88 protein-coding genes, 1 riboswitch and 2 other annotated features are annotated in these 86,183 nt (G+C 44.2%); of the genes, 57 read left to right on the forward strand and 31 right to left on the reverse strand.

The annotated features are described in order from the left end of the window. Window positions 1-39 precede the first annotated feature (39 nt). Entirely contained in the window at window positions 40-252 is a 213-nt protein-coding gene (locus ABHN01_RS21310) for a hypothetical protein (RefSeq protein ID WP_090235103.1), read from the reverse strand. 227 nt (window positions 253-479) lie between these two features. Between ABHN01_RS21310 and ABHN01_RS21315 the strand changes: the two genes are divergently transcribed. From ABHN01_RS21315 to ytkD, 3 genes are all read left to right on the forward strand, one after another. After that, window positions 480-749, forward strand: coding sequence for a holin (locus ABHN01_RS21315; protein ID WP_429877186.1), 270 nt, complete (start codon window positions 480-482; stop codon window positions 747-749). A 217-nt stretch (window positions 750-966) separates the two neighbouring features. Then, window positions 967-1,485, forward strand: coding sequence for a hypothetical protein (locus tag ABHN01_RS21320; RefSeq protein ID WP_429877187.1), 519 nt, complete (start codon window positions 967-969; stop codon window positions 1,483-1,485). A gap of 210 nt (window positions 1,486-1,695) precedes the next feature. Continuing rightward, window positions 1,696-2,172 carry an RNA deprotection pyrophosphohydrolase gene (ytkD, locus tag ABHN01_RS21325; RefSeq protein ID WP_290398622.1) on the forward strand — a complete coding sequence of 159 codons (477 nt, stop codon included), beginning with the start codon at window positions 1,696-1,698 and terminating at the stop codon, window positions 2,170-2,172. A 50-nt stretch (window positions 2,173-2,222) separates the two neighbouring features. Here the strand turns inward: ytkD and ABHN01_RS21330 are convergent, their stop codons facing one another. Genes ABHN01_RS21330 through ABHN01_RS21340 form a run of 3 tightly spaced genes read right to left on the reverse strand, consistent with a single transcriptional unit; the run spans window position 2,223 to window position 4,829 of the window. After that, a complete protein-coding gene (locus ABHN01_RS21330) occupies window positions 2,223-3,023 on the reverse strand; it encodes an ABC transporter permease (protein WP_290399056.1) in 801 nt (266 codons plus the stop codon). Continuing rightward, window positions 3,010-3,789 (reverse strand): ABC transporter ATP-binding protein, encoded by a 780-nt coding sequence (locus ABHN01_RS21335; protein ID WP_429877188.1) that lies wholly within the window; start codon window positions 3,787-3,789, stop codon window positions 3,010-3,012. Before ABHN01_RS21335 ends, ABHN01_RS21330 begins: the two co-directional genes overlap by 14 nt. 26 nt (window positions 3,790-3,815) lie before the next feature. Beyond that, window positions 3,816-4,829 carry an ABC transporter substrate-binding protein gene (locus tag ABHN01_RS21340; protein ID WP_429877189.1) on the reverse strand — a complete coding sequence of 338 codons (1,014 nt, stop codon included), beginning with the start codon at window positions 4,827-4,829 and terminating at the stop codon, window positions 3,816-3,818. 120 nt (window positions 4,830-4,949) lie between these two features. Between ABHN01_RS21340 and ABHN01_RS21345 the strand changes: the two genes are divergently transcribed. Then, window positions 4,950-5,747 carry an alpha/beta hydrolase family protein gene (locus ABHN01_RS21345; protein ID WP_429877257.1) on the forward strand — a complete coding sequence of 266 codons (798 nt, stop codon included), beginning with the start codon at window positions 4,950-4,952 and terminating at the stop codon, window positions 5,745-5,747. A 128-nt stretch (window positions 5,748-5,875) separates the two neighbouring features. On the opposite strand, the gene ABHN01_RS21350 is transcribed toward ABHN01_RS21345, so the two are convergent. Together ABHN01_RS21350 and pckA are read right to left on the reverse strand one after the other, a co-directional pair. Beyond that, a complete protein-coding gene (locus ABHN01_RS21350) occupies window positions 5,876-6,034 on the reverse strand; it encodes a hypothetical protein (RefSeq protein ID WP_429877190.1) in 159 nt (52 codons plus the stop codon). Window positions 6,035-6,128: 94 nt separating this feature from the next. Beyond that, window positions 6,129-7,712, reverse strand: a complete 1,584-nt coding sequence (gene pckA, locus ABHN01_RS21355) for a phosphoenolpyruvate carboxykinase (ATP) (protein ID WP_429877191.1) — start codon at window positions 7,710-7,712, stop codon at window positions 6,129-6,131. A gap of 282 nt (window positions 7,713-7,994) precedes the next feature. Further along, a riboswitch (SAM riboswitch) is annotated at window positions 7,995-8,117 on the forward strand. Window positions 8,118-8,298: 181 nt separating this feature from the next. On the opposite strand from pckA, the gene metK reads away from it, so the two are divergent. Then, window positions 8,299-9,498 (forward strand): methionine adenosyltransferase, encoded by a 1,200-nt coding sequence (metK, locus tag ABHN01_RS21360; RefSeq protein WP_429877192.1) that lies wholly within the window; start codon window positions 8,299-8,301, stop codon window positions 9,496-9,498. A gap of 63 nt (window positions 9,499-9,561) precedes the next feature. On the opposite strand, the gene ABHN01_RS21365 is transcribed toward metK, so the two are convergent. From ABHN01_RS21365 to ABHN01_RS21385, 5 genes are all read right to left on the reverse strand, one after another. After that, on the reverse strand, window positions 9,562-9,705 hold the full coding sequence (locus ABHN01_RS21365; protein ID WP_429877193.1) for a hypothetical protein: 144 nt from the start codon (window positions 9,703-9,705) through the stop codon (window positions 9,562-9,564). A gap of 17 nt (window positions 9,706-9,722) precedes the next feature. Further along, a complete protein-coding gene (locus ABHN01_RS21370; RefSeq protein ID WP_290398628.1) occupies window positions 9,723-10,274 on the reverse strand; it encodes a phosphatase PAP2 family protein in 552 nt (183 codons plus the stop codon). A 148-nt stretch (window positions 10,275-10,422) separates the two neighbouring features. Beyond that, a complete protein-coding gene (locus ABHN01_RS21375; protein ID WP_429877194.1) occupies window positions 10,423-10,992 on the reverse strand; it encodes a manganese catalase family protein in 570 nt (189 codons plus the stop codon). Between the two features lie 24 nt (window positions 10,993-11,016). Further along, window positions 11,017-11,280, reverse strand: a complete 264-nt coding sequence (locus ABHN01_RS21380; protein ID WP_290398630.1) for a spore coat protein CotJB — start codon at window positions 11,278-11,280, stop codon at window positions 11,017-11,019. Between the two features lie 6 nt (window positions 11,281-11,286). Next, complete coding sequence (locus tag ABHN01_RS21385; protein ID WP_290398631.1) at window positions 11,287-11,499, reverse strand: spore coat associated protein CotJA; 213 nt, start codon at window positions 11,497-11,499, stop codon at window positions 11,287-11,289. 174 nt (window positions 11,500-11,673) lie between these two features. On the opposite strand from ABHN01_RS21385, the gene ABHN01_RS21390 reads away from it, so the two are divergent. Next, window positions 11,674-12,075, forward strand: a complete 402-nt coding sequence (locus ABHN01_RS21390; protein ID WP_429877195.1) for a VOC family protein — start codon at window positions 11,674-11,676, stop codon at window positions 12,073-12,075. On the opposite strand, the gene ABHN01_RS21395 is transcribed toward ABHN01_RS21390, so the two are convergent. Beyond that, window positions 12,048-12,566: a gamma carbonic anhydrase gene (locus ABHN01_RS21395; RefSeq protein ID WP_290398633.1), complete on the reverse strand. Its 519-nt coding sequence runs from the start codon at window positions 12,564-12,566 to the stop codon at window positions 12,048-12,050. The genes ABHN01_RS21390 and ABHN01_RS21395 overlap by 28 nt on opposite strands. Before the next feature lie 233 nt (window positions 12,567-12,799). Here ABHN01_RS21395 and ABHN01_RS21400 point away from each other — a divergent pair, with 233 nt between their 5' ends. After that, a complete protein-coding gene (locus ABHN01_RS21400) occupies window positions 12,800-13,579 on the forward strand; it encodes a lysophospholipase (RefSeq protein WP_429877196.1) in 780 nt (259 codons plus the stop codon). Window positions 13,580-13,603: 24 nt separating this feature from the next. Further along, complete coding sequence (locus tag ABHN01_RS21405) at window positions 13,604-14,668, forward strand: tetraprenyl-beta-curcumene synthase family protein (protein ID WP_429877197.1); 1,065 nt, start codon at window positions 13,604-13,606, stop codon at window positions 14,666-14,668. Between the two features lie 39 nt (window positions 14,669-14,707). Here the strand turns inward: ABHN01_RS21405 and ABHN01_RS21410 are convergent, their stop codons facing one another. Both ABHN01_RS21410 and ABHN01_RS21415 read right to left on the reverse strand, forming a co-directional pair. After that, window positions 14,708-15,280 carry a class I SAM-dependent methyltransferase gene (locus ABHN01_RS21410; protein ID WP_429877198.1) on the reverse strand — a complete coding sequence of 191 codons (573 nt, stop codon included), beginning with the start codon at window positions 15,278-15,280 and terminating at the stop codon, window positions 14,708-14,710. Next, the gene (locus ABHN01_RS21415) at window positions 15,277-16,239 is read right to left on the reverse strand and encodes a TIGR01212 family radical SAM protein (RefSeq protein WP_429877199.1); all 963 of its coding nucleotides are present in this window, start codon (window positions 16,237-16,239) and stop codon (window positions 15,277-15,279) included. Before ABHN01_RS21415 ends, ABHN01_RS21410 begins: the two co-directional genes overlap by 4 nt. A gap of 254 nt (window positions 16,240-16,493) precedes the next feature. On the opposite strand from ABHN01_RS21415, the gene ABHN01_RS21420 reads away from it, so the two are divergent. From ABHN01_RS21420 to ABHN01_RS21450, 7 genes are all read left to right on the forward strand, one after another. Then, complete coding sequence (locus ABHN01_RS21420) at window positions 16,494-16,796, forward strand: hypothetical protein (RefSeq protein WP_429877200.1); 303 nt, start codon at window positions 16,494-16,496, stop codon at window positions 16,794-16,796. Continuing rightward, entirely contained in the window at window positions 16,793-16,951 is a 159-nt protein-coding gene (locus ABHN01_RS21425; protein WP_429877201.1) for a hypothetical protein, read from the forward strand. The genes ABHN01_RS21420 and ABHN01_RS21425 overlap by 4 nt, the downstream gene beginning before the upstream one ends. 13 nt (window positions 16,952-16,964) lie before the next feature. Further along, window positions 16,965-17,642, forward strand: coding sequence for a site-2 protease family protein (locus tag ABHN01_RS21430; RefSeq protein WP_429877202.1), 678 nt, complete (start codon window positions 16,965-16,967; stop codon window positions 17,640-17,642). A gap of 79 nt (window positions 17,643-17,721) precedes the next feature. After that, window positions 17,722-17,959, forward strand: a binding site (T-box leader). An 81-nt stretch (window positions 17,960-18,040) separates the two neighbouring features. After that, window positions 18,041-20,458 carry a leucine--tRNA ligase gene (gene leuS / locus ABHN01_RS21435; protein ID WP_429877203.1) on the forward strand — a complete coding sequence of 806 codons (2,418 nt, stop codon included), beginning with the start codon at window positions 18,041-18,043 and terminating at the stop codon, window positions 20,456-20,458. Between the two features lie 31 nt (window positions 20,459-20,489). Continuing rightward, a complete protein-coding gene (locus ABHN01_RS21440) occupies window positions 20,490-20,798 on the forward strand; it encodes a rhodanese-like domain-containing protein (protein WP_429877204.1) in 309 nt (102 codons plus the stop codon). 299 nt (window positions 20,799-21,097) lie between these two features. Continuing rightward, the gene (locus tag ABHN01_RS21445; RefSeq protein ID WP_429877205.1) at window positions 21,098-22,852 is read left to right on the forward strand and encodes a putative bifunctional diguanylate cyclase/phosphodiesterase; all 1,755 of its coding nucleotides are present in this window, start codon (window positions 21,098-21,100) and stop codon (window positions 22,850-22,852) included. 121 nt (window positions 22,853-22,973) lie between these two features. Then, window positions 22,974-23,165, forward strand: a complete 192-nt coding sequence (locus ABHN01_RS21450; protein WP_290398643.1) for a sporulation protein Cse60 — start codon at window positions 22,974-22,976, stop codon at window positions 23,163-23,165. Between the two features lie 69 nt (window positions 23,166-23,234). Here ABHN01_RS21450 and ABHN01_RS21455 read toward each other — a convergent pair whose 3' ends face one another. Beyond that, window positions 23,235-24,491, reverse strand: a complete 1,257-nt coding sequence (locus tag ABHN01_RS21455; RefSeq protein ID WP_429877206.1) for an NAD(P)/FAD-dependent oxidoreductase — start codon at window positions 24,489-24,491, stop codon at window positions 23,235-23,237. 164 nt (window positions 24,492-24,655) lie between these two features. Between ABHN01_RS21455 and ABHN01_RS21460 the strand changes: the two genes are divergently transcribed. Next, complete coding sequence (locus tag ABHN01_RS21460; RefSeq protein ID WP_429877207.1) at window positions 24,656-26,284, forward strand: putative polysaccharide biosynthesis protein; 1,629 nt, start codon at window positions 24,656-24,658, stop codon at window positions 26,282-26,284. Between the two features lie 112 nt (window positions 26,285-26,396). On the opposite strand, the gene ABHN01_RS21465 is transcribed toward ABHN01_RS21460, so the two are convergent. Further along, entirely contained in the window at window positions 26,397-26,822 is a 426-nt protein-coding gene (locus ABHN01_RS21465; protein ID WP_429877208.1) for a DUF6884 domain-containing protein, read from the reverse strand. 111 nt (window positions 26,823-26,933) lie between these two features. Here ABHN01_RS21465 and ABHN01_RS21470 point away from each other — a divergent pair, with 111 nt between their 5' ends. Both ABHN01_RS21470 and ABHN01_RS21475 read left to right on the forward strand, forming a co-directional pair. Then, entirely contained in the window at window positions 26,934-27,647 is a 714-nt protein-coding gene (locus tag ABHN01_RS21470) for a pseudouridine synthase (protein ID WP_429877209.1), read from the forward strand. A 50-nt stretch (window positions 27,648-27,697) separates the two neighbouring features. Next, window positions 27,698-28,345, forward strand: coding sequence for a PRC-barrel domain-containing protein (locus tag ABHN01_RS21475; protein WP_429877210.1), 648 nt, complete (start codon window positions 27,698-27,700; stop codon window positions 28,343-28,345). 56 nt (window positions 28,346-28,401) lie between these two features. Here the strand turns inward: ABHN01_RS21475 and ABHN01_RS21480 are convergent, their stop codons facing one another. After that, the gene (locus ABHN01_RS21480; RefSeq protein ID WP_082316176.1) at window positions 28,402-28,620 is read right to left on the reverse strand and encodes a DeoR family transcriptional regulator; all 219 of its coding nucleotides are present in this window, start codon (window positions 28,618-28,620) and stop codon (window positions 28,402-28,404) included. Window positions 28,621-29,076: 456 nt separating this feature from the next. Between ABHN01_RS21480 and pepV the strand changes: the two genes are divergently transcribed. After that, the gene (pepV, locus tag ABHN01_RS21485) at window positions 29,077-30,477 is read left to right on the forward strand and encodes a dipeptidase PepV (RefSeq protein ID WP_429877211.1); all 1,401 of its coding nucleotides are present in this window, start codon (window positions 29,077-29,079) and stop codon (window positions 30,475-30,477) included. 50 nt (window positions 30,478-30,527) lie between these two features. Beyond that, window positions 30,528-31,706 (forward strand): MFS transporter, encoded by a 1,179-nt coding sequence (locus ABHN01_RS21490; protein ID WP_429877212.1) that lies wholly within the window; start codon window positions 30,528-30,530, stop codon window positions 31,704-31,706. Between the two features lie 49 nt (window positions 31,707-31,755). Here the strand turns inward: ABHN01_RS21490 and cysK are convergent, their stop codons facing one another. Then, the gene (gene cysK / locus ABHN01_RS21495) at window positions 31,756-32,691 is read right to left on the reverse strand and encodes a cysteine synthase A (RefSeq protein ID WP_429877213.1); all 936 of its coding nucleotides are present in this window, start codon (window positions 32,689-32,691) and stop codon (window positions 31,756-31,758) included. A gap of 143 nt (window positions 32,692-32,834) precedes the next feature. Here cysK and thpR point away from each other — a divergent pair, with 143 nt between their 5' ends. The 6 genes from thpR to ABHN01_RS21525 all read left to right on the forward strand — a co-directional run bounded on the left by thpR (window position 32,835) and on the right by ABHN01_RS21525 (window position 38,371). Next, a complete protein-coding gene (gene thpR, locus ABHN01_RS21500; protein WP_429877214.1) occupies window positions 32,835-33,410 on the forward strand; it encodes an RNA 2',3'-cyclic phosphodiesterase in 576 nt (191 codons plus the stop codon). Next, a complete protein-coding gene (locus ABHN01_RS21505; protein WP_429877215.1) occupies window positions 33,407-33,784 on the forward strand; it encodes a CidA/LrgA family protein in 378 nt (125 codons plus the stop codon). The genes thpR and ABHN01_RS21505 overlap by 4 nt, the downstream gene beginning before the upstream one ends. Next, window positions 33,771-34,163: an LrgB family protein gene (locus tag ABHN01_RS21510; protein WP_429877216.1), complete on the forward strand. Its 393-nt coding sequence runs from the start codon at window positions 33,771-33,773 to the stop codon at window positions 34,161-34,163. The genes ABHN01_RS21505 and ABHN01_RS21510 overlap by 14 nt, the downstream gene beginning before the upstream one ends. 55 nt (window positions 34,164-34,218) lie before the next feature. Beyond that, on the forward strand, window positions 34,219-35,154 hold the full coding sequence (locus tag ABHN01_RS21515; RefSeq protein WP_429877217.1) for a diacylglycerol/lipid kinase family protein: 936 nt from the start codon (window positions 34,219-34,221) through the stop codon (window positions 35,152-35,154). Between the two features lie 109 nt (window positions 35,155-35,263). Further along, window positions 35,264-37,426, forward strand: a complete 2,163-nt coding sequence (gene pulA, locus ABHN01_RS21520; protein ID WP_429877218.1) for a type I pullulanase — start codon at window positions 35,264-35,266, stop codon at window positions 37,424-37,426. Window positions 37,427-37,576: 150 nt separating this feature from the next. Continuing rightward, window positions 37,577-38,371, forward strand: coding sequence for a phosphotransferase family protein (locus tag ABHN01_RS21525; RefSeq protein WP_290398658.1), 795 nt, complete (start codon window positions 37,577-37,579; stop codon window positions 38,369-38,371). Window positions 38,372-38,418: 47 nt separating this feature from the next. Here the strand turns inward: ABHN01_RS21525 and ABHN01_RS21530 are convergent, their stop codons facing one another. Continuing rightward, a complete protein-coding gene (locus ABHN01_RS21530) occupies window positions 38,419-38,703 on the reverse strand; it encodes a YtzH-like family protein (protein ID WP_429877219.1) in 285 nt (94 codons plus the stop codon). A gap of 205 nt (window positions 38,704-38,908) precedes the next feature. Between ABHN01_RS21530 and trmB the strand changes: the two genes are divergently transcribed. From trmB to ABHN01_RS21545, 3 genes are all read left to right on the forward strand, one after another. Further along, on the forward strand, window positions 38,909-39,556 hold the full coding sequence (gene trmB, locus ABHN01_RS21535) for a tRNA (guanosine(46)-N7)-methyltransferase TrmB (protein WP_429877220.1): 648 nt from the start codon (window positions 38,909-38,911) through the stop codon (window positions 39,554-39,556). A 102-nt stretch (window positions 39,557-39,658) separates the two neighbouring features. Next, window positions 39,659-40,492, forward strand: a complete 834-nt coding sequence (locus tag ABHN01_RS21540) for a YtnP family quorum-quenching lactonase (protein ID WP_429877221.1) — start codon at window positions 39,659-39,661, stop codon at window positions 40,490-40,492. 95 nt (window positions 40,493-40,587) lie between these two features. Beyond that, window positions 40,588-41,130, forward strand: a complete 543-nt coding sequence (locus tag ABHN01_RS21545; protein WP_429877222.1) for a hypothetical protein — start codon at window positions 40,588-40,590, stop codon at window positions 41,128-41,130. Window positions 41,131-41,194: 64 nt separating this feature from the next. Here the strand turns inward: ABHN01_RS21545 and ABHN01_RS21550 are convergent, their stop codons facing one another. Further along, window positions 41,195-41,524 carry a PepSY domain-containing protein gene (locus ABHN01_RS21550; RefSeq protein ID WP_290398663.1) on the reverse strand — a complete coding sequence of 110 codons (330 nt, stop codon included), beginning with the start codon at window positions 41,522-41,524 and terminating at the stop codon, window positions 41,195-41,197. Window positions 41,525-41,765: 241 nt separating this feature from the next. Between ABHN01_RS21550 and queD the strand changes: the two genes are divergently transcribed. The 5 genes from queD (at window position 41,766) to ABHN01_RS21575 (ending at window position 45,320) form a co-directional block, all read left to right on the forward strand. Beyond that, window positions 41,766-42,248: a 6-carboxytetrahydropterin synthase QueD gene (queD, locus tag ABHN01_RS21555; protein ID WP_429877223.1), complete on the forward strand. Its 483-nt coding sequence runs from the start codon at window positions 41,766-41,768 to the stop codon at window positions 42,246-42,248. Then, window positions 42,232-42,963: a 7-carboxy-7-deazaguanine synthase QueE gene (locus ABHN01_RS21560; protein ID WP_429877224.1), complete on the forward strand. Its 732-nt coding sequence runs from the start codon at window positions 42,232-42,234 to the stop codon at window positions 42,961-42,963. Before queD ends, ABHN01_RS21560 begins: the two co-directional genes overlap by 17 nt. A 1-nt stretch (window position 42,964) precedes the next feature. Continuing rightward, a complete protein-coding gene (gene queC, locus ABHN01_RS21565; RefSeq protein ID WP_429877225.1) occupies window positions 42,965-43,642 on the forward strand; it encodes a 7-cyano-7-deazaguanine synthase QueC in 678 nt (225 codons plus the stop codon). Between the two features lie 91 nt (window positions 43,643-43,733). After that, window positions 43,734-44,798: a M42 family metallopeptidase gene (locus ABHN01_RS21570; protein WP_429877226.1), complete on the forward strand. Its 1,065-nt coding sequence runs from the start codon at window positions 43,734-43,736 to the stop codon at window positions 44,796-44,798. Between the two features lie 21 nt (window positions 44,799-44,819). After that, complete coding sequence (locus ABHN01_RS21575) at window positions 44,820-45,320, forward strand: DUF84 family protein (RefSeq protein WP_429877227.1); 501 nt, start codon at window positions 44,820-44,822, stop codon at window positions 45,318-45,320. Window positions 45,321-45,358: 38 nt separating this feature from the next. Here the strand turns inward: ABHN01_RS21575 and ABHN01_RS21580 are convergent, their stop codons facing one another. The 3 genes from ABHN01_RS21580 to ABHN01_RS21590 are packed head-to-tail and all read right to left on the reverse strand — an operon-like array spanning window position 45,359 to window position 47,439. Then, window positions 45,359-46,852, reverse strand: a complete 1,494-nt coding sequence (locus ABHN01_RS21580; RefSeq protein WP_429877228.1) for a methyl-accepting chemotaxis protein — start codon at window positions 46,850-46,852, stop codon at window positions 45,359-45,361. Next, entirely contained in the window at window positions 46,785-47,180 is a 396-nt protein-coding gene (locus ABHN01_RS21585) for a hypothetical protein (protein WP_429877229.1), read from the reverse strand. The genes ABHN01_RS21580 and ABHN01_RS21585 overlap by 68 nt, the downstream gene beginning before the upstream one ends. Next, window positions 47,140-47,439, reverse strand: coding sequence for a hypothetical protein (locus tag ABHN01_RS21590; protein WP_429877230.1), 300 nt, complete (start codon window positions 47,437-47,439; stop codon window positions 47,140-47,142). The genes ABHN01_RS21585 and ABHN01_RS21590 overlap by 41 nt, the downstream gene beginning before the upstream one ends. Window positions 47,440-47,620: 181 nt before the next feature. On the opposite strand from ABHN01_RS21590, the gene ABHN01_RS21595 reads away from it, so the two are divergent. The 7 genes from ABHN01_RS21595 (at window position 47,621) to murC (ending at window position 56,390) form a co-directional block, all read left to right on the forward strand. After that, window positions 47,621-48,628, forward strand: a complete 1,008-nt coding sequence (locus ABHN01_RS21595) for a PTS transporter subunit IIC (protein ID WP_429877231.1) — start codon at window positions 47,621-47,623, stop codon at window positions 48,626-48,628. A gap of 14 nt (window positions 48,629-48,642) precedes the next feature. Then, window positions 48,643-48,972, forward strand: a complete 330-nt coding sequence (locus ABHN01_RS21600) for a thioredoxin family protein (RefSeq protein WP_429877232.1) — start codon at window positions 48,643-48,645, stop codon at window positions 48,970-48,972. Between the two features lie 68 nt (window positions 48,973-49,040). Next, on the forward strand, window positions 49,041-49,457 hold the full coding sequence (gene queF, locus ABHN01_RS21605) for a preQ(1) synthase (RefSeq protein WP_429877233.1): 417 nt from the start codon (window positions 49,041-49,043) through the stop codon (window positions 49,455-49,457). A gap of 107 nt (window positions 49,458-49,564) precedes the next feature. Beyond that, window positions 49,565-50,377, forward strand: coding sequence for a DUF1444 domain-containing protein (locus tag ABHN01_RS21610; RefSeq protein ID WP_429877234.1), 813 nt, complete (start codon window positions 49,565-49,567; stop codon window positions 50,375-50,377). 314 nt (window positions 50,378-50,691) lie between these two features. Further along, a complete protein-coding gene (locus tag ABHN01_RS21615; protein ID WP_429877235.1) occupies window positions 50,692-53,445 on the forward strand; it encodes a DNA translocase FtsK in 2,754 nt (917 codons plus the stop codon). Window positions 53,446-53,669: 224 nt separating this feature from the next. Continuing rightward, a complete protein-coding gene (locus ABHN01_RS21620; RefSeq protein WP_429877236.1) occupies window positions 53,670-54,767 on the forward strand; it encodes a nicotinate phosphoribosyltransferase in 1,098 nt (365 codons plus the stop codon). Between the two features lie 294 nt (window positions 54,768-55,061). After that, window positions 55,062-56,390 (forward strand): UDP-N-acetylmuramate--L-alanine ligase, encoded by a 1,329-nt coding sequence (murC, locus tag ABHN01_RS21625; RefSeq protein ID WP_429877237.1) that lies wholly within the window; start codon window positions 55,062-55,064, stop codon window positions 56,388-56,390. Between the two features lie 231 nt (window positions 56,391-56,621). Here the strand turns inward: murC and ABHN01_RS21630 are convergent, their stop codons facing one another. Next, the gene (locus ABHN01_RS21630; RefSeq protein WP_290398677.1) at window positions 56,622-57,734 is read right to left on the reverse strand and encodes an aminopeptidase; all 1,113 of its coding nucleotides are present in this window, start codon (window positions 57,732-57,734) and stop codon (window positions 56,622-56,624) included. 191 nt (window positions 57,735-57,925) lie between these two features. Here ABHN01_RS21630 and ABHN01_RS21635 point away from each other — a divergent pair, with 191 nt between their 5' ends. The 7 genes from ABHN01_RS21635 to ABHN01_RS21665 all read left to right on the forward strand — a co-directional run bounded on the left by ABHN01_RS21635 (window position 57,926) and on the right by ABHN01_RS21665 (window position 64,746). Then, the gene (locus tag ABHN01_RS21635) at window positions 57,926-58,372 is read left to right on the forward strand and encodes a DUF948 domain-containing protein (RefSeq protein WP_290398678.1); all 447 of its coding nucleotides are present in this window, start codon (window positions 57,926-57,928) and stop codon (window positions 58,370-58,372) included. A gap of 11 nt (window positions 58,373-58,383) precedes the next feature. Then, window positions 58,384-58,800: a YtxH domain-containing protein gene (locus ABHN01_RS21640; RefSeq protein WP_290398679.1), complete on the forward strand. Its 417-nt coding sequence runs from the start codon at window positions 58,384-58,386 to the stop codon at window positions 58,798-58,800. 142 nt (window positions 58,801-58,942) lie between these two features. Beyond that, on the forward strand, window positions 58,943-59,269 hold the full coding sequence (gene ytxJ / locus ABHN01_RS21645; protein WP_429877238.1) for a bacillithiol system redox-active protein YtxJ: 327 nt from the start codon (window positions 58,943-58,945) through the stop codon (window positions 59,267-59,269). A 130-nt stretch (window positions 59,270-59,399) separates the two neighbouring features. Beyond that, window positions 59,400-60,461 carry a bifunctional 3-deoxy-7-phosphoheptulonate synthase/chorismate mutase gene (locus ABHN01_RS21650; protein WP_429877239.1) on the forward strand — a complete coding sequence of 354 codons (1,062 nt, stop codon included), beginning with the start codon at window positions 59,400-59,402 and terminating at the stop codon, window positions 60,459-60,461. Window positions 60,462-60,750: 289 nt separating this feature from the next. Beyond that, entirely contained in the window at window positions 60,751-62,655 is a 1,905-nt protein-coding gene (locus ABHN01_RS21655) for an LTA synthase family protein (RefSeq protein ID WP_429877240.1), read from the forward strand. Window positions 62,656-62,877: 222 nt separating this feature from the next. Beyond that, window positions 62,878-63,888 (forward strand): catabolite control protein A, encoded by a 1,011-nt coding sequence (ccpA, locus tag ABHN01_RS21660; RefSeq protein ID WP_429877241.1) that lies wholly within the window; start codon window positions 62,878-62,880, stop codon window positions 63,886-63,888. Window positions 63,889-64,038: 150 nt separating this feature from the next. After that, window positions 64,039-64,746 (forward strand): 5'-methylthioadenosine/adenosylhomocysteine nucleosidase, encoded by a 708-nt coding sequence (locus tag ABHN01_RS21665; protein ID WP_429877242.1) that lies wholly within the window; start codon window positions 64,039-64,041, stop codon window positions 64,744-64,746. A 28-nt stretch (window positions 64,747-64,774) separates the two neighbouring features. Here ABHN01_RS21665 and ABHN01_RS21670 read toward each other — a convergent pair whose 3' ends face one another. The 3 genes from ABHN01_RS21670 to ABHN01_RS21680 are packed head-to-tail and all read right to left on the reverse strand — an operon-like array spanning window position 64,775 to window position 67,233. Beyond that, window positions 64,775-65,935, reverse strand: coding sequence for an acetoin utilization protein AcuC (locus tag ABHN01_RS21670; protein WP_429877243.1), 1,161 nt, complete (start codon window positions 65,933-65,935; stop codon window positions 64,775-64,777). Further along, window positions 65,932-66,579: an acetoin utilization AcuB family protein gene (locus ABHN01_RS21675; RefSeq protein WP_429877244.1), complete on the reverse strand. Its 648-nt coding sequence runs from the start codon at window positions 66,577-66,579 to the stop codon at window positions 65,932-65,934. Before ABHN01_RS21675 ends, ABHN01_RS21670 begins: the two co-directional genes overlap by 4 nt. 21 nt (window positions 66,580-66,600) lie before the next feature. Further along, window positions 66,601-67,233 carry a GNAT family N-acetyltransferase gene (locus ABHN01_RS21680; protein ID WP_429877245.1) on the reverse strand — a complete coding sequence of 211 codons (633 nt, stop codon included), beginning with the start codon at window positions 67,231-67,233 and terminating at the stop codon, window positions 66,601-66,603. A 166-nt stretch (window positions 67,234-67,399) separates the two neighbouring features. Between ABHN01_RS21680 and acsA the strand changes: the two genes are divergently transcribed. After that, window positions 67,400-69,115, forward strand: a complete 1,716-nt coding sequence (gene acsA / locus ABHN01_RS21685; protein WP_429877246.1) for an acetate--CoA ligase — start codon at window positions 67,400-67,402, stop codon at window positions 69,113-69,115. 25 nt (window positions 69,116-69,140) lie between these two features. Here the strand turns inward: acsA and ABHN01_RS21690 are convergent, their stop codons facing one another. Then, complete coding sequence (locus ABHN01_RS21690) at window positions 69,141-71,957, reverse strand: transglycosylase domain-containing protein (protein ID WP_429877247.1); 2,817 nt, start codon at window positions 71,955-71,957, stop codon at window positions 69,141-69,143. A 143-nt stretch (window positions 71,958-72,100) separates the two neighbouring features. Continuing rightward, window positions 72,101-72,317 (forward strand) — a binding site (T-box leader). A 52-nt stretch (window positions 72,318-72,369) separates the two neighbouring features. Here ABHN01_RS21690 and tyrS point away from each other — a divergent pair. Further along, a complete protein-coding gene (gene tyrS, locus ABHN01_RS21695) occupies window positions 72,370-73,629 on the forward strand; it encodes a tyrosine--tRNA ligase (protein ID WP_429877248.1) in 1,260 nt (419 codons plus the stop codon). Window positions 73,630-73,832: 203 nt separating this feature from the next. On the opposite strand, the gene rpsD is transcribed toward tyrS, so the two are convergent. Next, complete coding sequence (gene rpsD / locus ABHN01_RS21700; protein ID WP_290398691.1) at window positions 73,833-74,435, reverse strand: 30S ribosomal protein S4; 603 nt, start codon at window positions 74,433-74,435, stop codon at window positions 73,833-73,835. A 348-nt stretch (window positions 74,436-74,783) separates the two neighbouring features. Between rpsD and megL the strand changes: the two genes are divergently transcribed. Beyond that, window positions 74,784-75,995: a methionine gamma-lyase gene (gene megL / locus ABHN01_RS21705; RefSeq protein ID WP_429877258.1), complete on the forward strand. Its 1,212-nt coding sequence runs from the start codon at window positions 74,784-74,786 to the stop codon at window positions 75,993-75,995. A gap of 38 nt (window positions 75,996-76,033) precedes the next feature. Here the strand turns inward: megL and ABHN01_RS21710 are convergent, their stop codons facing one another. Continuing rightward, complete coding sequence (locus tag ABHN01_RS21710; protein ID WP_429877249.1) at window positions 76,034-76,519, reverse strand: GAF domain-containing protein; 486 nt, start codon at window positions 76,517-76,519, stop codon at window positions 76,034-76,036. A 154-nt stretch (window positions 76,520-76,673) separates the two neighbouring features. On the opposite strand from ABHN01_RS21710, the gene refZ reads away from it, so the two are divergent. Further along, window positions 76,674-77,357, forward strand: a complete 684-nt coding sequence (gene refZ, locus ABHN01_RS21715) for a forespore capture DNA-binding protein RefZ (protein WP_429877250.1) — start codon at window positions 76,674-76,676, stop codon at window positions 77,355-77,357. Here the strand turns inward: refZ and hisJ are convergent. Continuing rightward, on the reverse strand, window positions 77,325-78,161 hold the full coding sequence (hisJ, locus tag ABHN01_RS21720) for a histidinol-phosphatase HisJ (RefSeq protein ID WP_429877251.1): 837 nt from the start codon (window positions 78,159-78,161) through the stop codon (window positions 77,325-77,327). The genes refZ and hisJ overlap by 33 nt on opposite strands. A gap of 272 nt (window positions 78,162-78,433) precedes the next feature. Between hisJ and ezrA the strand changes: the two genes are divergently transcribed. The 5 genes from ezrA to ABHN01_RS21745 all read left to right on the forward strand — a co-directional run bounded on the left by ezrA (window position 78,434) and on the right by ABHN01_RS21745 (window position 86,126). Continuing rightward, window positions 78,434-80,125: a septation ring formation regulator EzrA gene (gene ezrA, locus ABHN01_RS21725; RefSeq protein ID WP_429877252.1), complete on the forward strand. Its 1,692-nt coding sequence runs from the start codon at window positions 78,434-78,436 to the stop codon at window positions 80,123-80,125. Window positions 80,126-80,366: 241 nt separating this feature from the next. Further along, entirely contained in the window at window positions 80,367-81,506 is a 1,140-nt protein-coding gene (locus tag ABHN01_RS21730) for a cysteine desulfurase family protein (protein ID WP_429877253.1), read from the forward strand. A 5-nt stretch (window positions 81,507-81,511) separates the two neighbouring features. Continuing rightward, window positions 81,512-82,717 carry a tRNA uracil 4-sulfurtransferase ThiI gene (thiI, locus tag ABHN01_RS21735; RefSeq protein WP_429877254.1) on the forward strand — a complete coding sequence of 402 codons (1,206 nt, stop codon included), beginning with the start codon at window positions 81,512-81,514 and terminating at the stop codon, window positions 82,715-82,717. A gap of 145 nt (window positions 82,718-82,862) precedes the next feature. Beyond that, window positions 82,863-84,449, forward strand: coding sequence for an acyl-CoA synthetase MbcS (gene mbcS / locus ABHN01_RS21740; RefSeq protein WP_429877255.1), 1,587 nt, complete (start codon window positions 82,863-82,865; stop codon window positions 84,447-84,449). 78 nt (window positions 84,450-84,527) lie between these two features. Next, window positions 84,528-86,126, forward strand: coding sequence for an amidohydrolase (locus ABHN01_RS21745; protein ID WP_429877256.1), 1,599 nt, complete (start codon window positions 84,528-84,530; stop codon window positions 86,124-86,126). Window positions 86,127-86,183 lie beyond the last annotated feature (57 nt).

Genomic DNA, 86,183 nt, shown 5'->3' on the forward strand with positions numbered 1-86,183 from the left:
TTTTTGGGTTCAGATCAGAACGAGGGGTTATTTTTTTATTTATGAATCGAGCAAGCCTTTTCTCCGGGCTTCCATTCTCCATTCCGCTTCTTTCACTAATCTTTTAGGAAGCTTACCTTTATTTTTTAAAAAAGACCAATAGGTTTTGTACTGTTTGGGGCGCACGTTGGGTGATACCTTTCTTGCATACTCCCACCATGTAAGTTCATTGGATTCTAGCATTATTAAATACAGATCATCTTCTCTTCTCATGCCATTCACTCCTGTTATGCTTTGTTTCTCTGTCTCTCGCTTAGTATACACATATTGATGGAACGTAAATCGTTTCCAACAAATTTAGTTTATGCGTTAGAATTGCACCGGTATGGGACATTACGGATTTTTTTAAACAGAAGGTATTTACGGGTTCGGGGTTGAACTTATTAACTATCGTTCCGAGTTTGAACATAAGAAGATGAAAAAGCAAAGGAGGATGAGGAATGGAACACATTGTGACGTTTGCCTCACTTTTAACGCCTCTCGTAACGGGCTTGGTACAGCTGTTAAAACGTACTTTCCCCATAAAGAAAAGATTCATTCCATTAATCAGCTTTTTCATTGGAATCATTGTTGGAATTCTTGCTTATCCATTTACCGAAATGACGGTTGTTCTCAGGTTGTGGTCCGGAGGAATCGCTGGACTTGCTGCTACAGGATTGTATGAACTGGGTAAAAGGAGCTCAGGAAAAGCAAGCCGGAAAGCAGGATAGATCGTCTTACATGATACGACTATAGTCATAGTCGTATTTTTTTGTGCGGGAGGATGGATGTGATTTTCCCGAGAAACAAGGAATAGACGCATTGTTGGAGAAATACTGAAACATCCAGAATGAAAGAGTTAGAAAAAGAGGTTTTCCTTTGCCCCTTTTAAGGAATGTTTTACTTTAAGTACACATTTTATTAAAAAATACAGGGTGGTGAACCGAAGTGAAGTATTATGCAACCAGTTTTTTAATAGTAATGTTGGCTGTTTTTGCATCTCCGGGTTATTTGACACATTCACCAGGCGCACATGATCAGCCGGTTTCATTTATGGAACAGCGAGCGTTAGCAGAGGAAACAGCTGCTCCTAAACCGGATGCCATGAAATTATCTCAGGAATTCATTCAAAAGCTGACCCCTCAAGTTGATGAGCAATATAGAGTGAAAGAATATTCCAGCAAAGAGGAACTTATTCGTAATTTAAGCAGTATCGCTTCCAAAAAAATAGCAAGCGATTATGTGAATGGAATGTTCGAAGAAAGAAGCGGCAAACTATATATCATACCTACAGATCTCCCTCCGTGGGTGGAGAAAGACAAACCCTACGAGTTGAAAAAATTATCCGGTACATCCTATCACCTCATTCAAAAAAACAAAAGTGATTTATACGGGGAGTATAGTATAACACTTGGTTTTGAAAAAGTTAATAGCCATTGGGTCATTACTTTTGCCTCCATTAACTAATGCCAAAAGACGCATGAGAATCCTCATGCGTTTTTGTATGTTAAGCATATGATTTCCGTTTCAGATGGCTCATCAATCGGTTACTCAGCACTTTTCATAAAAATGAAAAGAAAATAAAATAATAGTCAGTAAAGTCCTTTATGGGATTGGACAAATGTATGCTTCCTTATTTACAATGGACATAACCTAGCGATTTGGAGTAACTAAACAATGGAACCGATAATTTTTAAAGATTACTACGACAATACGGTTAAACTTTCTTTTGAAGATCACCCGTTCTCAAAAGATCCGAAGCATGTCTGGGTACTGTGCCGATTCCGGGGGCAATGGCTTTTGACAGAGCATCCTCGGCGGGGAATCGAATTTCCCGGCGGCAAGGTTGAACCTGGAGAAACAGCAGATCAAGCTGCGGTCCGCGAAGTTTTTGAGGAGACCGGGGGCCACGTATCCTCCCTTCATTATCTTGGTCAATACAAGGTGGATGGAAAGGGAGGAATGATTATTAAGAACATCTATTATGCTACTGTAGATAAAATTTTGCTGAAGGATCGTTATTATGAAACCAATGGTCCGGTTTTTTTCGAAACGCTGCCGGAATCCTTTGATGGCGAAAGGAAATTCAGTTTTATGATGAAGGATCAAGTGCTTATTCAAAGCCTTCAGCATACAAAAGAAAAATTTTTATAAAATAAAAACAGCAGCTGGTTTAGCAGTCTGCTGTTTTCTTGTGTTATTGGTTAAGAAATCCGGTTTTTGATCAATTTCTTTTCGAGTGCTTCAACCAGCTGATACATGATGGTAGCCAGGAACGCAATGATCAGAAGGCTCATCAGGACAAGTGTGAAGTTGAAAACCTGAAATCCATAGATGATGAGATATCCGAGACCTTCCTTTGATACAAGAAATTCTCCCACAATGACTCCTACCCACGATAAGCCGACATTGACTTTTAACGAGGAAATGATGGCAGGAAAGCAGGCGGGAAGGATTACCTCTTTAAAGCACTGGAATTTAGTGCCGCCGAATGATCGAATGACCTTTACATAATTTGGTTCAACATTCGTAAATGCTGTGTAGATAACAATCGTTGTAATAATGACTGAGATCAATATCCCCATGGCCACGATGGATGTCAGATTTGGCCCGAGGGCAACAATCAGAATAGGTCCGATGGCAACCTTAGGCATGGCATTCAGAACGACCAAGTAGGGATCCAGTACTCTTGACAGAAAAGGGAACCACCAGATCAGAGCGGCCAGCAAAGTTCCGATCAGCGTACCGAGCAGAAAACCGAAAACGGTCTCTGTCAGCGTCATGCCAATATGAACGAATACGGTTCCGTCAGAAATTTTTTCAGCCAACAGCTTTACGATTTTAATCGGGGAGCTAAAAAGGAGGGGATCGATCCATTTCTGATCAGAACTATATTGCCATAAGCCGAAGAACACAATAAAGATCAGGAACTGTGAAACCTTCACTTGGATCGTTCGCTTTCGTAATTTCTGCAAATAGTCAGAGTGGGCCTTATTCGGTATCATTTTGTTCAATTTGCTCCAACTCCTCCCATATTTGCTGGAACATGACCGAGTAATCCGGATGCTGGCGTGCTTCAAATGGCAGACGTTTGCGGAGGTGACCGGACACAGGAAACGTTCGGAAGATCCGACCGGGTTTCGTGGAAAATAAGATGATCCGGTCGCTCATGGCGATCGCTTCACCGATATCATGTGTTACGAGAATAGCTGTTTTGCCATGCTCACTCAGCGTAGAGGCAACCAGGTCTTCCAGCTTAAGTTTCGTCTGGAAGTCAAGGGCTGAGAACGGTTCATCCAGCAGCAGGATCTGGGGGCTGGTGGCAAGTGTCCTCACTAAAGCGACGCGCTGTCTCATTCCGCCAGATAGTTCGCTCGGATATTGGTCGAGGGTATCGTGCAGTCCGATTTCTTTCATAAGTGAAAATGTATAGTCTATACGTTCTTTCGTTAGGCAATTTTGAAGCTTTAATCCTACCATTATGTTGTCTTTAATGGTTTTCCAGGGAAACAAGTAATCTTGCTGCAGCATATAGCCGATTTTGGCATGAGGTTCTTTAATGATCTGGTTTCGCAGAGTAACAGTTCCCGAGGTAGGCCGCAGAAGTCCCGCAATGATGGATAGCAGCGTTGATTTTCCACAGCCGCTCGGTCCGAGAAAAGAAACAAACTCTCCCTCCGAAACAGAGAGAGTTATGTCCTCCAGTGCAGTCGTGGCCGTTTGCTTGGAAAAGTAAGTTTGACCAACCGATTTCAATTGTAAGAAGGCCACTATGATCCCTCCATTATATTTATGGTTTATTTCGTTGCATCACGGGAGAAGGTGGTGTTGACCAGTTTGTTGTAGTCTGCTTTTTTTGGAAGTTCTCCCGCTTCCTTCATAACGGATTGCAGATTGTTCCAGGCTCCTTCTTCAAGGATTGGATTGACCGCATAGCTGTGTTGTCCTTTATAGCGGTCGACTACCTTTTCGATGAGATCAACCGATGTATCTTCAAAGTGTGGGGCGATAATAGCGGCTGTTTCTTTGGCGGTATGTGTTTCCACATAAAGCTGGGCTTTATAGAGTGCCCGTGTAAAGCGTTTGAGTACATCGCTGTTTTTTTTCATATAGCTTTGTTTTGTCATGTAAGACGTGTAAGGAAGCTTGCCGGATTCTTCTCCAAAGGATGCAACAACATACCCGATGCCTTTTTGTTCAAAAAGGCTGGCCTGGGGTTCAAAAAGCTGTACATAATCGCCGGTTCCTGAAGCAAAGGCGTTCGGGATATTCGCATAATCAATGTTCTGAATCAGCTTCATATCTTTATGTGGGTTAATTCCGTGCTTCTTCAAACTGTACTCACCGGCCATCTGAGGCATTCCGCCTTTCCTTTGGCCGAGGAATGTACTGCCTTTCAACTGATCCCAGGAAAAATATTTTGGCTTTTTCCTTGCCACCAGGAACGTTCCGTCTGTCTGGGTCAGCTGTGCAAAATTGATGACCGGGTCACTGCTGCCCTGGGCATCAACGTAAATGGAAGTTTCAGAACCTACTAGGGCGATATCCGCTCCATTTGACAGCAGGGCCGTCATCGTTTTGTCGCCGCCCCACGTCGTTTTTAGATCGATATCAATGCCTTCATCTTTAAAGAACCCCTTTTCGATGGCAACATATTGGGGAGCATAGAAAATCGAGCGGGTAACCTCCGCAATCCTCACTTTGTCCCGTTTTTGTTCTTCGGAGTTATCAGACGAGCATGCCGAAAATAGAAGACATGTGGCAACAAGCAGTGTGAAACAGAGCATGAAATGGGCTTTTATCCGTTTCAAGGGTGGGCCTCCTTTTTGTTCGAATGAAGTTTTGCTTTTCATGTAATACTTTATGTGAGTTGAAAAATTGTGTGTTAGCCTATTAGAAAAAAGGAGAGATACGTATTGTTAGGAAGCAGCCTGATCACTCATGCACAAAGATTTCCTTCACCGCATCCACAGATTACGTTATTCAAAGTTTCCTATAAAAGTGAAGGATTAACGATAAAAGGGCTGTTAGCTATTCCAGAGCACCAGCGTCCGCTTCCGGGATTTTTATATTTGCGCGGGGGGATAAAAAAAGTGGGGATGGTCCGGATTCCCAGGATCATCCAGCTTGCTTCGCAGGGGTTTGTGGTGATGGCTCCTTTTTATCGCGGAAATGAAGGCGGGGAGGGGCGTGAAGATTTTTGCGGAGCAGACCGTTACGATGCGTTTCACGCGTTTGAGATGCTCCGATCACTTCCTTCAGTTAATCGGGAGCAATTACATATCTTTGGGTTTTCCAGAGGTGGTCCGATGGCGTTTTTCACGGCGCTTAGATTTCCTGAAGCTCGTTCTGTTGTCATTTGGGGCGGCGTTTCTGACATGGCTCTTACCTATGAGGAACGAGTAGACCTGAGAAAGATGATGAAAAGGGTCATAGGCGGCACTCCCGCTAAAAATCCGGAGGCCTACAGGTTGCGCTCACCTGTATACTTTTGTGAGGGACTTGACGTCCCCCTTTTATTGATCCACGGGTGCCGGGATGAAAATGTGAGTCTTCAGCACTCCTTAATGCTCAAAGAATGCCTGGAGCCAAATAAAAGAGTAGAAACATGGTTCTATCCGCAATATACACATCATTTTCCGCCGCAAGAAAATCGAAAGATCACGTTTGCCTTTTGCGAATGGATGAAAACGCAAAACGGAGAAAAGCCGGATCTGTCACCCTTGTAACAAGTCCGGCTTTTGTACATTGAGCATCATTTTTAATGTGGATTCAAAAAGATCCATCTGTTTCCCTGTACGCATGAGGTCATGCGTCACACTAATCGCGGAAATGGCGGCCCCATCCAGAAAGTTGATCATAAACCCGGGGCCATCGGTTTAAACTCTCCACGGTCCACACCCTTTTGAATAAGAGCGTTAAAAATACGGGCTGCACTCTCGTACCGTTTCGCAACGTACTCCCTGTTTTTTCGGTCGGCGCCAATGCGTGATCCCGTATTCAACGATTGCCGCACTAAGGAGATTTTCCTTTAAAAAAAGGTGCCAGGCACCGGCTTTTGACATGTGTCAAAAACGGGTGCCTGGCACCTGATATTTACGCTTTTCTTTTTAGACAAGCGGCCCTGCACTCTTAATTTCTGCAGGAGCATGGTTGAACTTCGAAAAGTTTTCTTTGAATTTGTTCGCAAGCTCTTTTGCTTTACGGTCGTAATCTTCCTGGTTCTCCCAAGTCCTTTTAGGCTGAAGTACTTGATCAGGAACACCAGGGCAATGTACGGGTGTATGAAGTCCGAAAATAGGGTCTGTTACCGTTTCAACTGATTTTAATTCTCCTTGAAGAGCGGCCTGAACCATAGCTCTTGTGTAAGAAAGGTTCATCCGTTTGCCTACGCCGTATTCTCCGCCAGACCATCCGGTATTCACCAGGTAGACTTCAACTTCATGATGGTCGATTTTTTCTCCTAGCATTTCGGCGTAAACGGTTGCTTCCAATGGAAGGAACGGTGCGCCGAAGCAGGTTGAGAAGGTGGCTTGAGGAGATGTGATTCCTCGTTCAGTTCCGGCAAGTTTACTCGTATAGCCGGAAAGGAAATGGTACATAGCCTGCTCTTTTGTCAGTTTACTGATTGGAGGCAAAACGCCGAAAGCATCCGCTGTCAAAAAGATAATCGTGTTAGGGTGGCCAGCAACACTAGGCTGAATAATATTCGGAATCGCCTGAATCGGATAGGCAGCTCTTGTATTTTCTGTCAGCGCGCCATCGTCATAATCGCCTACACGTGTTTCATAATCAAGGACGACATTCTCGAGAACGCTTCCAAATCGGATGGCATTCCAGATCTGCGGTTCTTTTTCTTCAGAAAGGTTGATGCACTTTGCATAGCAGCCGCCTTCAATATTAAACACACCTGTATTCGCCCAGCCATGTTCGTCATCACCGATCAAGGAACGATGAGGATCTGCGGACAGCGTGGTTTTACCCGTACCGGATAATCCGAAGAACAGCGCAACATCGCCCTCCTGTCCTACGTTTGCGGAGCAGTGCATAGAAAGGATCCCTTTTTCAGGAAGAACGTAGTTCATCACAGAGAAAATGGACTTTTTAATTTCTCCTGCATATTCCGTACCTCCGATCAATACAATACGCTTTTCAAATGATATAATAATGAAAGTTTCGGAATTGGTGCCGTCTACTGAAGGGTCGGCTTGAAATCCTGGTGCAGATATAACAGTGAATCCCGGTTCGATTTCTTTTAGCTCCTCAGCTGTCGGACGGATAAACATTTGGTGCGCAAACAGGTTATGCCAAGCGAATTCATTGATGACCTGAATAGGCAGCCTGTATGCGTGGTCTGCACCCGCAAAACCTTTAAAGACAAATAATTCTTCTTTTTGTCCTAAGTAATGGAGTACTTTTTTATAGAGCTGTTCAAATTTTTCTTCGTTAAAAGGCTTATTGATTTTGCCCCAATTTATTTTATTTCGTGTGCTCGCTTCTTCCACGATGAATTTGTCTTCAGGAGAGCGTCCTGTATATTTTCCAGTAGTGGCTCTGAGAGCACCGGTCGAAGATAAAATTCCTTCATTGCGGAGCAGCGCTTTTTCAACTAACATAGGCACAGGGAGATTTTCTTGAGCAGCCGCACTGGATAGAATATCGTCTAAAGTCGTCGTTAAATCAACCGTATTCATGTTCGCAAAACCATCCTTTTAAGAAATATATTTATCATTATTATCGGAAGTAAATTTGTAAATAGTATAACACATTAAAACTAATAATGTATACTATTTTATTTAACAGTTTGTAAATTGGTTCATGAATCAGGCTCTTTGTTTAAAAAAAGCGTAATCCTACCAATATAATAGGAGAAACGTCAATTTAGCGGATCGGCAGAACCCGGCGGTTGCGGGAAATTGCTGCTTTTCAAGTTGACATGTTTGTCGAACTGCGCTATTATATTTCGGGAACGGCTACTCTTATTCCGAGTAGGTGGAGGGACAGGCCCTATGAAACCCAGCAACCGACACTTCATCACCTAACAAGCGAAGTGAAAAGGTGCTAACCTGCAAGGTGAAAAAAACCTTGAAAAATAAGAGGTGAAGGCGTAGTCATAAGACCTTTTCCCTCGTGTTATTTTTTGGTCAGGGAAAGGCTTTTTTTATGTCTTAAAATGGTTTGAAGAAATTATTAATAAAAAGAAGTATCACATATAGGAATGAGTACCGTATCTTATTAAAATTTGCTCTATTCTAGCGGTAGAGAAGGAGGATATCTCAATTGTCTAAAAGTCGTCGTCTTTTTACATCTGAATCTGTTACGGAAGGACATCCAGATAAAATTTGTGACCAAATTTCCGATGCCATCCTTGATGAAATACTGGCTAACGATCCGAATGCCCGTGTAGCTTGTGAAACATCCGTAACGACAGGCCTTGTGCTTGTTGCTGGTGAAATCACCACATCTACTTATGTTGATATTCCGAAAGTCGTTCGCGAAACGATCAAAGAAATCGGCTATGACCGCGCAAAATACGGTTTTGATTCTGAAACATGCGCCGTTCTAACATCAATTGATGAACAGTCAGCTGATATCGCGATGGGTGTTGACCAAGCGCTTGAAGCTAGGGAAGGTTCGATGACTGATGAAGAAATCGAAGCGATCGGTGCTGGTGACCAAGGTCTAATGTTCGGTTATGCGAATAATGAAACACCTGAACTTATGCCGCTTCCGATTTCTTTGGCACACCGTCTGTCCCGCCGATTGGCTGAAGTGCGTAAAACAGAAGAGGTACCTTACCTTCGTCCGGATGGTAAAACGCAAGTAACAGTGGAATATGATGAGAATGACAAACCGGTTCGAATCGATACGATCGTTATCTCAACTCAGCACCACCCTGAAATTACACTTGAGCAAATTCAAGCAGACATTAAAGAACAAGTCATCAAGCCTGTTGTACCATCAGAATTTATCGACGAAAACACAAAATACTTCATCAATCCGACAGGCCGTTTCGTTATCGGCGGTCCACAAGGGGACGCGGGATTGACTGGACGTAAGATCATTGTTGATACGTACGGCGGATATGCTCGCCACGGCGGCGGAGCATTCTCCGGTAAAGATGCAACTAAAGTTGACCGTTCTGCGGCTTACGCTGCCCGTTATGTAGCGAAGAACATCGTTGCCTCAGGCCTCGCTGACAAAGTTGAAGTACAGCTTGCCTACGCGATCGGCGTTGCACAGCCTGTATCCATTGCGGTTAACACATTTGAAACTGGAAAAGTTTCTGAAGAAGTACTCGTTGATCTTGTTCGCAAAAACTTTGATCTTCGTCCTGCTGGAATCATCAAAATGCTCGACCTTCGCCGTCCGATCTACAAACAGACAGCGGCTTACGGACACTTCGGCCGTACAGATGTTGAGCTTCCTTGGGAAAAAACGGACAAAGCCGCAGCACTTAAAGAACAAGCTAAGGCATAATCACATGAAAAAGCCGGCCGCAGGGCCGGTTTTTTTACGTATTAAATTATGTGCCAGGCACCTTTACATTATATCTGGAGGTTTATGCTCGAAGGGTTTCATGAATACAGGAAGCTTGAAGATTGCAGGTGGTGTGATGCTTGGATTGAGATCGGGCCTGATTTCTTTCACAATCATCAAACGGTTTTCCTGTGGTGCTTTTTTCATGTAACCCCTCCTAATTTTTATAAAAAGTAAGGAACGAGATAAACATTAAACAAGAACACGGAAAAAATTCCTGAACTGATCCCAAGGATCATTCCAGCGAGTACATCTGTTGGATAATGAAGGCCAAGGTACATACGCGACATGCCAACTGATAATCCGAGCGGAAGCAGAATGGCGAGCAATCCGGGGTGGATAAAGGCGAGCGGGACGATGACCGAAAAAATTGCGGTCGTATGCCCTGAAGGGAAGGAGTGGTCCTTCAGTGGATTGCTGAAGGTCTTAGTACCCGGAATCATTAAATAAGGACGTTTCCGCGGGTAGCATTTCTTGGAGATCGCCACCGGAATGTGGCTGAGAACAAGAGACAGAACTCCTGCTGCAGCAAATTTCTTGAGATCGGCAGGAACAGAAAGCAGGAGAAGCAGTGTAGTTAGAATCGTGCATGTCGCTCCGCCAAGATGTGTGATCACATTGAAATACTTGTCCAGCAAACGGTGCTGCAGTCGGCCGTTCACCCATTTAAACACATCACATTCCTTTTCATAGATCCAGCCGGTTACTCTTGCCATGGAAGTCCTCCTTGCTTTATAACGATTTCTCTTTCAGCGTACAAGAGGAATATTGAAGATGTTTAAAGGCAGTGTGAAGAAATTGTTAATAAATGAAAAAACCGTCTGGAAAGGATTCCAGCGGTTCACAGCTTTTAGCGAATAGAGGTTAAAAGAAAACCTTCTGATCACGTTCTTGTTTAAGGATTTCAGCCGCTTCACGAAACCGCATGGAGTGGATGATCTCCCTTTCCCGCAAAAATCTAAGCCCGTCGTTGAGATCTGGATCATCGGACATATCGATGAGCCATTGATAAGTAGCTCGTGCTTTTTCCTCTGCCGCAATGTCTTCGTAAAGGTCGGCGATCGGGTCTCCTTTGGCTTGAATATAAGCTGCCGTAAATGGGACACCGTCCGCATTATGATAAAAAAGTGCGCTGTCATGGTTGGCATAGTGCGCGTCTAGTCCGGCATCGCGCATTTGCTGGGGAGTGGCATCCTTTGTTAATTTATAGATCATCGTGGCAATCATCTCAAGATGGGCAAACTCCTCTGTTCCTATGTCGGTTAACAAGCCAATGACCTTGTCGGGTATTGTATACCGCTGATTCAAATACCGTAATGCCGCTGCGAGCTCCCCGTCTGCTCCGCCGTATTGTTCAACCAAAAACTTAGCAAGCCTCGGATTGCATGTACTGACCTTAACGGGGTACTGCAGTTTTTTTTCATAAATCCACATAGTGGTCCTCCCATGCTTTTACATTTATACTTGCCACGGCCAAGGTGCTTTGTTCCAATCCCACGGAGTTCCTGAATAACTGTTCCCATATTGCTGCATCGGCCCATATTTGGACTCGATGGCTTTCTTGAGCTTCTTTCTTTCCTGGGCATAGTGATTGAACTGCTGTATGCTGGCCGTGTCATTTGGATGGGTATCCAAATAAAGTGTCAATTCGACAAGGACAAAGTCCACCGCCTGCAATTCCTCTAGGAGCTGATAGTACTCAGCTGGAAGGTTCGTTTCCATTCCGGTTCAACTCCTCCTGTCATATGGATTTTCATAGTAATCATAAAGTGCAGGCCAAAGTGTCCCTTTTTTTAAGGCCTCTTGCGGTGAGAACTGGGGCAGGTTGTACGGTTGAAATGTCATATACAAATGCGGAGGAGTGCGATAATATTTTTTTCCAATAGGAGGGCAGGGATCGAAAGGGCTGTGGTAAGGAACATAGGATTTTACATATTTCAAACGGTTCACCTCCAAACATAGTACTCTTTCTAAACTATTTTCTAACGGTGTGGATTATGTCTTTTTTATCGGTACAGAGCCTACCGTTTAAATAAGAAATCATCTTATGGTATGATTTATCAGGAACAGGAAATTAGACGAACGGAAAATCACTGAGAGACGAAAGGAGAAACCATGTACGAAGGAGTTCACCACGTATCACTGGTTGTTACAGATTTAAAAAAGGCGCTTTATTTTTACGAGGGGATTTTGGGCTTTTCGGCAAGCGAAGAGCGCCCGCAGTTCGCGTTTCCTGGTGTTTGGTATGATTTTGGGGGGACACAGCTGCATTTGATCACGAATCCAAAAGGAAAAGTATTGAGGGGAACCGATGAATTGGACAGCAGAGACGGCCATTTTGCCGTCCGTGTCAAAGATATTCCAAGGTTATTAAAAAAACTGGACCACCATCATATTCCTTATTTAAATAAGCCGGAAAATAAGACACCTTGGCATCAGGTTTATGTCAGCGATCCAGACGGGAATCTAATAGAGTTTAACGGGGAGCGTCAGTCTGTTTCTGAAAGAGATTTATAATATTGCCCTTTTTCTTGGTATTCACGGCGGATCCTGTCCATGTCGGCAATATCTTCCGCATTCAGTTCACGGATGACTTTTGCCGGACGGCCAAAAGCAAGTGTGTTGGGGGGGATTTTTTTGCCTGGTGGTACGAGGCTGCCGGCTCCGATGAACGCTCCTTCACCAATTTCAGCCCCATCAAGGATTAGAGATCCCATGCCGATGAGTGCGTTTTTTCGAATAATACTGCTGTGTAAGATTACGCTGTGTCCTACGGTTACTCCGTCCTCCAATATAAGAGGCCGTTTCGGGCTCTGGTGAAGAACCGAGTTGTCCTGAACATTGACGCGTTTGCCAATGATAGTAGGAGAGACATCTCCACGTATCGACGTGTTAAACCAGATAGAACTGTATTCACCAATCGTAACATCGCCAGTTATGGTTACATAATCTGCAATATAGGCGCTCTCTGCGATTACTGGGTGTTTTCCGTTAAAAGGGTAAATCAAAATATCACATCCTATTTTCGTTTAAAATGATAAAATCAGGGCGTCTCAGCTTTTCTTGATCCAGCTTCAGCGGCTAAAAGCTAGGCCGTTTCGCTCTTTCACAAAATACAAAAAACGTATTTGTGTTCAAAAACTCCAACAGCCTTCGCTTTTGACCGAGCCGCTTCAGCTTTTCTACCTATTCTATCAAATGAAATATTAAATGAAAATGATTTCGGGAAGGGGATAGCGTTATGTGGAAGTGGGAATCGAAAGACGAAGCTAAAGGCGTCGTTATTATGGTCCATGGGGCGGGCGAATACCATGGACGGTACGAATGGGTCATTCGGCAGTTTAATCTTGCCGGCTTTCATGTCCAGATGGGGGATCTTCCGGGTCAGGGGACTACAACACGCCGCAGGGGACACATTGATTCGTTTGATGAATACATTACGGCGATTGAATCCTGGATCAGCGAAGTCGACGGCTACGATCTCCCTGTATTTCTCTTTGGGCACAGTATGGGAGGGCTCGCTAGTATCCGTGCGGTTACGGAAAGATCTCTTCCTATTAAAGGCATGATTCTTTCATCTCCTTGTCTAGGGCTGGCAAGCCAGCCTTCTAAGGGGATCGATACCTTATCGAGAGTGTTGAATAAAGTGGCGCCATCTGTTAAATTTGCTGCTAACATCGAACCTGTTCATAAAACAAGAAATGAGCAAGTATTGCTTCGGGATTCGATGGATACCCTTTTGGTAGACCGTGTTTCTGTCAGATGGTATCGGGAACTTGTGAATGCTATGAAACTGGCGAATCGGGACACTGCCCGTTTTCCCAACATCCCGCTGCTGGTTATTCAGGCGGGCGATGACCGGATCGTTGACAAACTGGCCGTTCGTGACTGGTTCAACCGGCTTGAGCTGCATGATAAAATGTACAGAGAGTATCCCGGTCTGTACCATGAAGTATTGAATGAACCGGAAAGGGACGACGTCTTTAAATTTATTAAATCGTATTTAAATCTGCATTTTTGATTTTTGGCAAGAGGTGGGAAATGAATGAGTGTACCGAATCAACCATGGGCATTAATGTATCGCATCTATCGCAATGTTCTGCCCGACGTATCTTTTTTTCTTGAACAATGGCGTGAAAAAGCAGAATTGATTCCTAACGATGAACTTAGAAAACAGGCATTGATGAGTATTGATACAAAAGAGTTTCATTGCCAGGGAGGTTCGATTTTGGCCCTCCTGGCTGGAGATCAGCGAAAAAAAGTGATCGAATTTGTAGTGGCTTATCAAACGATCAGTGATTATCTGGATAACCTTTGCGACCGAAGCACATCTCTGGACCCGCTGGATTTTGAGGCTCTCCATGAATCCATGCTCCATGCCTTGACCCCCGGCGCCGAGCGCAAAAATTACTATCGCATGAGGGAAGACCAGAGCGACGGGGATTATTTATGGAGCCTCGTCCGGACATGCCAGACCGTTTTAAGTGAGATTCCGTATTACAGCGCCATTTCAGATTCATTGCTTGATTTGGCTCGCTATTATTGTGATCTGCAAATACATAAGCATGTGATCTTTGAAGAAAGAGTTCCGCGGCTCCAGGAGTGGTTCAGCAATCATAAAGATTCTATTCCTGCCATGAGCTGGTATGAATTCTCAGCCTGTACCGGCTCAACGCTCGGCATATTTTGCCTTGTATCTTATGCTTCCCATCAAAATCTGACGAATGAACAGGTGGAAGTCATTAAGAATGGCTATTTTCCTTGGGTGCAAGGCCTTCATATTCTGCTCGATTATTTTGTGGACCAAGAAGAGGACAAAGAGGGCGGCGACCTGAATTTTTGCTCGTACTATGAAAACGGCAATCAGCTTCTCGAGCGATTTGGGCACTTTGTTCAGCAAGCGGACAACAGTATTGACCGGCTGCCAGACCGAAAGTTTCATAAATTGATCAACCGGGGACTGCTCGGAATCTATCTGGCTGACCAGAAAGTGGACCGCCATCCAGGAATCAAAAAGGCTGCAGGAAAAATCATGAGAATGGGCGGAACGTATACTTTCTTTTTCTATATGAACCGGAGACTGATGCAGCGATTACGGCCGTCAATCTAAAAAAAGGAGGGGAGCTGCAGAAGCAGGTCCCCTCCCTTTTTATCTTTTTTCGATCGCTACAATAAAGGGAGGATCGTTCTTTTGGTTGATGAATCCATACTGCAGGACATGAGCTTTTTGCTGATCGAGTGACCGTACATATTCCATAACCGCTTCTTTTTCTGTTTTGCCTTCCGGATGTCCGTGGTAGATCACCAATACCGCCATTCCCCCTGGAGCCAGCAGGTCGAACAGCTGGTTCAAAGCTTGGATGGTCGATTCACCTTTTGTTACAATTTCTTTGTCCCCTCCTGGCAAATAGCCGAGATTAAACACAGCAGCGTCAATTTTTCCATAGAAGGAACCAGGGATGTGCATTTTCATTTGATGATGTCCAGTATGAAAAAGGGTAACATTATCTTCAGCTTTTTGTTCCAACAGACGTTTTCTCGTATTCACAATCGCCTCTTCTTGTATATCAAATCCAAACACTGTTCCTTCGCTGCCGACCAGACGGGAAAGGAAGAGGGTGTCATGGCCGTTCCCGCAGGTAGCATCAATCACAGCACTGCCCTTTGAAGCGGCACTTTCCAGCAATGTTCGGGCGAATGGAAGGATTCCCTGTATTCTCATAATCGCTTTATCGTTTCCTTTGTATAATATTTTCCCTGAAAGCTGTTTCTTCTCTCTAATTCGGATTCAATGGCATTCAGTACTCTCCACTTGTTCATGCTCCACATCGGTCCGATCAGAAGATCAGGGGGACCGTCCCCTGTTAGACGATGAATCATCATGTCAGGGGGGAGGATTTCAAGCTGGTCACAGACGAGCCGTACATACGTATCAAAGTCGAGAAACTCCAGCATTCCCTGATCGTATTGCTTGACCATCGGCGTTTTTTTCAACAAATGAAGAAGATGAATCTTGATGCCCTGTACATCTAGCTTGGCCACTTCTCTCGCAGTCTCCATCATCATTTCAGGTGTTTCCAGCGGAAGCCCGTTAATAATGTGTGAGCATACCCGAATATTATGTTTGCGAAGCTTTTCTACTCCTTCTACATAGGTTTTGTAATCATGGGCGCGATTGATAAGAAGTGCCGTTCGCTCATGTACAGTTTGCAGGCCGAGTTCCACCCAAAGATAGGTGCGTTTGTTTAACTCCGCTAGATACTCCACCACGTCATGCGGCAGACAATCCGGGCGTGTTGCGATTGCCAGGCCGACAACGCCGTCCTGTTCCAAAACCGTCTCGAACATTTCACGAAGTTTTTCAACGGGCGCGTATGTATTCGAGAAGGCTTGAAAATATCCGATATATTTTCCTTTTTTCCATTTTCTGTGCATGCGTTCTTTTACGGTATTAAACTGTGTGATCAAATCATCCCGCCGATCACCTGCAAAATCACCAGATCCGCTCTGTGAACAAAAGGTACAGCCTCCGAAAGCCGCTTTCCCGTCACGGTTCGGGCAATCAAACCCGCCATCCAGGGGAATTTTAATGATCTTCTCTTTAAAATGGTGCCGCAAATGCTGGTTCCATGTATAAAAACGTTTATCGCCATAATAGGCGGGAATAATCGATTGAGACATTGTGTCACACTCCTACAATCCTTCTGCATACTACAAGCCATTTTAGCATGGGGGATGGAAATCTCCAACAGGAAGAATTTGAGCGGATTTATGGGGTTAGGCGTGTCTTCCGATTGTCACCGGGCATAAAAAGCTCTACAATACTTAAGGGTATTTCTTTATTGATAGGGGGGGCTTTGTTTGCCTAAACCGCTTTGGCTGCTTGCATAGCGGTTTTCACGCAGGACGCGGGAATCAGCCTGAAGCTCTACAGCTTGCTGTGGACGGCCAACGGAGCCTTAATCGTAGTGCTTCAGCCCATGCTGGCCTACATCTTAAAAGGTTGGATTACTTCAACGAAAACTCAGATTCTCGTAGGTTACCTGGTTTTTATCGTTTCTTTTATAACGGTAAGCCGTGCGGAAGCATTTTCTGGTTTTATGGGAGCCATGGTCATTCTGACGATCGGAGAAATGTTCGTCTGGCCAGGCGTACCATCCATCGCCAATGATCTTGCTCCGGCAGGCAGGGCTGGGTTTTATCAGGGAATCGTTAACAGTACAGCAACGGCCGGATGATCGGTCCGTCATTTGGCGGCATTCTTGCTGATGTCTGGGGGATGAAGGCTGTATTCGGAGTGATATTTGTTCTGCTTATGATCAGTATCGTGCTTACTCAAATCTATGACTGGAAGATTGCTGATGGGGGTCTTCCACAGAAAAAGACAGGTTAGATAGGAGAACTGAATGGAAAACTTCTTGGCTTTTAATTTACAGGAGATGCCTTTTGTTATCATTTCTTTGGTAATTGCTTTTACAGTTCATGAATTTGCGCATGCCTACATGGCATACCTGTGCGGTGATTCCACGGCAAAAGACCAGGGCCGCATGACGCTGTCACCCGTGGCCCACCTTGATCCGATTGGTACCATTCTTTTATTGATCGCCGGGTTTGGCTGGGCAAGACCCGTTCCCGTGGACCGCAGAAATTTTAAACGCCCTCATCTATACGGTATTCTCGTATCGATCGCCGGGCCTCTGAGCAACATTTTGATCGCTTTGATCGGGGTGATTCTCTTTTATGTCCTTTTTTCAACCGGGATTGTGGATAATGTGCCGGAAAAGGGAGTCGACTTTATTGATAAACTGATCAATATGGTCGTATACTTGAACGTCCTGCTGTTTGTGTTTAATTTATTGCCGATTCCGCCGCTTGATGGCTATCGTATACTGGAAGACTTAGCACCTGACCGAATCCGTGCGAAGATGATTCAGTATGCACATATAGGAGTCATTGTTTTTTTAATCCTTATTATTACACCGCTTGACCGATATACTATTTATCCGATTTTCAATACCGTCGTTCCATTCGTGGCGAACCTGGTGGACAGCTTGATCCGGCCTTTCTTTGAATCTGGTATATAACTAGGAAAAAAGGGCTAAGCTTAAAAGCGAACAAACTTGACATTTTGCTTATGAATTCATACAATACAAGTTAAATATGGTAATTACGATGATAAGGATCAGTAGAAAAGCAGAGGGATCTAGAGAGTTGACGGATGGTGCGAGTCAACCCTGAACCTTTTTGAACTCGCCTTGTAGTTGCAGGAGTGAACAGGATCACTGTAGCTTTTGCCGTGTATCCGCGTTAAGGGACCAATGAGAGAGCGTGTTCTTTTGCGCTAATGTGGGTGGTACCGCGGCAGGTTATTATGACATAAACACAACCTTTCGTCCCTGAATGAGTTTAGGGGCGGGAGGTTTTTTATTTTGTCTTTAACTCGCTAAAGGATGAATGTACTTGACAGGGAGGAAACGAAATCATGCATTACGATCACAGGAAGATTGAGCCGAAGTGGCAGCAGTATTGGGAAAAGAATAAAACGTTTAAAACGGAAGAGGAATACTCCAAGAAAAAGTTCTATGCTCTGGATATGTTTCCTTATCCTTCAGGAGCTGGCCTTCACGTAGGGCATCCGGAAGGGTATACGGCAACTGATATTCTTTCCCGCATGAAACGCATGCAGGACTATAACGTGCTTCATCCGATGGGATGGGATGCCTTCGGTCTTCCAGCTGAGCAGTATGCGCTGGATACAGGGAATGACCCGGCCGAGTTTACTGAAAAGAACATTAACACGTTCCGGCGCCAGATTAAAGAGCTGGGCTTCTCTTATGACTGGGACCGCGAAGTAAACACTACCGATCCGGAGTATTATAAATGGACACAATGGATTTTCATTCAGCTTTACAAAAAAGGCCTTGCCTACGTTGACGAAGTACCTGTTAACTGGTGTGAGGCGCTGGGCACCGTTCTGGCAAATGAAGAAGTGATTGACGGCAAGAGCGAACGCGGAGGCCATCCGGTTGTCAGAAAGCCGATGAGACAGTGGATGCTGAAGATTACCGCATACGCGGACCGTTTGCTTGAGGATCTTGAAGAGCTTGATTGGCCGGAAAGCTTGAAAGAAATGCAAAGAAACTGGATTGGACGATCTGAAGGGGCAGAAGTGCATTTTGATATCGATGGACATGACAAACAAGTAACGGTGTTTACAACGCGTCCGGATACGCTTTTCGGAGCGACTTATCTCGTCCTAGCACCTGAGCATTCTTTTGTTAACGAAATCACAACAGAAGAGCAGCGTGAAGCTGTTGATCAATATAAAAAGGATGTGGCAACCAAATCAGATCTGGAGCGTACAGAGCTTGCCAAAGAAAAGACCGGAGTATTCACTGGTGCATATGCGATCAATCCGGTAAACGGCGAAAAGGTGCCGGTTTGGATCGCTGATTATGTACTAGCGACTTATGGAACGGGGGCTATCATGGCGGTTCCGGCGCATGATGAGCGTGACTATGAATTTGCAGTGAAATTTGAGCTTCCGATCATTGAAGTCGTAGAAGGAGGAGACGTACAGACTGCTGCGTATGCCGGCGACGGCAAGCATGTAAACTCTGAATTCCTGAACGGGCTGGACAAGGAAGAAGCGATTGAGAAAATGAACAGTTGGCTTGAAGAGAACAAGAAGGGCGAGAAGAAAATTACGTACCGTCTGCGCGACTGGCTGTTCTCCCGACAGCGATACTGGGGTGAGCCGATTCCCATCATCCTTTGGGAAGATGGAACAATGACACATGTTCCTGAAGAAGAGCTTCCTTTACGCTTACCGGCAGTAAAGGAAATTAAACCTTCCGGAACAGGGGAGTCTCCATTAGCCAACGTGGAAGAATGGGTCTATGTAGTTGATCGGGAAACCGGCAAGAAAGGCCGCCGCGAAACGAACACGATGCCGCAATGGGCTGGAAGCTGCTGGTACTATCTAAGATATATCGATCCAAAGAACAGTGAAGCTTTAGCGGATCCTGAGAAAATTAAGCATTGGCTGCCGGTTGACATCTATATCGGCGGTGCGGAGCACGCGGTTCTGCATTTGCTGTACGCTCGTTTCTGGCACAAGGTTCTTTATGATCTTGGTGTGGTTTCAACGAAGGAACCGTTCCAGCGATTGTTCAACCAAGGAATGATTCTTGGTGAGAACAATGAAAAGATGAGTAAATCTAAAGGCAACGTTGTAAACCCGGATGAAATTGTAGTTTCCCATGGTGCGGACACCCTCCGTTTGTATGAAATGTTCATGGGACCGCTTGATGCATCCATCGCATGGAGCACAACAGGATTGGACGGATCCCGCCGATTCCTTGACCGAGTATGGCGTTTGCTCGTTGCGGAAAACGGAGAGCTTAACGTTTCCATCCAAGACCAGCAAGGTACAGACTCCTTTGAACGTGTTTACCATCAGACAGTGAAAAAGATTACTGAGGATTTTGAGGGGCTTCGTTTCAACACCGGAATTTCTCAACTGATGGTTTTCGTCAACGAAGCAAACAAACAAGAAATTCTTCCAAAATATGCAGTCGAAGGCTTTGTGAAGCTTCTATCTCCGATAGCTCCGCATATTGCTGAAGAATTATGGGAAAAACTTGGACACAGCGGTTCTATCGCATACGAGGCATGGCCAGTATGGGATGAAGCCAAACTGGTGGATAAAGAAGTGGAAATCGTCGTACAGATCAACGGTAAAGTCAAGGCGAAGCTTAGCGTTCCAGCAGACATTACAAAAGAAGGTATGGAGCAGGCTGCAATGGACAGCGACGTCGTACAAAACGGCATCGAAGGAAAGACTGTCCGAAAAGTCATCGCTGTTCCAGGGAAACTTGTGAATATCGTAGCCAACTAAAGAGTGAAAACTTTGACAGAGGTGAATGGAATTGGAAGATCAAATTGCAACGATTACGCCTGAAGAAGTAAAAAGCAGACTGAAAAAAGGCGAGGCGATCTCTCTTATTGATGTTCGTGAGGATGAGGAAGTCGCTGAAGGGAAAATTGCCGAAGCCAAACATATCAGAATGATGGAAGTTCCGAACCGTCTTGATGAAATCAACAAAGATGATGAACATATTATTATCTGCCGTTCTGGAAGAAGAAGCGAGAACGTGGCTTATTTCCTTCAGGAAAATGGCTTTAAAGTAAAGAACATGGTGGGCGGAATGCTTGCTTACAATCAAGCTTCAGAATAACCGTAAAAAACCCGGATGCGCATGAACTGCATCCGGGTTTTTTATCATGGCCTACAGTCTTTTTTACCTTCCTTGAGTTATTGGAAATTTTCCCCTGTAAATGATTCCTGCTTCCGAGCCGATATAAAAATATAAAGACTCTGGGGGATAGACATGCATAAACAATACCTACTCTATTTCATCTTACTTTTACTCGCGGCCCACATGTTTACAGAGTATACCAGAATTTTGCAGAACAATCTGGGAGACATTCTTATTGATGGGGATTTGCACTCGCTCTCATTCTCATGTATTTCCGTATGGCTAAGAAGCATCAGCAGAACAGTACCGTTCTTGAAAAAGAGATTGAAGAGCACAAGTCTACGATGAATGAACTCAGGAAAAGCCGGGAAAGGCTTCAGGATATATTTGATACGATTGATGTGGCGATCTGGTCACATAACCTGAAACAAAACAAATTAATGGTTACCCGGGGAATTGAAAAGCTTTATGGATACAGTCTCGATTCATTTATTCAAGATGTGGAACTGTGGAGAAAGGTCATCCATTCCGAGGATTTACCGATCATAGATCAGAGAGCGAAAAGGATCGCACGAGGAGAAACGGTGACCAGCGAGTACCGGATCACGAGGCCGGACGGCGAGATTCGGTGGATTCAGGATAGAGGCATTCCCATTCTTGATGAATCTGGTGTACTGGTTGATTTTAATTCTATTCTTTATGATATTACTAATCGAAAACAAGCAGAGAGCACGATTGACCATATGGCCTACCATGACGATCTGACGGGACTTCCGAACAGGCACAGGTTTCAAGAGGTGCTGGAGCAGAAAATGTTTGAAGCCGGTATCAGCAACAGCACAATTGCTGTAATGTTTGTCGATTTAGACCGCTTTAAAATGATTAACGATACGCTCGGCCACCGGTTTGGGGACTTATTGCTTCAGCACGTCTCTTATCAGCTTAAGAACCTTGTACGTCCGTCTGATCACGTATTCCGCCGCGGGGGAGATGAATTTATTCTATTAATGGAAAACACGGACGAAGCGGAAATAAGACAGCTTGCCATGCGTATCCTAAACCAATTTAAAAAGCCGATCATGATCAGGGGACAGGAGATTTTTTCGACGCTTAGCCTTGGTATTGCGTTTTATCCCGGACATGGACTTGATTTAGATGAGCTCATTAAAAATGCAGATACGGCGATGTACCATGCAAAGGAAAAAGGCAGGGACAACTATCAATTTTTTAATGACGCACTTAACGAATCGATGATGGTAAAGATGCAGCTGGAAAACGGCCTGCGAAAGGCCCTTCATCGAGAGGAATTTACCCTTCGTTATCAGCCTCAGATCCATCTGCCGAGTGAAAGAGTTATGGGAACAGAAGCCCTGCTCCGATGGGAGCATCCGGAATTTGGAAATATACCCCCATCCACTTTTATTCCGGTGGCTGAGGATACAGGTTTAATCATACCGATCGGGGACTGGGTAATTAAAGAAGCGTGCCGGCAGAACAAATTCTGGCAGGACATCGGACATGAAAAGCTTAGCATCGCTGTAAATATATCTGCGAAGCAGCTGGAGGACCCCGGGTTTCCTGACAGAGTAAAAAAGAATCTGGCCGTGTTTGAACTCGATCTAGCCTGTTTGGAACTGGAAATTACAGAGGGAATGATGCAAGATTTTGATTCTTCTATACCGAACATCCGAAGACTGAAAGAATTGGGTGTGAAAATATCAATCGATGATTTTGGAACCGGCTATTCCTCTTTAAGCTATCTAAAGGTGCTGCCGATCGATACGCTGAAAATTGATAAGTCCTTTCTGGATGACAGCCTGGAAAGCTTCCAGGGGCAAGCCCTTGTCAAAACGATCATTGATATGGGAATCAATCTGAAGTTTAATGTCATCGCTGAGGGCATAGAAGACCGGATGCAAGTGGAATTTCTGCTTTCTCAGGGCTGCCTGGTCGGGCAAGGATATTTTTACAGCGAACCTCTTTCTGCGACAGAATGTGAAGCGTTCTTTCAGAAGGGCCTATCACCAAAGTAAAAGAGGGATGATTTTTATTTTTTCCTGTCGACAAGTTGGGTCCGCTCTTCAAAACTAGTGCTGTTTTTACAAAGGATTCGACGTAAATGACAGGGAAAACATACCCAGGAGGTGCTGGAGTATGTTGAAAATAAAGTTGTTTGATGAAGAACATGAAGCTGACCTGGAAGAAGCGGTTAATCTCTTCTTGGAGAACCTCCATGAATCGAACATCAAAGATATCAAGTATCAAGTTTCGATCAGTGACAGTTTAAGGCAGGAAGAGGAACCTACCATATACTCATATTCGATCATGGTTATTTATAATGAATAAATAACTTGGTTATTTATAATGAATAAAAAAGGGAACTTCCTCCGCAATGGCAGAGGGAGTCCCCTTTTTTTATTGTATTGCAGCATTTGTTCCCGCCAGATGTCCTGTAACGAAGGCAACCGTTATATTATAGCCGCCGGTATAGCCATGCAGATCTAATATTTCCCCGCAAAAATAAAGTCCTTCTTTCTTTTTCGAGGCCATGCTCTTTGGTTCAATTTCCTTTATCGAAACTCCGCCGCCTGTCACGAACGCTTTTTCAATGGAAAGTGTACCGTTGACCTCAAATGAGAACCTTTTAAGCAGCGAGATCAATTGACGCAGGCTTTGTTTGTTCAGGTGTTCACTCGTCACATCAAGTGATATGCTGGCTTTTTCCAATAAAAACAGTAAATATCGTTCAGGAAGAAAGCCTTTCAGGACATTTTTTATCGCTTTTTTTGGATCTTCTTTAAGGAGGCTGTTGACAGATTGAAATAATTCTTCCTCTTTTTGGTCAGGAAAAGAATCGATGGACATCATGATCGATTTCGTTTCAAACTTTTTAAGGGCTTTTACAACGAATTGACTCGATCGAAGGGCTGCAGGTCCAGATAATCCGAAATGAGTGAAGATCATATCCCCTCTATGCGCTTTGATCAGTTTTCCCTTTGGATTCCAGACCGAAAGCTCAGCTTGGCGAAGCGAGATGCCCTGCAGTGTTTTTGACTTTACAAAGGGCTCGGATGAAGTAATCGGAACTTCTGTAGGATACAGTTCGGTAATCGTGTGGCCCGCCTTTTTTGCCCAGGCGTAGCCATCGCCTGTTGAACCGGTGTGTGGGACGGACTTTCCGCCAACCGCGATAATGACCGCTTTAGCAGGTATAACGGTACCATTTTTCAGAACGACCTCTTTTACATGATCATCTGTGTAATTCACCGTTTCCACGGGTGAATTTGTCCAGATTTTTACGTTCAGCGATTCGATCTTCTTCAGCAGGGCAGCGACTACATCACTCGCCTTGTTGCTGACGGGAAACATTCTTCCGTTGTCTTCTTCTTTCAGCGCAATTCCTAGCCCCTCAAAAAAAGAGATGATATCTTCATTGTTAAAGATCGAGAACGCACTGTATAAAAAACGCCCGTTGCCGGGGATGTGTTTTATGATTTCATCAATCGGAAGCCGGTTCGTTACGTTGCAACGTCCTCCGCCTGAAATGGCAAGCTTTCTGCCAAGTTTGTCCCCTTTATCAATGAGCAGCACTCTGCTGCCCTTTGTTGCTGCAGCGACAGAGGCCATTAATCCCGAAGGGCCTCCTCCGATAACCACTACATCATATTTCATGTATGCACCTGCTTCCTTTTATTACAACCAAAAAGATACCATATCTTTTGTGAAATGAAAAACTCTGTCGCAAGAGAGTGCTTGTGTTACAATACTAATGTTGTTCTAGAAGAATAAATTCAAAGTATGCTTTTTTGTAGCACTAAATAGTAGGAGATGGATTCATGTCTCGGTTATTGCGAGGAACGTTAATTTTAACTGCAGCAACATTCTTTTCAAAATTTATCGGATTGATTTATATTGTTCCGTTTAATGCATTGGTCGGAACAAAGGGCCTTGCTCTATACGGCTACGCTTATAATCCCTACACGATTCTCCTTAGTATCGCAACGATGGGTGTGCCGCTGGCCGTTTCCAAGTTCGTATCCAAATATAATGCTCTTGGCGATTATGCCACTGGCCGAAAGCTGCTGAAATCCGGCTTGTTCATCATGACATTGACGGGCTTTGCCGCCTTTCTTGTACTTTATTTTATCGCTCCCGTACTGTCCGCCAACATTTTGGGGAAACATGGCGGTGACGGAAATACGGTGGATGACATTACTTTTGTTATCCGAATGGTAAGTACCGCTCTGATTTTTGTTCCTTCCATGAGCTTGATCAGGGGATACTTTCAGGGATTCCAATCGATGGGCCCTACTGCGGTTTCACAGGTAGTGGAACAGATTATTCGAATCTTATTTATCCTGATCGCCAGCTACGCTGTCATCCATATCATGAACGGTACTTTGACTACGGCTGTTGGCCTTGCGACTTTTGCCGCGACAGTTGGGGCGATTGGAGGCTTGCTTGTTCTGCTATGGTACTGGAACAGAAGGCGTCCATATCTAAAAAAAATGTATGAACAGTCCACCGTGGATTCACAAGTCTCCCTGCCGGCGATCTACCGGGAGATCGTTTCCTATGCCGTGCCTTTTGTAGCCGTTGGACTGGCCATCCCGTTATATAAAATTATTGATCAATTTACGATTGTTAATACTCTTCAGCAGACAGGCTACAGCCAGCCGAAGGCAGAAGATGTGTTTGCGATGGTCACACAGACCTCCCATCAGCTTGTCATGATCCCGGTGTCACTGGCTACTGCCTTTGCTTTAACCCTTATCCCGATCATTACAAAGTCTTATACAGAAGGGGATTATGACTCGCTGAACAAACAGATCACACAATCCTTTCAGATGACGTTGTTTCTGACAGTGCCTGCAGCTGTCGGCTTATCGGTCCTTGCTTATCCGGCTTATGGAACGCTGTTCACATTGAACGATATCAAGCTGGGAGGCGAGCTCCTTCGCTGGTATTCTCTGTCAGGGATCTGGTTTGCGATGTTTACGGTTACCGCAGCGATCATGCAAGGGCTGAACCGGCAGAAATATGCGTTGTTCAGCCTCTTGGTAGGTATCCTGTTTAAACTGACCCTGAACATTCCTCTCATTTATTTATGGAAGGGTGTAGGTTCGATTATTGCAACCAACATCGGGTACACGGTATCTATTCTAATTAACCTGTATGTGATAAAGAAATATGGTGAATTTTCATTTAAGTGGGTATTCCGCCGCGCAATTCTGATCGGTGCTTTCGGTTTGGCCATGGCTGTCGCTGTTTATGTGATCAAAGCGCCAATCGAAGGTTCCTTCCATGGAGTTTATACGAAGGCCAGGGGTATTGCAGTACTGGCAGCGGGTATACTCACTGGAGGACTCGTTTATTTTGCTCTCTCTTACAAATCGGGTTTGATACAGATTATTTTAGGTCAGCGGTTCAGCTTCCTGAAAAGAAAAAAAAAGAAAGCCACGTAAAAAAGAAGGTCCTCTTGGACCTTCTTTTCTGGGATAAGAGAGGTTGGCATTCAAGTAATGTCTAACTCCGGCGTTTGTCGGAATTAAGCAGGGTGCTTGCGCTTTTCTTACATTACTCATTTTGTTCGTCATACCACTTCAGCTGGTTGCCGATACTATAGCCTTCAAGTGGCACTTCAAACTGAAAACCGGCCTTGGCCAGCTCAGGCTGAAGGTGTTCTCTGTAAACCCATCCTCCATGCAAATAAACGGTGCTTTCTTCCGGTTTTTCATGTTTTTGCAGCTCTTCTACGACTTTCCGCGCCCATTCGTGCTTTTCCTTGGAGGAAAAATTTTTAATCGAAACATTATAGGGCTCGATCCATTGATCCTGAGTAAGAAACCCTTCTTTTGCGCTGTAAAAATAAAATGCATCATAATTCTGCTTTGCAAAAAGAACAGATTTTAAAAACAAAGGACTTATGTATAAATCAATAGCTGCTGCGGGATGGTTCAGTTTTTTTCTGGCAGTCGCCAGCAGGCCGATTTTCCGTTTCATCTAACAATCTCCTCCTATAGTACTAAAATACCCGCGTTTATTAATTATAAAGCAAATTTTTGTAAATTTATAGGAAAATATGCTTATAAAAGAAAAGAGGTCGAAGTAAACATGCGAATGGACAAATTATTAGCCAATATGGGGTTTGGAAGCCGAAAAGAAGTGAAGCTGCTTTTGAAAAAAGGTGTTGTACTTGTTGACGGTGTGCCAGTAAAAGACAGCAAGACAAAAGTAGATCCCGAAACACAGAAGGTGGTCGTTCATGGAGAGGAAGTGTCCTATAAAGAAACGATTTACCTCATGATGAACAAACCGCCGGGTGTTATCTCAGCAACAGAGGATCATGTTCAGGAGACGGTCATCGACCTTCTTGAAGATCGGGATCAGATTCTTTCACCATTTCCGGTAGGCCGCCTGGATAAAGATACAGAAGGGCTTCTCGTACTTACGAATGACGGACAATTGTCCCACTCGCTTTTATCCCCTAAAAAGCATGTTCCTAAAACGTATTTTGCGAAAATAAATGGAAGGGTCACACAGGAGGATGTGGAGGCGTTCAAGGAAGGTGTAGTCCTTGATGATGGATATAAGACTAAACCTGGAGCGGTGCTTTCCATCCTTCATTCGGGAGAAATCTCTGAAATCGAGCTCATCATCACGGAGGGAAAATTCCATCAGGTAAAGAGGATGTTTGAGGCGGTCGGAAAAAAAGTTACCTATTTAAAGCGAATAAAAATGGGAGGACTATCTTTGGATGAAAACCTGAAGCTTGGAGAATACAGAGAGCTGACAAAGGAAGAACTGGAGCGCTTATCTGAAAGATAGGTTTTTTAAAAGGAAATAACGGGTAAAATTTTGAAAAAGGAGGAATGGTAATGCTGCTTAAAGCGAAGGATTTACTCGATAAAAAAGTAAAGCACTCGGAAACGAAAGTTGATAACATCGACCCAAACGGGGTTCTCCTGAATAAATATGATTTTTCCCTGTGTTACCTCTCGTTTGAGGAAAGTGTGCCTGCCGATCCTGGAAATGAAGAATCATATCAGCCTGTTGATAAAAATGTACTGAATATGCAGGCGGCAACGAGCGGCATCGGATCGCAAAGCACTCCAATGACAGGAACAGGCTATCCTGTTACTGCAAGAACTTATCATAAAGAAAATTACTTGATCCCATGGCACGATATTATTTCTCTCGATGATGACATTGTGTATCAGGGGAATGAGCGTCAAATGGAAGAACCTGAAGAATGCATGGCTTCCTCCATATTTGATGGCTGGACAGTAGAAACGATAGACGGTGAAAAGATAGGTAAGATTAAAGATATCATCCTTGATACGATATCTAAAAAAGCGGTGGCGTTGGAGATTGCTGAAGGCTTTTGGTCCAAGCTGCTCGGGGAAGGCAACAAATACATGCCGATCGCAGGTGAACCGAACTGGGCAGAAGAGAAGTGGATAGTCGAGCCCGAGTTGAAGGATCATGTAGTCAGTAATAAAGAAGACATTAAACCGCTTTTTTAATAAGCAATGAAAAAAACAAAAAACCCCCTTCCATTTGGATGGGGGTTATCTCATCATTATGATACTTTTACTTTTTTGGAGGTTGTCTGCCACAGCCCTCTGCTTGGGCTGGTGACCAGGTTGTTATATGCCAAAACATTTAGATCCCTCTGGATAGTGCGCTGCGTAGTCCCAAATTCTTCAACCAATTCTCGTGTTGTAACAGTCCCTTTCCTTTTTATAAAAAGATACATGGATTTTACACGGTTCAACATACGGTTAGTTGAAGGACTCAAAAAACCACTCCCTATACAGTATTGTCGTTCATAATAAATTATAGAATAATTTCATTAATTTATTATGATAAAATGTTTAAAATTTCTTTAAAAAATGAGATTAAAATAAAAAGCGAAGACTCCATATCCGGTTCTTCGCTGCTTCGCCATGACTTTTATCATGATTTCTCTCTATTTCTCAGGTGATTGGCGGCTTCGCAGCATTAGAATGACCGCTAAGTTTTTCAAACAAAACAAAGCATTCATCGTTTACTAATAACAACCACACCTCCTATTTACGCGATATTATACTTTATTGCAGAGGAAAAAGCAAATGAGCAGTCTTTAAATCGGCATCACTTCACTCTTTTTTGGAACTATAAGCTAAAATGGAAGTGGATTTGTCAATATTGGGTACCGCCTTGTAATGAAACATGAGATGATACATAAGTAGTGAATGAAGAAAGGTGAGCAGTTATGAAAAATGTAAATTGGAAAGCGGAAGTTGAGAAAAGAAAAGAAAGCCTCATAAAGGACACTCAAGGCCTTTTGCAGATCAGAAGTGTGCTCGAGGAGGATAAAGCAGCCGATCTTGCTCCGTTTGGCCCCGGTATTGAAAAAGCCCTGCATTTTATGCTTGAACTGGGCGCCGCACAAGGAATGCAGACTAAAAACGTTGACGGTTATGCTGCACATATTGAACTGGGGGATGGAGAAGAATTAATTGGAATTTTAGGCCATCTTGATGTGGTTCCCGAAGGAGATGGCTGGACAGTGGATCCGTTCGGAGGAGTAGTCAGGGATGGCAAGATTTTTGCCAGAGGAGCCATCGATGACAAAGGGCCAACGATGGCTGCCTTCTATGGAATGAAGATCATCAAGGAACTTGGATTGCCCTTGTCCAAACGAGTAAGGCTCATTCTTGGAACGGATGAAGAAAGCCTGTGGCGATGCGTGGACCATTATTTTAAGCATGAAGAAATGCCGTCATCAGGCTTTGCGCCAGATGCGGATTTTCCCATCATCCATGCTGAGAAGGGAATGCTTAACATCAGCTTAAAGCTGAAAAGTAGTGCAGTAAACGGAGAGCAAGCCAACATGCTCACGGCCTTTTCTTCTGGGCAGAGGTTTAACATGGTTCCGGATCTGGCAGAAGCTGTCATTATCGCAAGCGATGAACTTGCAGACCGTTATCAGCGATTTTTGGACAGCCGCCAATTAACGGGTTCTTCGTCCAAAGCAGATGGGGAGATAACATTACGGCTTCATGGTAAGTCGGCTCATGGAAGTACGCCTGAATCCGGTGTGAATGCGGGAGTCTTGCTTGCTGAATTTTTATCAGGAGAAAACCTTGATGCTCAGGGGCAGTTGTACACTGATTTTGTTGCGGAACACCTTAGAAGCGTCTCCGGCAAGGAGCTTGGGATTCAGGCAGAGGATGATGTGAGCGGTATTTTAACGGTTAATCCTGGTGTATTCAACTATAGCGTGAAAACAGAGGGAAGCATTGGTTTAAATATCAGGTATCCGGTCAAGCATTCAGGGGAGATTGTTTTGGGCAGCCTTGAAAAACTTGCGGTTGATAAAGGTTTTTCCTTAGAGGTGGAAAAGCATACGCAGCCTCATTTTGTGGATGAAAATCATGAGCTGGTTCAAACCCTGAAAAAGGTTTATGAAGAACAGACCGGACAACCCGGCAAACCTATCGCTATCGGCGGAGGGACCTATGCAAGATCATTAGAAGCAGGAGTGGCGTTTGGGGCTTTATTCCCGGGCAGGGAAGATGTCGCTCATCAGAAGGATGAATATATGTTCCTGGACGATTTATTCAGCGCAGCGGCAATCTATGCACAAGCAATCTATGAATTGGCAAAATAAGCAATCTTCAGTTTGATCCAGAGAAAAAGGATAGGGAGTAGGGACAAAAATTGAATAGTCATAAAAGAACATCATTGAGCCTGAAAGGATTTAATTTATTTTCGTTCTTTGCCTTTGGAAGCTTGTTTCCCCTGCTCGGAGTTTACTTCAAGGAAGTAGCCGGGCTTTCGGGAACGGAGATCGGTACATTGATGTCGTTGAGCCCTGTGGTGATGATTTTTGCGCAGCCGATGTGGGGGGTCATTACGGATTATACGAGAAAGCCGAAGCATGTACTTGCTGTATCTCTCCTTTTTACGGCATTGATCGGTTATGCTGTGCTGTTCATTGGGACGTACGGCTCGCTGATCATTATGCTGATCCTCCTTGCACTTTTTCAAAGTGCGATCGTACCGATATCGGACAGCATTCTTTTGAACTACGTTAATAAGACCAATCAGGAATACGGCAATTACCGGTTGTTTGGGGCGATTGGTTTTGCTTTAGCGGTATACATGATGGGGAAGCTATCTGAGATGTCGGGCGTCTCAGTGATCTTTTATTCCTTTGCTTTAAGCTTGCTTCTTTGTTTGCTGCTGATAAGAAGCATGCCGAGAGAAGGGGAATTGCTGAAAGTGGATTTGCGTTCCGGCCTTTCTCACCTGATACGAATGCCGAAATATATGGTGTTTCTAGTCACCACTTTTCTTGTTTTCGGCCCAATCTTTGCCAACAATTTTTACTTCAGCTTTTATATACAGGGGATTGGTGGAACGTTAGCTGGAGTGGGTATCGCATTCCTGCTTGCAGCTGGCAGTGAAGCGCCATTCATGAAACTGGCGGGCTTCGCACTCAGGAAGTTTGGCGTCATCCACATTATGATGTTTGCAACGGCCGTTTCCGCCTTAAGATGGATGTTTTATTTTTTTCAGCCGTCCATCACAGTGGTGCTCATAACAACAGTTGTCCAGGGATTTTCCGTAGGTTTGTTCATTCCGGCGGCCATTGAATATATCCGGGATAACACGCCACCAGATGTAAGGGCTACAGCGGTTTCCTTATATACTGCGGTAGGTAATGGACTAGGTGCATGGTTCTGTACGTTTTTGGGAGGCATGATTTTTGATAAGTATTCGATCTTTATCACCTATCTTTTCTTTGGCATTCTTTCGTTTGCCGGCCTCTTTATGATCGGTATTTTAATGCGGCTTCAGTCCAGAGAAAAGCTGGGACTCAGTTCAGGGATATAAAAAGTCGGCTCAAGATTCCAATATGGAAGTTGAGCCGACTTTCTTATTTTTATTCAAATTGAAACAGGTCAGTGGAAAGGTAACGCTCTCCAGAATCACATGTGATACATACAACAACTTCATCCTTGGAAAGCTTTTTCGCGGCTTCAACGGCGCCAAAGACGGCAGCTCCGGAAGATGGGCCAACGAGGATACCCTCTTCTCTCGCGAGTCTTCTGACGGTCTCATAGGCTGGATCATCTTCTACTCGGATGATTTCGTCATACACCTCTTGATTTAAAATGGAAGGTATGAATCCTGGGCTGGTGCCTACCAGTTTATGCTTGCCTGGTTTCCCGCCAGATAAAACAGGGGAACCCGCCGGCTCGACAACATGCACTGTCATATCAGGGAAAGCAGCCTTCAGTGTTTCACCTGTGCCCGTAATCGTCCCACCCGTACCTGCCGGGGCTACAAAAGCGCTCAATGGCTTATTTAGCTCCTTCATAGCATCAATAATTTCAACAGCCGTGGTGGTTCGATGAGCATCAGGGTTTGCTGCATTTTCAAATTGCATAGGCATAAAGCTGTTTTTTGGATCCGCTGCCAGCAGTTCTCTAGCCTTTCTGATGGCGCCTGGCATTTTTTCATCTCCAGGAGTGAGTACGACTTCTGCACCATAGGCTTTAAGCAAGTTGATTCGTTCCTCGGTCATAGTATCAGGCATAACAATAACCGCCTTATAGCCTCGTGCTGCCGCGTTCATTGCCAGGCCAATTCCAGTGTTTCCTGATGTCGGTTCAATAATGGTATCGCCTGGCTTTAAAAGACCGGATTTTTCTGCCTCTATAAGCATGTTATAAGCAGCTCTGTCCTTTAGGCTTCTGCTTGGATTATAATATTCAAGTTTTACGTAGATGGACGCTCCGTCAGGATCCGGAAGATGGTTCAAGCGGACTAAAGGAGTATCCCCGATCAATTCTGCTATGTTTTGAACAACTTTCATGATTTGCACATCCTGTCGTTTTCTCTTTAAAGAAAGTATATCAAATCCAACATTTAAAAGAAAACAAGCAAGCTTGGATGGTTGCAAGGTGATCGTTTTTGGTAAGATAAGAATAATTCCCTTTAATGGAGATGAAAGAATATATGAGTAGACATGTTTTTGCTGCCGTTCCAATTCCTTCTGATGTAAAGTGTATCATCGGGGAACTTTCAGGGACGCTTCAGGAAAATCTTCCGTTTAAACAATGGGTTCATCAAGAGGATCTTCATCTGACACTGGCTTTTCTTGGTAAAACCCAACAAGATAAGCTTATCCACCTGAAAAGTTTGTTCCATGACCATATTCAAGAGCTTCCATCCTTTTCGCTTACCGTTACAGGAGCGGGATTCTTCGGCAAGAAGTCCCAGCCCCGTGTGTTCTGGCTTGGAGTGGAAGAAGAGGAAAGGCTGTTTGCCTTGCAGAAAATGGTGAATCGTCTTTGTCAGCAAGCCGGTTTTCAGTTGGAGTCCAGGCCGTATTCTCCCCATATTACACTTGCCAAGAGATGGGGAGATACAGATGCAAGGATTGATGTTGTTTTTGATGAGAGTATGACCAAGCCCGCCGCGGGCATTTCCTTCGACGTTCCTTCGATCGTGCTGTATGAGACCCATCTGGATAAAGATCCTAAATATCACGTCATCGAAGAGTTTTGTCTTAAAGGAGAGGACAGCCTTTGAAAATATTCGTCATTACCATTCAGATCGGTATTTTGTATTTGTTTCATATGTTGGGCGTATGGATTTCAGAGAGTTTGCATTTATTCATTCCGGGCAGTGTCGTCGGAATGATTTTATTGTTTATAGCCCTAAGTACAGGGAAATTTAAAAGCAAATGGGTGAGTTCAGGGTCGACGTTTATGCTGGCGTATCTTCCGCTTTTCTTTATTCCTGTTACTGCAGGAATCATCAAATATCCTGAGTTTTTTACTGTAAAAGGGCTGCTGCTCATAGCCTCTACGGCTGTATCCACGTTTTTAGCAGTAGCAGCCACAGGATGGTCGAGTGAACGCCTCGTGTCCAAGAAGGAGGCATCGGTTAATGCACTGGACTAGTCTTATTTTTATAGTAATTACGGTGCTTCTTTTTATCGCGATGAGAAAAATATATGAAAGATGGAGGTCGGCTTTTCTTATACCTGTTCTGACAACAACATTGTTTATGGCTGTAATCCTCCTGCTCACCCATATCCCATACGAGAAGTATATGGAAGGCGGAAAATGGATTGAAGAACTGCTCGGTCCCGGTGTGGTTGCTCTCGCTTATCCGTTGTATTTATACAGAGAGAGCTTGATGCGCCACCTCTTACCCATTATTGTCGGAGTCCCGCCGAAGAGCCACCAATTAAAGTTCGTAGATTTGCTGCTGAAGGCTTCTTTGACTAAATCTATTTTGCGCAGGGAATGGGAAGACAGCAGGGGATTAAAGGACTAGTGGCGGTCTTTGTCGAATGTTATCTTATACATGCTTTTAGGACAAGGACTTGCTAATGAAACTCTACTTTTTTATAATTCATGCAAACAATAAAAAGGCCCGAAAGATCTGGAAAGCCGTAAAAGAGGTTCTTTCAGCTGAAGGTGTGGCTTACCGCTCTTTTTATACGGAAAGCGAAGGCCATGCGCTGGAGATTGCAAAAAAGATCTCCTGCATTAACCGGGATCTGATCGAGGCCGTCATAACGGTTGGCGGGGATGGGACCATCCATGAAGTGATCAACGGACTGGAGGACAGCCCTGAAATTACGGTGGGCTTTTTGCCAGGCGGTTCTGGCAATGATATTATCCGGGGATTAGGATTCAACAAGAACAAGAGTCTGGCCTATATTTTGAAATGGCGGCTATTAAATAAAAGGAACGCAAAAAGAATCATCGATGCGGGAATGCTAAGCTTTCCCGGACAGGCAAGGCGTAACAAACGGTTTGTAAGTACGGCCGGGATCGGATTCGATGGTGAAGTGACGAAGCTGACCAACCGATCAACATACAAGAAATGGCTGAAGCGCTTTGGAGCAGGCAACCTTGCGTATACTGTAAGCATGTTTCGTCTTCTTTTTACATATAAACCGGTTGATGCCGCTGTAACCGTGGATGGATTGGAGTATAAATTTCCATCGGTCTGGCTGATTGCAGCGGGCAACTTGCCTTATTATGGGGGCGGAATGAAAATCTGTCCTTCGGCTAAACCGGATGATGGCTTGCTTGAGCTTTGTGTCGTCCATGAACTTCATCCGCTAAAGCTGCTTTTTCTCTTCGTTACGGTGTTTTGGGGTAAACATGAAGATCTGGACGGGGTAACTATTCTTGAAGGAAGAGTTATTTCCATAACCAGCAATGAGCCGTTAACCGTACAGGCGGACGGGGAACTGCTCGGTACAACCCCTGTTGAATGTACGCTCATGCCCTCAGTACTATCCATAAGAGTCTGACATTCATTCGAAAAGTTAGGCAAAGTGAATTCTGTTTTTCTAACATTTGGATAAAATAATAAGAAGAGCATATCGATGATGAAGGTATTACAGGGGGTGGGCCGGCATTTTGAACCATAAACCGATTGCGGAAGCAGAACGGATCGAAGCATATCTCGATACTTTTACAATGGTCACGCTCGTCATTTTTACAGAAGTGCCGAGAGAGGCCTATTTTTACGTGACGGATCATGAAAGGGTTTACCCATTAAAAAAGATATCTGAACAGCGGTTGGAGGACCGGCTGCTTTTTCATATGGTGCTTGATCAGAAACTTCCCATCTATCGAGATTACTGGGTGGTATATCCGGATGGAGGGGAAATCCCGTTAAAAACGGGAGCTGTAGTCAGAACAAAGGAGTTTGATGAGGTCTTCGCCTATGAAAAAAAAGATCTAGGGGCCGTTTATAGTCCTGAGAAAACGGTATTTAAAGTATGGGCACCTACGGCGTCCACTGTAAGATTAAAGCTGTTTACGAGTGCGAGTACAGCTTTCGAGCACCCTATGAAGCTCGGAGATCGGGGGGTATGGGAAGCGGAAATAGCAGGCGATCATCATCTTCACGAATATTGCTATTTAGTCAGGGTAAACCATACTGTCAATGAAGCGATCGATCCTTATGCAAAAGCCGTAACGGTCAACGGGAAGAGGGGAGTGGTGATCGACCTTAATAAGACCAACCCCGAAGGATGGGAAACGGTTAATTCGCCTCTCCCCCTCAAAAAAACAGACAGCATCATCTATGAGCTGCATGTCAGGGATTTTTCCATCCACCCGTCAAGCGGGATGAAGCACAAAGGGAAGTACATGGCATTTACTGAAAAAGGCACGTCTGGTCCTGGCCACACCACTACAGGAATCGACTATTTAAAAAACCTCGGTGTCACGCATGTCCAGCTCTTGCCTGTCAACGATTACGGCAGTATAGATGAAACCAAATCAGACACGGAGTATAACTGGGGATATGATCCGCTCCATTTTAATGTCCCTGAAGGTTCATACGCGACGGATCCTGCGGACCCGGTCTCAAGGATAAAGGAATATAAAGCTTTGATCGCCTCCCTGCATAATAATGGCCTGCGGCTTATCATGGATGTCGTTTATAACCATGTGTTTATCAGAGAGACGTCCAATTTTGAAAAGATTGTTCCAGGCTATTACTTCAGGTTTGATTATGGCGGAAACCCTGTCAATGGAACGGGTGTTGGAAATGATACCGCTTCCGAACGATTTATGATGAGGAAATTTATCATCGATTCCGTGCTTTATTGGACGAAGGAGTATAAAGTGGACGGCTTCCGTTTTGATCTAATGGGGATTCATGACATCATAACGATGAATGAGACCTATAAAGAACTGGCGAAGATCAACTCTTCTGTTTTTATTTTGGGAGAAGGATGGAAGATGAACACGTGGCTGGATGAAGACCAAAAAGCCTGTATTGATTCTGCACGCAGGATGCCGGGGATCTCGTTCTTTAATGACCGTTTCCGCGACCTTGTAAAAGGGAATATTTTTCATGCCGCCAATGAAGGTTTCATTAATGGGGATACTTCACAGATCGAGAGGCTGTATGAAAATGTATCAGGCAACTCAAAAGAGCACGGATTGTTTAATACACCGGGCCAAAGTATAAATTACATTGAATGCCATGATAACCATACGTTATGGGACCGTTTGCTTACGCTGCACCCTAATGAAGATGGGACGGTACTAAGAAAAAGGCACCTGCTTGGAACAGCACTTACGGTTTTTTCACTGGGGGTACCGTTCCTCCATGCCGGCCAGGAGTTTTTTCGCAGTAAACAAGGGGATGGTAACAGCTATAAATCTGGCGATTCAATCAACCGGCTCGATTGGGAGCGAAGATCTAAATTTGAAAAAGATGTGCAATATGTTACCGAGCTCCTTCAAATCAGAAAGAACCATCCCGCTTTTCGTTTGGATGAACCTGAAACGATTGAACACTCCTTATCTCTTCTCGACGGGCTGCCTGAAGGAATGATTGGGTTCAGGATCAAAAGCTCAGAAAGGGTGGACACATGGAAAGATATCCTCCTCCTGTACAACAGCCATCCAAGCGAGAAGGTTTACCAGCTCCCATCCCCTGGCGATTGGACAGTGACGGCAGAGGCGCTGGAGGTGAAGGAGGATGGATTGTATAAAACAGATTCTGGAACGCTTCTCATTCCTCCTCTAGGATTTACGATGGCTGTCCAATCGGCCGAATAATTTTTTATGGAACATAAATATGTACGATTTTTTCTCAGGCTGTGTTAAAATAATGTATTCGTAGAGGTTTTTTAATTTTAAATAAGGTGTTTATTAACCGATATAAAACAGGACATATTAACTTTCCGCATGAGATTGAAGGTGAACGATTTGGAACATCTACTAGGCAAAGGCTGGCAGATCATGCCGGCTGGTGGGGCAACAGGAGAAGCATATCAAGCTAAATATGAAGATCAGACGCTTTTTCTTAAGCGCAATTCGTCACCTTTTCTTGCAGTACTTTCTGCGGAAGGAATTGTTCCGAAATTATTATGGACAAAAAGATTGGGCAACGGAGATGTGATTACGGCTCAAAAGTGGCTAAACGGAAGGGAACTTAAAGCATCCGAAATGATGAATGATGCTGTAGGAAGACTATTAGGCAGAATACATAAGTCTTCTGAACTCCTTGATATGTTAAAACGCCTGGGTAAGAAGCCGCTCACTCCAGAACTGATTATTGATGATATAGAAACCAACATTCAATATCAACATGAATGTCCTCCGAAAATTAAGGAGGCCGTCCGTTATTTAAAATTACAAAAAAACGTCATCCAGCATGACGAGAAAGTCGTCTGCCATTGTGACGTTAATCATAATAACTGGTTGTTGAGCGAAACCAACGAGTTATATCTCATTGACTGGGATGGCGCGATGATTGCTGATCCGGCCCTTGACCTGGGAATGCTGCTGTACTGGTATGTTCCGCGTGATAATTGGTCAAAATGGCTCTCCACTTACGGAGTGGAATTAACCGTTGATCTTCAGCGCCGAATGCATTGGTATATCGTCGCACAAACCATTTTGTCGGTATTTTGGCATAGCGATAGGGAACATGACGCTGAAAAGGAATACTGGTACAATTTTTTAAAGCAAGTTCTGCAAAAAAGCTATTATATTAATTAACCGTTCGACAATTTCCATTTATTCCCCAGGAAATCTCTGTTCATTTGCTATGAAAAGTGATCCGGCTGGATCGTATTCAGCCAATTTTCGATATGCGGCTTATGATTTGTAATATGTTGTTCAAGGTTTTCATGGGTGGAGCCATCATGGCTATAGGTGTTAATGAGACCCAATACGTCTTTCACGTCATTATTAAAATTCCCATGCTGCATCAGTTGGTTAGCCAGACGTTCCAACTGGGCGCACTCCTGCGGCGTACCCTTGCAATCCGTATGATGATCTTGAAGAATGTCCCTTAACAGGGTAAGCTGATGGGTATAATCAAGCGGCATTTATCTTCACGTCCTTCTAATGAGCTGTTGGTAAATGTTTTAATAATCATAGGGTATGGAATACAGAAGAATTTATCCGCAACGAACCGATGCGGATTCTTTTTTTTGAATGGTGAATTTAACCTAGCCTTTTGCTTTGCCGCTTTTCGTGTTAAAATGTCGAAGGTGTGCAAACGGTATTGGATGTAAGAAAGGAAGATAGATCATGCGTCAGCGTTTTAAACCATGGGCAAAAGAAAAGCTAAATGATTATCCTGAAATTGTTGCCCCCAATCCTGCTGATTTAAAAGGCAGATGGAACGAGTATTTTGGGAACGATCATCCGATTCATATCGAAGTCGGGACGGGTAAAGGAAAGTTTGTGACTGGAATGGGGAAAGCCCATCCGGATATCAATTATATCGGTATGGAAATTTACGATAGTATAATCGTCTCAGCCTTGGAGAAAATTGTTACGGAAGAGATCGGCAATGTTAAACTGATCAGAGAAAATGCCCAAAAGCTGACTGATTTTTTTGAGCCGGGTGAGGTGTCAAGAGTGTATCTTAACTTTTCCGATCCATGGCCGAAAAACAAGCATGAAAAGCGGCGTTTAACTTACAAATCGTTTCTGTCCACTTTCGAAACCATTCTTAAAGACGAGGGAGAAATCCATTTTAAAACGGATAATCAGGGTTTATTTGAGTATTCCCTCCATAGCTTCTCAAAATATGGCATGATCCTAAAACAAGTTTGGCTTGATTTGCATAAAAGTGATTTTAAAGGAAATATCATGACGGAGTACGAAGAGAAATTTTCGTCCAAGGGTTTCAGGATTTATCGGACAGAAGCGCAATTCCGTTCCAAAAAGTAACCCGGGAATGCCCGGGTTTTTTTATTTGCCTGAAAATCTGCAGGCAATATGGTACACTGAATTCAGACTATTTTTAATTGTTGCAAAGGAGAGAGTCTTACAATGGATCAATGGAAACTAGGCCGTCTGACGTTAACCTGGCTTGATGGCGGGGTCACTCATATGGATGGGGGTGCCATGTTTGGTGTAGTGCCAAAGCCGCTTTGGAGTAAAAAATATGCTGTGAATGAGCTGAATCAAATTGAATTGAGAACAGAACCGATTTTGCTTCAGGGGTTCGGAAAGAACATCCTGATCGAGTCAGGAATCGGCAACGGGAAGCTAAGTGAAAAACAAAAGCGCAATTACGGTGTGCATCAAGAATCTGTCATTGAAGAGAGTCTGGAAGAAATCGAAATATCAGCCGCTGATATTGACATCATATTGATGACGCATATGCATTTTGACCATGCCTCTGGGTTAACAAAGCGTGAAGAAGGGGAGATCAGGCCGGTTTTTGAAAACGCTGTCATCTATACGTCTGAAACTGAATGGGAGGAACTGAAGAATCCGAATATCCGTTCAAGAAATACATACTGGGAAGAAAACTGGAAACCCATTGAACACCAGGTGGAAACATTTAATGAATCATTTGAGCCTATTTCCGGCATTAAGATGATCCATACGGGTGGACATAGTGACGGGCACAGTATTATCGAAATCCAAACCGAAGGGACTGTCCTCTATCACCTGGGGGATATAATGCCAACCCACGCACATAAGAATCCGCTTTGGGTACTCGCTTATGATGATTATCCAATGACCTCGATATACGAAAAGCAAAAATGGATCAAGCCGGAAACATGGTACTTTTTTTACCATGATGCTGTGTACCGCGCAGTGAAATGGGATGCCGGCGGAAAGATCATAGAGAGCATACCTCGGCAAAAAAAGTAAGTCTTTGTCAAAATTTCCGGGTAAATAAAAAGGAAATATATGATATGATGGAAGAGATTAGAATTGGAATAGGACTGAAAGCAAGGAGGATTTTGATGAAAAGGAAGATTGTTGCACTATTGTCCGTTTTTACTCTTGTTTTTTCTTTTGCCTCTATCGCTTCCGCAGCTGGAGCGACAGCGGACAATGAAATGAAAGCATCCATTGAAAAAGGGCTGAAAGAAAAGCACTACGATTACAAAAAAGGCAGCATTGAGATCACAGATCTGAAGACGGTACCAAACAATGATCCAAAGCTCGACACTGCTGAAATTGTTGTCGGAATGGGTTCTTACAAAACATTGAGAGATAATGTCTTTTACTTCAAACATAAGGATATTGTCTATTACAATCCGAAAAACAATAAAATGCTGACAGAGCAGGAAGTTGCAAAAGCAGGTCCTGAGCTTGAGCAGTATAAAAAATCGCATGAAGACCAAGTGGGCACGAAGATGGATTACATCGTGATTATTCTGCTTCTTTCCCTTGTCTTGCTGATCCCTTTATACTTGTTAACGATTTGGGAAAAAGGACAGTACCTTACAACGAAATTCAAAATTAAAAATAACTTGTACAATCATGTGAAGGATTTTAACTAATAATAAAAAGCGCCGCATACACGCGGCGCTTTTTCTCGTCTGCTTTTATTAAACAGATTGTTCATTAAGCCAATATTTCGGCTTTTTCACCATGTTTTGAAATATCAAGAATCGTTCCTGTTTTTGCATCAATCATAAAATCAAACTGAGTAAGAGTAGAGTTGAGTGTGCTAGAAAGTCCGCCTTTGTAAACGGTATATGGGAGTCCGAAACGCTTCACTTCTTCGGTGTGAACTCCGATCCAGGAGCCGGTGACCATAAATTCATCTTTTGTTCGGCTCTTTACAATGTTTAGGGCTTTTTCAGGAGTCAGGTTCTGTGGTGTTCGCTTTGCTGCTGAGTATCCTGCTGCGAAGCCGGCCACTCCGGCGAGAATCCATTTGCTTGCTTTCATTTTCAGCATCTCCTTTTTCTGTTGTAATTTCCCCATACAGTATAACAGAAAGCTTTAGTTTTTCTGACATATTTGCTATTCTTAATAGGCAGTTATAAAAATGAGGGTTCGAAATTCCCGCCCCTCGCTAAAAAAAACTAGGGAGCGTGGAAACTTATATAATCTTTCACTCTCTCCCGAACCATCTTTTGGTGTAGGGATTTTTTTATGGGTATTCCATGTTCTTGGAAGGATGAATGATGTGGAGTTTGAAATTCCGAAGAAGGTTCAAAAAATAGATGAAGATATAGAGCGAAGCAAGCTGAAGTACCATCATAAGCGAGTTGCAGTAACGAAAGAATTTACATTCGATGCTGCTCACCACCTGCATTGCTATGAAGGGAAATGCAAGAACCTCCATGGCCATACGTATAAGCTGATACTGACGATCAGCGGCTTTGTTGATCCGGTGGGAATCTCGATGGATTTTGGTGACATTAAAAAGATCTACAAAGAAGCGATCGAGAGCAGGCTGGATCATCGCTATTTAAATGAAGTGCTGCCGGACATGAACACAACAGCTGAAAATATGGTCGTTTGGATCTGGGAAGAATTTGATAAAAAATTAAAAGAGTACCATTGGAAAGAAAAAGGGTTCCGCTTGGAAGAAATCGTTTTATATGAGACACCTACAAGCTATGCAACCTTAAAAAGGGAGTGGATGGAACATGACGAATCATTTTAACCTGCCGTCAACTGACGTCTATTCTCAATGGAAGGTTCCGATGGTAGAAATCTTTGAGACCATCGAAGGAGAAGGGATGGCCGCAGGATTTCCTACGATTTTTGTACGGGTATTCCATTGTAATCTTCGGTGCACGTGGTGTGATACAACTTACAGCTATGCTCCAGCTAAACCGGAATTTGAAGCAACGATTGAAGAAATCATCGAGAGAATCAATACATTTTCATCTAAGCGAATTTGCTTTACAGGCGGAGAGCCGCTGATTCACCGGGAAAAATCTGCTGCACTCCTTAAAGCGATGGCTGAAATTGAAAGAATAGAAGATATTCATATAGAGACAAATGGTGCGATCCCTCTTGAACCGTTTCAAGTACTAAGGGAGAACGATCGCTGCATTAACAAAAAAGCAAGGTTTGTTATGGATTATAAACTTCCCGCTTCCGGAGAAATGGATCGCATGGTTCATGAGAACTTCGATTACTTGGAGCCTCAGGATGAGATTAAATTTGTGATCGGCAGTGATGAAGATTTCGATCTCGCAGCATCTGTCGTCAACATGCATCACAAACAAGGACAGGTATTGTTCAGTCCCGTGTGGGAAACGATGCCGCCTGCAAAACTTGTAAACAAAGTTCTTCAGGCGCGCATGCCGGATGTAAAAGTCAGTATGCAGCTTCATAAAATTATTTGGCATCCGGATAAGAGAGGGGTATAACATGAAAAAAGCGGTTATTGTATTAAGTGGCGGATTGGACAGTACAACCTGTATGGGAATTGCAGCGGATGAAGGTTATGAACTGTACCCGCTGACCTTTAATTATGGCCAGCGGCATAGCCGTGAGGTGCTTCAGGCCCAAAAGGTTGCACAACATTACAAAGTGAACGACCATCGCATCGTCGATATTGCGTTTCTAAATCAAATAGGCGGCAGTGCTCTGACAGATGTCTCGATCGAAGTGCCGATGGAAAAGGGTGAAAATGAAGAGATTCCGGCTACCTATGTTCCCGCCAGAAACATGATATTTCTTTCACTAGCAAGTGCGTATGCGGAAGTAATCGGAGCTGAAGCCGTCTATATCGGTGTGTCAGCGGTTGATTACAGCGGATACCCTGACTGCCGTCCGGAATTTATCAGCAGTATGAATGAAACAATAAATCTTGCTACCAAAGCAGGAACAACGGGGGATAAGATCAGGATCTGCGCTCCTCTAATGCATCTGACAAAAAAAGAAACCATCGAAAGAGGCCTTGAACTGGAAGTTCCGTATCATCTGACGACCTCCTGTTATAATGGCGAAGAAGAGGCATGCGGAGAATGTGACAGCTGCCAGCTGCGGTTAAAAGGGTTTGAAGAAGCCGGCGCGGCCGATCCTATTCCTTATCAATCTTTTTAAGGAGAATGATCCCTTTTGTGGCATTGGAAAATTTTTGTTTCCAGCGTTACAATAGGGGTATACATATACTTGCTTTCCGAAAGGAGAAACAATGAATACTGAAACGCTGGATTTATTTCGCACTTTAACGGAGCTGCCCGGCGCACCCGGATTTGAGCATGAAGTAAGAAAGTTTGTCAGAAAAGAAATCGAACCGCTTTCCGATGAAATTATTCAAGACGGGCTTGGCAGCATTTTTGGTGTCAAACATGGTGAAGGGCCAAAGGTCATGGTTGCCGGCCACATGGATGAAGTCGGCTTTATGGTAACAAGGATTACAAAAGCAGGTATGATTCATTTTGAAACCCTTGGAGGCTGGTGGAGCCAGGTTCTCCTTGCACAGAGGGTGCAGATCATTACAGATCAAGGACCTGTCATTGGTGTTATTGGTTCCGTACCGCCGCATCTTCTGGTAGAGGACCAACGGAAGAGACCGATGGATATAAAGCACATGTATATTGATATCGGAGCCGATAACAAGGAAGATGCTAAAAAGATCGGCATCCGTCCGGGCCAGCAAGTCGTCCCGATTTGTCCTTTCACACCGATGGCCAATCCTAAAAAAATTCTTGCCAAGGCATGGGATAACCGTTATGGCGTTGGACTGGCGATTGAGCTGTTAAAGGAAGTGAAGGGAACCAAACTGCCAAACCAGCTTTACTCTGGTGCTACCGTTCAGGAAGAAGCGGGCCTAAGGGGTTCTAAAACAGCCGCTAATCTGATAGAACCTGATATTTTCTATGCACTGGATGCAAGTCCTGCCAATGACATGACTGGTAATGAAAATGAATTTGGCCATCTTGGAAAAGGGACATTATTGCGCATTCTTGATCGTACGATGATCACACATAAAGGACTGCGGGAGTTTATATTAGATACGGCTGAAACCCATAAAATTCCCTATCAATATTTCGTTTCCCCAGGCGGAACTGACGCAGGAAGCGTCCACCTTTCAGGAAAAGGGGTTCCATCAGCGGTTGTAGGGATCTGCTCCCGTTACATTCATACACACGGTTCGATTGTCCATATTGATGATTATGCTGCTGCCAAAGAACTACTCATTAAACTCGTAAAAAGCACGGATCAAACCACATTGGACAGCATCCTGAATGATTAAATGGCCAGCCAGGGTAATAGTATGAAAATTGCGGTTGGATCGTTCAATCCGGCGAAAATAAAAGCAGTTGAAAACGTGTTGAATGAAACGGTTCAATCGATGGATGTACCTTCAGGTGTTTCTCCTCAGCCGTTTTCAGATGAAGAGACGAAGCTTGGCGCAATGAACCGGGCTAAGGCTTGCATAGCAAATGGTGCTGATCTTGGGTTTGGTTTGGAGGGCGGTGTCTCTGAAGCTGAAGGAACCTTGTATTTATGCAACTGGGGGGCTTTAGCGGACAGGGAAGGCAAGGTTTTAGTGGCAAGCGGAGCAAAGATTCCCCTGCCGAAGGAAATCGCTGAACCGGTCAGAAAAGGTCATGAACTGGGAGATGTCATGGCCAGCCTCACTGCGGATAAACATGTTCGAACAAAAGCGGGCGCCATCGGCATTTTTACGAATGGTATGCTGGCAAGGGACGAGATGTTTGAACATATCGTCAAGATGCTTTACGGGCAATACAACTATTATCAAAACAGATAGAAGCTAAAAAAGCTCCCTAAACGGGAGCTTTTTTCTGTTTATTTTACTTGTCCAAGATCTTCATTCAGGTGAACATCGCCAATCCGGTCCGGCTCTTCCGGCTCCTCATGGGAAAGTTCATCGTGCTGAGCTGCGGCTGCTTCCTGATAAGCTTCTTCCACGGATTCGGGCTCCACCGGTTGTTCTTCTCTATCAAGTTTGGCCGTTTCTCCAAGATGGAACTGCTGAACTTCATTCTGCAGGTTAAGCGCAATTTCCTGCAGCTCGTTCGCTGCAATGTTCACTTCATTGATCGCCCGTTTCTGGTGAATGCTCGATTCACTGACCTGTTCACTTGTAGCCACTGATTCCTGAGAGATGGCACTTACTTCGTGAAGTTTTTCAGAAAGGCCGATATTTGCTTCGCCAACATGATGTATTGCTTTCTGAATATGGCTGATCTTTTCATGGATAGCAGTGACATTTGTTCCGATGGACTCAAAAGCATGTTTTGTCATCGAGACCGATTGGAGCTGCTCGTTTCTGTATACTTCAAACCTTGACGTTTCCTGTGCAAGATTATCCATCTGGCTTCCCATCCGTTTAACAAGCTGCTGGATCTGCTGAGCTTCATTTTTTGAACGTTCAGCCAGCTTTCTCACCTCAGTCGCCACGACAGAGAACCCTCTGCCAGCCTCACCCGCTCTGACCGACTCTATGGCAGCGTTCAATGCAAGCAAATCCGTGCTTCTAGCAATCTCCTGAATGGTATGTACGATGGAATGGATCTGTTTGGACTGTGCATTGGCATCCTGTATTTCAGAGATAAGATCGTTCGCGAGAGAGATGAATTTTTCGGAATGCGTATCGAGCTGCTGAACGGTTTCCATTCCTGATTTACCGTCTTCCTCTGCTTGCAGAGTATCTTGTGCGATCTGTTCACTTATAGAAGCTGTTTCCTGGATGGCGTCTGTCACTTCCGATAATAGAACGGTACTCTCATGAAGATGATCTGCCTGGCTCTGTGCCCCAATGGAGACTTGCTGAACCGCATCGGAAACTTCCTCTGTTTGTGCGGTCGTTTCTTGGGATATCGCGGCAAGGTGCTGGGAGGAAGCAGCCAGCTGTTCAGAAGCATACTGTACTTCACTCATGGATCGCTGCATTTTTTCGGCCATCCTGTTAAAGGTGTCAGCGAGCTCTCCCATCTCATCATTGGAGGTGGTTAGTACCCTGTATTCCAGGTTTCCGTTTCCGATAACCGTAGCGCCCTCTTTTAATAATGAAATGGAGCGTGCGATTGAACGGGTCACTATAACGATCGCAGAAATACTGATCAAGAACCAGGTGAGCAATGATTTTAATCCGGATTGTTGATCTGTCAGTTCAGCTCGCTTCTGGTCGTTGGATTTTTCGATCTTCAAAATGGAAGTTTCAACGTTGCTTGCAATCGTTTCAAATTCACCTGTCATTTCATTGATTTGTTTAGAGGACGATTGGATGTTGCCTGCTGAAGAAGTGTACTTTAAAAGCTTGGTTTTGAAATCGGCCAAATCGTCTTTGGGGAGAGCGGCGTCCGGCAGATTCCTGAAATTTAGCCACATTCTCTTCGTTAAAGGCCAAGTAGAATTCTTTTTCATACTTGTTCATGATGAGAAACTGATTGTATAGTTGAATATCCTTCATGCCGGAAACTTTCCTTTCAAAGTTTGACGACGTTTCAGCCATCAATTCTTTGAGCCCGGTGATCTGAGCGGCCATAGAAGAAGTAGAATTAAAGGAAGTTCCATATTGCTTAATTTTTTTTGAGATATGGTTGTATTCATTCTTTAATGAACGATTATTGGCGTTCTTTGCATAATTTTCTACTTTCTTTTGCAATGTAAGAACTGAAGAGTTGATCTCTTTTGCTTTTTCTGTGGAAGGAAGCCGCAAGTAATCTTGTTCTTTTTTTGCGGACGGTTGTCAGTTCACTGTAGATTTCTTTGCTTTGAATGCTGTTCTGCTGCAATTGTTCCTTTTCTTGATCCATCCTTCCGCTAAACCAGACATAACATGCCATGAATCCAATCATGATCAGCATTCCGATCAAGCTCATAAACAGCATGAATCTTACTCTGTTGCGTATAGACATGTTCATTGTGTGCCCCCTTTATATCCTTACTATCGGAATCTTTTTAATATTGTTTTATAAAGCACAAGAACGCATTGAGAATTTTCCGATGAAACACGAACTGTCTTTACAGATGTTAATACTCTTGTATAATAAATGGGATATGTCTGGTATCATAATCCGTCATTAAAGAAAGAGGAGAATAGATGTGCGTTATTTTCTGAAAAAAAAAGGGGTTTCCCTTTCGCCGAAAGTTTACTTTATAACAGGTTTCAGTTACTTTGCCCTCGGTTTGATGTCGTCTCTGGTGGTCGGTTTAATATTAAAAACGGTCGGCGAGCAGGCTGGCTGGCCGTTTTTTATAAAAATGGGGAGCCTTGCTATGACTTTGCTCGGTCCGGCGATCGGAGCGGCAGTCGCTTATGGACTTGAAGCTCCGCCACTGGTCCTGTTTGCTTCGGTTGTTGCAGGATCTGCAGGAGCAGAGCTTGGAAGTGTCGCAGGGTGTTTTGCAGCGGCCTTAATTGCGGTCGAAGCCGGAAAACTGGTGTCCAAGGAAACAAAGGTGGATATATTAATTACTCCGGCAGTTACGATTCTCACTGGGTATACAATGGCTTATTTTGCGGGTCCCGGCATTGCACAGTTCATGAAGGGCTTTGGCCATCTTGTCATGTGGGCTACCGAACAGCGGCCGTTTATTATGAGTATCCTTGTGGCCGTGCTGCTCGGAATGGCTCTTACCGGTCCGGTTTCAAGTGCGGCGATCGCCATCATGCTCGGATTGGAAGGATTCGCGGCGGGTGCAGCTACGATCGGATGTGCGGCGCAGATGATCGGGTTTGCAACAATCAGCTACAGAGATAATGGTATCGGAGGCTGGATTACGCAGGGAATAGGCACATCAAAGCTGCAGTTCCCCAATGTGGTCCGCAATCCGAAAATTTTAATCCCGCCTACCCTGGCCGGAATCATCCTTGCCCCAATCGGCACATTGGTCTTTCATATGGTCAACATCCCGGCAGGAGCTGGGATGGGAACAAGCGGGCTCGTGGGGCAGATCATGACGCTTCGGACCATGGGTTTCAGCTGGCTGGTGTTTTTGTACATTTTTCTATTGCATTTTGCTGGACCAATTGTGATCAGTCTGGTAGCTTCAGAATGGATGAGAAACAAAGGATACATTAGTCCAGGAGATATGAAAATAAACCAATAAAAGGAGAGTTATGCATGAGAACCATAGAATGCAACGAAGAATTCAATAAAATAACACAGCAGGGAACTGTGATTGCTGTTTTTTCAGCAGACTGGTGCCCGGATTGTGTTTTCATTAAACCGTTTCTTCCGGAGCTAGAACAGGAGTTCAGCCAGTATACATTTGTCTTTGTTGACCGTGACCAGTTGATCGACCTTTGCCGGGAGCTCGATATTTTTGGTATCCCGAGCTTTGTTGCTTTCCATGAAGGAAAAGAGGTCGCAAGGTACGTAGACAAAGAACGCAAAACGAAGGAACAAATCTCTGCTTTTATAAATAATTTGCCGGTCAGCGCCAACAAATAAGAGAAATGTGTTAAAATCTTAAGAGGACGTTTACACGTCATGCATTACATTAAGAAAGGGCGTTATTAATGGCTAGGGTAGAAGTAAATCATAAGAAATACGAAGGCATTCGTTTTGATATAGAAGATGAGAGCGTCATTTTGGTTGATATTTTAGAGACCATTCCTTACGAGTATGTTGGAAAGGATACAATGGTAACGATTCCGACAACAGAGTTTACCTCTGTATGTCCTTGGTCCGGGCTTCCAGACTTTGCGGACATCATCATCAGCTATATCCCGAATGAAGACCTTGTCGAGATGAAATCATTAAAATACTATCTTACTTCTTACAGAAACGTAGGAATCTATCAGGAGCATGCAACGAACAAAATGAAGGAAGACCTCGTTGACCTTCTTAAACCGAAGTACCTTAAAATTGTCGCGACATGGAATGCGCGCGGAGGATTGGGCACAGAAGTTGTTGTAGAATATAAACAAGATTGATGTAGTGCAAGTTTTCAGCACTGAGAAACTTGCGCAGGGCACCACATTTATTTCAAAAAACCTCCGGTCAGGAGGTTTTTTATGCTTTCATACTGGAGGGAGATAACATGAGTACAAGCCTGAAGCTGAAAAAAGTGCTTGAAGAGCGGCTGGACCGCCCTGAGTGGCAATTATCATACGACCGTGAAACAGAACAGCTAAGAATAGAGCATAAGGAGCATCAGAAGGGAATTACTCTTTCTCTTTCGGGGCTGGCTGTTGAATGGCAAAACAAGAAGGATGCCTTTTTGGATGAGCTCGTATATCATGTGGAAGAAGCGCTGAATGCGATTGATGCAGCTCCCGGAACCAAGGAAGAAAAGAACATCTATCCTGTGATCCGATCGACCTCATTCCCGACAGAATCGCCGGAGGGAGACGCTTTGATCCATGAGGAGCATACGGCGGAGACGAGAGTTTTTTATGCCCTGGATTTGGGGAATACGTACCGTCTAATCAGTGAAAAGATGCTGGAGGATTTGAAGATCAGCAGAGAACAGTTAAGGGAAATAGCGCGTTTTAATGTTCGTTCATTGGGAACTGAAATGAAGAAGGATGAGGTTGCCGGCAACACATTCCACTTTATCAACCATAATGACGGCTATGATGCGAGCAGGATTCTGAATTCGGCTTTGCTTGACCGGATGGAAAAGCAAGCAACAGGAACACTTGCAGTTGCAGTTCCTCATCAGGACGTCCTCATCTTGGCTGATGTCCGCAACAACCAGGGGTATGATATTTTGGCGCAAATGGCGATGCAGTTCTTCATGAACGGCCGTGTGCCCGTAACTGCACTCCCTTTCTTATATGAAAAGGGTGAGCTGGAACCTGTTTTCATCCTGGCAAAAAACAAGCCTGTCGATGAAACAGAGGGAGAGTAGGAGATTCAATGAAATTCTTGGTAAAAATGGCTTTAAAAAAGTCATAAAAGCAGGTTCAAGGCCGAAAATTATCAATAGGATAGGTCGATGAAAAGCGAAACATCCGGATTTTGCTGAATGATAGGCAGTATTTGGCGGCTTTTTTTCCATTCAGGGCGGCAAAGCAATAACCGCAACGCCCGCCACTTACCATAACCGCTAGAGCAATCTAGTGGTTTTTATATTTTTGGATTTGTTGGCAATTTTTTCTTAAAGAATGTGACAATTTCCGCTACAATAAAAAGATAGACCTAGAAAAAAAGAAGGTGATGGCAATGTCGTGGTTTAAAAAAATGATGAAGTTTATGTTTGATGATGAACCTTCTGACGCAGAAGAAACAATAAATCCGGAAATACATAACGAAGAAAAAGCAGTACCTCCTCAACAACGGTCTGTAGGACGGTTTCAAAACAGCCAAAATCATTCTGCAGCACGGATGGTGAGCCGCTACCCGTCAGAAGGAAAGTTCCGTTTTCCTCTCGTTTCAGATGAAGAAGAGATCGGTACTCACCGTTCAGCCAGAATGAAAAATCCTGGCTATTTAAAGGCGCCTGATCATAGAGATGCGAAAGAAACCTATCATTCTCCAAATGACCAAAAGAAAGAGGCTCCTCCTAAAAAAGAGAAATTGGAGACTGCATCTAAAGAAGAAAAGGCAAAGGTTTTCAAGCCTTCAGAAATTCCATCCCCTATCTATGGCTTTGGCAATCGTGATGGCCGGAGTATAAAAGGGGACTCGAATTCGACAGAAAACAGATACAGCAGTTCACCTCCAAAAAGCCAGTTTAAGCCGACGGAGATTCCTTCACCTATTTACGGATTTGGCAACAGAGGCAAGAAGGAAGAAAGCAGCCCGGCTGCTTATGATGACCGGCCGAAGAGCAGTTTCAGGCCATCAGAGGTGCCATCCCCAATATACGGCTATGGCGAAAGAAGACCAGATACGATTCTGAATCCCGGGCTTTGGAAGCTGTCAGAGATTCAAAAGAAAAAGATTCCGGATCAAGATTTAATGGATGAGCTTCTCAAAGAATCAAGTTCCATTAAAGAGCCAGTTGTCCTTCAAAGCCATGATGAAATGGAGACGGTCGTGCAAGAACATCGGAAGGAACAGCCGATCGAACATATCCGATCTAAAGACGAACCTCTTCTTCTGCTGGATGAATTTAAAAGGGATATCATCGAGCTGCCTGAACCTGCTGAACGTGTTCTTGACCTGGACAGTTCCACAGAATTCATGCCAGAAAGTAAAGCGGCTGAGCAGAGAGTGGAAGTCAGCCTTCCTGCGTCTGAAGAGGAAACGGTGTATGAAGCTGTTTTCACAGATCCAAAACCAGAACCGGAAGAAAAGGTGTCTGAAAGTGTTCCGTTGGAATCCTATACAGAACAGCATGAGGGGGCTTATGCACCGATTGTTGAAGAGACAACCAAAGACGTGCCTCTGCCGCAAAAAGCACAAGAGAAAAAGCCTGGAGGTTCATACGTACCTTTTAATGTACTGATGCTGAAGAAAGACCGTAAGTCGGCAGAAAGGCAGCAAGAGGCAAAGCGCCGGCCGGTGCAAACTGAACAGGCAGTCGTGGAATCACCAGAACCCGCTTCACTTTCATTCCCTCAATCGAATCTGCTGCATCATCCCCCGGTTCAGGAAGAGGATGACAGCATTTGGATGGAAGAACAGAGGGACCTGCTTCAATTAACGCTGGATAACTTTAATGTCAACGCCAGAGTTGTAAATATGACGAAGGGCCCTTCTGTCACAAGATTGGAAGTACAGCCAGCGCCTGGTGTTAAAGTGAACAAAATTACTAATCTGAGCGACGACATTAAGTTAAGCCTGTCCGCTAAGGATATTCGAATCGAGGCACCAATTCCCGGTAAGAACACGATTGGAATCGAGGTGCCTAACCGCAGAAGCCAGGCGGTGTACTTGCGAGAAATCCTGGAGAGTGAGGAATTCCGAGGCAGTTCTTCGCCGCTGACTGTAGCACTGGGACTCGATTTATCGGGTTCACCGATCGTGACTGATCTGCAAAAAATGCCTCACGGACTCATTGCGGGAGCAACGGGTTCAGGTAAGAGTGTATGCATCAACTCTATATTGGTTTCATTAATGTATAAAGCTTCACCAGAAGATGTTCGCCTACTTCTCGTTGACCCGAAAATGGTAGAACTTGCTCCTTATAATGCTATTCCGCATCTGGTTACGCCTGTCATTACAGACCCTAAGGAAGCAACAACAGCTCTGAAATGGACAGTGGATGAAATGGAGCGCCGGTACGAAGCCTTTGCGAGGAACGGCGTGCGTGACATTAAACGATATAATGACAAGATGAAGAGCGAACAGCTTTATGCCAACAAGATGCCATACATCGTCGTGGTGATAGATGAGCTGGCTGATCTCATGATGGTCTCCCCGCAGGACGTGGAAGAAGCGATCTGCAGGATTGCCCAAAAAGCGAGAGCATGCGGCATTCATCTGCTGCTCGCAACACAGAGGCCTTCGGTTGACGTGATTACCGGCTTGATCAAAGCGAACATTCCTACTCGCGCAGCGTTCGCCGTATCGTCTGCCATTGATTCAAGAACGATCATAGATATGAGCGGGGCGGAGCGGCTGCTTGGCCGCGGAGATATGCTGTTCCTGGAGAACGGCTCGAGCAAAGCCGTTCGTATTCAGGGGAATTTTGTTTCGGATGAAGAGATTGAACGAGTCACCGCCTTTGTAAAAGAACAATATCCGACCAACTATTTATTCAGCCGCGAGGAACTGATCCAGTCCAATCAGGCCGTTGAACAAGAAGACGACCTGTTTGAAGAAGCATGCTACTATGTACTCGATGTAGGTGCAGCCTCATCCTCAAGCATCCAAAGAAGATTCAGGGTTGGCTACAATCGTGCTGCCCGGCTTGTAGAAATGATGGAAGCTTTCGGACTTGTATCAGAAGCGATGGGAAGCAAACCCAGAAATGTCCTCATGACACAGGAAGAATTTCAAAGCAAAATGTACAGTGAGGCAGAAGTATAATAGGAGAGTCGAAAGAGATGTCCAGGAACAGCCGCATGGCTGACTGCGGGCATCTTTTTTCGTTTCCATCCTTAACCGCCTTCTTTACTTGCTTCAGGATGCAGTTTCTCTTGTTTTCTGAAGAGTAGTTCTATATTATAAGGAAGTATGAGTCTTGCAGGCTTAATCAAGATAATGATATAACATAAATTGCAAATTTCTTGACCAGGTGATGAGGAGTTTATATGAAAGAGATTGAATTGAAGTTACAGGGAAAGATCAAACGCTTGACCAATCAGACGTTCAAATTCGATGAACGGGCAGGTGACGGCTGGTTCTCGGCTGTGTACTTCCTGAAAACATGTGAAATTGTAAAAAAATTCAAGCCCGATAATATAGTAACGATGCAATTTTTTCAAAAAAACGAAGCGGTTCTGTGCGGTACAGATGAAGCAATTGCCTTAATCAAGACATTTGCAAAAAATGCGGATGGACTGGAGATTTTCTCGCTGAAGGATGGAGATAAGATTTCCCCTTTTGAAACGGCGTTTACCATAACAGGACCCTACCAAAATTTTGGGTTCCTCGAGGGAATGCTTGACGGAATCTTAGCGAGAAGGACTTCTGTTGCCACTAATGTATATAACGTTGTTAAAGCGGCGAGTATTTCAGGTGTTCAGAAGCCAGTGATCTTTATGGGGGACCGCGATGACCACTTCGCTCAGCAGGCGGGTGACGGATATGCTGCCTACATTGGCGGATCAACGGCTCAGGCCACCCATGCAATGAATGAATGGTGGGGCAAGCAGGGGATGGGAACGATGCCACATGCTCTACTTCAGCTGTTCGGCGGAGATATCGTTGAAGCGACAAAGGCGTATCATGAAACGTATCCTGAGGATGAACTGATGGCACTTGTTGATTACAACAACGATGCGATTACTGACTCTTTAAAAGTAGCAAGAGAATTTGGCAGCGAATTAAAAGGGGTTCGGATTGATACCTCCCGAACGATGGTCGATCAGCATTTTTTCCGCAATCCTGAAGTTTTAGGAAGCTTCGATCCGCGCGGTGTAAACCCGGAACTCATTTTTGCCTTGAGAAAAGCGCTTGATCAGGAAGGGTTTCAGCATGTTAAAATCGTGGTCAGCGGAGGATTTACGGAAGAACGCATCACCGCATTTGAAAAGCTGGGAGTACCGGTGGATATATACGGAGTGGGAAGCAATCTGCTTAAAATTAATATCGGATTTACCGGGGACAATGTTTTGATGAATGGCAAGCATCAGGCGAAAGCGGGACGAGTCTACCGTCCGAATCCCCGTCTTGAAAAGGTAGAGTAGAACTCTTAGATATGTCTAAGAGTTTTACCTCATTTCAGGCTATATAAATATGGAAATCGAGAGCAAAATAGGAAAGAATGTGTAACCAAATACCTCTTTTGACCAATCCTTCAGAAGTAATGGAGATAGACTTTATTTTTTGCTATAATGAGAAAATGAGTTGGTTACTGCTTAGCTCTTTATTGATTATCATTACTATAGCAGCAGGCATATACTGACAGAAAATAGGCCTTGAAAAATGGGCCGCCTGAAGCGGCGGTTCTGAGAAGGTTTTTGATTGCGGAGGTCTTCACTATGACACAATATCACTTTGTGGGAATCAAAGGTACCGGAATGAGTGCTTTAGCCCAAATACTTCATGATATGAAAAATGAGGTTCAGGGGTCTGACGTTGAAAAGTATTTCTTCACCCAACAGGCTCTTGACGAGCGCGGGATTACAATACTTCCTTTTAATAAAAACAATATTAAAGAAGGCCAGACCATTATTGCCGGAAATGCATTTCCGGATGACAATGAAGAACTTGTTGCAGCTAGAGAGCTGGGATTGCCGATCTATCGGTACCATCACTTCCTTGGCGACTTTGTAAAGAAGTATACAGGAGTAGCAGTAACTGGATCGCACGGGAAAACATCAACCACAGGCCTGCTTGCCCACGTTCTTGGCGGAGCGAAGCCGACTTCATTCCTTATCGGTGACGGGACAGGCAAAGGAATGGAAGACAGCGAGTATTTCGTGTTTGAGGCATGTGAATACCGACGCCATTTCCTCTCCTATGAACCGGCTTACGGCATCATGACGAACATTGACTTTGATCATCCTGATTATTTCAAGGATATCGATGATGTTATAAGTGCGTTTCAATCGATGGCCATGAATGTAACCAAGGGTATTATTGCTTGCGGTGATGATCAGCATCTGCAAAAGATCCATGCGAACGTGCCTGTTGTCTTTTACGGACTTGGAGAACATAACGATTTTCAGGCATCCAATATTAAGCGTGACGAGAACGGTACAACATTTGATGTATTTGTACGTAATACGTTCTATCACACGTTTACGATCACGGGATACGGAAACCACAACATTCTTAACGCACTTGCGGTTATTGCACTGTGCCACTATGAGGATGTACCCGTAGAGATTATTGCTGACCGTCTGAAAACCTTCGGCGGCGTAAAACGCCGTTATTCTGAAAAACCGTTTGGACATCAAGTCTTAATTGATGACTATGCTCATCACCCAACAGAAATCAGTGCGACGATTGAAGCGACTAAATATAAGTACAAAGACCGTGATGTTGTGGCGATTTTTCAGCCTCACACGTTTACGAGAACGAAAACATTTCTTCAGGAATTCGGTGAGAGCTTAAGCAAAGCCGATTATGTTTATTTGTGTGATATTTTCGGATCCGCTCGTGAAAATGCAGGTACACTCACAATTAAGGATCTGCAGGACTTGATTCCGAACGCACAGCTTCTGACTGAGAATAAAGTAGGTATTCTTGAACAGCATACGGACGGCATTTTATTGTTTATGGGAGCAGGGGATATTCAAAAGTTCCAAAAGTCCTATGAACAGGAAGCTGAAGGCAATAAAGGGAAGACCACACGAATTGGATAACGATGAAAAAGGGGACTCGGGAAGAGTCCTTTTTTTTCCTATACATAAGCTCTTTTAGGGCAATGATCTGTGATTTTGGCGGGGTGTTGTTGAACCGCCGTTGGGAAAAGAACTTGAGGGTCTCTTTCCGTCAGGGATGCGTGGTCTAATATGACGAATACCAATATTATTTTTAGTAAACACAGTATGAAAAAGCGCCGGAGTTCGATCAGCCGGCGCTTTTTACAGGATCTATTTTAAATTCTCAGGGTTAAGGACTTCAAGCTCTGGGAGAACAAAACGTCCGTCTTTGCGGATTAATACATCATCAAAATAAATTTCTCCGCCGCCGTAATCAGGGCGCTGAATCATAACCATATCCCAGTGGATATTGGAGTCGTTGCCGTTGTAAGCTTCTTCATACGCTTGTCCTGGTGTGAAATGGAAGCTTCCGTCAATCTTCTCATCAAACAGAATATCTTTCATTGGATGCTGGATGAAAGGATTCACACCGATGGCGAATTCTCCGATATAACGTGAACCTTCATCTGTATCAAAAATCTTGTTGATTCGTTCTGAATCGTTTGCTGTAGCGTTCACGATTTTTCCGTTCTCGAACGTAAGGGATACATTTTCAAACGTATATCCTTGGTAAGGTGAAGGAGTGTTATATGTAAGGGTTCCATTAACAGAGTCGCGTACTGGTGCAGTGAATACTTCCCCATCCGGTATATTGTTGGCCCCTGCACAGCGGATCGCCGGGATGTCTTTGATGGAGAAAGTGAGGTCTGTTCCAGGCCCTTTAAGCTGAACTTTGTCGGTTCTGTTCATAAGGTCCTCGAGAGATTTCATCGCTTCGTTCATTTTCCCGTAATCGAGGTTGCACACTTGGAAGTAGAAATCCTCAAAGGCATCAGTGCTCATGCTGGCAAGCTGCGCCATGGAGGCATTCGGATAACGAAGAACGACCCATTTTGTTTTCTTAATACGAATTTCACGGTGCATAGCGAAGATCGTTTTTTCATAAAGCGCCATTTTTTCAGAAGGCACATCCGATAGCTCATTAATATTGTCTCCTGAACGAAGTCCGATGTACGCGTCCATTTGCGACATGAGATCTCCCTCATGCTTAGCAATCAGCTTCATCTGCTCTTCAGATGCTTCCATATATTGCTGGCGCATAACAGAATGGTCTTTTAACAGGACGAACGGATATCCGCCTGCTGCGTAGGCTTCTTGCACAAGTGCGTTGACAAGCTCTTTTTGAAAGCCGAAGTTTTCAATCAGAACCTTTTCTCCTTTTTGGAGATTAACGGAGTATGTAATCAGGTTTTTGGCTAATTGTTGAATGCGTGGATCTTTCAAAGAAATTTCCCCCTCAAATTATGGTGATAGGCCTAACGTATCTATTTTAACTCAATTTAAACAATTTGTAATGTTCGAACCCCGATTCTAGAAGGAAATCCGTAAATAATATAGAATAGTAGGATACATGTTTAATTTTATGGGCACAGGGTAATTTTAAAACCAATCATATCTGGAGGTGTCGTGGAAACATGAACGTACTTATCCCAATTAGCGTAGCAGTCATTGCCCTCGCATTTGTTGTCCTCGTGTTTTTCTTAGCCCGTACATTAAAATCTTTGCAGGGAACACTCGATAACGTAGCGAAAACATTAGATGGATTTGAAACCCAATTAAATGGAGTGACTTCCGAGACGGCTCAGCTTCTTCACAAAACGAACAAACTTGCTGAAGATGTCCAAACCAAAGCAGACTCCTTGAACACTGTGTTTTCTGCCGTACAGGACTTAGGGAGCTCTATTCATAATGTGAATCAATCTGTCCGCAAAGTAACAGAAAAGATTTCTACTGGAGCCGAGCGGCAGTCTGAGAATATTTCCCAGGCGGTTCAATGGGGTAACGTTGCAATCAACCTTTGGGAAAAATGGAAGATTAGAAAATCAAGCTTGGAATCTTCCCGAAGAAAACAATACCAATAAGGAGGAGAATCATGAGTAACGAAAACAATAACCAAAACATTAACAGTAAAGATTTTATTATTGGTGCTCTTGTCGGAGGAATTGTGGGTGCTGCTTCTGCACTATTGATGGCTCCTAAAAGCGGTAAGGAATTAAGAAGCGACATCAACGAGCAAGCAGGTACGATTAAGGATAAGGGCAGTGAATGGTCCGCGATGGCGAAAGATAAATCATCCAATATTGCCAGAACGGTATCCGAACAGTCTAATCAAGTAGCTGGCAAGGTGAAGGAATTAACGACCAGCATCCGCCGCGACCTTGATAATTGGAGAAATAAAGGGAAAGAGGTAGCAGACGAGAGCGCTGATGCGTATGGAGAAATTACGAGCCAAGTCGAAGCTGAAGCTAATCGCCAGCCAGAAGAAGAGCTCGTTGAGCACAAATATTGATACAATCCAAATAAATATGAAATGATAAGCGGAGAAGACATCTTCTCCGCTTTTATTTTAGCATTAATGCCGTCTGCACTTACAAGCGCCGAAACCCGGAAGATTTCCGACCTGGCGCGTTTCATAAAAAGGAGGAAATACTATGCCACTAACCAAGATTTCAGATTCGGAAGCGTTTAAAAAGGCGATCAACGAAAGCAGGAAAGTTTTCGTATTGAAGAACAGTACAACATGCCCTATCAGCCATGCTGCTTTTGAAGAGTACAGAAAATTTGCAGAAGAACAAAGTGAAAACGTCTATTACTTAAACGTTCAGGAAGCACGGCCGCTTTCCAATCAGATTGCAGAGACTTATGGAATCAAACACGAATCCCCCCAAGTTCTGCTTTTTGAAAATGGAGAGGTGAAATGGAATGACTCGCATTGGTCGATCACCCGCTCTGCGCTGGAGGAACATCTAAATCAATAATGTGCATCGCCCCTTTTGCCCGTCCCCTGGTACGGTCAGTATGGGGTTTTTTTGTTTTTACAGGTGACAGCCCCTGTTTCTTTCAACTATAATGAATATGTTTTAAAAACAGAGCATAGGAGAGGTAAGCATGAGCACAGAAAAGTTAGACGAGCTAAGAGACCGGTTGGAAGGTCTGGATACACAGCTGCTTGAACTGTTAAATCAGCGGGAGGCATTGCTGCAAAAGAACGGAGCCTTAAGGGTGGAAAGTACATTCGCATTGCGTGACAAGGTCAAGCACTATAAAACCGGGCATTTGCATAAAAACGTTATGCTAAACCTTGTTAAAGTACTCGAAGATGCCGGGAAGAATCCTGAACGGCAGAATGACCGTCATCTGCTCGTATCAAGGAAAAGACATCCTGAAAACACGGTGCTTACCATTAAGGAAGAAAAGATTGGAGATGGGATTCCCCATCTGATCGCAGGACCGTGCGCAGTGGAAAGTGAAAAGCAGCTCGATGATGCGGCAAGAGCGGTTAAAGCACAGGGATTGACATTTATGCGCGGCGGAGCTTTTAAGCCAAGAACGTCACCCTATGATTTTCAAGGGCTCGGACTAGAAGGCCTTAAGCTGCTGCGTCAGGCGGGTGAAAAATACGGACTCGCTGTGATCAGTGAAATCGTTGATCCAAGAGACATGGAAGCTGCCGAAAAGTTTTTAGATATCATTCAAATCGGGGCAAGAAATATGCAAAACTTTGAGCTCCTGAAAGAAGCGGGGAAACTCTCAAAGCCGGTTCTTTTAAAGAGGGGGCTGGCTGCTACCATCGAGGAATTTATGCATAGCGCGGAGTATATCCTGGCAAGCGGCAATGATCAGATCATATTATGCGAGCGCGGTATAAGAACGTATGAGAAAGCAACGAGAAATACGCTGGATATCACCGCTGTTCCCATCTTGAAGCAGGAAACGCATCTCCCTGTCTTTGTGGATGTTACTCATTCGACTGGAAGGAAGGATCTGCTTGTTCCTGCTGCAAAAGCGGCATTAGCGGTCGGTGCGGACGGAATTATGGCGGAGGTGCATCCTCATCCCGGGCAAGCGTTATCCGATTCGGCACAGCAGATGAATCCTCAGGAGTTTGAACGTTTTGTTTACGATTTAACCGCAAGCGGTTTATATAATAAAGTGAGAGCTTACGCCTAGTTCATAACCCTCCATCCCGGAGGGTTTTTTCATGAATATGGCTGGCCATGAATATTAAGGAAAAGAAAAACAGCAGTTACCTAGCATAATGGAGCATATTAAAGGAATTTAAAGAATCATCCCAGTCTGGCATGTGCCATCCTCATAAGAAACTATATTTGCCTCATAATCAAGATACAGGTTTTTTTACATCCTCTTTTAAGTGCGTATAATGGGTGGGGTAAACAAAAAGTGACTGCAAATTGGTCAATTTGTAGCAATGTCCTTACCTTTTAGAGGAGGGAAACCGATGAACAACTTTGAACAGAACACAGAAACAACAACTCAAAAATCATTGTATTTTTTCCTGCTAGCCGTTACACTTCTATGGATTAAATCTTACTTAGCTTTTCGTTTTAGTTTGAACCTTGATCTCGAGAATGTTATGCAGCAGATGATCTTAGTGATTACTCCACTGAGCTCGGCGCTGTTCTTCCTGGGTTTAGGTTTATTCGCACCCGTGAAGAGCCGAAATAAGGCATTGTTAACGATACATTTTATCATGTCTTTTATTTTATATGCCAATATTGTCTACCATCGTTTTTTTGATGATTTCATTACCATTCCGGTACTGTTTCAATTTAAAAACTTTGGTGATTTGGGCGGAAGTGCAAAAAGCTTAATGCACCCGTTGGATATTTTATATTTCTTGGACTTTCTACTGTTATTGACCATCGTATTATTTAATAAAGTTAAGCCTGTTGAAAAGATTAAAAAGAAAACCATTGGGCTTGTATTTGTTTCGGCATTAACCGTTTTTCTGGCGAATATTGGAATGGCAGAAATTCAGCGCCCCGAATTATTAACAAGAACGTTTGACCGTGCGATCCTCGTAAAATTGATGGGAATCTACAACTACCATGTTTATGATGCGGTATTAAGCACAAAATCATCGACACAAAGGGCGTTAGCCGACAGCAGCGACTTATCAGACGTAAAAAACTATGTGGATTCGGAGTACAAAAAACCGGATGATAAAATGTTCGGTGAGGCAAAAGGAAAGAACGTCATCCTTGTGTCGATGGAATCCACACAGAACTTCCTGATCAACAAAAAGATTCATGGACAGGAAGTGACACCGTTCTTGAACGATTTAACGAAAAACAGTTATTACTTCGATAACTTCTACCATAATACAGGACAAGGAAAGACGTCCGATGCGGAGTTTTTGATCGATAACTCGTTATATGGACTGCCAGGCGGTTCAGTTTATTCAACAAAAGCTCAGAACAAGTATCATGCCACCCCAGAGATTGTAAAGGAAAACGGCTACAATCCGGTTGTGTTCCATGCTAACAATAAAAGCTTCTGGAACCGGGATATCATGTATGATACTTTAGGATACAATAAGTTTTATTCTAAGCCTTATTACCATGTGACTGACCAGAACTCTGTCAACTATGGCTTAAAAGATAAAGAGTTCTTCAAGCAATCCATGCCGATGCTTGAAAACCTCAAACAGCCGTTTTACAGTAAATTTATCACACTGACAAACCATCATCCGTTCATTTTGAATAATGAACAGGAGAAGAGCATCCAGCCGGCTGACACCGGTGACCCTACAGTGGATAATTACTTTGTTACGGCACGTTATCAGGATGAGGCATTGAAACAGTTCTTTCAGCAGCTGAAGCAATCTGGATTGTATGATAATTCTGTGGTCATCCTGTATGGGGACCATTATGGCATTTCAGAAAACCATAACAAAGCAATGAGCAAAATTTTGGGAAAAGAAGTTACTCCATATGAGCATCTTCAGCTTCAAAAAACACCATTGTTTATTCACGTACCTGGGCAAAAAGGTAAAACCATGCACACGATTGGCGGAGAGATTGATTTGAAACCGACCATTCTGCATCTCCTGGGTAAAGAAACAAAAGGTGATATTCAGTTCGGCTCTGATCTGTTCTCTCCTGAGCGAGACGACTTCACCGTTCAACGGGATGGAAGTGCGATTACGAAAGATTACGTTTATGCCGGAGAAAAAGAAAAATGCTACAGTCAGACCGACGGACAAGAAGTGGCGAATAAGTTATGTAATCCTGTAAAAGAAAAGGCTGAAAAAGACCTTAATCTTTCCGATAAAGTAGTGTATGGAGACCTGCTCCGGTTCTTTAAGGATGGAAAAATAGTTCAACCACACGATACAAAATAACAGCAATTAAAACCGGCTGATTTCAGCCGGTTTTTGCTGTTTTGTATGTACTTGCTGGGAATGGTGAAAACTATGCATAAGAATTTGTAAAAAGTTCACTTTTTCCCGCGAGATTACAGTGGTGGCACTGCTTTTCGTTGCCTAACTGCAGTCCTTTACTGTATGATATCAATAACATTACATAACCTGTCTGGATTGTGGAATTAAAGGAGGATTATCAAATTGAATACAACAATTTATGATGTAGCCCGTGAGGCGGGTGTTTCAATGGCAACCGTCTCACGTGTAGTAAATGGAAACCCTAATGTAAAACCATCTACGAGAAAAAAGGTGCTGGAAGCGATTGAGCGCCTCGGATACAGGCCGAATGCGGTAGCCAGAGGATTGGCCAGCAAAAAGACGACAACAGTAGGAGTCATCATTCCTGATATTGCAAGCATCTTTTTTGCAGAGCTGGCAAGGGGAATTGAGGATATTGCTACGATGTATAAATACAATATCATCTTATGTAACTCTGATCAGAACAAAGAGAAAGAGATTCATCTGCTGAATACATTGCTTGGGAAGCAAGTGGATGGGATTGTTTTCATGGGCGGAAAAATTACAGAAGAGCATGTGGAAGAATTCAAAAAATCCCCGGTGCCGATTGTTATGGCAGCGACGGTGGATATGAACGAAGAGATTCCTTCAGTAAATATCGATTATCAGCAAGCAGTCTATGATGCAGTTGAACATCTCCTAAAATCCGGACACGAGTCTGTAGCGATGGTGACGGGGCCATTGGAAGATCCGATCAACGGCTATCATAAGTTCACCGGATTCCGCAAGGCCATGGAGGATGCAGGGAAAAAGGTGGATGAGAAGCAGATATTTGTTGGTGACTATACTTACGATTCCGGAATTGAAGCGGTCGAAACGTTCCTTGAGAGCGGAAATATGCCTACGGCGATTTTTGTCGGCACAGATGAGATGGCACTCGGAGTTATTCACGGGGCACAGGATAAAGGGTTGACCGTGCCAGGAGACCTTGAAGTCATCGGGTTTGACAATACAAGGCTGGCAACGATGGTCAGACCGACGCTTTCAACGGTCGTACAGCCGATGTATGATATCGGTGCTGTCGCAATGCGTCTGCTGACAAAATTGATGAACAAAGAAAAAGTGGAAGAGAACACTGTCGTTCTTCCTCACCGTATTCAATTCCGCAGCACAACCAAGAACAACGATCAATAAAGAATGATCGGTGTGATCGAAGCGCCTCTGAAGAACAATAGGGTACAAGCAAGATTCTTCCCGTCTCCTTCTTCAGGTGCTTCATTTTTTTCGGAAGTTCAGCCGGCCGAGTAGGCTTTAACAAGACAAGACAAAAGGGTGGGAGAAGATTTGAGAATCGGCATTATTGGGGCTATGGATGAAGAAATTCATTACATGAAACAAGCTCTTGATATCTATGGGGAAAGCGTTCATGCCAAAGGTAAATACTATGAAGGAACATATGGGATTAAAGAAGTAGTCCTTTGTAAATCAGGTGTCGGCAAAGTAAATGCTGCGATTACCACACAAGTTTTGATTGACCGCTTTAAAGTAACCCATATTTTCTTTACAGGTGTTGCAGGAGCCCTTCATCCTGCACTTGAGATTGGGGATATTGTCATTTCCACCAGCGCACTGCAGCATGATATGGACGCATCGGCTCTTGGACCGCATTTTCCGCAGGGAACGATACCGATGTTCGATTATGATTCGGATTTTGCAGCTTGTCCAAGCCTTGTGAAGCTCGCCGAACAGGCAGCCGCAAAAATACCCGGCATTCATGTTCGCAAAGGAAGGATTTTAAGCGGAGATCAGTTCATTGCCAGCCGAGAGACCGTTGAAAAATATTTTCAGCAGTTTGACGGCGCATGCATTGAAATGGAAGGTTCAGCTGTGGCTCAAACCGCCTTTTTAAACGATGTTCCATTCGTGGTCATCCGCTCGATTTCCGACAAAGCCAACGGAGAAGCGACTGTGAACTTCACAGAATTTACCAAGCTCGCGGCCGAACGGTCATCTTCAATCATTGAAGAAATGCTGAAGACAATCCAGTGTTGAAAAGGAAAGACCTGATGGAATCATGCCATCAGGTCTTTTTAGTATAGTCTCGGATATGATGGAGCGCTTTTGAAAGAGTAAGCGCATTTTTTTCTGTGATCTCCTGTTTTCGAGGAATCGGTTTATACAGGTTGTTCCTGTCCTCCCATGTAAGAGGGAGTGTAACAGGCGCAAGTTTTTGCCACTTTTCCACCCATTCCATCGGTAATGATCCTGTTAAGTCAATATTGTTCATAGCCAGCCAAATTTCTGACCAAGCGCGAGGAACGACACGCCAGATGTCATAGCCTCCGCCTCCAGTTGCAATCCATCTTCCTTCGCAGTATCGGTCTGCCATTTTTTTCGCGATTCTCGGTATGGCGTGGAACGACTTCATCGTGACAGAAAGGTGTGTCAGCGGATCGAGGTAATGAGCATCTGAACCGTTCTGTGTGAGGATTACATCCGGTTTAAAGAATGCCGCCACTTCATTCAGTGCCGTTTCGTAGAGGCTCAGCCACGATTCATCTTCTGTAAAGGCATCTACCGGTAAATTAAAAGAATAGCCGTAACCATCGCTCTGGCCTTTTTCTGTTACATTTCCGGTTCCGGGAAACAAGTATCGTCCTGTTTCATGAATGGAAAGCGTACAGGCATCCGGGTCTTCATAGAATGCCCATTGAACACCATCACCGTGATGCGCATCGGTATCCACATACAATACTTTTACACCATATTTTTTTTTCAGGTAAGCGATGGCTACCGCGCTGTCATTATATACACAAAATCCGGAAGCTTTCCCACGGAATCCATGATGAAGGCCGCCGCTGGGGTTAAAACCGTAAGACGCATGGCCCTCCATTACCATATCTGCAGCAGTCAAGGTTGCTCCTACGATGAGTGCACTTGCTTCATGCATACCGGAAAAAATAGGCGTGTCCTCTGTTCCCAGGCCGTAATTCTGGGCGGATACAGCATTCAGTGTTCCTTGTCCAGCCTTTTTAACTGCTTCAATATACGCTTTGTCGTGTATGAGGCCAATTTCTTCGTCAGAAGCCATCCTCGGCCTTACAATCCGGCTATCCTCCAAGGACCCCGAAGAGCGCAGGAGATCAAATGTTAATTGGACACGCAGCTGGTTAAAGGGATGGTCTTCACTGAACTTATAGCGAAGCATGTCCTCGGAATAGATAAATACAGGTTTCTTCATTTTTCCACGTCCGGTTCCTGCGGCCAAATGACATCATAACCATTCTGCCTTAGTTCAGAAGCGATACGGTACGGATTCATCGTCCCGATCCGGAACACCAGAATCTTTTGGTTGTCTTCCTTTTTGTCCGGATAGACGAGAACACTGTTGATGTTAATCTTGAAATTTTTGATCAGAGAAGCAATATCCGCCAGTTTGCCTGCGACATTTTCTACCTTAACTTCAAGATGAGAGCTGGGCTGATGGGCGCCGGTCAGTTGGATAAGTGTGTACAGCATGTCCCGCTCTGTGATGACCCCGACCAGCTTTTTCTTTTCCAGGACTGGAATACAGCCGATCTGATGCTCGTAAAAAACACCGAGAAGGTCTTCTGCAAAATCAAGCGAATGGGCGGTAATGACATCTGTTTTCATAATTTCTGATACCGGTCGCCGTAACTCTTCAGGATGATCTGAGGCGGCAAAAATGGACGGGCTGGCGTCTCTTAGATCACGGTCAGAAATGATGCCGACAAGCGTTCCCTCCTCGTCAATAATCGGCAAGTGGCGGATGCGATGAGTTTTTAGAAGAAGAAGAGCTTCCTTGACTGTAGTTTGGGGCATGGCTGTTACAGCCTGTTTATTCATCATGTCCTGAACAATCATTGAGATTTCCCCTTTCTGCGATTAATACATGAAGCGGTTCTGAAAGCGAATTTGATCGAACCGCTGTACAGAATCCATTGTGATTCTCTTACCGATCCTGACCATTAAACAATTGGCAGGATGTGAACTGATCTCCGGGTCGTCCGTGGCCATATATTCCAAGCCTCCAGCATTCATCATTTTCTCCATCACTTTTCGGTAATCCCAAACCGACAAGCCGGTACCTTTCAGATCCCAATGCCAATAATATTCCGTTGTGATGATGATATAATCTTCCATCGCATTATCCATCATCGATACTTTTAATAAGCTTTTCCCTATTTTACAGTTGCGGTAATCCGAAATCACTTCAATGGCACCAAGCTCCAGTAGGTTCTCCATATTCCCTTGCGACCATCTTTCCATAGGATCCGGATAGACATAGGTCACATAACCGATGATTGTTTCTTTGTTTCTTGCGATTATGATTCTTCCTTCGTCAAGCCCTGCAATCTCAATGAGCGCATGGCGCTGCTGGTGTGGGGGCCTAAACGCCTCTAACCCGGCATGAAACTCGTATGCCGCCAGATGTTCAGGAGAGACCGGCCCTTCAATAATGACCTTGCCCAAAGGTGTATCAATAGCAAGGCAGTTGTATGTTTTCTTATGGTTCATCTATACACCACCCAAATTAAAGTTCATCCTCCTCTATTATACATAAACAAGAACATTTGTAAGGGTTTTCACCTGCATTCGGCGTGACAATTCTAATAAATTTAAAAATTTAGAATGATTATGATATAATGGCTGTGAATATCTTGGCATAGGAGGAGATTGACTAATGAAGGTGGAAGCGCTTCCGAGTGTAAAGGGTAACTTTAATCTTGAAGACTATCAAGCAGCATATGACACATTTGACTGGACAAGCATTGAAAAAGAATTTTCCTGGTATGAAACCGGGCGAGTCAATCTAGCCTTTGAAGCGATTGACAGACATGCAGAAAGCGATAGAAAAAATAAAGTAGCACTCTATTTTTCGGATCAGAAAAGAGACGAGAAATATACGTTCAAAGAAATGAAGGAACAATCGAACCGGGCTGGGAACATGCTCCGCCAGCTTGATGTTGAAAAAGGAGACAGGGTGTTTATCTTTATGCCGCGTTCTCCGGAACTGTACTTTTCACTCCTCGGGGCCATCAAACTTGGAGCTATCGTGGGTCCGTTGTTTGAAGCCTTTATGGAAGGGGCAGTAAGAGACCGGCTTGGAGACAGCGAAGCAAAAGTACTCATTACGACTCCTCAGCTTTTGGAGCGCGTTCCTGTAAACGAGCTTCCTCATCTAAAACATGTCGTTCTCGTTGGCGAGAACGTAAAAGAAGAAGGGCCATATGTTGATTACTTCAGCCGCATGGAAAAAGCAGACAAGGAGCTTAATCTGGAATGGGTAGACCGGGAAGACGGGCTGATCCTTCATTATACGTCTGGCTCCACAGGGAAACCAAAAGGAGTGCTTCATGTCCACAATGCGATGATTCAGCACTATCAGACCGCTAAATGGGTACTGGATCTGAAGGAATCAGATGTATACTGGTGCACAGCCGATCCGGGATGGGTAACAGGAACCTCCTACGGTATATTTGGCCCTTGGCTGAACGGCGCATCCAATGTGATCCGCGGCGGAAGATTCAGCCCGGAAGATTGGTATGGAACGATCGCTAAGTATGGTGTTACCGTTTGGTACAGTGCTCCGACGGCATTCCGTATGCTGATGGGAGCAGGAGATGAGGTCGTAAAACGTTTTGATCTTTCCTCACTTCGCCACATACTCAGTGTTGGCGAGCCGCTGAATCCTGAAGTTGTACGCTGGGGCATGAAGGTGTTTAACCTTCGTATCCATGATAACTGGTGGATGACAGAGACAGGTGCCCAGCTGATCAGTAATTTCCCAGCCGTAGAGATCAAGCCGGGGTCCATGGGGAAACCGTTCCCGGGAATAGAAGCTGCAATCATCGATGACCAGGATAACGTCCTGCCGCCGAACCGAATGGGGAACTTGGCGATTAAAAAGGGATGGCCGTCCATGATGAGAGCAATCTGGAACAATCCAGCCAAATATGATTCCTATTTTACTCCTGGCGGCTGGTACGTTTCCGGAGACTCTGCGTATATGGATGAAGAGGGATATTTCTGGTTTCAGGGCCGTATTGATGATGTCATCATGACATCAGGAGAAAGGGTAGGGCCATTTGAAGTAGAAAGCAAGCTTGTCGAACACCCTGCCGTTGCAGAGGCAGGCGTAATCGGGAAACCAGACCCGGTTCGCGGTGAAGTCATTAAAGCATTCATCGCACTGCGTGAAGGCTATTCTCCGAGCGAAGAATTGGTTCAGGAAATCAGATCGTTTGTGAAATCAGGTTTAGCCGCTCACTCTGCGCCAAGAGAAATCGAGTTCAGAGACAAACTTCCGAAAACGAGAAGCGGAAAGATCATGCGCCGTGTGCTTAAGGCCTGGGAATTGGACCTTCCGACAGGCGACTTATCCACGATGGAAGACTAAAACATTAAAGCAAAAAGCCCGCGAATTAATTCGCGGGCTTTTTAGGTGTCTTTTTATCACCGGTTTGGGAAGGAGGATCCTTCGGCTTCTTGCCTGCAGGAGGTTCTTCCGCTTTTTTATCGTCTGAACCCGGTTTCTTCGTTCCGCCTGCAGTTTTTCCGCTCGTTACCTTTTGGGAAGGTGCGGATTCTTTGCCCGAGATGTCAACTGCTGTGACATACAGAACGCCTGATGGTGCAGAAGAAGATGTTTTATCAGATGTTAAGCTTCCTATCTTCTTAAATGGACCTTTTCCAGTGGCAGAATAATAGACACGGTAGCCGACCACGTCGCTTTCTCCTGAATCAGACCAGGTAAGTTTTCCGCCTTTAGCTGAAAGGCCGCTGACCGTATCAGGGGTTTTCCCGTTCTCCGGAAGGTTCGTCTTAGGAAGAAGGTGGTCAGAATTCTCTCCTCCGGCCATTTTCTTTACGTCAACTCCGTTGAACAGGGCGTCATCGATCAGCACACCTTTTTGTGTGAATTCTCTTGGTGTAGATTCAGAAGCCTTGTATTTTCTGCCGTCAGCAATAACATAAAGCCCGGTATCCAAGCTGTTGTCCGAGGAATTTGGCGCGTATTTTACGTTAAATAGATCGGTTGTCACAAGACCTGCAGATCGGCAGAGATCAGACGGAAGTTTTCCGGAGATCCCGCAGATTTCTTTTCTGACAATTCCTGAAGGCATAGAGAAACGATGCTTCGGAGCCATCAGCGATGGAGCATATCTATACGCATCATTCGCAAATGCCGCCCACAGCGTCTGGCTCACCTGGCGCTGACCCATAGGAATGGTGTCTGGCTTATCATAGCCATGCCAAACTCCCAGTGTTACGTTCGGATTGGTTGCAACAAACCATGAATCCTTGTATTCAGATGAGGTCCCTGTTTTGCCAGCCCAGTCTGCATAGAAGTTCAGACTTCGTGGGATTCGGGATGCCGTTCCGCCAGGTTTCAGTACATCCCGCATCATATCCAGAACGAGATAGGAGGATTGCGGAGAATATACCGGGACTGGCTTGGTTTGATGTTTGTAAATCACTTTTCCTTTTTTATCTTCAATCTTTTCAATAAGATAGGCATCCACAAATTTACCTTGGTTGGCAAAGGTGGAGAAGGCATTGGTGTTTTCCTCAACCGTTACACCGTTTGTCAAACCGCCAATGGCTACAGAGACACTTCCTCTGTCTTCATCAGTTATTGATGAGAAGCCCATTTTCTCCAATCGGTTGAAGGCATCCGCGCGGTTTGCTTTCATGAAGCTTCGCAAAGCAGGGATATTATAGGATTTTGCCAATGCGGTTCGGGCGGACAGCAGCCCGTGAAACCGGTCATCATAGTTTTTCGGATTGTAAGCACCTATGGATAAAGGAGTATCAGGAATAATGTAACCCGGCTGCACTTTTCCTTCTTCAATGGCAGGGGCATAAGCGAGCAGCGGCTTCATGGTGGAACCATTTTGCCTCAATGCCTGAGTGGCATGGTTCAGCTGCTCCCGGTTGTAATCACGGCCTCCGACAAAGCTTATAATGGCTCCGGTTTTATTTTCGATTAGGATTGAACCGACTTCCTGAGGCTGCTGAACGTTGATCCATTTTCCTTTATCGTTTTTCACGCGGACAAGATGGGAAGAGCCGAAGAGATACTTGTTCTTCGCTGTTTCCTCCATCTCCTCATAGATCTTTTTATTGATGGTCGTATGGATCTTCAACCCTTTTTGCCGAAGCTGGACAAATGCGTTCTGACGGTATTCGTCCTTTGTTTTTTGATTGAGTTTCAGGTAGTTCTTTCCGTCTTTTTTCGCGGCGATTCTTGCCAGGATATCCGCTGAACGGTGCTCAACCTCAATGCTTAAGTAAGGGTATTTTTCGTAGGACGATTCTTTTTTCGTTACGAAATGTTTTCTTACATTGTATTTTAGTGCTTTGTTGTATTGTTCAGGCGTTATGGCTCCGTTCGTCAACATTCGATTCAAAACCGTTTTCATGCGGTTGGTTCCATATGTAATGTCTTTCTTGACTTTCCCCTGATTTGTAAATGGAGAATAGACAAACGGGTTCTGAGGCATACCGGCAAGGAATGCTGCCTGCGGCAAGTTCAGCTTGTCAGCATCGACACCGAAAACTCCTTGAGCGGCTGCCTGGATGCCTGCTACGTTTCGTCCGGATGAGTTTCGTCCGAATGGAACGATGTTTAAATACGCTTCAAGAATTTGCTCTTTTGTAAAAAGGTGCTCAAGCCTGAGGGCGAGCAGTATTTCTTTTGCTTTTCTGTCAAAGGAAACTTCGTTCGTTAAGATCTGGTTCTTAATGAGCTGCTGTGTAAGCGTGCTTCCCCCTGAACGTGTTTCAGAGCCTGTTACTTCCTGAAGCATTGCCCTGATAATCGCTTTTGGGACGATTCCATCATGCTCATAGAAGTATTGGTCCTCTGTGGAAATGACAGCGTCTTTGACGAAAGGAGAGATATCTTTTAATGGAACCTCCTGACGGTCAAGATCAGCACGCAGCTTGCCCATCAGCTGATCTTTGTCAAAATACATTGTGCTCGTTTCTTCATAATTGTAAATATTATCTTTCATGGTGCTGTATGCTCTGACCGGCTCATTCTTTACTAGCGAAGCTAGAAACCCAGCCCCGGCCCCAGCCGCCAAACAGCCGCCAAGCACGATCAAAACTATGATAATTAAGAATAAATTCCAGGTGAATGTGTATGTTTTATCGGCAGCCTGTATAATTTTTTTCTCATTTAGATACGCAATAAAGCGCCTCCATTTTTCCTTAATTTCCTCTAGATGAGACATTTGTAAATTCCCCCCTATCTGACTAATTATATCATATCCCTTGTCGTTTGAAGGGGGACTTAAGACAATTTTGTCAGTTGAAGAGGAATTGACATTGTATGTAACCTGTGGTAAAAATGAAGAATATATGCCAATTGGATAAAGCAGAAGCGAAGATAGGATTTAGTAGTAACCGTCTCCCTGTTTCAGAAAGCTGGTGTCCGCTGCAAACCAGTACACAGACGGTTTATGAAATACACCCTGGAGCTTTCTTTGTGAAATGAAAGTAGCAAAGACCGGCTGAAAAGCCGTTAATGAATAGAGTGGGAGGAAATTTATTTCCTTCAACGAGGGTGGTACCGCGATAATCACGTCCCTTATACAGGGGCGTTTTTTATTTGTCTTCATCCAGAAACTGAAAGGAGCAACTATAATGGCAATTTTACAAGACTTAGAATTTCGGGGACTCATTAATCAAGTAACCGACCGGGAAGGATTGGAGGAAAAACTGCAGAGCGGCAAAACATCATTCTATTGCGGTTTTGACCCGACAGCGGACAGCCTGCATGTAGGCCACCTTCTTGTCATTTTAACGATGCGCCGCCTTCAGCAGGCTGGGCATCAGCCGATCCCTCTTGTGGGCGGAGCGACAGGGATGATTGGGGACCCAAGCGGGAAGAAAGCAGAGCGGACATTAAACGAATCCGCTGTGGTTCAACAATGGAGCGAGCGGATTAAACAGCAGCTTTCAAAGTTCCTGGACTTTAATGCCGAGGATAATCCAGCGAAAATTGCCAATAACTATGAGTGGATCGGGAGCATGGACGTCATATTATTCCTCCGTGATGTTGGTAAATATTTCCCGTTGAACTACATGCTTGCAAAAGATTCGGTAGAATCTCGCTTGGAAGCTGGAATTTCTTTTACAGAGTTTACGTACATGATCCTTCAATCTTATGATTTCCTTCAATTGTACCGTCAGGAAAACTGCCGTCTGCAGCTTGGCGGAAGCGACCAATGGGGCAATATCACTGCCGGTCTGGAACTAATCCGTAAAGCCGGGGAAGAAGAGAGAGCATTCGGATTAACGATCCCGCTCGTAACGAAGAGTGATGGAACAAAGTTCGGTAAAACAGAAGGCGGAGCGGTCTGGCTCGACCCGGAGAAAACCACTCCTTACGAGTTCTACCAGTTCTGGATCAACACAGATGACCGCGATGTCATCAAGTTCTTGAAGTATTTCTCATTCAAGAGCCACGAAGAGATCAACGAACTTATTGAACAAGTGCAGAGTGCGCCTGAAAAACGTGCTGCACAAAAGGCGCTTGCAGAAGAGTTGACCGCTCTTGTCCACGGAGAACAGTCATTGGAACAAGCGATCAAAATCTCACAGGCACTTTTCAGCGGACAGCTTTCGGAATTGACTGGAGAGGAGATTGAGCAAGGGTTTAAAGATGTTCCGTCCTTTGAGATGGATTCTAAAGAGGATATCGGCCTCATCGACCTTCTTGTAGCAAGCAAGATTTCTCCATCCAAACGCCAAGCCCGTGAGGATGTAACCAATGGTGCGATCTACATCAACGGCGAACGTTGCCAGGATCTTGAGAAAGTTGTGGGAAGCAGCTCCCGCATTGACGACCGGTTTGTTGTCATTAGAAGAGGGAAGAAGAAATATTTCTTGATCAGATACTAATTTTAGAACCGGCCCTGATGATTGGGCCGGTTTTTTTAAATTAGCAGCAGATGATGTTTTGAACATAAAACAGAAAATCTGAACATAAAATGAGATTTTTGAAAATGAATTCCTTATTTTTGAACATATAGTTATTTAACCCTAAAAATGGGGGACAACAACAATAAAAAAACGCCCCGTAAAAACGAGGCGTTTTCTTAAACTTAACGAGAGTAGAACTCAACGATAAGCTGTTCTGTGATTTCAGCAGGCAATTCAGAACGCTCTGGTAAGCGAGTGAAAGTACCTTCAAGTTTGTTTTCGTCAAAAGTCAAGAAGTCAGGAACAAAGTTGTTCACTTCGACTGCTTCTTTAATAGCGCTAAGGTTTTGTGACTTTTCACGAACACCGATAACTGAACCAGGTGCTACGCGGAAAGAAGGAATATCAACGCGCTTTCCGTTTACAGTGATGTGGCCATGGTTTACCAATTGACGAGCAGCACGGCGAGTGCGGGCAAGACCAAGACGGTAAACGATGCTGTCTAAACGAGACTCAAGAAGGATCATGAAGTTTTCACCATGAATTCCTGCCATTTTGCCAGCATCATTGAAAATGCGGCGGAATTGACGCTCATTTACACCATACATATGACGAAGCTTTTGCTTCTCTTGTAATTGTAAACCGTATTCAGAAAGTTTTTTACGTTGGTTAGGACCATGTTGTCCTGGAGCGTAAGGACGCTTTGCTAATTCTTTTCCTGTTCCGCTTAGGGAAATACCTAAACGACGGGAAATCTTCCATGTAGATCCAGTATATCGAGCCATGAATGACTCCTCCTTCACGTGTTTTGTTTTTGTAAAACAATACAGTGACTGTCTTCTTTTCATGTGATCATTTTGTTGATCTATACCTTCACTTCAGCAGCCATGAAGCTACGCGATATACCATGACAATTGGCAAAGCCATGTAACAAAATGAAACAAATGACGAACACAGTGCCGCTTTATTTTACACAAAGAATAGTATATGTTTTTTTGCGTGCCAAGTCAAGAGTCAGTCTTTATTTAATGAAATCAGGTTAACTGCTGCTGAATACAATAATATCACAGGGGAAGGAATTGGGTTTCTGTGGGAGAAAGAATATAGAAAGCGCTTACAAACAAAAGGGGTGCATATCTATGAAGTCCAATTATTTTGAAACCAATGCCATACATGCGGGGTATGAGGACAGCGGACACGGGGGGAGTTTGGCTCCTCCGATCTATCAGACCTCTACTTTCGTATTTCCTGATGCAGAAACGGGTGAACGGAGATTTGCCGGGGAAGAAGCAGGGTATGTTTATTCCCGGCTGAAGAATCCGACCGTGGCCATGCTCGAGGAGAGAATGGCTGAACTTGAAGGAGGGGAGAGGGGGCTGGCATTCGCCTCCGGTATGGCGGCAGTTTCTGCTGTACTCCTCGGACTGTCAAAAACGGGGAACCATATTCTGTGTTCGGAAGGAATCTACGGCTGTACTTTCGGGCTTTTGCAGTACATGAAAGACCATCTGCAAATTGCGCATTCGCTCATTCCAATGGAGAATGAAGCTTCCTTAGAAGCCTCGATCCTGCCGGACACTTCATTGATTTACATTGAATCGCCGATCAATCCGACGATGAAACTCATTGATTTAGAAATGGTGGTCAGTGTTGCGAAAGAAAAGAATATTCCTGTGATTGTGGATAATACATTTTGTTCGCCATACTTGCAGCAGCCTTTGAAAATGGGCTGTGATATTGTCGTTCACAGTGCTACGAAATATCTCTGCGGCCATGGAGATGTAATCGGTGGAATTGCGGTAGGAAGACAGGACGTGATGCAGCATATCGCAATGACAGCACAGAAGGATATCGGCGGAATCATGTCGCCGTTTGAAGCGTGGCTGCTTTTAAGGGGCATCAAGACATTGCCTGTCAGAATGGACCGGCATTGTGATAACGCGGAACGAATCGCGGTATTATTGAAAAGGCATCCTGCCATAAAGGCTATCTTTTTCCCGGGAGATCCAGACTTCGCCCAGTACGAGGCAGGGGAAAAACAGATGAAAAAAGCAGGAGGGATGATCAGTTTTTTAATAAAAGGAGGAAAGCAAGAAGCTCAAGCGATGATGAACGCATTAAAGCTTGTCAAAATTGCTGTCAGCCTTGGGGACGCCGAAACGCTGATCCAGCATCCAGCGACCATGACCCATGCCGTAGTGCCGGAGGAGGAGAGAGAAAAGATGGGGATCAGCCAGAATCTTTTGCGTCTATCCGTTGGTCTTGAAGCGTGGCAGGATATTTGGGCTGATCTCGAGCAAGCCCTTCAGAGTGTTTATCAAACAGAAGACCACATCGTGAGATAAAAGGAACGGCCCGGATACAATCCGGAGCCGTTCTTTATTTAAATATGCTTGTTCAGTTCTTCGACAAATCGCTCGAGCCAAACTTTATCAATTTCATCAAACCTGTTTTTTTCAGGGCTGTCAATATCCAGAACGCCAAACAGCTGGCCTTCCTTGATGATGGGAACGACAATCTCTGATTGGGAGGCAGCATCACAGGCGATATGGCCTGGAAACTGGTGGACGTCCTCCACAACGATGGTCTTCTGCTCTTTCGCTGCTGTGCCACAGACTCCTTTTCCAAGCGGAATTCTCACACAGGCAGGCAATCCCTGAAATGGTCCTAGAACGAGCTGGTCTGACAGTTCTTCATATTCATAAAATCCTACCCAGTTAATGGTGGGGAGGAACTGGTTTAATAGCGCTGAGGCATTTGCCAGATTAGCGGTAATGCTGGTTTCGCCTTCTAAAAGGGCACGGAGCTGCTTGATGACCAGATCGTATCCTTCTTCGCGATTTTGACTGTAATTTTCGACTGTAAACATGAACATCCCCCTTTTTATGCTAGCCGTCTCTCACCATCTTATCAAAAATTGTAGAAGAATACAGCCGAACAGGTGTATTTGTCGAGCGATTATTAAAGGGGAATACCGGTTTTTCAGCGAAAAAAGAAGTATTAAGAAGGGTGGTGGATGCAGTATGTCAAAAGATCAGATGGCTACCAAAATAAAAATTGCCGAAGCTGCAATTGAGTTGTTTACTAACCAGGGGTATCAAGGCACCTCGGTCCGGCAGATCGCCAAAAGAGCCGGTGTAAATCTTGCACTTGTTTCCTATCATTTTGGAGGAAAGCAAGGCTTGCTTGAGGAATTGATTTCTTCTTTTTATGAAGGATATATCCGCAAAATCGAATTGGTTTATCATACGTCGACGGAGTATTCAATGAAAGATCAGCTTCTAACTCTCATTGAAAATGTCCTGCATTACCAGTTGAAGCAGCCTGATCTGTCACGCTTCGTCCATCGCGAAATGACACTTGATTCCACATTGGTGAGGGAAGTGATGACCACTTATCTCTCTAAAGAAAAATATTTTTATGACATGATTTTTGAGAAGGGCATGAAAAGAAAGGAGTTTCATAAACAGCCTGTCATGCTTCTGACCATGCAGCTTAGAAATCTTCTCATCATGCCTTTTCTTCATCCTTTATATATTTCCGAGGTCTTCTATACGGCTCCCCATGATCCTTTGTTTGTTACTCAATATGTGAGTTTCATCAATAAGTGGCTGGATCATTCGGTGTGTATCCCTCCAAAGAAGAATCCTATTCTTTCTGCAGTGCAGAATCCATTATTTTCTTTGCAGGGAAAGTGGAATGGATAAAAGATCTCGTTGTATCAGTTCCTCATAGCCTTTCCCCAATCCCTTTGCACTATGGGCATCCGATCCATAGACGAGAGGGATTTTCTGTTTAGCGGCCTCCCTGACTACCCAATGGGGAGGATAGGGCTCTTTGCAGAACGGTTTGAACAATCCTGCGCTGTTGTAGTCCAGTTCACATCCGTGTTTCTTGATTAATTCCAATATTGTCAGAATGTCCTTTTGAAAGGATCCTTCTGTTGGATAGAGCTTTTGAAATTTTTGGGCAAGCGTGATATGGCCGATTCTAATTGGTTTATATTTTCCTAAATCACATGTAATGGACTTTGCAAGTGTTTTATAATAAGCGCTGTAAACCTCTTCAGTACTGCCGAATGAACGAATCATTTCACCAAACATGCCCTCGCTGTAGTCAATGCAAAAATATTGGCTGTCCATCTTAAGGAAATGAACAGAAAGAATCGAGTCATCCAGCTTGGGACCAACTTCGTCTAAAAAATCTTTTGTCTCCTTCTCCCAGCCATCAATGTAGTCTACCTCTAATCCGATATTAATGGAGATTGCCTTACTGTAATATTGTTTTAATGCTGACAGCTCGTTTAAGTAAGCAGGGAGATTTCCCCTTTCCATCCCAGAGTCTTTTTCCGGTACAGGGTCGATGAACCCGGCAGGCAGGGGAGCATGCTCGGTAAACGTCATACCGGACATGCCGGAATCGATCGCTCTTTCTATATATAGAGAGAGGGGATCGGCTGTGCCATGGGGACAGAACGGGGTATGTACATGGCCATCATATAAAGTAGACATCATTAACCTCCTGAGTTGTGATATGGGATTCGTTAGCTTTGATATATATGGAAAAAAATTATGGTTTTTTTCATTTTTTTTAGTCAAAATTCGGTTTTACGTGTTATCATAAGAACATTGAGTCAGCTTTGGACAAGCGAAAAAGCATACGAAAACGCTGGATCTTTCAAAAAAATTGCACCATTTAATTATTACAATTAAAATTAAACAATTGTAACATCATTATTACATAGATTTTGCAGTTTTGCAGAAAGGAAGAAAGGGTGCTTCCTATGACATACATAATTGCCGCAGTAGTTGTTTTAATCGCTGTCGTTGTTTTTGGCTCCTTTTCACGCAAACGGATTTATAAGCAGATTGACCGACTGGAATCTTGGAAAATGGACATTATGAACCGTCCGCTGACAGAAGAAATTTCCAAGGTCAAAGGGCTTACGATGGTTGGCGAAACTGAAGAGAAATTTGAGTCATGGCGCAACGACTGGGACGAGATGGTCACGGTTGAACTACCAAATATGGAAGAGGCTCTCTTTGATGCCGAAGAGAGTGCAGACAAATACCGCTTCGGGAAGGCGAAAGGGATTCTTCATCATATTGAATCCCGCATGCAGGCCATGGAAGAACGGATTAAAGCCATATCATCTGAGATTGATGAACTGATTACAAGTGAAGAACTAAACAGGGAAGATATTATCGAAGCCAAGGAGCAATTCAGCGAGGCGAAAAAGTATTTTCTGACGCATTCCCGGTCTTTGGGAAAAACAGCGGTTCTGTTTGAAGGGGAGTTTACAGAAGTCAATGCAAAGTTCGTTCAGTTCGACGAATTGACCTCACAGGGCAACCACCTCGAAGCCCGAAAAATTCTTGTAGAAAGCATTGAAAAATTAAAAGAAGCCAGATCCAAGATGGAAGCTGTTCCAGAACTGCTTGTGATGCTATTATCTGATTTGCCTTCAAGTCTTAAAGATCTTCAGGATGGATTCTTTGATATGGAACAGCAGGGTTATGTCCTTAATCACATCGGGATCGATAAAGAAATCACAGCGATGAATGAGAACATTTCCAAATTGCTCGAGAAAGTGTACGCGCTTGAAATCGAAGAGACACAAAAAGGCATTGAACAATTAAATGCTGAAATCGATCAGTTATATGATCTGCTTGAAAATGAAGTGATCTCCAAGCAGTTTGTCATTAAAGAGAAGGAAGTGATCCTTCAATCACTGTCTGATTTACAGCTGGATATGGAAAAAATCCGTGCAGAAGCGGATATGGTAGCCCTCAGCTATCAGCTTGACCATTCAGATGTAGAGGTTCATAAGCGTCTGGAAAAATTGTTCACTAAGCTGCAAACAAGGTTCTCCATCATCGAAGAGTCGATCGCCGAAAAGAGGGACTCCTATTCCGTCATTCGAGAAATGATGGAGGAGATGGCCGTTCAGCTGGAAGACTTGAAAAGATCCAACCATGAGTACCAAGAGAAGCTGATCAGCTTAAGAAAAGATGAGCTGCAAACAAAGGAAAAGCTGAAGGAACTCCGAAGAAAGCTGCTTGAGGCAAGAAGAATGGTGCAGAAAAGCAACTTGCCAGGCCTGCCTGACCACTATCTGGTGACGATTGAAAAAGCTGAAAGCTATATTATAGAAGTTTCAAAACGTCTGGATGATAAACCGCTGGAAATTGCAGAGGTTACAGAAGTGCTGGAAAAAGCACTTGAAGCCGTAGAAGAAGGCTACAGGGAAACAGCTGAAATCATCGAAACAGCGCTTCTTGCAGAAAAACTTATTCAATATGGAAACCGGTACAGAAGCTCCCATTCCTCTGTTTCTGTACGGCTGATTGAAGCAGAAATTGCTTTCCGCAATTATCAATATGAAGAGGCACTTACCATTGCGGGTACGGCAATCGAGAGCGTGCAGCCAGGGATCCTAAAAGAAATGGAAATCAACTTAAAGCAAAAGATTTAAGGTGAAAGCTGGGACCTATGGTTCCAGCCTTTTTATTATGAAATATGCTGAGTACAGCAGCTGGGGAATGGCTGAAATTGTTTGTTAAGGATTTTCCATGCTCCAATTTAATTTAATTGTTTTATGGAAAGATAAAGAGAGGCCAGCAGTGTTTCAGCATAAAATACGATTTTTTCTTTTAATCGATTATGGTATTATAAAATGATGTGTAGAATAAGTGCGTTAGACGGAGGAGTCAACCATGATTTATTTTGACAATAGTGCAACAACGAAACCTTACAAAGAAGTTCTGGATGCTTTTGTTACTGTTTCACAGAATTATTTCGCCAATCCTTCCTCCATACATTCCAAAGGCGGAGAAACAGAAAGGTTAATATTCCAGGCTCGAAAAACCGCAGCAGGCCTGCTGAAAGTGAAACCAGCCGAAATCATATTTACTTCCGGAGGAACGGAAGGAAATAATACAGCAATAAAAGGAATAGCATTAAAGCATCAGGAGCGTGGAAAGCATCTCATCACCACTGAAGTGGAGCATGCCTCCTCCTATGAAACGGTTCATTATTTGGAGTCTCTGGGCTTTGAGGTCACATATCTTCCGGTAAACTCTTCTGGAGAAATTTCCTTGGAAGAACTGGAGAACAGCATTAGAAAAGATACGATTCTTGTCTCCCTGATCCATGTGAATAATGAAGTTGGCACGATTCAGCCGATCGTGGATGCAGGGAAGATCCTGAAAAATTTCCCTAAAGTATTTTTCCATGTGGACCATGTTCAGGGAATAGGGAAAGTACCGTTGCCATTCAAAGAGGCAGCCATTGACCTGTGTACAATGTCAGGACATAAATTCCATGGTTTAAAAGGCACAGGTATCCTTTACAAAAGAGAAGGTGTTACCCTTTCACCCCTCTTAACTGGAGGAGAGCAGGAAGTAAATGTGCGTGCCGGAACTGAAAATGTGGCGGGGATTGTTTCCATCGCGAAAGCACTGCGCATGACGTTTGATCGAATGGAACAAGGCATTAAAAGCATGGAGCTTGTGAAAAAGAGACTCATGGGTGAACTGTCTGTTATGGAGGGTATAACAATCAATACACCGGCCAATGCCGCTCCGCATATTATCAACTTTTCCATACATGGAGTGAAGCCGGAGGTGATGATCCATACGCTCGATCAAAAAGAGATTTATGTCTCCACCCGCTCTGCCTGTTCATCGAAACAGGCAGGTGCGAGCAGGATTCTGCTTGCTATGGGACTGGGGGAAAAGAAGGCGGGCACAGCGATTCGGGTCAGCCTGTCATTCGATAGTACACTCGATGAAGCTGAAGTTTTTCTAAAAGAATTAAAAAACGCAGTGGTTCAGCTGCAAACAGTAATGGGGTAAATAGAATGCAATATAATCACATTGTTATCCGTTTTGGGGAATTATCATTAAAAGGAAAAAACCGAAGACATTTTGAAAGCCAGTTAAGGGAAACAGTGCGCAAAAAGCTATCTGTATTCCCAAATGCGGCTGTTCTGAAATCCTATGACCGAATCCTTGTAGAAATCAATGGAGAAGACCATGAGAAGATGATCGCAAAGCTTCAGGAGGTTTTTGGAATTCATGCTATAAGTCTGGCGATCCGAACGGAGAGTGAAATTGAAGCAATCAAGGAAGCTGCATTGGCCGCTTTTCTTGAAAATGAAACCGCTCCAAAAACGTTCAAGGTTTCTGCACGCAGAAGCGATAAGCATTTTCCCATCGGTTCAATGGAACTCAACCGCCATGTTGGGGGATATATTTTAAGCCACACGGATAATGTTTCAGTCGATGTCCATCATCCCGATGTTGATGTCAAAGTAGAAGTAAAAGATAATGGTACGTTCATTAGTTGTAAAACTTATCCTGGTGCTGGAGGATTGCCGATTGGGGTGGGCGGGAAAGCGATACTGATGCTTTCCGGAGGAATTGACAGCCCAGTGGCCGGATATTTGACGATGAAACGCGGCGTGCGTTTGGAAGCTGTCCATTTTCACAGTCCGCCGTTTACAAGTGACCGCGCAAAACAGAAAGCAGAGGATTTAATGCAGGAATTAACACGTTTTGGCGGTAAGATGAAGCTTCATGTGGTTCATTTTACAAAAATCCAGCAGATCATCAAAGAAAAAATTCCTGCAGGCTACAGCATGACCATTATGAGGCGCATGATGCTTCGCATTACTGAACGTCTGGCAGAAGAAAGAAATGCGATGGCAATAGCAAATGGAGAAAACCTTGGACAGGTGGCAAGCCAGACAATGTACAGCATGCATACGATCAATGAAGTCACGAACCTTCCGATCATCCGTCCGGTAGTGACGATGGATAAGCTGGAGATCATTGATATATCACAGAAGATCGGAACTTATGATATTTCCATTCGTCCGTATGAGGACTGCTGCACCATTTTTGTGCCGGCCGCCCCTAAAACAAAACCAAAACGGGACAAAGCCAACCACTTTGAGCAAAACATCGACAACATGGAAGAGCTGATCGAAGAGGCTTTATCCACAATAGAAACCATTTCTTTTGAAGAACAAAAAGAATCAAAGGAATTTGAGGACTTATTTTAATATGTAAAACAGGAGCGGGCAGCAGCCCGCTCCTGTTTTATGTTTCATCAGTCTCAATTCGTAATGTTAAAAATATTAAAAGAATAAGGTATACTAGAGTTGAAGAATCAGGTTTGCAGCATACATATAGAGGAGGATTTTGGTAATGGACAATCTTTTGGAATTACAAGCACCGCCCATCTATAATGTAACAGAGGAAATGGAGCAATTCGCACACGATTCGTCTCGAAAAGCATTGATCTGGAAAGATGATCGAGGGGTCATCAAGGAAGTGACCTACAAAGATCTTTTCGAGGCATGCAACAAAACGGCAAATGCGCTTAAAAAGCTCGGCTTGTCTAAAGGGGACAGAACGCTTGTTGTGATGCCCCGAAAGATAGAAACGTATGTCGTATATCTGGCATGCCTGAAAGCCGGTATCGTCGTTATCCCATCTTCAGAGATGCTTCGGCCAAAGGATTTAAGCTATCGGATCAGCCACAGTGAAGCAAAGGCGGTTATTTCTGACCTTGCTTTTGTTGCCAGTATCGATGCCATCGAGGAAGATTTGCCTTCACTCCAACACAAACTATCTGTAGGCGGATGCTTGACCGGATGGTCGTCACTTGATGACTTATCCTTGAATGAAAGCGGTTTCTATGAAGGGGAGAGGACAGAAAAGGAGGATATGGCCTTTTTATCCTATACATCCGGAACGACAGGGCAGCCAAAAGGTGCTGTCCATACACACGGCTGGGCCTTTGCCCATTTAAGGACAGCTGCAAAAGGGTGGCTGGGCATAAAAGAAGGGGATAAAGTGTGGGCAACCGCAGGTCCTGGCTGGCAAAAGTGGATATGGAGCCCCTTTGTTTCGGTGTTAGGCTGTGGAGCAACCGGCTTTGTATATAGCGGAAAATTTGATCCTTCAACATACCTCCATTTATTGCAGGAACAAGAAATTTCTGTTCTGTGCTGTACACCGACCGAATATCGCCTGATGGCAAAAGCGGATGGTCTGGAAAAGTACTCGCTGCCTCATTTGCGCAGTGCGGTTTCTGCAGGCGAGCCGCTGAACCGTGAAGTGATCGATACATTTGTCCGCTGTTTCAATGTGACCGTTAGGGATGGCTATGGTCAAACGGAAAATACGCTTCTTGTCGGGATGATGGACGGAATGGAGCTTCGCCCGGGTTCCATGGGAAAACCGACACCAGGGAACCGAGTGGACATCATCAATGAGGATGGGGTGCCCGCCGGAATCGACGAGGTTGGGGATATCGCTGTGCATCAAAGTTCACCATCCCTTTTTAAAACCTATTATAAGGATCCGGAAAGAACGAAACGTGCGTTCCGGGGCGAGTATTACCTAACGGGTGACAAAGCGAAGAAAGACGCTGATGGATATTTCTGGTTTGAAGGCAGGAGCGATGATATTATTATCAGTTCAGGCTATACGATCGGACCATTCGAGGTGGAAGATGCGCTGGTTAAACACCCGGCTGTCAAAGAATGTGCGGTTGTAGCCAGCCCTGATGAGATCAGAGGCCATATCGTAAAAGCTTATGTGGTGCTGAAGGATGAGAAACTGCAGGTTGAGGAAGGCTTAATAAAGGATTTGCAGGAGCATGTGAAGTCATTAACCGCTCCATATAAATACCCCCGCCGTATAGAATTTGTTTCTGATCTGCCAAAAACGACATCCGGAAAAATACGTCGCATCGAACTGCGCCAAAAAGAAGTAAAAGGCAGTTAATAATGAGGGCAGGCAAAAAGGCCTGCCTTTTTATATTCGAAAATAGATGGTTCATTTCACTAGTTAAAGAGGTGTGGCATGGGAACTTTATATTGTAATGGCAACATATATACGCTTGTGCAAGAAGGTGAGACTGTAGAAGCGGTCTATGTGGAAGGAAAGACCATCACAGAGACAGGAACAGTACAGTCGCTGCTAAAAAAGTACGGAGATCAATTGGAATCTACCATTGATCTGGGTGGCGCTACGATGTTTCCAGGTTTTGTTGACAGCCATCTTCACATCATTGGACATGGAGAGAAACTGCTCAGACGGGATCTCTCTCATTTTACTTCAGCAGAAGAGATGGGGGGTTTTCTAAAAAGCGAAGCAGAAAAAGAATATCCAGGAAATTGGATCATTGGTGATGGATGGAATGAAAATAATTTTCTGGACAGAAAAATTTTTCATAGACTCGAGCTTGATGAGCTGGTTCCACAGCATCCTATGCTCCTTTCACGTGTGTGCCGCCATGCTTTTTTGGCAAACAGCAAAGCCTTGGAACTGGCAGGGATTACGAAAGAGACAGAAAATCCCCCGGGAGGCATTATCGTCCGTGATGAAAACGGCGAGGCAACAGGATACCTTTTAGACAGCGCTGCAGACCTCGTTAAAAAGGCTGTGCCCACAGTAACCGAAGAATACATATCGAATGCATTGGCTGCATCTGTTCATGATCTGATCTCGCTGGGGCTTACCGGGGGACATACTGAAGACTTGGGGTATTATGGGGGGTTTGAGAAAACAGCATCCGCATTCAAGGAAGTGCTGAATGGAGATTCTGTAAAATTCAAGGCCCATCTGCTTGTTCATCATAGTGTGGCCAGTGATTATCGCCAGTCCAATTTTTCAAAAAATGAATCTCCGTATATTGAGTTTGGAGCTATGAAAATCTTCAGTGATGGCGCATTCGGAGGCCGAACCGCACTATTAAGCAGACCCTACAATGATGCGCCGGATATATCAGGAGTAGCCATCCATCAGCCCGAGGAGTTAAAGGATCTCGTAAAAAAAGCAAGAACACTTAACATGGCTGTCGCTGTTCATACGATAGGAGATTTATCTTTAGAGTATACCCTGGAAGCGATCCGTTCCCATCCCGCCGTAACCGAAGAGCGGGACAGAATCATTCATGCGGGGCTCGTCCGGCCGGATCTGATTGAGCAGATGAAGCAGCTTCCGATCGTCATTGACATCCAGCCAAGCTTTGTTCCTTCTGATTTTCCATGGCTCATCGAACGGTTAGGCCTGGAACGTATTCCTTATGCTCTGGCTTGGAAGACTTTATTGGACCATGGCCTCCATTGTGCAGGAGGATCAGATGCTCCGATCGAGGCGGTAAATCCATTAGAGGGCATCTATGCGGCAGTTACTAGAAGAAAACCGGGTGAAACCCATGAAGGCTATCAGAAAGAAGAAAAGCTCACAGCCTACCAAGCCGTTGAGCTCTATACAAAAGGAGGTGCCTACGCGATCAATAAAGAGCATTCAAGAGGAAGGATTGAAGCTGGATTTGATGCAGATTTTACGGTGCTGGACAAGGATATCCTTACTGGTGGCCCGGAACTCATTCTCGAAGCAAAAGTCCTTTACACGATCATCGATAATTCCATTCAGTACAGAGCTTTTCATCGCTAAAATATAAACAGACAAAAAAGCCCGCAGAAACTGCGGGCTTTCAGAACGTCGACAAAC

The sequence above is a fragment of the Fictibacillus sp. NRS-1165 genome, from assembly GCF_050468105.1.
Lineage (GTDB): Bacteria > Bacillota > Bacilli > Bacillales > Fictibacillaceae > Fictibacillus_C > Fictibacillus_C terrinigri.

Bases quoted from the DNA above. Each gene is read 5' to 3' on its own strand.
- ABHN01_RS21310 (WP_090235103.1), bottom strand. From the start codon at position 252: ATGAGAAGAGAAGATGATCTGTATTTAATAATGCTAGAATCCAATGAA.
- ABHN01_RS21315 (WP_429877186.1), top strand. From the start codon at position 480: ATGGAACACATTGTGACGTTTGCCTCACTTTTAACGCCTCTCGTAACG.
- ytkD (WP_290398622.1), top strand. From the start codon at position 1,696: ATGGAACCGATAATTTTTAAAGATTACTACGACAATACGGTTAAACTT.
- ABHN01_RS21330 (WP_290399056.1), bottom strand. From the start codon at position 3,023: ATGATACCGAATAAGGCCCACTCTGACTATTTGCAGAAATTACGAAAG.
- pckA (WP_429877191.1), bottom strand. From the start codon at position 7,712: ATGAATACGGTTGATTTAACGACGACTTTAGACGATATTCTATCCAGT.
- ABHN01_RS21365 (WP_429877193.1), bottom strand. From the start codon at position 9,705: ATGAAAAAAGCACCACAGGAAAACCGTTTGATGATTGTGAAAGAAATC.
- ABHN01_RS21370 (WP_290398628.1), bottom strand. From the start codon at position 10,274: ATGGCAAGAGTAACCGGCTGGATCTATGAAAAGGAATGTGATGTGTTT.
- ABHN01_RS21375 (WP_429877194.1), bottom strand. From the start codon at position 10,992: ATGTGGATTTATGAAAAAAAACTGCAGTACCCCGTTAAGGTCAGTACA.
- ABHN01_RS21380 (WP_290398630.1), bottom strand. From the start codon at position 11,280: ATGGAAACGAACCTTCCAGCTGAGTACTATCAGCTCCTAGAGGAATTG.
- ABHN01_RS21390 (WP_429877195.1), top strand. From the start codon at position 11,674: ATGTACGAAGGAGTTCACCACGTATCACTGGTTGTTACAGATTTAAAA.
- ABHN01_RS21400 (WP_429877196.1), top strand. From the start codon at position 12,800: ATGTGGAAGTGGGAATCGAAAGACGAAGCTAAAGGCGTCGTTATTATG.
- ABHN01_RS21405 (WP_429877197.1), top strand. From the start codon at position 13,604: ATGAGTGTACCGAATCAACCATGGGCATTAATGTATCGCATCTATCGC.
- ABHN01_RS21410 (WP_429877198.1), bottom strand. From the start codon at position 15,280: ATGAGAATACAGGGAATCCTTCCATTCGCCCGAACATTGCTGGAAAGT.
- ABHN01_RS21415 (WP_429877199.1), bottom strand. From the start codon at position 16,239: ATGTCTCAATCGATTATTCCCGCCTATTATGGCGATAAACGTTTTTAT.
- ABHN01_RS21425 (WP_429877201.1), top strand. From the start codon at position 16,793: ATGATCGGTCCGTCATTTGGCGGCATTCTTGCTGATGTCTGGGGGATG.
- ABHN01_RS21430 (WP_429877202.1), top strand. From the start codon at position 16,965: ATGGAAAACTTCTTGGCTTTTAATTTACAGGAGATGCCTTTTGTTATC.
- leuS (WP_429877203.1), top strand. From the start codon at position 18,041: ATGCATTACGATCACAGGAAGATTGAGCCGAAGTGGCAGCAGTATTGG.
- ABHN01_RS21445 (WP_429877205.1), top strand. From the start codon at position 21,098: ATGGCTAAGAAGCATCAGCAGAACAGTACCGTTCTTGAAAAAGAGATT.
- ABHN01_RS21450 (WP_290398643.1), top strand. From the start codon at position 22,974: ATGTTGAAAATAAAGTTGTTTGATGAAGAACATGAAGCTGACCTGGAA.
- ABHN01_RS21455 (WP_429877206.1), bottom strand. From the start codon at position 24,491: ATGAAATATGATGTAGTGGTTATCGGAGGAGGCCCTTCGGGATTAATG.
- ABHN01_RS21460 (WP_429877207.1), top strand. From the start codon at position 24,656: ATGTCTCGGTTATTGCGAGGAACGTTAATTTTAACTGCAGCAACATTC.
- ABHN01_RS21465 (WP_429877208.1), bottom strand. From the start codon at position 26,822: ATGAAACGGAAAATCGGCCTGCTGGCGACTGCCAGAAAAAAACTGAAC.
- ABHN01_RS21470 (WP_429877209.1), top strand. From the start codon at position 26,934: ATGCGAATGGACAAATTATTAGCCAATATGGGGTTTGGAAGCCGAAAA.
- ABHN01_RS21475 (WP_429877210.1), top strand. From the start codon at position 27,698: ATGCTGCTTAAAGCGAAGGATTTACTCGATAAAAAAGTAAAGCACTCG.
- pepV (WP_429877211.1), top strand. From the start codon at position 29,077: ATGAAAAATGTAAATTGGAAAGCGGAAGTTGAGAAAAGAAAAGAAAGC.
- cysK (WP_429877213.1), bottom strand. From the start codon at position 32,691: ATGAAAGTTGTTCAAAACATAGCAGAATTGATCGGGGATACTCCTTTA.
- thpR (WP_429877214.1), top strand. From the start codon at position 32,835: ATGAGTAGACATGTTTTTGCTGCCGTTCCAATTCCTTCTGATGTAAAG.
- ABHN01_RS21510 (WP_429877216.1), top strand. From the start codon at position 33,771: ATGCACTGGACTAGTCTTATTTTTATAGTAATTACGGTGCTTCTTTTT.
- ABHN01_RS21515 (WP_429877217.1), top strand. From the start codon at position 34,219: ATGAAACTCTACTTTTTTATAATTCATGCAAACAATAAAAAGGCCCGA.
- ABHN01_RS21530 (WP_429877219.1), bottom strand. From the start codon at position 38,703: ATGCCGCTTGATTATACCCATCAGCTTACCCTGTTAAGGGACATTCTT.
- trmB (WP_429877220.1), top strand. From the start codon at position 38,909: ATGCGTCAGCGTTTTAAACCATGGGCAAAAGAAAAGCTAAATGATTAT.
- ABHN01_RS21540 (WP_429877221.1), top strand. From the start codon at position 39,659: ATGGATCAATGGAAACTAGGCCGTCTGACGTTAACCTGGCTTGATGGC.
- ABHN01_RS21545 (WP_429877222.1), top strand. From the start codon at position 40,588: ATGAAAAGGAAGATTGTTGCACTATTGTCCGTTTTTACTCTTGTTTTT.
- ABHN01_RS21550 (WP_290398663.1), bottom strand. From the start codon at position 41,524: ATGAAAGCAAGCAAATGGATTCTCGCCGGAGTGGCCGGCTTCGCAGCA.
- ABHN01_RS21560 (WP_429877224.1), top strand. From the start codon at position 42,232: ATGACGAATCATTTTAACCTGCCGTCAACTGACGTCTATTCTCAATGG.
- queC (WP_429877225.1), top strand. From the start codon at position 42,965: ATGAAAAAAGCGGTTATTGTATTAAGTGGCGGATTGGACAGTACAACC.
- ABHN01_RS21570 (WP_429877226.1), top strand. From the start codon at position 43,734: ATGAATACTGAAACGCTGGATTTATTTCGCACTTTAACGGAGCTGCCC.
- ABHN01_RS21575 (WP_429877227.1), top strand. From the start codon at position 44,820: ATGAAAATTGCGGTTGGATCGTTCAATCCGGCGAAAATAAAAGCAGTT.
- ABHN01_RS21590 (WP_429877230.1), bottom strand. From the start codon at position 47,439: ATGAACATGTCTATACGCAACAGAGTAAGATTCATGCTGTTTATGAGC.
- ABHN01_RS21600 (WP_429877232.1), top strand. From the start codon at position 48,643: ATGAGAACCATAGAATGCAACGAAGAATTCAATAAAATAACACAGCAG.
- queF (WP_429877233.1), top strand. From the start codon at position 49,041: ATGGCTAGGGTAGAAGTAAATCATAAGAAATACGAAGGCATTCGTTTT.
- ABHN01_RS21610 (WP_429877234.1), top strand. From the start codon at position 49,565: ATGAGTACAAGCCTGAAGCTGAAAAAAGTGCTTGAAGAGCGGCTGGAC.
- ABHN01_RS21615 (WP_429877235.1), top strand. From the start codon at position 50,692: ATGTCGTGGTTTAAAAAAATGATGAAGTTTATGTTTGATGATGAACCT.
- ABHN01_RS21620 (WP_429877236.1), top strand. From the start codon at position 53,670: ATGAAAGAGATTGAATTGAAGTTACAGGGAAAGATCAAACGCTTGACC.
- murC (WP_429877237.1), top strand. From the start codon at position 55,062: ATGACACAATATCACTTTGTGGGAATCAAAGGTACCGGAATGAGTGCT.
- ABHN01_RS21635 (WP_290398678.1), top strand. From the start codon at position 57,926: ATGAACGTACTTATCCCAATTAGCGTAGCAGTCATTGCCCTCGCATTT.
- ABHN01_RS21640 (WP_290398679.1), top strand. From the start codon at position 58,384: ATGAGTAACGAAAACAATAACCAAAACATTAACAGTAAAGATTTTATT.
- ytxJ (WP_429877238.1), top strand. From the start codon at position 58,943: ATGCCACTAACCAAGATTTCAGATTCGGAAGCGTTTAAAAAGGCGATC.
- ABHN01_RS21650 (WP_429877239.1), top strand. From the start codon at position 59,400: ATGAGCACAGAAAAGTTAGACGAGCTAAGAGACCGGTTGGAAGGTCTG.
- ABHN01_RS21655 (WP_429877240.1), top strand. From the start codon at position 60,751: ATGAACAACTTTGAACAGAACACAGAAACAACAACTCAAAAATCATTG.
- ABHN01_RS21670 (WP_429877243.1), bottom strand. From the start codon at position 65,935: ATGAAGAAACCTGTATTTATCTATTCCGAGGACATGCTTCGCTATAAG.
- ABHN01_RS21675 (WP_429877244.1), bottom strand. From the start codon at position 66,579: ATGATTGTTCAGGACATGATGAATAAACAGGCTGTAACAGCCATGCCC.
- ABHN01_RS21680 (WP_429877245.1), bottom strand. From the start codon at position 67,233: ATGAACCATAAGAAAACATACAACTGCCTTGCTATTGATACACCTTTG.
- acsA (WP_429877246.1), top strand. From the start codon at position 67,400: ATGAAGGTGGAAGCGCTTCCGAGTGTAAAGGGTAACTTTAATCTTGAA.
- ABHN01_RS21690 (WP_429877247.1), bottom strand. From the start codon at position 71,957: ATGTCTCATCTAGAGGAAATTAAGGAAAAATGGAGGCGCTTTATTGCG.
- tyrS (WP_429877248.1), top strand. From the start codon at position 72,370: ATGGCAATTTTACAAGACTTAGAATTTCGGGGACTCATTAATCAAGTA.
- rpsD (WP_290398691.1), bottom strand. From the start codon at position 74,435: ATGGCTCGATATACTGGATCTACATGGAAGATTTCCCGTCGTTTAGGT.
- ABHN01_RS21710 (WP_429877249.1), bottom strand. From the start codon at position 76,519: ATGTTTACAGTCGAAAATTACAGTCAAAATCGCGAAGAAGGATACGAT.
- refZ (WP_429877250.1), top strand. From the start codon at position 76,674: ATGTCAAAAGATCAGATGGCTACCAAAATAAAAATTGCCGAAGCTGCA.
- hisJ (WP_429877251.1), bottom strand. From the start codon at position 78,161: ATGTCTACTTTATATGATGGCCATGTACATACCCCGTTCTGTCCCCAT.
- ezrA (WP_429877252.1), top strand. From the start codon at position 78,434: ATGACATACATAATTGCCGCAGTAGTTGTTTTAATCGCTGTCGTTGTT.
- ABHN01_RS21730 (WP_429877253.1), top strand. From the start codon at position 80,367: ATGATTTATTTTGACAATAGTGCAACAACGAAACCTTACAAAGAAGTT.
- thiI (WP_429877254.1), top strand. From the start codon at position 81,512: ATGCAATATAATCACATTGTTATCCGTTTTGGGGAATTATCATTAAAA.
- mbcS (WP_429877255.1), top strand. From the start codon at position 82,863: ATGGACAATCTTTTGGAATTACAAGCACCGCCCATCTATAATGTAACA.
- ABHN01_RS21745 (WP_429877256.1), top strand. From the start codon at position 84,528: ATGGGAACTTTATATTGTAATGGCAACATATATACGCTTGTGCAAGAA.